The sequence below is a fragment of the Halorussus rarus genome, from assembly GCF_003369835.1.
Classification (GTDB): domain Archaea; phylum Halobacteriota; class Halobacteria; order Halobacteriales; family Haladaptataceae; genus Halorussus; species Halorussus rarus.
Window position 1 is genome coordinate 1 of the sequence record NZ_QPMJ01000002.1, and the last position, 112,965, is coordinate 112,965.

General features: G+C 68.5%; 107 protein-coding genes, 3 tRNA genes and 1 rRNA gene (1 of these 111 only partly in view). 46 read left to right on the forward strand and 65 right to left on the reverse strand.

The window, feature by feature from the left end; genetic code table 11:
* From DVR07_RS08295 to DVR07_RS08315, 5 genes are all read right to left on the reverse strand, one after another.
* Positions 1-196: ribosomal RNA gene (locus DVR07_RS08295) — 16S ribosomal RNA — on the reverse strand; the annotation flags it as partial.
* Positions 197-764: 568 nt separating this feature from the next.
* Complete coding sequence (locus tag DVR07_RS08300; protein ID WP_115796343.1) at positions 765-1,562, reverse strand: helix-turn-helix transcriptional regulator; 798 nt, start codon at positions 1,560-1,562, stop codon at positions 765-767.
* A 368-nt stretch (positions 1,563-1,930) separates the two neighbouring features.
* A complete protein-coding gene (locus tag DVR07_RS08305; RefSeq protein WP_115796344.1) occupies positions 1,931-2,797 on the reverse strand; it encodes an ABC transporter permease in 867 nt (288 codons plus the stop codon).
* Complete coding sequence (locus DVR07_RS08310) at positions 2,794-3,813, reverse strand: ABC transporter ATP-binding protein (protein WP_115796345.1); 1,020 nt, start codon at positions 3,811-3,813, stop codon at positions 2,794-2,796. Before DVR07_RS08310 ends, DVR07_RS08305 begins: the two co-directional genes overlap by 4 nt.
* 120 nt (positions 3,814-3,933) lie before the next feature.
* Positions 3,934-4,866 (reverse strand): alpha/beta hydrolase, encoded by a 933-nt coding sequence (locus tag DVR07_RS08315; protein WP_115796346.1) that lies wholly within the window; start codon positions 4,864-4,866, stop codon positions 3,934-3,936.
* A 520-nt stretch (positions 4,867-5,386) separates the two neighbouring features.
* On the opposite strand from DVR07_RS08315, the gene DVR07_RS08320 reads away from it, so the two are divergent.
* Positions 5,387-5,767 (forward strand): DUF7344 domain-containing protein, encoded by a 381-nt coding sequence (locus DVR07_RS08320; protein ID WP_115796347.1) that lies wholly within the window; start codon positions 5,387-5,389, stop codon positions 5,765-5,767.
* 196 nt (positions 5,768-5,963) lie between these two features.
* On the opposite strand, the gene DVR07_RS08325 is transcribed toward DVR07_RS08320, so the two are convergent.
* The 3 genes from DVR07_RS08325 to DVR07_RS08335 form a co-directional block, all read right to left on the reverse strand.
* Positions 5,964-6,575 (reverse strand): DNA-3-methyladenine glycosylase family protein, encoded by a 612-nt coding sequence (locus DVR07_RS08325; protein ID WP_115796348.1) that lies wholly within the window; start codon positions 6,573-6,575, stop codon positions 5,964-5,966.
* A 181-nt stretch (positions 6,576-6,756) separates the two neighbouring features.
* The gene (locus tag DVR07_RS08330; RefSeq protein WP_115796349.1) at positions 6,757-7,266 is read right to left on the reverse strand and encodes a hypothetical protein; all 510 of its coding nucleotides are present in this window, start codon (positions 7,264-7,266) and stop codon (positions 6,757-6,759) included.
* Positions 7,267-7,383: 117 nt separating this feature from the next.
* On the reverse strand, positions 7,384-8,739 hold the full coding sequence (locus DVR07_RS08335; protein ID WP_115796350.1) for an ATP-grasp domain-containing protein: 1,356 nt from the start codon (positions 8,737-8,739) through the stop codon (positions 7,384-7,386).
* A 175-nt stretch (positions 8,740-8,914) separates the two neighbouring features.
* Here DVR07_RS08335 and DVR07_RS08340 point away from each other — a divergent pair, with 175 nt between their 5' ends.
* The 5 genes from DVR07_RS08340 to DVR07_RS08360 all read left to right on the forward strand — a co-directional run bounded on the left by DVR07_RS08340 (position 8,915) and on the right by DVR07_RS08360 (position 13,902).
* Positions 8,915-9,985 carry a succinylglutamate desuccinylase/aspartoacylase family protein gene (locus DVR07_RS08340; RefSeq protein WP_115796351.1) on the forward strand — a complete coding sequence of 357 codons (1,071 nt, stop codon included), beginning with the start codon at positions 8,915-8,917 and terminating at the stop codon, positions 9,983-9,985.
* Between the two features lie 287 nt (positions 9,986-10,272).
* Positions 10,273-10,665 carry a succinate dehydrogenase, cytochrome b556 subunit gene (gene sdhC, locus DVR07_RS08345; protein ID WP_115796352.1) on the forward strand — a complete coding sequence of 131 codons (393 nt, stop codon included), beginning with the start codon at positions 10,273-10,275 and terminating at the stop codon, positions 10,663-10,665.
* 1 nt (position 10,666) lies between these two features.
* Positions 10,667-11,032 carry a succinate dehydrogenase gene (locus tag DVR07_RS08350; RefSeq protein ID WP_115796353.1) on the forward strand — a complete coding sequence of 122 codons (366 nt, stop codon included), beginning with the start codon at positions 10,667-10,669 and terminating at the stop codon, positions 11,030-11,032.
* Between the two features lie 4 nt (positions 11,033-11,036).
* Entirely contained in the window at positions 11,037-11,933 is an 897-nt protein-coding gene (locus DVR07_RS08355; protein ID WP_115796354.1) for a succinate dehydrogenase/fumarate reductase iron-sulfur subunit, read from the forward strand.
* Between the two features lie 28 nt (positions 11,934-11,961).
* Entirely contained in the window at positions 11,962-13,902 is a 1,941-nt protein-coding gene (locus DVR07_RS08360; protein ID WP_115796355.1) for an FAD-binding protein, read from the forward strand.
* Between the two features lie 125 nt (positions 13,903-14,027).
* On the opposite strand, the gene DVR07_RS08365 is transcribed toward DVR07_RS08360, so the two are convergent.
* The 4 genes from DVR07_RS08365 to DVR07_RS08375 form a co-directional block, all read right to left on the reverse strand.
* Positions 14,028-14,471, reverse strand: a complete 444-nt coding sequence (locus DVR07_RS08365; RefSeq protein WP_115796356.1) for an RDD family protein — start codon at positions 14,469-14,471, stop codon at positions 14,028-14,030.
* 71 nt (positions 14,472-14,542) lie between these two features.
* Positions 14,543-14,743, reverse strand: coding sequence for a XapX domain-containing protein (locus DVR07_RS08370; protein ID WP_115796357.1), 201 nt, complete (start codon positions 14,741-14,743; stop codon positions 14,543-14,545).
* 134 nt (positions 14,744-14,877) lie between these two features.
* Complete coding sequence (locus tag DVR07_RS22735) at positions 14,878-15,054, reverse strand: DUF7556 family protein (RefSeq protein ID WP_449272232.1); 177 nt, start codon at positions 15,052-15,054, stop codon at positions 14,878-14,880.
* Between the two features lie 143 nt (positions 15,055-15,197).
* Positions 15,198-17,426, reverse strand: a complete 2,229-nt coding sequence (locus DVR07_RS08375; RefSeq protein WP_162829489.1) for a PKD domain-containing protein — start codon at positions 17,424-17,426, stop codon at positions 15,198-15,200.
* A 389-nt stretch (positions 17,427-17,815) separates the two neighbouring features.
* On the opposite strand from DVR07_RS08375, the gene DVR07_RS08380 reads away from it, so the two are divergent.
* The 4 genes from DVR07_RS08380 (at position 17,816) to DVR07_RS08395 (ending at position 21,538) form a co-directional block, all read left to right on the forward strand.
* Complete coding sequence (locus DVR07_RS08380) at positions 17,816-18,832, forward strand: DUF1616 domain-containing protein (RefSeq protein WP_162829490.1); 1,017 nt, start codon at positions 17,816-17,818, stop codon at positions 18,830-18,832.
* Between the two features lie 133 nt (positions 18,833-18,965).
* Entirely contained in the window at positions 18,966-19,559 is a 594-nt protein-coding gene (locus DVR07_RS08385) for a metal-dependent hydrolase (protein WP_115796360.1), read from the forward strand.
* A gap of 168 nt (positions 19,560-19,727) precedes the next feature.
* Positions 19,728-21,143 (forward strand): right-handed parallel beta-helix repeat-containing protein, encoded by a 1,416-nt coding sequence (locus tag DVR07_RS08390; RefSeq protein WP_115796361.1) that lies wholly within the window; start codon positions 19,728-19,730, stop codon positions 21,141-21,143.
* A 131-nt stretch (positions 21,144-21,274) separates the two neighbouring features.
* Entirely contained in the window at positions 21,275-21,538 is a 264-nt protein-coding gene (locus DVR07_RS08395) for a DUF3796 domain-containing protein (protein WP_205254517.1), read from the forward strand.
* A gap of 43 nt (positions 21,539-21,581) precedes the next feature.
* Here the strand turns inward: DVR07_RS08395 and DVR07_RS08400 are convergent, their stop codons facing one another.
* Together DVR07_RS08400 and DVR07_RS08405 are read right to left on the reverse strand one after the other, a co-directional pair.
* Positions 21,582-22,604: a lipid II:glycine glycyltransferase FemX gene (locus tag DVR07_RS08400; protein ID WP_115796362.1), complete on the reverse strand. Its 1,023-nt coding sequence runs from the start codon at positions 22,602-22,604 to the stop codon at positions 21,582-21,584.
* On the reverse strand, positions 22,604-24,238 hold the full coding sequence (locus DVR07_RS08405; protein ID WP_115796363.1) for an alkaline phosphatase family protein: 1,635 nt from the start codon (positions 24,236-24,238) through the stop codon (positions 22,604-22,606). Before DVR07_RS08405 ends, DVR07_RS08400 begins: the two co-directional genes overlap by 1 nt.
* A gap of 724 nt (positions 24,239-24,962) precedes the next feature.
* Here DVR07_RS08405 and DVR07_RS08410 point away from each other — a divergent pair.
* Both DVR07_RS08410 and DVR07_RS08415 read left to right on the forward strand, forming a co-directional pair.
* Entirely contained in the window at positions 24,963-25,175 is a 213-nt protein-coding gene (locus DVR07_RS08410) for a hypothetical protein (protein WP_115796364.1), read from the forward strand.
* Entirely contained in the window at positions 25,165-25,392 is a 228-nt protein-coding gene (locus DVR07_RS08415; protein WP_115796365.1) for a hypothetical protein, read from the forward strand. The genes DVR07_RS08410 and DVR07_RS08415 overlap by 11 nt, the downstream gene beginning before the upstream one ends.
* A gap of 22 nt (positions 25,393-25,414) precedes the next feature.
* On the opposite strand, the gene glmM is transcribed toward DVR07_RS08415, so the two are convergent.
* The gene (gene glmM / locus DVR07_RS08420) at positions 25,415-26,743 is read right to left on the reverse strand and encodes a phosphoglucosamine mutase (RefSeq protein WP_115796366.1); all 1,329 of its coding nucleotides are present in this window, start codon (positions 26,741-26,743) and stop codon (positions 25,415-25,417) included.
* A gap of 1 nt (position 26,744) precedes the next feature.
* Positions 26,745-27,305 (reverse strand): DUF7344 domain-containing protein, encoded by a 561-nt coding sequence (locus DVR07_RS08425; RefSeq protein WP_115796367.1) that lies wholly within the window; start codon positions 27,303-27,305, stop codon positions 26,745-26,747.
* Positions 27,306-27,745: 440 nt separating this feature from the next.
* Here DVR07_RS08425 and DVR07_RS08430 point away from each other — a divergent pair, with 440 nt between their 5' ends.
* The 7 genes from DVR07_RS08430 (at position 27,746) to DVR07_RS08460 (ending at position 35,067) form a co-directional block, all read left to right on the forward strand.
* On the forward strand, positions 27,746-28,366 hold the full coding sequence (locus tag DVR07_RS08430; RefSeq protein WP_115796368.1) for an acyltransferase: 621 nt from the start codon (positions 27,746-27,748) through the stop codon (positions 28,364-28,366).
* Positions 28,363-29,451, forward strand: coding sequence for a DegT/DnrJ/EryC1/StrS family aminotransferase (locus DVR07_RS08435; RefSeq protein WP_115796369.1), 1,089 nt, complete (start codon positions 28,363-28,365; stop codon positions 29,449-29,451). Before DVR07_RS08430 ends, DVR07_RS08435 begins: the two co-directional genes overlap by 4 nt.
* The gene (locus DVR07_RS08440) at positions 29,441-30,433 is read left to right on the forward strand and encodes a Gfo/Idh/MocA family protein (protein WP_115796370.1); all 993 of its coding nucleotides are present in this window, start codon (positions 29,441-29,443) and stop codon (positions 30,431-30,433) included. The genes DVR07_RS08435 and DVR07_RS08440 overlap by 11 nt, the downstream gene beginning before the upstream one ends.
* Positions 30,430-31,779: a nucleotide sugar dehydrogenase gene (locus DVR07_RS08445; protein WP_115796371.1), complete on the forward strand. Its 1,350-nt coding sequence runs from the start codon at positions 30,430-30,432 to the stop codon at positions 31,777-31,779. Before DVR07_RS08440 ends, DVR07_RS08445 begins: the two co-directional genes overlap by 4 nt.
* Before the next feature lie 68 nt (positions 31,780-31,847).
* Positions 31,848-32,909 carry a non-hydrolyzing UDP-N-acetylglucosamine 2-epimerase gene (wecB, locus tag DVR07_RS08450; protein ID WP_115796372.1) on the forward strand — a complete coding sequence of 354 codons (1,062 nt, stop codon included), beginning with the start codon at positions 31,848-31,850 and terminating at the stop codon, positions 32,907-32,909.
* Positions 32,902-33,975, forward strand: coding sequence for a polysaccharide deacetylase family protein (locus tag DVR07_RS08455; RefSeq protein ID WP_240147515.1), 1,074 nt, complete (start codon positions 32,902-32,904; stop codon positions 33,973-33,975). Before wecB ends, DVR07_RS08455 begins: the two co-directional genes overlap by 8 nt.
* 3 nt (positions 33,976-33,978) lie before the next feature.
* Entirely contained in the window at positions 33,979-35,067 is a 1,089-nt protein-coding gene (locus tag DVR07_RS08460) for a GNAT family N-acetyltransferase (protein ID WP_115796373.1), read from the forward strand.
* 186 nt (positions 35,068-35,253) lie between these two features.
* On the opposite strand, the gene DVR07_RS22055 is transcribed toward DVR07_RS08460, so the two are convergent.
* Entirely contained in the window at positions 35,254-35,421 is a 168-nt protein-coding gene (locus tag DVR07_RS22055; RefSeq protein ID WP_165881744.1) for a DUF7331 family protein, read from the reverse strand.
* 292 nt (positions 35,422-35,713) lie between these two features.
* Between DVR07_RS22055 and DVR07_RS21470 the strand changes: the two genes are divergently transcribed.
* The 4 genes from DVR07_RS21470 to DVR07_RS08475 all read left to right on the forward strand — a co-directional run bounded on the left by DVR07_RS21470 (position 35,714) and on the right by DVR07_RS08475 (position 41,671).
* The gene (locus DVR07_RS21470; protein WP_162829491.1) at positions 35,714-37,516 is read left to right on the forward strand and encodes a hypothetical protein; all 1,803 of its coding nucleotides are present in this window, start codon (positions 35,714-35,716) and stop codon (positions 37,514-37,516) included.
* Between the two features lie 66 nt (positions 37,517-37,582).
* Entirely contained in the window at positions 37,583-39,049 is a 1,467-nt protein-coding gene (locus DVR07_RS08465) for a flippase (protein WP_115796374.1), read from the forward strand.
* An 80-nt stretch (positions 39,050-39,129) separates the two neighbouring features.
* The gene (locus tag DVR07_RS08470; RefSeq protein WP_115796375.1) at positions 39,130-40,101 is read left to right on the forward strand and encodes an NAD-dependent epimerase/dehydratase family protein; all 972 of its coding nucleotides are present in this window, start codon (positions 39,130-39,132) and stop codon (positions 40,099-40,101) included.
* Positions 40,102-40,246: 145 nt separating this feature from the next.
* Positions 40,247-41,671, forward strand: coding sequence for a S8 family peptidase (locus tag DVR07_RS08475; protein ID WP_115796376.1), 1,425 nt, complete (start codon positions 40,247-40,249; stop codon positions 41,669-41,671).
* Between the two features lie 99 nt (positions 41,672-41,770).
* On the opposite strand, the gene DVR07_RS08480 is transcribed toward DVR07_RS08475, so the two are convergent.
* The 6 genes from DVR07_RS08480 to DVR07_RS08505 form a co-directional block, all read right to left on the reverse strand.
* Positions 41,771-42,640: a CheF family chemotaxis protein gene (locus DVR07_RS08480; protein ID WP_115796377.1), complete on the reverse strand. Its 870-nt coding sequence runs from the start codon at positions 42,638-42,640 to the stop codon at positions 41,771-41,773.
* A gap of 126 nt (positions 42,641-42,766) precedes the next feature.
* On the reverse strand, positions 42,767-44,620 hold the full coding sequence (locus tag DVR07_RS08485; protein ID WP_240318868.1) for a methyl-accepting chemotaxis protein: 1,854 nt from the start codon (positions 44,618-44,620) through the stop codon (positions 42,767-42,769).
* 222 nt (positions 44,621-44,842) lie between these two features.
* Entirely contained in the window at positions 44,843-46,063 is a 1,221-nt protein-coding gene (locus DVR07_RS08490; RefSeq protein ID WP_115796379.1) for a HEAT repeat domain-containing protein, read from the reverse strand.
* Between the two features lie 85 nt (positions 46,064-46,148).
* Positions 46,149-46,823, reverse strand: coding sequence for an archaellin/type IV pilin N-terminal domain-containing protein (locus DVR07_RS08495; RefSeq protein ID WP_115796380.1), 675 nt, complete (start codon positions 46,821-46,823; stop codon positions 46,149-46,151).
* A gap of 192 nt (positions 46,824-47,015) precedes the next feature.
* Positions 47,016-47,297 carry a DUF7521 family protein gene (locus DVR07_RS08500; protein WP_115796381.1) on the reverse strand — a complete coding sequence of 94 codons (282 nt, stop codon included), beginning with the start codon at positions 47,295-47,297 and terminating at the stop codon, positions 47,016-47,018.
* A gap of 82 nt (positions 47,298-47,379) precedes the next feature.
* Positions 47,380-47,718, reverse strand: coding sequence for an ArsR/SmtB family transcription factor (locus DVR07_RS08505; protein WP_115796382.1), 339 nt, complete (start codon positions 47,716-47,718; stop codon positions 47,380-47,382).
* Positions 47,719-47,829: 111 nt separating this feature from the next.
* Here DVR07_RS08505 and DVR07_RS08510 point away from each other — a divergent pair, with 111 nt between their 5' ends.
* Complete coding sequence (locus tag DVR07_RS08510) at positions 47,830-48,240, forward strand: chemotaxis protein CheW (protein ID WP_115796383.1); 411 nt, start codon at positions 47,830-47,832, stop codon at positions 48,238-48,240.
* A gap of 48 nt (positions 48,241-48,288) precedes the next feature.
* Here DVR07_RS08510 and glmU read toward each other — a convergent pair whose 3' ends face one another.
* Positions 48,289-49,470, reverse strand: coding sequence for a bifunctional sugar-1-phosphate nucleotidylyltransferase/acetyltransferase (gene glmU, locus DVR07_RS08515; protein WP_115798293.1), 1,182 nt, complete (start codon positions 49,468-49,470; stop codon positions 48,289-48,291).
* Positions 49,471-49,919: 449 nt separating this feature from the next.
* Between glmU and glmS (DVR07_RS08520) the strand changes: the two genes are divergently transcribed.
* Positions 49,920-51,743: a glutamine--fructose-6-phosphate transaminase (isomerizing) gene (gene glmS, locus DVR07_RS08520; RefSeq protein WP_115796384.1), complete on the forward strand. Its 1,824-nt coding sequence runs from the start codon at positions 49,920-49,922 to the stop codon at positions 51,741-51,743.
* Between the two features lie 78 nt (positions 51,744-51,821).
* A complete protein-coding gene (locus DVR07_RS08525) occupies positions 51,822-52,772 on the forward strand; it encodes a polysaccharide deacetylase family protein (RefSeq protein WP_115796385.1) in 951 nt (316 codons plus the stop codon).
* Between the two features lie 130 nt (positions 52,773-52,902).
* Here the strand turns inward: DVR07_RS08525 and DVR07_RS08530 are convergent.
* The 3 genes from DVR07_RS08530 to DVR07_RS08540 form a co-directional block, all read right to left on the reverse strand.
* Positions 52,903-52,987, reverse strand: a tRNA-OTHER gene (locus DVR07_RS08530).
* Positions 52,988-53,066: 79 nt separating this feature from the next.
* Entirely contained in the window at positions 53,067-55,373 is a 2,307-nt protein-coding gene (locus tag DVR07_RS08535) for a PAS domain-containing protein (RefSeq protein ID WP_115796386.1), read from the reverse strand.
* Positions 55,374-55,458: 85 nt separating this feature from the next.
* Positions 55,459-56,313 (reverse strand): CheF family chemotaxis protein, encoded by an 855-nt coding sequence (locus DVR07_RS08540; protein WP_115796387.1) that lies wholly within the window; start codon positions 56,311-56,313, stop codon positions 55,459-55,461.
* A gap of 147 nt (positions 56,314-56,460) precedes the next feature.
* On the opposite strand from DVR07_RS08540, the gene DVR07_RS08545 reads away from it, so the two are divergent.
* Positions 56,461-57,489, forward strand: coding sequence for a lysylphosphatidylglycerol synthase transmembrane domain-containing protein (locus tag DVR07_RS08545; RefSeq protein WP_115796388.1), 1,029 nt, complete (start codon positions 56,461-56,463; stop codon positions 57,487-57,489).
* A 29-nt stretch (positions 57,490-57,518) separates the two neighbouring features.
* On the opposite strand, the gene flaJ is transcribed toward DVR07_RS08545, so the two are convergent.
* The 14 genes from flaJ to DVR07_RS08615 all read right to left on the reverse strand — a co-directional run bounded on the left by flaJ (position 57,519) and on the right by DVR07_RS08615 (position 72,257).
* Positions 57,519-59,255: an archaellar assembly protein FlaJ gene (flaJ, locus tag DVR07_RS08550; RefSeq protein ID WP_115796389.1), complete on the reverse strand. Its 1,737-nt coding sequence runs from the start codon at positions 59,253-59,255 to the stop codon at positions 57,519-57,521.
* A 281-nt stretch (positions 59,256-59,536) separates the two neighbouring features.
* A complete protein-coding gene (locus DVR07_RS08555; RefSeq protein ID WP_115796390.1) occupies positions 59,537-61,321 on the reverse strand; it encodes a type II/IV secretion system ATPase subunit in 1,785 nt (594 codons plus the stop codon).
* A gap of 18 nt (positions 61,322-61,339) precedes the next feature.
* A complete protein-coding gene (locus DVR07_RS08560) occupies positions 61,340-62,107 on the reverse strand; it encodes an ATPase domain-containing protein (protein ID WP_115796391.1) in 768 nt (255 codons plus the stop codon).
* 2 nt (positions 62,108-62,109) lie between these two features.
* Entirely contained in the window at positions 62,110-62,565 is a 456-nt protein-coding gene (locus DVR07_RS08565) for a flagellar protein G (RefSeq protein ID WP_115796392.1), read from the reverse strand.
* Complete coding sequence (locus DVR07_RS08570) at positions 62,566-63,033, reverse strand: hypothetical protein (protein WP_115796393.1); 468 nt, start codon at positions 63,031-63,033, stop codon at positions 62,566-62,568. It lies immediately after the preceding gene.
* Entirely contained in the window at positions 63,017-64,453 is a 1,437-nt protein-coding gene (locus tag DVR07_RS08575) for a FlaD/FlaE family flagellar protein (protein WP_240147516.1), read from the reverse strand. The genes DVR07_RS08570 and DVR07_RS08575 overlap by 17 nt, the downstream gene beginning before the upstream one ends.
* 125 nt (positions 64,454-64,578) lie before the next feature.
* Positions 64,579-65,409 carry a CheR family methyltransferase gene (locus tag DVR07_RS08580; protein ID WP_115796394.1) on the reverse strand — a complete coding sequence of 277 codons (831 nt, stop codon included), beginning with the start codon at positions 65,407-65,409 and terminating at the stop codon, positions 64,579-64,581.
* Entirely contained in the window at positions 65,406-65,915 is a 510-nt protein-coding gene (locus DVR07_RS08585) for a chemotaxis protein CheD (protein WP_115796395.1), read from the reverse strand. The genes DVR07_RS08580 and DVR07_RS08585 overlap by 4 nt, the downstream gene beginning before the upstream one ends.
* A gap of 2 nt (positions 65,916-65,917) precedes the next feature.
* Positions 65,918-67,090 carry a chemotaxis protein CheC gene (locus tag DVR07_RS08590; protein WP_115796396.1) on the reverse strand — a complete coding sequence of 391 codons (1,173 nt, stop codon included), beginning with the start codon at positions 67,088-67,090 and terminating at the stop codon, positions 65,918-65,920.
* Positions 67,091-67,172: 82 nt separating this feature from the next.
* Positions 67,173-67,787, reverse strand: coding sequence for a chemotaxis protein CheC (locus tag DVR07_RS08595; protein WP_115796397.1), 615 nt, complete (start codon positions 67,785-67,787; stop codon positions 67,173-67,175).
* 124 nt (positions 67,788-67,911) lie between these two features.
* Positions 67,912-70,146, reverse strand: coding sequence for a chemotaxis protein CheA (locus tag DVR07_RS08600; protein ID WP_115796398.1), 2,235 nt, complete (start codon positions 70,144-70,146; stop codon positions 67,912-67,914).
* 6 nt (positions 70,147-70,152) lie between these two features.
* Positions 70,153-71,190, reverse strand: coding sequence for a chemotaxis-specific protein-glutamate methyltransferase CheB (gene cheB, locus DVR07_RS08605; RefSeq protein ID WP_115796399.1), 1,038 nt, complete (start codon positions 71,188-71,190; stop codon positions 70,153-70,155).
* Positions 71,187-71,549 (reverse strand): chemotaxis protein CheY, encoded by a 363-nt coding sequence (gene cheY / locus DVR07_RS08610; RefSeq protein WP_115796400.1) that lies wholly within the window; start codon positions 71,547-71,549, stop codon positions 71,187-71,189. The genes cheB and cheY overlap by 4 nt, the downstream gene beginning before the upstream one ends.
* 147 nt (positions 71,550-71,696) lie before the next feature.
* On the reverse strand, positions 71,697-72,257 hold the full coding sequence (locus tag DVR07_RS08615) for a chemotaxis protein CheW (RefSeq protein WP_240147517.1): 561 nt from the start codon (positions 72,255-72,257) through the stop codon (positions 71,697-71,699).
* Positions 72,258-72,349: 92 nt separating this feature from the next.
* On the opposite strand from DVR07_RS08615, the gene DVR07_RS08620 reads away from it, so the two are divergent.
* Positions 72,350-73,729, forward strand: a complete 1,380-nt coding sequence (locus DVR07_RS08620; protein ID WP_193570120.1) for a hypothetical protein — start codon at positions 72,350-72,352, stop codon at positions 73,727-73,729.
* Between the two features lie 36 nt (positions 73,730-73,765).
* Here DVR07_RS08620 and DVR07_RS08625 read toward each other — a convergent pair whose 3' ends face one another.
* Positions 73,766-74,449, reverse strand: a complete 684-nt coding sequence (locus tag DVR07_RS08625) for a DUF7500 family protein (protein ID WP_240147518.1) — start codon at positions 74,447-74,449, stop codon at positions 73,766-73,768.
* Between the two features lie 259 nt (positions 74,450-74,708).
* Here DVR07_RS08625 and DVR07_RS08630 point away from each other — a divergent pair, with 259 nt between their 5' ends.
* The 4 genes from DVR07_RS08630 (at position 74,709) to DVR07_RS08645 (ending at position 77,415) form a co-directional block, all read left to right on the forward strand.
* Positions 74,709-74,933, forward strand: a complete 225-nt coding sequence (locus tag DVR07_RS08630) for a helix-turn-helix domain-containing protein (RefSeq protein ID WP_115796401.1) — start codon at positions 74,709-74,711, stop codon at positions 74,931-74,933.
* 338 nt (positions 74,934-75,271) lie between these two features.
* Positions 75,272-76,123: a ubiquinol-cytochrome c reductase iron-sulfur subunit gene (locus tag DVR07_RS08635; protein ID WP_115796402.1), complete on the forward strand. Its 852-nt coding sequence runs from the start codon at positions 75,272-75,274 to the stop codon at positions 76,121-76,123.
* A gap of 160 nt (positions 76,124-76,283) precedes the next feature.
* On the forward strand, positions 76,284-76,490 hold the full coding sequence (locus DVR07_RS08640; protein ID WP_162829486.1) for a hypothetical protein: 207 nt from the start codon (positions 76,284-76,286) through the stop codon (positions 76,488-76,490).
* 580 nt (positions 76,491-77,070) lie between these two features.
* A complete protein-coding gene (locus DVR07_RS08645; protein WP_115796404.1) occupies positions 77,071-77,415 on the forward strand; it encodes a DUF7344 domain-containing protein in 345 nt (114 codons plus the stop codon).
* A gap of 66 nt (positions 77,416-77,481) precedes the next feature.
* Here DVR07_RS08645 and DVR07_RS08650 read toward each other — a convergent pair.
* The 3 genes from DVR07_RS08650 to DVR07_RS08660 form a co-directional block, all read right to left on the reverse strand.
* Positions 77,482-77,555: transfer RNA gene (locus tag DVR07_RS08650), tRNA-Thr, on the reverse strand.
* 19 nt (positions 77,556-77,574) lie between these two features.
* Positions 77,575-78,057: a GNAT family N-acetyltransferase gene (locus DVR07_RS08655; RefSeq protein WP_115796405.1), complete on the reverse strand. Its 483-nt coding sequence runs from the start codon at positions 78,055-78,057 to the stop codon at positions 77,575-77,577.
* The gene (locus DVR07_RS08660; RefSeq protein ID WP_115796407.1) at positions 78,058-79,257 is read right to left on the reverse strand and encodes a phosphoglycerate kinase; all 1,200 of its coding nucleotides are present in this window, start codon (positions 79,255-79,257) and stop codon (positions 78,058-78,060) included. It abuts the gene before it with no gap.
* Positions 79,258-79,403: 146 nt separating this feature from the next.
* On the opposite strand from DVR07_RS08660, the gene DVR07_RS08665 reads away from it, so the two are divergent.
* Positions 79,404-80,756, forward strand: a complete 1,353-nt coding sequence (locus DVR07_RS08665; RefSeq protein ID WP_115796409.1) for an ABC transporter substrate-binding protein — start codon at positions 79,404-79,406, stop codon at positions 80,754-80,756.
* A 156-nt stretch (positions 80,757-80,912) separates the two neighbouring features.
* Positions 80,913-82,277, forward strand: coding sequence for an ABC transporter substrate-binding protein (locus DVR07_RS08670; RefSeq protein WP_115796411.1), 1,365 nt, complete (start codon positions 80,913-80,915; stop codon positions 82,275-82,277).
* A 141-nt stretch (positions 82,278-82,418) separates the two neighbouring features.
* On the opposite strand, the gene DVR07_RS08675 is transcribed toward DVR07_RS08670, so the two are convergent.
* The 6 genes from DVR07_RS08675 to DVR07_RS08700 all read right to left on the reverse strand — a co-directional run bounded on the left by DVR07_RS08675 (position 82,419) and on the right by DVR07_RS08700 (position 89,247).
* Positions 82,419-83,171 carry an ABC transporter ATP-binding protein gene (locus tag DVR07_RS08675; RefSeq protein WP_115796413.1) on the reverse strand — a complete coding sequence of 251 codons (753 nt, stop codon included), beginning with the start codon at positions 83,169-83,171 and terminating at the stop codon, positions 82,419-82,421.
* Positions 83,172-83,174: 3 nt separating this feature from the next.
* Complete coding sequence (locus tag DVR07_RS08680; protein WP_115796415.1) at positions 83,175-84,179, reverse strand: ABC transporter ATP-binding protein; 1,005 nt, start codon at positions 84,177-84,179, stop codon at positions 83,175-83,177.
* Positions 84,176-86,116, reverse strand: a complete 1,941-nt coding sequence (locus tag DVR07_RS08685) for a branched-chain amino acid ABC transporter permease (protein ID WP_115796417.1) — start codon at positions 86,114-86,116, stop codon at positions 84,176-84,178. The genes DVR07_RS08680 and DVR07_RS08685 overlap by 4 nt, the downstream gene beginning before the upstream one ends.
* Before the next feature lies 1 nt (position 86,117).
* Positions 86,118-87,566, reverse strand: a complete 1,449-nt coding sequence (locus DVR07_RS08690) for a branched-chain amino acid ABC transporter permease (RefSeq protein WP_115796419.1) — start codon at positions 87,564-87,566, stop codon at positions 86,118-86,120.
* 137 nt (positions 87,567-87,703) lie between these two features.
* On the reverse strand, positions 87,704-88,318 hold the full coding sequence (locus tag DVR07_RS08695; protein ID WP_115796421.1) for a CBS domain-containing protein: 615 nt from the start codon (positions 88,316-88,318) through the stop codon (positions 87,704-87,706).
* A 170-nt stretch (positions 88,319-88,488) separates the two neighbouring features.
* Positions 88,489-89,247: a GTP cyclohydrolase IIa gene (locus DVR07_RS08700; protein WP_115796423.1), complete on the reverse strand. Its 759-nt coding sequence runs from the start codon at positions 89,245-89,247 to the stop codon at positions 88,489-88,491.
* A 285-nt stretch (positions 89,248-89,532) separates the two neighbouring features.
* On the opposite strand from DVR07_RS08700, the gene DVR07_RS08705 reads away from it, so the two are divergent.
* Positions 89,533-89,727, forward strand: a complete 195-nt coding sequence (locus DVR07_RS08705) for a cold-shock protein (RefSeq protein ID WP_115796425.1) — start codon at positions 89,533-89,535, stop codon at positions 89,725-89,727.
* Positions 89,728-89,928: 201 nt separating this feature from the next.
* The gene (gene udk / locus DVR07_RS08710; RefSeq protein WP_115796427.1) at positions 89,929-90,726 is read left to right on the forward strand and encodes a uridine kinase; all 798 of its coding nucleotides are present in this window, start codon (positions 89,929-89,931) and stop codon (positions 90,724-90,726) included.
* A 27-nt stretch (positions 90,727-90,753) separates the two neighbouring features.
* Here the strand turns inward: udk and DVR07_RS08715 are convergent, their stop codons facing one another.
* The 3 genes from DVR07_RS08715 to mct form a co-directional block, all read right to left on the reverse strand.
* Positions 90,754-91,074 carry a DUF5785 family protein gene (locus DVR07_RS08715; protein WP_115796429.1) on the reverse strand — a complete coding sequence of 107 codons (321 nt, stop codon included), beginning with the start codon at positions 91,072-91,074 and terminating at the stop codon, positions 90,754-90,756.
* A 106-nt stretch (positions 91,075-91,180) separates the two neighbouring features.
* Complete coding sequence (locus DVR07_RS08720; protein WP_193570160.1) at positions 91,181-92,779, reverse strand: globin-coupled sensor protein; 1,599 nt, start codon at positions 92,777-92,779, stop codon at positions 91,181-91,183.
* A 253-nt stretch (positions 92,780-93,032) separates the two neighbouring features.
* Positions 93,033-94,202 (reverse strand): succinyl-CoA:mesaconate CoA-transferase, encoded by a 1,170-nt coding sequence (gene mct / locus DVR07_RS08725; protein WP_115796433.1) that lies wholly within the window; start codon positions 94,200-94,202, stop codon positions 93,033-93,035.
* A 150-nt stretch (positions 94,203-94,352) separates the two neighbouring features.
* Between mct and glmS (DVR07_RS08730) the strand changes: the two genes are divergently transcribed.
* From glmS (DVR07_RS08730) to citE, 5 genes are read left to right on the forward strand one after another with little or no spacing between them, the layout of a single operon-like run.
* On the forward strand, positions 94,353-94,793 hold the full coding sequence (gene glmS, locus DVR07_RS08730) for a methylaspartate mutase subunit S (RefSeq protein ID WP_115796435.1): 441 nt from the start codon (positions 94,353-94,355) through the stop codon (positions 94,791-94,793).
* Positions 94,794-94,809: 16 nt separating this feature from the next.
* Complete coding sequence (locus tag DVR07_RS08735) at positions 94,810-96,243, forward strand: methylaspartate mutase subunit E (RefSeq protein WP_115796437.1); 1,434 nt, start codon at positions 94,810-94,812, stop codon at positions 96,241-96,243.
* Complete coding sequence (locus DVR07_RS08740) at positions 96,240-97,598, forward strand: methylaspartate ammonia-lyase (protein ID WP_240318869.1); 1,359 nt, start codon at positions 96,240-96,242, stop codon at positions 97,596-97,598. The genes DVR07_RS08735 and DVR07_RS08740 overlap by 4 nt, the downstream gene beginning before the upstream one ends.
* Complete coding sequence (mch, locus tag DVR07_RS08745; protein WP_115798299.1) at positions 97,591-98,700, forward strand: 2-methylfumaryl-CoA hydratase; 1,110 nt, start codon at positions 97,591-97,593, stop codon at positions 98,698-98,700. Before DVR07_RS08740 ends, mch begins: the two co-directional genes overlap by 8 nt.
* Before the next feature lie 29 nt (positions 98,701-98,729).
* Positions 98,730-99,752: an L-malyl-CoA/beta-methylmalyl-CoA lyase gene (citE, locus tag DVR07_RS08750; RefSeq protein ID WP_115796439.1), complete on the forward strand. Its 1,023-nt coding sequence runs from the start codon at positions 98,730-98,732 to the stop codon at positions 99,750-99,752.
* A gap of 294 nt (positions 99,753-100,046) precedes the next feature.
* Here the strand turns inward: citE and DVR07_RS08755 are convergent.
* From DVR07_RS08755 to DVR07_RS08765, 3 genes are all read right to left on the reverse strand, one after another.
* A tRNA-Ser gene (locus DVR07_RS08755) sits at positions 100,047-100,129 on the reverse strand.
* 985 nt (positions 100,130-101,114) lie between these two features.
* Positions 101,115-101,882 carry a ZIP family metal transporter gene (locus DVR07_RS08760; protein WP_115796441.1) on the reverse strand — a complete coding sequence of 256 codons (768 nt, stop codon included), beginning with the start codon at positions 101,880-101,882 and terminating at the stop codon, positions 101,115-101,117.
* Between the two features lie 366 nt (positions 101,883-102,248).
* The gene (locus tag DVR07_RS08765; RefSeq protein ID WP_115796443.1) at positions 102,249-103,013 is read right to left on the reverse strand and encodes a TIGR04282 family arsenosugar biosynthesis glycosyltransferase; all 765 of its coding nucleotides are present in this window, start codon (positions 103,011-103,013) and stop codon (positions 102,249-102,251) included.
* Between the two features lie 61 nt (positions 103,014-103,074).
* On the opposite strand from DVR07_RS08765, the gene DVR07_RS08770 reads away from it, so the two are divergent.
* Positions 103,075-103,281 carry a hypothetical protein gene (locus tag DVR07_RS08770; RefSeq protein WP_115796445.1) on the forward strand — a complete coding sequence of 69 codons (207 nt, stop codon included), beginning with the start codon at positions 103,075-103,077 and terminating at the stop codon, positions 103,279-103,281.
* Positions 103,282-103,312: 31 nt separating this feature from the next.
* On the opposite strand, the gene DVR07_RS08775 is transcribed toward DVR07_RS08770, so the two are convergent.
* The 3 genes from DVR07_RS08775 to DVR07_RS08785 are packed head-to-tail and all read right to left on the reverse strand — an operon-like array spanning position 103,313 to position 105,017.
* A complete protein-coding gene (locus DVR07_RS08775; RefSeq protein ID WP_115796447.1) occupies positions 103,313-103,945 on the reverse strand; it encodes a uracil-DNA glycosylase in 633 nt (210 codons plus the stop codon).
* 47 nt (positions 103,946-103,992) lie between these two features.
* The gene (locus tag DVR07_RS08780) at positions 103,993-104,685 is read right to left on the reverse strand and encodes a DUF7504 family protein (protein WP_115796449.1); all 693 of its coding nucleotides are present in this window, start codon (positions 104,683-104,685) and stop codon (positions 103,993-103,995) included.
* Complete coding sequence (locus DVR07_RS08785) at positions 104,682-105,017, reverse strand: HalOD1 output domain-containing protein (RefSeq protein ID WP_115796451.1); 336 nt, start codon at positions 105,015-105,017, stop codon at positions 104,682-104,684. Before DVR07_RS08785 ends, DVR07_RS08780 begins: the two co-directional genes overlap by 4 nt.
* 259 nt (positions 105,018-105,276) lie before the next feature.
* Here DVR07_RS08785 and DVR07_RS08790 point away from each other — a divergent pair, with 259 nt between their 5' ends.
* A complete protein-coding gene (locus tag DVR07_RS08790; RefSeq protein WP_115796453.1) occupies positions 105,277-105,915 on the forward strand; it encodes a twin-arginine translocation signal domain-containing protein in 639 nt (212 codons plus the stop codon).
* A gap of 109 nt (positions 105,916-106,024) precedes the next feature.
* Here the strand turns inward: DVR07_RS08790 and aroC are convergent, their stop codons facing one another.
* From aroC to DVR07_RS08810, 4 genes are all read right to left on the reverse strand, one after another.
* On the reverse strand, positions 106,025-107,191 hold the full coding sequence (aroC, locus tag DVR07_RS08795; protein ID WP_115796455.1) for a chorismate synthase: 1,167 nt from the start codon (positions 107,189-107,191) through the stop codon (positions 106,025-106,027).
* 77 nt (positions 107,192-107,268) lie between these two features.
* Positions 107,269-108,636 carry a 3-phosphoshikimate 1-carboxyvinyltransferase gene (locus tag DVR07_RS08800; protein ID WP_115796458.1) on the reverse strand — a complete coding sequence of 456 codons (1,368 nt, stop codon included), beginning with the start codon at positions 108,634-108,636 and terminating at the stop codon, positions 107,269-107,271.
* A gap of 82 nt (positions 108,637-108,718) precedes the next feature.
* Positions 108,719-109,168, reverse strand: coding sequence for a universal stress protein (locus DVR07_RS08805; RefSeq protein ID WP_115796460.1), 450 nt, complete (start codon positions 109,166-109,168; stop codon positions 108,719-108,721).
* Between the two features lie 71 nt (positions 109,169-109,239).
* Positions 109,240-109,545, reverse strand: a complete 306-nt coding sequence (locus tag DVR07_RS08810; protein WP_240147519.1) for a glycerol ABC transporter substrate-binding protein — start codon at positions 109,543-109,545, stop codon at positions 109,240-109,242.
* A gap of 153 nt (positions 109,546-109,698) precedes the next feature.
* Between DVR07_RS08810 and DVR07_RS08815 the strand changes: the two genes are divergently transcribed.
* Entirely contained in the window at positions 109,699-110,874 is a 1,176-nt protein-coding gene (locus DVR07_RS08815) for a M24 family metallopeptidase (protein WP_115796462.1), read from the forward strand.
* A 543-nt stretch (positions 110,875-111,417) separates the two neighbouring features.
* Positions 111,418-112,209: an aldo/keto reductase gene (locus DVR07_RS08820; RefSeq protein ID WP_205254538.1), complete on the forward strand. Its 792-nt coding sequence runs from the start codon at positions 111,418-111,420 to the stop codon at positions 112,207-112,209.
* A 67-nt stretch (positions 112,210-112,276) separates the two neighbouring features.
* Here DVR07_RS08820 and DVR07_RS08825 read toward each other — a convergent pair whose 3' ends face one another.
* On the reverse strand, positions 112,277-112,780 hold the full coding sequence (locus tag DVR07_RS08825; protein ID WP_115796465.1) for a DUF3592 domain-containing protein: 504 nt from the start codon (positions 112,778-112,780) through the stop codon (positions 112,277-112,279).
* A gap of 174 nt (positions 112,781-112,954) precedes the next feature.
* Here DVR07_RS08825 and DVR07_RS08830 point away from each other — a divergent pair, with 174 nt between their 5' ends.
* Positions 112,955-112,965, forward strand: partial view of a prephenate dehydrogenase/arogenate dehydrogenase family protein gene (locus tag DVR07_RS08830; protein ID WP_115796467.1) — the 5' end (the start) only. The gene runs 859 nt beyond the window's last position; only the first 11 of its 870 coding nucleotides appear in the window; its start codon is at positions 112,955-112,957; its stop codon lies beyond the right edge, outside the window.

Genomic DNA, 112,965 nt, shown 5'->3' on the forward strand with positions numbered 1-112,965 from the left:
CGGGGCGTTTCTAGTTTCCCTCACTCCAGAGTGGAAACCGTATTCGAGATTAGCCTCAGTTTCCCGAGGTTGTCTCGATCCATAGGGTAGTTTGGCCACGTGTTACTGAGCTATCTGCCACGGGTCTAAACCCGTGCGACTAGCATGGCTAAATCGGACTCCGATAGCAATGGCCTCCGGCAGGATCAACCGGAATGGTTGCCGAGCTCGAAGAGCTCGGTGGGTCTCTGGCGGAAGCAACTGAATGCTATGGTTCCGTAGATTCGACGACACTGATCGTGTGACCGACCGAGTATCACCGAACTACCAGGGCTAACATCAGATCCCATCGTGTACGGCGGACCGCAGGGGTGGGATCCTCATGGATGCGAGTGCCGGGCGAGTTGAACGCCCGGCCATCACGTCGAACGTCGCTTCGGATTCCAACGTAGGGGAGGACCCTACTTAAGGGTTCGGAATCCGTGACGCCCCGAGTTCGCCGTCGAACCGGGGGGACGCCGCGTACATCACTACGAATGCCCCGGACTAATTTAAGCCCGTCGAATCGGACCCGTAGTGCGGTGCGTTTGCACGCCCCGACTCCGTCGTCCTCCTGCGGTAAGGCGAGCCTTACTTCGCGGGCGTACGCGTGCGAGCATAGAAGAGAAAGACGGCATTATGAAGACGGCGTTCGCGTGAATCGGAGCGCTCGCCGTCGAGCGCGTCGTCTAGGTCCGACGACTGGCGGGCGTTGCTTGTCGAAGGGTGATACCCGACCGAAACGCCTAGTCGGGTGAGGCCGACTCGACGTGATCCGTCGGGTCAGTGGCGGTCGTCCAGTACCGCTCGAACAGCCACCGACTCCACTCCCTGGCGGCGTCCGACTCCGCGATCACCTCGGTCCGCGAGTCGTACGAGCCGTCGAGGCGGGGCAGTGACAGCAACGCGCAGTCGTCGGTCACGGTCAGCGCGAACGAGACCGGCCGGATGCGGACCGCTATCGATTCGGGCATCTCCTCGTACGCGCCCTCGGTGTCGGACAGTTGGTCGACCACGGCGGTCCCCAGAACCAGGCGCGCCGACCCGTCGTCGACACCCGACCGGAGGGCAGCCACGTACTCGTCGTGGTAGATGGGCGCGAGGATGTCGACCGACTCGGCCGACTCGATGCGGCGCCGGACCTCCCGGACGACGCGGTTCGGGTCGGTGTCGGTCGCCCGGACCACGTCGGCGTCCGCGAGCGCCGACAGCGAGGTCCGGAAGAGTTTCGGAAGCACAGTCGCGTCGTGGGTCTGCCAGTACTCGGGGTCGGCCCGGAGCACCGATTCGGTCCGTCGCTGCTCCGCGATGAGTTCGCTGACGACCGCACCCGTCCCGGTCGGTTCCCACTCGTCGCCTCGGACCTTGCGAATCAGTTCGCGGTCCTCGAGTTCGGCGAGGGCGCCGTACACCGCCGACTCGCTCGCCGACACGCGGTCGAGAAACGCGGCCGTCGACCCCGTCCCGTCGGTCACCGCCGCCAGCACCTGCCTTCGGGCGGTCGACCCGGTGACGAACTCGACGACGCGGTCATCGTCGCTCATACGCCTACAACCGTATTGTACCTTTGTTACCCTTGCTACGTTCCCGGTTGGTTCCACTTTGGCTGGATTTCTCCACTACTACTGGTGAAGTCCATACCGACTGGAAAATAACGTCACCACTGAGTTTTCACACGGCAAGCTTAGCGCAGATATATGTTGCTGCAGCCCGTGAAGAAAATCGTGGCCCTCCAGCGGCCCCGCCCCCTTTCGCCGCCCGAACGAGTCCCCGTTGTCGCGTTCTACAGTCGACTCGGAGCACAGTTTTTCGCACTCGAACTCGGCACAGCGCAGTCGAGCGTCGATAGTTTCGTCCCCTCGTCGGCCCCTCCGACCCGTTACGTTCGAGAGTAGTCGCGGTTAGCAACCGTTCAGTAGTCACCGAGGACGCCGAGCCGCCGGGCCCGTCGGGTCGCGTACTCGAAGACGGCGTAGCCGAGCACCACGTACCCGACGGCAGTGCCGACGAGGACCGCCAGGTCCGCCGGCGGGAACTCCCAGAGGCGAGTGCCGTCGACCATCGCCCGCTGGAGCATGGAGCTACCGAGCGCGAGCGGCAGGAACCTGGTCCAGCCGAGGCCGAACGCCGGCGCGGAGATGAGTATCACGAACCCGAACTGGAGCAGATTGAGCCAGCTCCCGATCCGCTTGTACAGCACCGTGACGCCGCCGGCCGCGAACCCGAGTCCCAGCACGGAGGCAACGCTGAGGACGGCGACCGGCACGACCGTCAGGACGTTGATGCTGAGCGACGTCCCGGTCACGACCAGCATCGCCGCGAGGATGACCGTCGAGGTGATGAACGTCCGGACCAGCTTCGCGATCCCCTTGACGAAGGCGACGGGCGCGAACCCGAACGGCGTCATCACGTGGCGCTCGAGGGTGCCCCACTGGACCTCGCTGCCGATGTCGTTGGAGATGGCCGAGTAGGCGCCGACCGACAGCGTCCAGAGGAAGTAGCCGACGACGAGTCCCTCCATCGAGTCGGTCAGCGCCCGCCCGGCCACCATCCGCCCGCCGTAGAACAGCAGGCCGAAGAAGAACAGCGAGACGACGATGCCGCCGACAGCGTTAGCCGGGTAGCGGACGAAGACGAGGTACTCCCGGTAGAGCACGGCCCGCGCGAGCCGGAGGTAGCCCGCCCGCCGAGGGTCGTCGGCGTCGCCCCGCGACGCCTCGACCGAGTTCGACGTCGCGTCGGTCGGATTCGACGCGTCGACCGGTCGGCGGTCGGTCATCGCGATTCGCCTCCAGTCAGTTCGACGAACGCCTCCTCCAGGTCGGGTTCGACGGTGTCGACCGCGTCGAGCGTGACGTCGCGCCCCCGGAGGTACGCCGCGAGGTCGTAGAACCCGTCGCTGTCGGTCGCCACCTCGACGCGCGTCCGCTCGCCGAACCGTTCGACGTCGGCCACGTCGAACCGGTCGCGGACGCCGGCCAGCACGCCCTCGTCGAGGTCCGGACTGGTGACGCGGTAGCCCCGCGTGTCGAAGCCCCGGAGGAGGTTCCCGACGGTGTCGTCGGCGACGACGCGGCCCTCGTTCATGATGACGACCCGGTCGCAGATGCCCTCGATGACGTCCATGTCGTGGCTGCTCACGACCACCGTGAGGTTGCGCTCGGCGACGATGCGCCGGAGCTCCCGGCGGAGCGTCAGCGAGCTCTCGACGTCGAGGCCGAGCGTCGGCTCGTCGAGGAAGACGACGTCGGCCCCGCCAGCGAGGACGCTGGCCAGCGACACCTTCTGCTTCATCCCCCGCGAGAGGCTCCGGACCGGGACGTCGGCCTTCTCCGCGAGGCCGAGCTTGTCGAGCAGCCTGTCGTGGCGGCCGGCGATGGAGTCGGGGTCGACCCCACCGATGGTCGCGAAGTACCGGAGGTTTTCCCGGACGGTCAGCCGCCAATAATCGTTGCGCGCGCCTTCGAGCATCGCGTCCACGCGGGCGTACGCGTCGCGCGGGTTCTCGTACACGTCGACGCCGTGGATTCGGACGTCCCCCGCGTCGGGCAGCACCATCCCGAGGATCGACTTGATGGTCGTCGTCTTGCCCGCCCCGTTCGGGCCGAGCAGTCCGACGACCGAGCCCGCCTCGGCCGCGAACGAGACGTCGTCGACCGCGGTGACCGCGTCGGCGCCGCTCCCGAACCCCTTGCGGAGTCCCTCGACGGCGATGGCGGGCGGCGCCTCGTCGGGGGACGCGGCGGCCGTCTCGGCCGGCCGCTCGCGCTGCTCCCGGTTCTGCTGGAGCGTCATTACCGACCGTAGGGGCCTGGAGAGTAAAAGCGCAGTCCCGCACGAAGCGGACGCCCGGCCGTCGCGTTACGTATCAAAGCAGTCGAAAGGTGGCTGTCGAAACTGGTATCGCTCGGCGGGTCAGTCTCCGCCGAGCGCGTCCGAGAGGTCGTCGGCGACGTCCGCGATGGCCTCGCGCGTGCGGTCGACGTCGCGGAGCGTCATGAAACCGTGGACCATGTCCTCGTAGTTCCGGTAGCGCGTGGGAACGCCGTCGCGGACGAGTTGCTCGGCGTACGCTTTCCCACCGTCGCGAAGCGGGTCGTAGCCGGCGGTGACGAGAGTCGCGGGGGCGACCCCGGAGACGTCGTCGGCGTTCGTCGGGTCGGCGTACGGGTTGCGTTCGTGGATCTCGTTCACGTAGTAGCACTTCCGGAACCACTCGAGGTCTGTCTGGTCGAGGACGATTCCGCCGTGCTCTCTGACGGATCGCTGGTCCTCCTCGACGCCGACGCCCGGATAGAGCAGCGCCTGGTAGTCGATCTCGGGACCGTCGCGCTCGGCGGCCATGAGGGCGGCGACGGCCGCGAGATTCCCGCCCGCGGAGTCGCCCGCGACGGCGATCGCTCCGGTTCCGCGGACGGCGCCCGGATTCGCAGCTACCCACTCGACCGCGGCGTAGGCGTCCTCGACCGCCGCGGGGAAGGGGTGTTCGGGAGCGAGCCGGTAGTCGACCGAGAGCACGGCGCAGCGGCTCTCCCGAACGAGGTGGCGGCAGAGCCAGTCGTGGGTCTCGATGCTCCCGAGGACGAACCCGCCGCCGTGGAAGAACACGACCGTGGGGAACGACCCTTCGTCCGGGAGGTAGAGGCGGGCGTCGAGGTCCCCAGCGGGACCGGGGATCGTTCGGTCGACGGTCGCGCCGACGCTCGGCGGGTTCCGGTTCTGTATCCACATCGCGGGCCGAGTGATGAGACGGAGGAGTTTCAGCCCCCGGCGACTGTGCGGAAGTGGAAACCGGTCCTGGCGTTCGACCGCCGCCCGGGCCTGCGGGTCGATCTCGTCGGCGTGCATCACCGACGGATTGGCCGGTCGTCACCAAACTACTTGTGCTCCGGAACTGGAGCTGTGGAACCGAACCGGGTCAGATCTGAAGCTACGAATTTTCGACTCGACGGAGAATTCGGTTCGTAGCGGTATCGAAATGTACGCCCGGAACACTAACCTCCAGCGTCATCCCGAGGCGGCGCGCCGCGTCTGCTGGCAAACCCTCGTGCCGGGCGGTCACGTTGGGGCGTGACTGGCCACTGGTCTGTCGCGTACCCGGGTTCTCCGCGCGGTCATCGCTCCCGAAGCGGGAGTGCTCGGGCGGGGACTTGAGGTACGCGTTCGTCAGTTGGCGCTCGCCACGATTAAGCGTTTCCGACCTCCGGGGCCGGCACGGGCGGTGCGCGCGGAACGCCGGCCGTAACCTCGAATTACTCCGCTTACCACCGAGTTCGTCCGAGTAAAACCTCACCTATCTTACCGTTGTGACACTCCCTAATCGTTTAGGTACCGCGCTTTTTGTTCCGGAGTTTCGACTAGGTGGTGTATGATGAACTCGAACGCTCCGGACGTGACCGACGGCCGCGCCGGTGGGGGCCGCGGCGTCTCTCCCGCCCTCGACGCCGCGCTCGACCTGCTCTCGAACCGGCGGCGGCGGTACGTCCTCTATCATCTCCGGAACCGAGACGGTGCCGTCACGCTCGACGAACTCGCCGAGCGGGTCGCCTCGTGGGAGGGTGACTCCGGCGAGTCAGGCGACGAGAGCCGCGTCCTCGCCGACCTCTACCACAGCCAGCTCCCCCGCCTCGCGGACGCGGGTGCGATCACGTTCGACGAGGAGGAGGGGTTCGTCACGCTGGCAGACGGCGACGACGCTCCGCTTGCGGAGTATCTGGACATCGCCGCCCGCGAGGAGAACGTCGCCTGACGACGAGCGACGTAGTCACCCGTCCTCCCTTCGCGCGACCGCCGACCCTCACCACGACCGACGTCGGCCCGCTCTCCGCTGCGACCGTCGACCGCGTCCCGATCTCCGTCCCCGGGGTGCGTCCCCGGGACCGACCCGCCGCTTCGGCCCTCCAGATCGCTCTTCTCCGACCGACCGGACGGCTCCGCTTCGGGTACTACAGGTTCGTCACCTCGCCGACGCTCTCGGTGACGTCCTCGTCGGCCCGCCAGAGGTAGAGACTCGCGTAGCTCCGGTACGGCGCCCATCGCTCGGCCGCCTCGACCATCTCGGCCCGGGTCAGTTCGTCGTCGAACAGCGCCTCCATCCCCTTCCGGACGCCCAGGTCGCCGACCGGGAAGACGTCCGGGCGGCCGAGCGAGAACATGAGCTGCATGTCCGCGGTCCACGCCCCGACGCCCGTGATGGACGTGAGCTCGGCCGCCACCTCCTCGTCGGTCATGTCGGCGAAGTACGCCCGCGAGTAGCCCTCCTCGAGGAACGCCTCGGCCACGTTCCGGACGTAGTCGGTCTTCTGCCGGGAGAGGCCGGCGTCGCGCAGCACCTCGGGGTCGGCCGCGAGGATCCCCTCCGGGGTCACCTCGACCGCCTCGAACAGCCGCTCGCGGGTCGCCGCCGCCGACGCCATCGACACCTGCTGGCGCAGGATGGAGACGACGAATCGTTCGAAGAAGTCCTCGGCGGGGTCTATGGTCAGCGGCCCGTACTCCTCGACCAGGGATCCGAGGTAGGCGTCGGTCTCGAGTGCGGCGATCGCTTCGTCGGTCATCGGCCGAGGCGTAGGAGCCCCAATCAGATTAGCCTGCGGTTTGACCGGCATCCCACGGCCGGAGGCACTGCTCCACTGGCGGAGACAGTGATGTCATCGCACGCACGAACCCGCCGCGTAACGTTGCATTTCTGACTCAACTTCGGATTTCGCGTCAACGTCCCGAGGGAGGTGCAGCGGTTCAGTCGGCTACGACGCCGTAGAACGACTCGGCGACCCGCGGGAACAGCGCCACCGAGAGCGCGCCGACGAAGAACGCACCGACCGCCGCCGCGACCGGCGACCACGCCGCGGCGACCCCGCGCCCGCCGTAGGCCGCCACCGCGAGCGTCGCGTTGTAGTACACGAGCCGGAGCGCGACCAGCCACGGCGTCACCGCCACCCAGCCGGGGGCGTCCGTGGCGAGCGGCGTGACCCATCCGCCGCGGACGAGCGCGGCGCCGGCGACCATCGTCAGCCACGCGACGAGCGCGAACGCCTTGAGCCCGAACCAGTCGGTGCCCGCGCCCACGAGCAGGCCGTACAGCACCGGAATGCTCGGGACCGAGACGTCGGCGAAGGCGTACGCCACGTCGTCGAGGAACACGCCCACGCCGTCCTTCTCGTCCACCCGGCCCTCGCCCCACCCGGACCAGGACCGGCGCCGCCGGCTCGTCGCCGCGCGGGTCTGTCTGGCGGGACGGTCGCTCATGGTTGCCGAGAGCACGACGGCCGCCGGCAAAAAGTTACGGTTGGATGATTGATTCGTCCTCGTTCGCCGGCCGAATCGACCGCGTCACTCCTCTTGGGGCGCCATTCCGCCTCGGTGTCACTCCTGAGACTCTTCTTCTTCCTCTTCGGTCTCCTCCTCGGCGTCCACCCGCTTCTGGACGTTGACCTGGTAGTGCTTCAGGATGTCCCGACCGAGCAGCACCGGGTAGTCCATGTGGCCGCGGTCTTCGATGCTCGCGGTCACCGTGTGGCGGTTCCCGCCGACGCCGACGACCACGTCGACGACCGGCCGCGACCGGCTGGACTTGCTGCTGCCCGACTTGACCCTCGCGATGCTCTTGATCGGGCCGGCGCCGATCTCGGCGGCCAGCTTGGTGTCGATGCTGGTCCGGGTCGCGCCGGTGTCGGACTTGGCGACCACCGTCTCCGAGCCGCTGGTGCCGCTCAGGATGACCTCCTCGGTGTAGCCGATGACGACGGGCTCGGTCGCGCCGGTCTCCTTCGGACGGGGCTTGCAGGCCGGCACCGAGTCGTCCAGCGAGACGGTCAGGTCCTCGACCCTCGCCTCGTCGACGGTGCCGCCCGCCCGCTCGATGGCCAACTGGGCGATGTACGGCGCCGCGCTCAGGCCGGTCGCCTTGAACAGCCCCTTGAAGCCGGCGGTCGGGTTGACCTCGAGGACGTACCAGCCGTCGTGGCCCTCGATGAGGTCGACGCCGGCGTAGTCGAGGCCGATGGTCTCGGCGGCGTCCCGGGCGATGCGGGCGACCTCCCGGGGAAGGTTGTCGGTCGCGTCCTCGACGTCACCGCCCAGCGCGACGTTGGTCCGCCAGTCGTTCTCCGGCGCGTAGCGGTTCATCGCGCCGACGATGCGGTCGCCGACCACGTACACCCGGAGGTCGCGGTGCTCGCCCTCGTCGCGCTCGATGAGCTCCTGGAGGAACGCCTGACGGTCGCCGACCCGGGGGTTGACCAGTTCGTCGGGGCCGACCTTCCAGGTCCCGCCGCCGTGGGTCCCGATGGCGGTCTTGTACACCGCCTCCTCGCCGAAGTCGCTCCGGCCGTCGTTGAGCCGGTCGTTCGACAGCGCGAGCAGGGCGTCGGGGACCTGGATACCGGCGTCGGCGAGCGCGGTCGCTGTCGAGAACTTGTGGATCGCGGTCATGACCGAGCTCGGATCGTTGAGCACCGGCAGCACCGAGTCGTAGGTCTTGGCCAGCCCGAGCGCCTCCGAGGGCTGCTCGGTGTTCGAGAGCAGCAGTCGGTTCGCGATGACGTCCACGTCGGGTTCGAGGCGGACCTCACCGTCCCGCACCCGTATCGCCGTGTTCTCCTCGCGGAGCCAGAACGGCTCGTGCCCCAGATCCTCGATAGCGTTCAGAATAGCCTTCGTTTCCTTGCTGTTGTGGAGACTGAGAACTCCGACCCGCGCCGTTGACCCGTCTGCAGTCATTGTGCTCTGTGGTACGTCGTCGCTCCTTAAAAAATGAGACACCGCGGGCCCGTCCGCGGACCGGCGGTCGGGCACCGTCGGACTCGGGTCGGGCCGTCGGTCACCCGCGTCGGGATCTCCGACGTCTGTCGCCGTCTGCCGCGTCTTTATGTACGGCGGGGTCCGAGTGGGTGGCATGACCGGTTCGGACGGAGACCCGGACGCGTTCACCTACAACGGCGGCATCGTCGAACCGGGCGAGACCCAGAACATCCGGTACGGCATCAGCGAGACGTACCTGGGTGATCCGGTCCGGATCCCGGTCACCATCGTCAACGGTGTCGAGCCCGGACCGACGGTGTTCCTCTCGGCGGCGGCCCACGGCGACGAGCTCAACGGCATTGAGGTGGTCCGGGAGGTCGCCCACGAGTGGAACCACGACGACCTCTGCGGGACGCTGGTCTGCCTCCCGGTGCTCAACGTGCCGGGCTTCCTGGCCCAGGAGCGGTACCTCCCCATCTACGACCGGGACCTCAACCGGTCGTTTCCGGGTCGGGAGGGGTCGACCAGCGCCAAGCGGATGGCCTACCAGATCTTCCGGAACTTCCTGGCGCCGTGCGACATCGGCCTGGACTTCCACACGTCGACGCGGGGCCGGACCAACATGCTCCACGTCCGGGCCGACATGGCCGACCCCGAGGTGACGCGCCTCGCCAAAGCGTTCGGGTCCAACGTGGTCATCTCCTCGGAGGGGCCGACGGGGACGCTCCGCCGCGAGGCGACCGACTTCGGCATCCCGACCATCACCATCGAGATGGGCGAGGCCCACCGGTTCCAGCGCGAATTCATCGACCGGAGCCTCGAGGGCGTCGAGAGCGTCCTCGCGGAGTACGGCGTCCACCGGACCCAGGCGGTGAAGTGGCCGGGGTGGCGGACCGTCATCGACGACGACAAGGAGAAGACCTGGATCCGCGCCGACGCGGGCGGACTGGTCGACATGCACCACGATCGGGGGTCGCTGGTGTACGAGGGCGACACCATCTGCACGATCACCAATCCGTTCAAGACCGACAGCGAACCCGTCGAGGCGCCCTTCACCGGCCTGCTCGTCGGCGTGCTGGAGAACCCCGTCGTCTACCCCGGGAACCCGCTGTGCCACATGGTGGAACTCTCGGCGAAGACCCGGCGGGCCCTCAAGCGCGACCGCGCCCGGAACGAGACCGCCGAGACGCCCACGCCGCCGCCCGCGAACCCGAGCGCGCGGTGACCCTCGAAGCGGACGTCGGGTCCCCTCATCTCCGCGCACTCGACCGGGACGCCGGGTCGTCCGCGTATCGTTCCTCCTCGAAACCCGGTCCAGACGTCTGTTTTCCGGTCGATCGTTCCTGTCGCTGTCAGTTTTCGTCGCCCCGGAGTTCGCGACCCGGCGCGACCGCCGAGACGCGACCGACGCGGGAGATATCAGATCAGAAACGAGTACAGGTACGGTCCTACGGGTCGGCAGTAGGTAGAAACTTCTATTTGCCCACAGTCCACAGTCCCGAACGGACAAGTATGAGTCAATCGTACAATCGAGGCCTCGTCGAAGACTTCGGCCGGTGGCGGGAGTTCACGGCCGGGATGTGGGCCTGGATATTTCACAAGTTCACCGGGTGGGTGCTCATCGGCTACCTGTTCACGCACATCGCCGTGCTGAGTACCTACATCTCCGGTTCGAACGCGTACACCGACACGATCCAGGGGCTCGAGAGCCTGCTCGTCGTCCGGGTGATGGAGGTCGGCCTGCTGGCGGTGGCCGTCTTCCACATCCTGAACGGCGTTCGCCTGCTGTTCGTCGACCTGGGTCTCGGTCTCGAGCAGCAGGACAAGAGCTTCTACGCGTCGCTGGTCGTCACCGGCGTCATCGTGCTGGCGTCCATTCCGACGTTCCTGGAGGGGGCGTTCTAGGATGGCCGAGCGCTACTCCTCGTTCCGGAGCGGGAGCGCCTCGTGGTTCCTCCAGCGGGTGACGGCGGCGTTCCTCGTCGTGGTCCTGGCGTTCCACTTCTTCCTGCTCCACTTCGTCAACCACGCCTCCGAGGTGACGTTCGCCGGCACGACCGCCCGGATGGAACAGTGGGGCTATCTCGTCACGATGGTCCTGTTCCTGCTGACCGCGACGTTCCACGGCGTCAACGGCGTCTACGCCGCGCTGCTGAACCAGGGTCTGACGGGCACCAGGAAGACCGCAGTGAAGGGCGTTCTCGCCGTCGCCGGCCTCGCGCTGGCGGGCCAGGGCGTCTACCTCGCGCTCGTCATGTCCGGAGTGATGTAACACCATGAGCACGCAAGTTCCAGAAGAGCAAGAGCAGAGCGAGACCGACGAACAGGTCGACGCCGAGACCGAGGTCGAGATGGGCGGGGGCGCCTCGTACGGCGACCAGCGCCGTGCGGAGCGCGACGCCCAGCGCGAACAGTCGGTGTCGGGCGCGCCCGCGGACATCGAGGGCGAGACCTTCCGGCTGAAGGTGTTCCGCTACGACCCCGAGGTCGAGGGGAAGATGGAGCCGCGGTTCGACGACTTCGCGGTGCCGCGCCAGAAGGGGATGACGGTCCTCGACGCGCTCATCTACGCCCGCGACCGCTACGACACCACGCTGACGTTCCGGCACTCCTGCCGGCAGGCGGTCTGCGGGTCGGACGCGCTGTTCATCAACGGCCGCCAGCGACTCGGCTGCCAGACCCAGATCTCGGACCTCGAGGAACCGGTCCGGGTCGAGCCGCTGCCCCACCAGGACGTTGTCAAGGATCTCGTCGTGGACATGGAGCACTTCTACGACCAGATGCACGCGGTCGAGCCGTTCTTCCAGCCCGACGAGGAGCCCGACGGCGACCTCGAGGAGTACCGACAGACCCGCGAGAACCGCGAGAAGATCAAGATGTCCACGCGGTGCATCTGGTGCGGCGCCTGCATGTCCTCGTGCAACATCGCGGCCGGGGACAACCAGTACCTCGGACCGGCGGCCATCAACAAGGCCTACCGGTTCGCGATGGACGAGCGCGAGGGCGAGAACGTCAAGGAGCACCGGCTCAACGTGATGGACCAGGAGCACGGCGTCTGGCGGTGCCAGACCCAGTTCTCCTGCACCAACGTCTGTCCGAAGGACATCCCGCTGACCGAGCACATCCAGGAGCTCAAGCGCGAAGCGGTGAAGCAGAACCTGAAATTCTGGTAGCTCGAACACCAACTACTGAAACACAACCATGCACGAACACGACGTTCTGGTAATCGGCGGCGGCGGCGCCGGCCTCCGGGCGGCCATCGCGGCCCACGAGGAGGGCGCGGACGTGGCCATCGTCACGAAGCTCCACCCCGTGCGGAGCCACACCGGCGCGGCCGAGGGCGGCATCAACGCGGCGCTCCGCGAGGGCGACGACTGGGAGCTCCACGCCTACGACACGATGAAGGGGTCGGACTACCTCGGCGACGCCCCCGCCATCGAGACGCTGGCGCAGGACAGCCCCGAGGAGACCATCCAGCTCGAGAACTGGGGGATGCCGTTCTCCCGCGAGGACGACGGCCGGGTCTCCCAGCGCCCGTTCGGCGGCCTCTCGTTCGCCCGGACGACCTACGCCGGGGCCGAGACCGGCCACCACATGCTCCACACGATGTACGAGCAGGTGGTCAAGCGCGGCATCCAGGTGTACGACGAGTGGTACGTCACGGACCTCGCGGTCACCGACCACGACGACCCCGAGGACCGCGAGTGCCACGGCGTGGTCGGCTACGACATCAAGACCGGCCAGATAGAGGGCTTCAAGGCGCGCAACGGCGTCATCCTCGCGACCGGCGGCCTCGGTCAGGTGTTCGACCACACCACCAACGCGGTGGCCAACACCGGCGACGGCGCCGCGATGGCCTACCGCGCGGGCGTCCCGCTGGAGGACATGGAGTTCGTCCAGTTCCACCCGACCACGCTCCCCTCGACCGGCGTCCTCATCTCCGAGGGCGTCCGCGGGGAAGGCGGCATCCTCTACAACGCCGAGGGCGAGCGGTTCATGTTCGAGTACGGCTACGCCAACAACGACGGCGAGCTCGCCTCCCGGGACGTGGTGTCGCGGGCCGAACTCACCGAGATCAACGCCGGCCGCGGCGTCGACGACGAGTACGTCTACCTCGACATGCGCCACCTCGGCGAGGAGCGCATCACCGACCGGCTCGAGAACATCCTCCACCTCGCCCGGGACTTCGAGGGCGTCGACGGGCTGGAGGAGCCGATGCCGGTCAAGCCCGGCCAGCACTACGAGATGGGCGGCATCGAGACCGACGAGAACGGCCAGACGCTCATCGACGGCCTCTACGCCGCCGGCGAGTGCGCCTGCGTCTCGGTCCACGGCTCGAACCGACTAGGCGGCAACGCGCTGCCCGAACTCATCGTCTTCGGCGCCCGGGCCGGCCGCCACGCCGCGGGCACCGACCTCGGCGAGCCCGAGATCACGACCGGCCGGACCGACGACAGCGAGCCCGAGGAGGACCTCGACACGCCGGTCGAACCCGGCGCGGTTTCGGCGGCCGACGAGGACGTCGCGGCCGACGGCGGTGAGCGAACCGACGATGAGCGCGAGCGCAGCGAGCGCAAATCCCGCCAGACCCCGTCTGGCGACGGTTCGCGATCCTCGTCAGACGTTGCGTCTGACGGTGGCGCCGCAGTCGTCGAACCCGACGAGACGGTCCGGCGCGCGGTCGAGCGCGAGCGCACCCGCGTCGAGCGCCTGATGGAGAAAGAGGAGGGCGTCCAGCACGCTGAGCTCCGGGAGGACCTCCAGGTGTCGATGACCGAGAACGTCAACGTGTTCCGGAACGAGGAGGGCCTCAAGCAGGCCCTGCGCGACATCCGGGAGGTCCGCGAGGCCTACCAGGACGTCTACGTCAACGACCCCTCGCGGACGTTCAACACCGACCTCATCCACACCATCGAGACCCGCAACCTCATCGACCTCGCGGAGGCCATCACGCTCGGTGCGCTGGCCCGCGACGAGTTCCGCGGCGCCCACTGGCGCCAGGAGCACCAGGAGCGCAAGGACGACGAGTGGCTCAAGCACACGATGCTGTCGTGGGAGGACGGGAGCCCCGAACTCTGGTACAAGCCCGTCATCCTCGAGGGCGAGGACAAGACCTACGAGCCGAAGGAACGCTCGTACTAGCTGCGACCTCGTTTTACCTACCCCCGACCGCGCTTCGATTGCCTCCTGTTTCTCGGTTCTCCGACCCCGAGGACCGCCTCCTGCACCGCGTTCGCCGGTGCTCCTCACTGGCTGGAAATCAGCGTTCACGCCCGGACGACGTAGGTGCCGGCGATACCGTCGAAGACCCGTTGGTTGCGCTCGCTCATCGCTATCGCCGCCAGCGCCACCGCGCTGGTGAGCCAGCTGAACAGGACGACCGCCGGGAGGTTCCGCGCGAGCGCCTGTCCGAGCGACGGGTCCCGGCCTCGCCTGCTGACGACCCTGATACCGGCCAGTCGCTTTCCGACGGTCTGGCCGTTCCACGTCCCCTCGAGTAGACCGCCGTACAACGGAAGGGTGAGGAAGCCCAGACCCACGAGGCCGCGAGCCGCCGCTTCCCCTTCGGGGCGGAACAGGGAAGCCAGCGCGGCCGTCACGGCGAGGACCTGGACGAACTGGAGTATCAGGTCGACGACCTGGGCGCCGATGCGGGAACCGACGACGTCGGTCGAGTCCCGGTCCGGTCGACCGGAGATGCTGGAGGACATCGACGTATCGGTAATACAGAATTGTTGATAGTCCTACCGGCCGACGGGGTGCGCCGAAACTGGCGATTTGGCTACCCTGCCAGCCCCAGCAGCGACAACAGGTCGACGCCGGCGTCGAAGTACTCGACGGTCCTGTAGCCGAGATAGATGCCCACGATGCCGATTACGCCGGGGAGCCGCGGCGGCGCGGGCATCGGGATGCCGAGGAAGGTGAACAGCGCGCCCGTGACGAACCCCGTCAGCAGGGCGAGGAAGGTGAGCGTGAGATTCATACCCGCCGACTTGCGCCCGGACTCAAATGCAGGTTCCGATTCGCGACGCCGCTCGGAGTCCAGGCATTGAATGACAATCCGCGAAGAAGAACGCGTGACCGCGAGGCCGTCGACCGGGAGGGTCGCTCAGCGGTTCAGCGCCACTGCGAGAGGGTGTGCGACTCCGCGAACGGCATCGCGAGGTACGCTTCGTCGTTCGAGACGTCCGCGATGACGGTCGTGCGCTCGTCGTCGCTCTCGTCGACCGCGAACATGACTTCTCCGTCTTCGAACGATTCGTCCAGGTCGGTGGTGGGGATGGTCCAACTCAGGGTAGATCACCGTCGTTCGGTCTGCCGTATCCAGTTTTAGCCGCGGGACTCCCTTTAGTATACACCACCCTCCCGTCCGTAACGGGAGGTTACCGGCTCGCTACCCCCGATAAAACGTTTGTAACGGGACCGTACCGGCGGGCTCAGTCCCGGACGCGGCCGGCCAGCAGCGCGGCCGCCAGCAGGGCGACCAGCGTCGCGCCGACGCCGAATCCGGGGACGCCGCCGTCCGCGTCGCCGGCCGAGGTCTCGGTCGTGGTCGCGCCGTCGTTCCGGCCGTCGACCGCGCTCACCTCGACCTGAACCGCTTTCGTCACCGTCGCGCCGTACTCGTCTTCGACCACCACGGTGACGGTCTTGGTGCCCGCCGAGCCGAAGCTGTGCTCGACCGACGTCCCGGTGACGTTCCCGCCGTCGAACGCCCACGTCACGGTGACGTCGCCGACCCGGTCGCTCACGTTCGCCGCGAAGGTAGCGGCCTTCCCGACCGTCGCGGCGTCGGGCGTTCGGACCGTCACCGCGGGCCGATCGTTGACCACCAGCGTCGCGGTCGCGGTGTCGGCCAGCCCGTTCGCGTCCGCGACGGTCAGGTTCACCGCGCGTTCGCCCGGCTCGTCGAAGCTGAACGTGGCGGTCTCGCCGGCGGCCGACCGCTCGCCGACCGACCACTCGTAGCTCGCCAGCGACCCGTTCTCGGCCATCGAGCCGCCGGCCGACAGCTCCACCGAGTCGCCGGCCATCACGACCGTCTCCCCGTCGATGCTCGCGGTCGGCGCCGGCACCGCGGTCACGGCCAGCGTGCCGGCGCCCGCGGTGTCCGCAGCGAGGACGGCGGTGCCGTTCGCCTGCGAGACGACCTCGGTCCGCAGCACCGACCAGCCGTCACCCGTGCGCTCGGCGACCCGGACGTCCGAGAGGTCGGCTTCGACCGCGTCGGTCTGCACCGCGAACTCGACCGTCGCGGACTGGTTCGCGGCCACTGCCGAGCCGTCGAGCGAGACCGCGTACAGGGCGTCGCCCGGCGGCGAGAGGTCCGAGACGTCGGTGCGCTCGGCGACGGCGAGCACCCCCGAGACGTTCGCGTCGGTCAGCGTGACCGCCTGCACGGGCGAGTCCGCGAACCGGACCGTCGTCCCGGACCCGTTCGCGTCGGTGTCCGTCACGGCCGCCACCTGCGGACCGCCGATCCGGACGACCCAGCCGTCGCGGTTGTCGCCGTAGCTGGTCGACTCGCCGATGGCGAGGTAGCCGCCGCCGTGGCCCTCGACGACCGGCCAGAACTTGTCCCAGTAGTTCGCGCCGTAGGTCCGCTGCCAGTCGCGCTTCCCGGCGGCGTCGGTCTTGACGACCCAGCCGTCCGCGCCCGCGTCGCCGGCGACGTGCTTGGTGCCCGAGACGACGTAGCCGCCGTCGGGGTCGTTGTGGATGCCGAAGAAGGCGTCGGCCTTGTCGGTGCCGTAGGTCCGCTCCCACCGCTTCTCGCCGTCGCCGTTGATCTTGAGCATCCAGCCGTCCTCCTCGCCCGCGCCCTCGCTGGCGGTCCGGCCGGCGAGCACGAACCCGCCGTTCGAGCCCGCGGTGGCGTCGTGGACCCGGTCGAGCTCGCCGCCGCCGTAGGTCTCGGCCCACTCGAGTTCGCCGCCGGCGTCGGCCCGCATCACCCACGCGTCGGCGGGGTCCGAACTGCTACCCATGGTTGTCCCGGTCAGCAGCAGGTCGCCGCTGTCGGTGACGAACACCGAGTTGACGTACTCGTCGGAGCCCGACCGGAGCGTGTCGTAGGTCTCGCTCCACACCTGCGTCCCGTCGGACTGTAGCTCCATCAGCCACCCCTCGGCGGTGCCGCCCTCGTCGTGCCAGCCGCCGGCGTACACCGTCCCGTTCGAGCGCGTGAGCGACCACAGCTCCGAGGGCCCCTCACCCCCGTAGGTCCGTTCCCACTGCTTCTCGCCGTCGGGGCCGATCTTCATCACCCAGCCCGTCCACGGCTCGTCGGCGCTCGCCGACTCCATCCCCGCGACGAGGTAGCCGTCGCCGGACCGGATCACGTCGAAGATGCGGTCGGTCCCCGGCCCGCCGTAGGTCTTCGACCACTCCGTCCGGCCGGTCCGGTCGAGCATCGCGACGTAGCCGTCGTGCTTGCCGTCGTCGGCCTCGCTGTTCGACCAGCCGACCACGAGGTAGCCGCCGTCGACCCGTAGTCCGGTCGCCAGCTTGTCGTCCTCGTCGCCGCCGACCGTCTCGGCCCACCGCTCTGACGGCCCCGACGCGTTGCCGGCGCGGTCCGGCGCGGTCGCCGCCACCGCCGCGCCGCTCAGGGGCGCTCCGACCACGAGCACCGCGAGTACCGCGGCCAGAATCGTCCGTCTCACGTTCCCTCCCTCCGTTCGAGTCGCACCGCGTTGTCGTTCCAGAACATCGTATCCAAACGTTTCGCTCCGTTATTCTGCCGTTGAATCGTCGTCGCCGGACGCGCGGCGTCCGGACGGACGTTACCGAGAACGTGCCGTCGTTCGGGCCTTTGTTATGTGTCGGCTGACCCCGGCACAGGCGGTTCCTGAAGCCTGCTCCACGGAATCGGCGGATCGCCCAACGGGGTCGACAAGGGACGTCGAAACGGAGTCCGGCGCCGGGTAACGTGCCGTTGTAGACCGACAGCCGGATGATAACAAAGTGGCAATCGTGCGTTCCCCGGTGTAATGAGCCGTCGAACTGTCATCGGAACGCGCCGAAGGACCGTCGCCGCCGCACCGACCGCCGCATGAGTCACGAAACGCCAGACGGGACGCTGGTCGACCGCCTCGCGCGACCCGCGCTCCCGCTCGACCTGCTCGCCGTGGTCGGCTACGCCGTCGTCTCGGTCCTGTTGCTCTCCCGGCCCGGCGTCTACGGCACGCCGCTGGGCGCCGCGCTCGGCCTCCCGCTGGTGCTGTTCGCGCCCGGGTACGCGCTCGTCTCGCTTTTGTTCCCCGGCGCGACGCCCGACGACGCCGCGACCGGCCGGACGCTGCCGGCGGTCCGCCAGCACGGGCTGGTCGGGACCGAGCGGGCGGCGCTGGGCTTCGGCATCAGCGTGGCCGTGATCCCCATCCTCGGGATCGCGCTCGCGGCCTCGCCGTGGTCGCTGACGCCGGGGACCGTCCTGCTGTCGGTCGCGGGGCTGTCGGTCGTCCTGTCGACGCTCGCCGGGGTCCGTCGGCTCCGCCGGCCGGCCGACCGGCGGTTCGTCCTCCCGGTCAGGTCGTGGCTCGACCGCGCGCGCGGCGCGTTCTCGACCGGGCCGACGCTCGACCGAGCGCTCAACGTCGGGCTCGCGGTCGCGGTCGTGGCGGCGGTCGCCACCGTCGGCTACGCGGTGGCCGCGCCGGGCGACGGTCAGGAGTTCACCGACGTCTCGCTGCTCTCCCGGGACGACACCGGCGAACTGGTCGCCGAGGACTACCCGCGGAACTTCACCCGCGGGGAGAGCCGCCCGCTGGTCGTCCAGCTGGACAACCACGAGGGCCAGCCCACCGACTACTCGGTCGTGGTCGAACTCCAGCGGGTCAGGCAGGCGGCCGACGGCGGCCCGAAGGTGGTCGAGGACCGGAAGCTGGCGACGTTCACGCCCACCGTGGGCGCGGGCGAGCGGTGGCGGACCACCCACGAGGTGACGCCGACGATGACCGGCGAGAACCTCCGGCTGGAGTACCTCGTCTACAAGGGCGACCCGCCGGCGAACCCGTCGGCCGACAGCGCCTACCGCCACGTCCACGTCTGGGTGAACGTGACGGCGTGACCGACGCCCCGGCGTATCACGGACGGGACGCTCGCCCGACAGCTACCGACGGAAGACGGATCCGAGGACACTAACGATACACATGTCGGAACACCACGCATCGACTCGCACGCGGAGGGACCGCTAACCGGCCATGTGGCCCTGGGAACACCTCGCGGTCGGCTACCTCTGCTACTCGCTGCTGGTCCACCTGTTCGGCCGGCGCGCGCCCCGCGCGTGGCCGGCCGTCGCGCTCGCGGTGGGCACGCAGTTCCCGGACCTGGTCGACAAACCGCTGGCGTGGACGTTCGGCGTCCTTCCCTCGGGCCACTCGCTGGCCCACTCGGCGTTCGCGGCGGTGCCGGCCGCGGCGCTCGCGGTGACGGTCGCCTGGGCGCTGGGCCGGCCGCGCGTCGGGGCGGCGTTCGGCTTCGGCTATCTGAGCCACCTCCCCGGCGACGTGATCTACCCGGTGCTCATCGGCGGCGAGGCCGACTACGGGTTCCTGTTCTGGCCGCTCGTCCCGGCCGAGGGAACCGACTCCGGCGTCGGGTTCCTCGAGATGGTGCGGTACCTGTTGGCCCGCTACCGGACCGAACTGGCCCAGGGCGAGGTGGCGACGTACCTCGCCGTCGAGGTCGGCCTGATGGCCTCGGTGGCGCTCCTGTGGCTCTACGACGGGGCGCCGCCCCTAGGGTCGGTCTGGGCGCGGCTCCGGCTGGGGCGACCGGCCGAGGAGCCGCGCTGACGGCGAGCGTCGACCACCGCCTCGACGAGCGTCGACGGTCGCCGTCCACCCGTCTCGCCGTCTCCGTCCCGTTCGCGCCGGGCTACGGACCGCCTACGGGACCGAAGTGGTCGCGTAGACGGTTACAGGACGACCATAACAATAGTATCGAGAGACGGACATAATCGCGTGACCGACGACGAGAGCTCGCTGACGCGGCGCGACGCCCTCCGGGCCGCCGGGGCGACCGTGGGCGCCGGGGCGCTCGCGGGGTGTGGCGGTCCCGATCCGGGGACCACCCGCGAGACGACCTCCGGCGCGACCCCGACGACCTCGCCCGGCACCGAGTCGACGACGACCGGCACCGAACCGACGACCCGGTCGGCGAACGACCTGGTCGACCCGACCGACTACGAGACGGTCGTCGACGTCGCCGAGGCCGGCGCCGACACCGACGGCGAGGAGCTGATAAACCCGGTCGTCGAGGAGCACGTCGGCGACGACACCCTGCTGTACTTCCCGACCGGGCGGTACCTGCTCGGCGGTTGGCGGGTGACCGACTACCGGAACCTCGCGGTCGTCGGCGACGACGCCACCCTGGTCGCGCCGCCCGACGTGAACTACTGGCTGATGTGGGGCGGCCTCGAGGACCTGCTGTTCGCCGGGTTCACCATCGACTGCCGCGGCGAGAACGTCGCACCCATCGCCCACGTCGGCGTGACGCGGGGCGACAACGTCGTTCGGGACGTGACCGTGCGGGGGCACCGATACGCGCCGAAGACGGCCTTCGAGGTGGAGGTCACCGACCCCGACGGGTCGCTGCTGTTCGACGGGCTCTCGCTGCCCGACGGGTCGACGACCGGCCACTCGGTGTACGTCTTCCCCGAGAGCGTCGGCGAACTGACGTTCAGGGACTGCCGGATCGAGCACTGGAAGGAGGGGCTGTACGCCGCCTACCACCGCGGCCCGCTCCGCATCGAGGGCGGCTACTACGCCAACAACGGCATCGAGCAGGTCCGGGTCGGCGGCGGCACCGAGGGCGCGGTCGTCAAGGACGTGACGATCCGCGTCGACAACCCGCGCCAGGCCCAGAACAAGCCAAACATGCGGGGCATCTGGGCCGAGGAGGGCGCCCACGTCCGGATCGAGAACTGCGACATCGCCATCACCGACCTCACGGGCACCTACTCCTCGGGCGGCATCGTCGTCGAGAAGCAGTTCGGCGAGGCGGTCGTGGAGAACACCCGCGTCCGGACCGACGTCGAGGCCTACGCGCTCAGCGTCCGGGACCCCATCGACAGCATGGAGGGCCAGACCGTCCCGAGCCTGGACAGTCTCCCGGAACGGACCCGGTTCAGCGCGAGCAACCTCCGCATCGAGGGGGCCGCGACGTCCGGCACCGCGATCCGGGTCAACCGCCGGGACGACTGCACGTTCGAGAACATCTGCGTCCAGCACCCGAAGGGCGACCGCGACGGGCTCCTCGTGGCCGAGGCCGACGGGTGTTCGGTCAGCGACTCCACCATCGACGTGAGCGGCGATGCCGTCGTCGTCGACGAGGCGACGGTGAAGACCGAGCGACTCCGGCGGAACGGCTCCTGCTAGGCGAGTCCGACGGTGCGACGAGGACGACCGTTCCGATTTGTTCGGGCCGAACCCGACTGGAGGGACAACTGAACGTCACCTCCTGAGAATCGCATCCTCGTTTTATGCAAGCGCGACCCGTCTCTCCGGACATGAGCGAACCAGTCAGCGGCGGCGCCCGCGAGGACGGAGCGACGAACGACCGGTCGTGGATGCTGGGATTCCTGGGGCTCCTCGGATTCGTGGGGTTCCAGGCGTTCGAGACGGGGGAGCCGCTGACGCTGTTCTACTTCGGCTTCTTCGGCTTCCTCGGGTTCTTCCGGTACTTCCGGGAGGAGCTGAAGTTCCTCGGTCTGCTCGGAGTCCTCGGCGTCGTCGTGGCGCTGCTCGGCCTGACGGGCGTCATCCCGGTCTGAGGAGGGACGGCCACTCGGCGAAAACAGTCGGGGCGGGGTCGGTTCAGCGCAGCTTCTGGTAGACGCTCGACAGCGCGTTGGTGACCCGGGTCCCCTTCTGGATCGAGTAGTACGACCGGAGCTCGGGGCCGAACTTGGCCTTGTAGCCGCAGAGGCGCTCCTCGTTTGCGCCCACCAGGTCGTAATTCTCGACCCCGCGGTCCATCGCGTCGGTCATGATCGCCCAGTCGACCAGGTCGTTGACAGGGAGGTCCCGGTCGTGCTTGGCGCCGCCCTGCCACCGGTAGACCGTGTCGCCGAACTCCAGCGCGACCATCCCGCCCGCGAACTCGCCGTCGATCTCGCAAGCGTAGGGCCGGACCGCGCCGTCGGGGAGCCCCCGGTAGAGGTCGGTCACGAAGTCGGCGGTCACCCCGTAACTCTCGTCCTGCTCGTCGTGGCGCGACCGGACCTGCGAGATGATCGCGGCGATCTCGTCGGGGCCGCCCTCGTACACCCGGTAGTCGCCGTCGGTCCGGATGTTGTTCCGGGCGTCGCTCGAGAACGACATCAGCACCTCGTCCTCGCCGGGCGTGAGGTCGACCGAGTAGGTGTGGCGCACGTCGACGTCGAAGTCGGCCCACTCGAAGGGGCGGACGTCCCGGTAGTCCGGGACGGGCCGGACCTGCGTGAACCTGGGGCCGAGCCGAGCGTCGATCCAGTCGAGACACCCCCGGACGAACCGCTTGTTCCGGCGCTCGCGCTTGCGGCGCTTGAGCTTCCGGTGGTTCAGCAGCGCAGGCCCGAGGTACGACACCCAGAGGCCGGGCGCGGGCGAGAACGCCATCGTCATCCCGCCCTTCCGCTTCTCGAAGACGGGGAAGACGCCGACCGGCTCCTGGCCCTTGTACCCCACCAGCGGGTGGATCCGGGCGTCGGCGTGGTCGGCCTGGACTTCGAGGGACTCCCCGTAGTGGAAGACCCCCGCCTGGGGGGACCGCTCGACCAGGTCGTTCCAGTCGTGGTGGTCGAACTCCGTCGCGCGTCCGATTCTGATGCCGTCGTTTTCGATGATTGTCACGCTCATTATTCGAGGTACCCGAGGTCCGCGAGCCGCGCCTCGACGTCGTCGTCGTCGGTCGCGACTTCTCCGCCCGCGTCGAACGCGGGGTACGATTCCGTGCCGACCGCCCCGACCGCGGGGAGCACCGACCCGTCCATCCGGTCGGCCGCCGGGACGCCCATCGTCGCCAGCACCGTGGGGGCCACGTCGAAGAGGTGGGCGTCCGAGAGGTCCGCGGTCGGGTCGACGCCGGCGCCCGACACCGCCACGATCCCGTCGCGCTTGTGGTTGTAGGGCTCGCTCGGCGGGGCGAACCGCCCGTCGCCGACGCGGGTCGAGAGGAACTCGTCGTACTCGCGCGGGATCGTGATGACGTCGGGCGCCTCCTCGACGTAGGGACCGGAGAACACCTCCTCGCGCCGGGCCACCCGCTCGAACACCGGCTCGCCGTCGGGGGTCTCGGCGCCCGAGAGCAGGTCGACGAGATCCTCGCAGAGCCGGTCGTACCGGCTTTCGGGCACCACGCCGTCGGGCTCGCGGCCCTTGAGGTTCACGCGGACGCCGAGCTCGATGCGGTCGCGCATGTAGGCCCGCGAGGCCGGGAAGTCGACCTGCTCGGAGCCGGCCCGGGCCACGTCGGTCGGGACGCGCTCGGCCACGAACTCCGCGAGGCCGACCGCGTCGAGCGCGGCCCGGATGCGCTGGCTGGTGACGCCGACGCTCGCGAGGCCGGCCACGGCGCGCTCGAGCGGGGTCCGGTCGTCGTCGGCCTCGGCCTTCCCGGTCTCGCCGTCCTGCAACTGGTTGTCGGCGATGGTCGACCAGGTGGGCATCCCCTCGCCCTCGGTCGTGGTCTCGACCAGGCCGCGCTCGCGCAGGAGCTCGTTGGGCCGGAACTCGTGGCCGGCGTACTCGCCCATCCCGTGGTCGCTGGCGACGACCACGGTGTCGGGGTCGCACCGGTCCAGTATCTCGCCGACCTGGCGGTCGACCGCCTCGTAGACGGTCCGGACCTTCGCGTCGTCGCCGGGGAACTCGTGGAAGACGGTGTCGGTCTGCTGGAACTGGACGAAGCCGAACGCGGGGTCGAACCGGTCGGCGAGGTAGCGGAACGCCTCGCCCCGCATCGCGACGAGTCGCTCGTACCACTCTACCTTCTCGGCGCCGTCGGCGTCCCGGGGTGCGTACACGCGGTAGTCGCCGATCTCGTCGCGGACGTCGTCGAGCAGGCCGTCGGGGTGGCAGTCGGGGTCCTCGGGCGCGGTGTAGCCCGGCACCACCGCGCCGTCGAACTCGCGGGGCGGGTGGGTCACCGGCGCGTTGACCACGACGCTCGACTTGCCGCGCTCGTCGAGCAGCTCCCAGAGGGTCCGCTCGCGGACGCGGCTCGCGTTCACCACGTCCCAGTCGTAGCCGTCGAACGCCAGGAAGCCGAACACGCCGTGCTTGCCCGGGTTGACGCCGGTGTACAGCGACGGCCACGCGCTGGGGGTCCAGGGCGGCACCTGGGACTCCAGCGGGCCGGCCGCGCCGGTCTCGAACAGCGACTCCAGATTCGGCACCGCGCCGGACTCGAAGAGGGGTTCGAGGACCGACCGACACCCCGCGTCCAACCCGACCAAGAGGGTCTCCATGCTGGTCTGCGGGCGGTCAGCCATGTAACCGGTATAACCGGTCGTTCGGCCTTTGTTATGGGCCGTCTGTCACGAAGAAAACACGTCCTACGGCCCGATCGACCGGGTAAGCTCTCGTTAACACCGCCGCACCGTCTGTTTCGGATGTTCCGTCCCGACTGTTTCACCGGCGGCCGTTACACTTAAATAAGAAATCTCGTATTGAACTGAAGTCGGCACCTTTATGAATGGGCAGTCTCGCATTGAGAATTGCATGGCACGCGACGAGGCGGCGCGCGGGCGACCGCGACCGACCGGCGGTCGGCGCGCCCCTCGGCGGACGCGGCGGTCGCCTCGGCAGGCGAACGTGGCAGTGTGGCGACCGCGGCCCCCGACGCCGCTCCGGTCCCCGACCTGACGCCCTCCCCCGTCGACGAACCCGGCTCTCCACCCGGCACGCGAGCGACTCCCGCACCGCGATCGGCCCCCGACGCGAACGTCCCTCCCCTCTGCGGCCTCGGCCGCTCCGCGTCCCCTGACTGTTCCCATCTCTCACGCTTCACGAACCGCTAGCAGCGGCGGAAAGGTCCCATTACCTGCGGACGCTGGCGCAGGGTGATTTATACTGACCGGACCCATCTACTCGGATACGGAAGCGAGAGAGTCGGAGACCGACGCCCGCAACAGAAGCTACACTGATAAATTAAAGAACCGGCATTGAACGGATGTCGGTAGTTTTTTCAGACGGTAATGGAGGATTGAACACTGCATGGCACGCGACGAGACGGCACGCGACTCCGAATCGGAAACGCCCCTCCCCGGCCCGCGCTCCCCCCGCTGGCGGGCCGGACCGCAGTCGATCACCGTCGCCGGGGCCGAGGCGGTCGGCGACGACACGGACTCACTCCCCCAGAGCGGGACGCCGGAACGGCCGGACGTCGGCGGTGGGCCGGCCGCGCCGGAGGTGGCCGATGGCCACTGAGAACGCGCAGGACGCGGGCGAACCCTGGCGGGACGTCCCCCGCGATCCGGAGCTGTCGGACCTCGGCTACGAGATGGACGACTGGGAGGTCATCCGGGCCCGGAAGGACGACCGGGGCCACCTGATGTTCCTGCCCGAGAACGAGGAGATGCTCCGCGACGAGGCGTTCATCGTGGCCGACGCCTGTTCGGTCTGCGACGTGGTCGACCGCATCTAGGGTCGCGCGTCGGCGAACCCACCTACGGCCGCGCGTCCTCGACCAGCGAACGGGCCTCCGCGAACAGTTCGTCGGTCCGGGACTCGCTCCTGGCCTCCGCGGTCACCCGGACCAGCGGCTGGGTCCCGCTGGCCCGCACCAGGAACCAGCCGTCGTCGGTCCCCGCCCGCACCCCGTCGAGGGTCGTCACGTCGTCGTAGGCGTCGCGGACCCGCTCGCGGACGCACGCGACGATCTCCTCCTTCCGGTCGGTCTCGACGTTGCCCCGCCGGAGCGGGTAGCGCTCGACCTCGCCGACCAGCGCGTCGAGCGACCCCATCCGGGAGACCAGCCCCGCGAGTCGGCACGCAGCCAGCGGACCGTCCGGGCAGAGGGTCTCGCCAGGCCAGATCCACGCACCGCTGGGCTCGCCGCCGAAGGCGACGCCCGGGTCGGTCGCGCGCTCGGCCACGTACACGTCGCCCACGCGCGTGCGCGAGACCGACACGCCCTGGGTCTCGAGCAGGTCGGCGACCGCGAGGCTGGTGTCGACCGGGACCGCCACCTCGTCGCCCGCGCTCGCGGCCTCGCGGGCGAACAGCGCGAGCAGCAGGTCGCCGGCGACGAACTCGCCGCGCTCCGTGACCGCCCGCATCCGGTCGGCGTCGCCGTCGTGGGCGATGCCGAGGTCGGCGTCGAAGCCGCCGTCCCCGCCGGCCGCCACGAACGCCGAGAGCGCCCGGCAGTTCTCGGCGGTCGGCTCGCTCGGCCGGGCCGGGAAGGAGCCGTCGGGCCGCTCGTTGAGCGTCTGGACGTCGTGGCCGAGCCGGCGGAGCGCCTCGGCCGTGACCTGACCGACGCCGTTGCCGACGTCGACGACGACGGAGAGGTCGCCGGGCGCGGCCGCCCGGGCCAGCGCCTCGGCGTGGCGCTCGGTCGCGCCGTCCCACTCGGTCGCGTCGCCGAGCTCGTCCCAGGGCCGGAGGTCGTAGTCGTCTTCGCGCACGCGCGAGGCGATGGTCTCGCGCTGGCGCTCGTCGAACGCCTGACCCGAGGGGTTCCAGAGCTTCAGCCCGTTGTCGGGCGCGGGGTTGTGGCTGGCGGTCACCACCAGCCCGGCGTCGGCGTCGCGCCAGCCGACGCTCCGGGCCACGGTGGGGGTCGCGGCCTCGCCCAGCCGGACGACGTCGGCGCCGCACTCCCGGAGGCCCGCGACCGCGGCGTCGGCCAGCATCCGGCCGCTCCCGCGGGCGTCCCGGCCGACCACCACCCGGTCGTACCCCTCGCTGGCGAGCGCGCGCCCGACCGAGAGCGCGAGGTCGCAGGTCACCTCGTCGCCGACGCGTCCGCGGACGCCGCTGGTTCCGAACATGCTAGTTCTCCTGGCCGTTCGCGCGGTGGAGCTCGGGCGGCGTGCCGACGTCGCCGCCGCGCCTGTACGACACGTAGTGGACGACCGCCGAGACGCCGAACACCGCGAGGATGGCGGTCGCGAGCACGAGTCCAGGGATGGCCCCGAACGGCGGGATCTCGAGCCACACCGCCGCGACCAGGAGCGAGCTCACCGCGACCAGCCCGAGGTAGTACCGGTCCCACGGGAACTCCTCGCGGGAGACGTCGCCCAGATAGAGGTCGAGGTCCGACGCCCGGTCGCCGAGCCGGATGACGCCGGCGTCGCGGTCGTACTCGACGATGTTCGCCTCGTCGAGCTTGGGAAGGTGAGTCTGGTAGAGGGAGATGTACACGCGCTTGCGCTGCTCGGTCGAGAGGGCCGAGGGCGTGGTCTCGTTCTCCCACGCCGCGACCTGCTCGGTCAGGTCCGAGAGTTCGGACTCACCGCCCTCCTGGCGGAGGTAGTACAGCGCGTACCGGCGTCGTGGGCTCTTCAGGACCTCGAACACCTCGTCCTGAGAGAGCTGGTCAGCGCGAGACATGCTCCCGGAGCTGTCGGCAGGTCGTCGGGGGCGATGCGCGTTCGGAGCCACCGGGTCGGGAGGATGTCCGCAGGTGAGACCGCCGCATACTCCCGATATTACCGCGTTGGCACTTTGTTACCCAGTTGCTGTTCGGGGGTAATCCGACGGTACGACGGCGTTCGCCGGCGATACGGTCGAAGTAACGCCGCGAGACAGGTCTGCGAGCGGAGGAGTTCGCTCAACCGCGTTGTTGGCGGAAATCAGCCGGTAGCAGCCCGATAGGACGCGTCTACCGCGGTTCAAGGCCCTATATAACAAAGAGGAACACAGGTCATTGAGTCGATAACGCCCGGCCCCCGTCCGGCGGTACGGTCGGGCAACCGACTGAACGACTATGATTCCGTTATCGACCCCAACCGAGACGCAGCCTCCCCGCTCGTTGTCGGAGGTGAGCCACGGTGGCTAGCGCCGACGCCCGATCCGACCGGGACGACCGGCTCGCCGCCAGGCTCGGCGACGACTGCGAGGTCTCGCCCGACGCCACTGTCGGCCACCGCCACAGCGAGGACGCCACCCCGCCCGTGCTTGGCGACCGCGCGACGGTCCGCTCGGGCAGCATCGTCTACGCCGACGTCGAGATCGGCGACGACTTCACCACCGGTCACGACGTGCTCGTGCGCGAAGACACCACTATCGGCGACGACGTGGTGCTGGGCACCGACACGGTCGTCGACGGGACGACCACCATCGGCTCGCACGTCAGCGTCCAGACCGGCGTCTACGTCCCGACGAACACCACCATCGGCAGCGAGGTGTTCGTCGGCCCGCGGGCGGTGCTGACCAACGACCCCTATCCCATACGAGAGGACGTGGACCTGGAGGGGCCGACCCTCGAGGACCACGTCTCGGTCGGCGCGAACGCCACCCTGCTGCCCGGCGTGACCGTCGGCGAGGGGTCGTTCGTCGCGGCCGGCGCGGTCGTGACCGAGGACGTGCCCTCCGAGACGCTGGCGGTGGGCGCGCCCGCCGAGCACCGGGAGCTCCCCGACGAACTGGCGGGAGGGAACCGCATCGAATGAGCGACGTTCCCATCGCCGACCCCGAGCTGGGCGAGCGGGAGATCGCCCGGGTCCGCGAGGTCATGGAGTCGGGCCGCATCGCCGACGGCCCGGAGGTCCGGGAGTTCGAGCGGGAGTTCGCGGCGTTCTGCGGGGCGGACCGCGGAGTCGCGACCAGCAACGGGACGACCGCGCTCCACGCCGCCTTCGAGGCGCTCGGCGTCGGACCGGGGGACAAGGTGGTGACGACGCCCTACTCGTTCGTGGCCAGCGCGAACGCGGTCCGGCTCGCCGGCGCCGAGCCGGTGTTCGCCGACGTCGACCCCGACACCTTCAATCTCGACCCCGACGCGGTCGAGGCGGTCGTCCGCGAGGACGACGACGTCGCCGCGGTCATGCCGGTCCACCTCTACGGCCTGGCCGCCGACATGGACCGGCTCCTCGATATCGCCGACGACTACGGCCTCGCCGTCCTCGAGGACGCCTGCCAGGCCCACGGCGCGGAGTTCCGCGGCCGGCGGGTCGGGTCGCTCGGCGACGCGGCCTGCTTCTCGATGTACCCGACCAAGAACATGACCACGGGCGAGGGCGGGATGATAACCACCGACCGCGCCGACGTGGCCGAGCGGGCCGAGAGCTTCGTCAACCACGGCCGGCCGCCCGAGGGCGGCTACGAGCACGTCAGACTCGGCCACAACTTCCGGATGACATCGCTGGCCGCGGCCATCGGTCGGGTCCAGCTCGACCGACTGGCCGACTACAACGCGGCCCGGCGGTCGAACGCCGCCTACCTCACCGACGCGCTGGCCGAGGCCGACGTGGTCACCCCGACCGAGCCCGACGACCGCCGGCACGTCTACCACCAGTACACCGTCCTGACCGACGACCGGGACGGGCTGGCCGATTACCTCGACGACGCGGGCGTGAGCACCGGCGTCTACTACCCGACGCCCATCCACGAGCAGCCCGCCTACGAGGGCGTGGACCGCGACGCACCGGTCGCCGAGCGGACAGCCGACCGGGCGCTGTCGCTGCCGGTCCACCCGAACGTCACCGAACAGGACCTCCGAACCATCGCATCCACTATTCGAGAGTATGAACGCTGAGCACCCCGACGCGACGAACGCCGCCGTCATCGGCGTCGGCAACATGGGTCGTCACCACGCGCGAGTGTACGGAGAACTGCCGGGCGTGAATCTGGTCGGCGTCTTCGACGTCGACGACGAGCGGGCCCGGGAGGTCGCCGAGGACAACGGCACCGTCGCGATGGAGATGGACGCGCTCCTGGAGGCCGCCGACGTGGCCTCCGTCGTGGTGCCGACCCGGTACCACGCCGACATCGCGCGCGACTGCATCGACAACGACGTCGACGTGCTGGTCGAGAAGCCGTTCGTCGACGACCCCGAGGTCGGTCGGGAACTGCTCGACCGGGCCGACGAGGCCGGCGTGACGATCCAGGTCGGCCACGTCGAGCGGTTCAACCCCGCGGTCCGGGCGCTGGCCGACATCGTGGCCGACCTCGACATCATCGCGGTCGAGGCCCACCGGCTCGGTCCGCCGCCCGAGGGCCGCGGGGTCGACGAGAGCGCGGTGCTCGACCTGATGATCCACGACGTCGACGTGGTGCTGGCGATGCTGGGCGAGCGTCCCGAGAACGTCACCGCCAGGGGCGCGAAGAACAACCAGTACGCCACCGCCACGCTGGAGTTCGGCGACGGGACGGTTGCCTCGCTCACCGCGAGCCGGGTGACCCAGCAGCGGGTCCGTACCCTCTCGATCACCGCCGAGGACTGCCGGGTCAACGTCGACTACATCGACCGGTCGGTCGAGATCCACCGCCACTCGCTGCCCGAGTACATCGAGGACAACGGCGACGTGCGCTACCGCCACGAGAGCATCGTCGAGCGCCCGACCGTCGAGACGGGCGAGCCGCTCAAGAACGAACTCGAGTCGTTCGTCAACGCGGCCACCTCCGACGCCGAGCCGGTGGTCTCTGGCGAGGACGGCCTCCGGGTGCTAGAGGTGGTGCGCCGGATCGACGAGGTCGCGGGCGAGGAGCGACCCGAACCCGAGGTGACCGCGCAGTGAGCCTGCGGGAGGCAGTCCACCTCTACGGCAGCGACGCCGTCGCGGCCGACCAGCGCGAGGCGTTCCGCTCCGGTCGGGTCCCGGTCGCTGTGTACGGCCTCGGCAAGATGGGGCTGCCCCTTGCCGCGGTGTACGCCGACGTCTCGGGCAACGTGGTCGGCGCCGACGTCGACCCCGGCGTGGTCGAGACGGTCAACGCCGGCGACTGCCACGTCAAGCGCGAGCCCGGTCTACCGGAGCTCGTGGCCGAGACGGTCGCGGACGGCGCGCTCGAGGCCACCGAGGACCCGGCGGCCGCGGCCGACCGGGCCGCGGTCCACGTCGTCCTCGTGCCGACGCCAATCACCGACGACCACGAGGCAGACCTCTCCATCCTCCGGTCGGTCGCCGAGGACGTCGGAACGGGCCTCGACCCCGGCGACCAGGTCATCATCGAGTGCACGGTCCCTCCGCGGACCTGCTCGGACCTGCTCGAACCGATGCTCGCCGAGGCGGCGGGCCACGACGAGTTCGGGCTGGCGTTCTGCCCCGAGCGGACCGCCAGCGGCCGGGCGCTCAAGGACATCCGGGGCGCCTACCCCAAGGTGGTCGGCGGCGTCGACGACGAGAGCACCCGGGTCGCCGAGCTGATCTACGGCGAGATCACCGACAACGACGTACTGGCGGTCTCGGACGCCACCACCGCTGAGGCGGTCAAGGTGTTCGAGGGGCTGTACCGCGACGTCAACATCGCGCTGGCCAACGAGCTCGCCACGCTGACCGACGAGCTGGGCGTCGACGTCAACGAGGCCATCGAGACGGCCAACACCCAGCCGTTCTGCGAGCTCCACGCGCCCGGACCGGGCGTGGGCGGCCACTGCATCCCCTACTACCCGTACTTCGTCATCAACGGGTTCGACACCGACTCGCCGCTGCTGGAGACCGCCCGCGAGGTCAACGACGCGATGCCCGAGTTCGCGGTCGAGACGCTGACCCGGGAGCTCGACGCCGCGGGGACCGACCCCGCCGACGCCACCGTGGCGGTCCTGGGCCTGACCTACCGGCCCGGCGTCGAGGAGACCCGCGCGACGCCCGCCGGCCCCATCGCCGAGCGACTGACCGAGTTGGACGCGGAGGTGCTCGCGGTCGACCCCATGCTCGACGGCGCCGACGGGTTCGCGGCCGAGATGGTACCGCAGGAGGAGCTATACGACCGCAACCTCGACGGCGCCGTGCTGGTGACGCCCCACGAAGAGTTCGACGGCATCGAGTGGGAGCGGTTCGACCCGCTGGCGGTCGTCGACGGCCGCCAGAGCCTCGACCTCGACCACACCGACCACCGAGTGTACACCATCGGGAGCGGATAAGCAATGCTCACAACGCGCAGTACGACGGACGGTAGCATCGACTCGGCCGACCGCCGGGAGGGACCGCGATGAAGGTTCTGACCGTGGTCGGCGCGCGACCCCAGTTCGTGAAGGCCGCGGCGGTCTCGCGCGAGCTCCGCCGGGACCACGAGGAGGTGCTGGTCCACACCGGCCAGCACTACGACGAGGAGATGTCGGACGTGTTCTTCGAGGAACTGGGGATCCCGGAGCCCGACGACAACCTCGGCGTGGGCTCGGACAGCCACGGCGCCCAGACCGCCGAGATGATCGTCGGGCTCGAAGAGCTCGTCGAGACCGAGGAGCCCGACGCGGTGCTCGTCTACGGCGACACCAACTCCACGCTCGCGGCGGCGGTGGCGGCCTCGAAGCTGGACACCGACCTCGCTCACGTCGAGGCCGGCCTCCGGAGCTTCAACCGCGAGATGCCCGAGGAGGTAAACCGGGTGCTGACCGACCACGCCGCCGACCTGCTGTTCGCGCCCTCCCGGCGCGCGGTCGAGAACCTCCGCGAGGAGTCGGTGCCGGGCGCCGTGCACGACACCGGCGACGTGATGTACGACGCGGTGCTGTGGGCCCGCGACCGGGCGGCCGACCACTCGACGGTGCTCGACGAGCACGGCGTCGAGCCCGGCGAGTACGTGCTGGCGACCGTCCACCGCGCGGGCAACACCGACGACCCCAAGAAGCTGGCCGCCATCCTCGACGCGCTGGCCGGCGACCCCCGCGAGGTCGTCCTGCCCGCCCACCCCCGGACGGTCGACCGGATGAAGGAGTACGGGCTGTACGAAGAGGCCGAAGAGCGACTTACGCTGACCGACCCGGCGGGCTACCTCGACTTCGTTCGCCTGCAGGACTGCGCTGACGTGGTCGCGACCGACTCGGGCGGCGTCCAGAAGGAGGCGTTCTTCCTCGACACGCCGGTCGTGACCATGCGCGAGGAGACCGAGTGGCGCGAGACGGTCGAGGCCGGCTGGAACACCCTGGCGGGCGCCGACGAGGAGGCCATCCGGCGGGCGCTCGCGACCGCCGACCCGCCGGACGCGAAGCCCCGGCCCTACGGCGACGGCGACGCCGCGGCCGAGATCGCCCGGCTGCTGGACGATGAGTGACCGACGCGCTCGCGATGACACCGGAACTGACCGCAGTAGCCGTCGCCCGGCCGACCCGGAAATCGCCGGGTCGCCGCCCGCGGTCGCCGACGCCGAGTTCGCGCTCCTGCTGACCCACGACGTCGACCGGCCGTACAAGACGATCCAGTCGGTCTACCACGCGATAGAGCGGCGCGACCCCCGACAGCTCAAGGGGCTGCTGCCGGGCGTCAACCCCTGGTGGCAGTTCGACGACATCACGGCGCTCGAGGAGTCGCTGGGCGTCCGGTCGGCGTTCTACTTCCTGCGCGAGCAGCACATCCTCGAACGCTCGCCGTCCGACTGGCTCGACCCCTTCTACTGGGTCGAGCACCTGGGCCGGTACGACATCGAGACGCCGGAGCTGATCGAACTGCTCGACCGGCTCGACTCGGGGGGCTGGGAGGTCGGGCTCCACGGCTCGTACGACTCCTACGACGACCCGGTCCGGCTCCGGATGGAGAAGACCCGGCTGGAGGCCGCGCTGGGCGACGACGTGGCCGGGGGTCGCCAGCACCACCTCAACCGCGGGCCGCGGACCTGGGCCCACCACCGCGCGGTCGGGCTCCGGTACGACGCCAGCCCGGGGTCGAGCGAGACGGTCGGCTTCGACCACGGCCACCTCCCGCTTCGGCCCTTCGACGACGAGTTCGTGGTGTTCCCGCTGACGGTCATGGAGTGCGCGCTCCCCGACCCCGGCGAGGACTTCGGGGCGGCGTGGGCCGAGTGCGAGCGCCTGCTCGACGAGGCCGCCGACGAGGGCGCGGTGATGTCGGCGCTGTGGCACCCCCGGCTGTTCACCGAGGCCGACTTCCCCGGCTACCGCCGGCTCTACCGCCGGCTGATCGAGCGGGCGCTGGAGCTGGGCGCGTGGGTCGGCCCGCCGGGCGACTACTACGACCTGATGGACCACCCCGGGACCGAGGAAAGCAGCTCCGTCGAATCGGGGACTCCGGAGGATGACGACCCCGAATCTGGCCACAGGCGCGACGTACGCGGGGCGCAGGCGGAGGATAACAAAGTGAAAACCGGCGCCAACCGGGAGTAACGGATGAGAGTCGAGCAACTCGAACTCGAAGAGTGGGAGTCGGCGCTGCCGAGCGACGGATTCGAAGTGTTCCACCTGCCCGAGGCCCTGGAGGTGCTGGACCGCCACGCCGACGCCGAGATGCAGTTGTTCGGCGGGTTCAAGGGCCAGCAGCCAATCGCGCTCCTGCCGGTCTTCGTCCAGCAGAAGTCGGTCGGCACCGCGGTCACCTCGCCGCCGCCGGGCATGGGCGTCCCCCGGCTCGGGCCGATCCTGATGCCGACCAGCCCGAAGCGCCGCAAGCAGGAGAAGGTCAACAACGAGTTCACCGAGAAAGTGCTCCAGCGGGTCGGCACCGACCTGGGCCTCGACCGGCGGCTCGCGGCGGCCGGCGTCGAGTCGCCGACGGCCGAGCGCGTGCTCGACCACCTCGACGTCGATTCCCGGCTGACGCTGTTCCGGATGGAGTGCAACGCGGCCTACGGCGACCCCCGACCGTACGCCTGGGGCAACCTCCAGGTCGAGCCCAACTTCACCTACTTCCTCGACGTCGAGGGCCGGAGCGCCGAGGAGGTCCGCAAGTCGTTCTCGAAGAGCCTCCGTCGGGATATCCGCGACGCCGAGGAGCTCGACGTGACCGTCGAGACCGAGGGAGTTGAGGGCGCCCGCGCAGTGTACGAGGCGACCCAGCGGCGGTACGCCGAGCAGGACGAACCGTTCTCGCTGACGTGGTCGTACGTCCGGGATCTGTTCGAGGCCCTCGCGGCGGACGACCGGGCGCGGGCCTACGTCGCCCGCGACGCCGACGGCGAGTACCTCTCGGGCATCACCGCCCTCTACTCGAACGACCACGCCTACTTCTGGCAGGGCGGCGCGAAGGCCATCTACGAGGGCACCGCGGTCAACAGCCTCATCCACTGGCGACTTGTCGAGGACCTCATCGAGGAGCCGCCGGTCGAGTCGGTCACCGAGTACGACCTGATGGGCGCCAACACCGAGCGGCTCTGCCGCTACAAGGCCAAGTTCGGCGCCGATCTGGTGCCCTACTACGTCGTGGAGTCGCCCGGCGCGGCGATGAACGTCGCCAAGCGGGCGTACAAGCTGGTCCAGTAGGACGGCCCGACGCGAACCGACGGCCCGTCGGCTCTCCGGCGGTCGTAGTGTATTTCCGGAGAAGAACTGCTTCTTTCGCGGCCCGGAGGTCGGCTTTCGCGCGCCGAACTTCGGACCGCCATCGCACCGCGCGATAGCGCCTGCGCGACGGTGCACTGCTCCGTGCTCTCGAGGCTGGACTTCGAACTACGCCATCTCGGCGACGTCGACCGCCGCGTCGGACTTGAGCCACGCGGCGCTGTTCTCGGTGTCGTAGACGATGGTGTCGCCGGCGCCGTCGCCGACCGCGGCGTAGCGTTCGGTCTCGAACTCCTCGTCCTCGCGGGCGTTCTCGCCGTCGTGTTGTTCGGTCATTGTCCGTGTCCACTTGCGGGTGGTAAGTGGATTTCTACCGGTTAGTTGGCGCCGTACCCTGATAAGGGTTGGCGAACTCTCAGGGAGCGCCGCGCGGCGGAAGAAACGCGGGCCGAGATCGTGGCCGGAATCGAGACCGGCTCGGCGACCGGTCCGGCGTCCGGTCGACCGGCTCGGCGACCTACGCCTCCGTTTTCGCGGCCTAAGGAGGCGCAGGCGGCCCATAACAAAGCCCCGACGCGGGGACTGCAGGAAGTAACGACGCGTCCGGACGGGCGCGGTCTGCATACACATGGATACGGACACGCACACCTCCCAACGTCGGGAGAAAGGCGCTCTCATCGTCGGTTTCGCGTCGCTCGCCGCGGCGGTGCTCGTCGCGCACGGGTCGCCGCCGGAGACGTACGAGCTCTCCATCTACGCCGGGACGCCGGCGGGGTTCTGGGCCGGGACGGGGGTCGCGCTGCTGGTCGGGATCTTCGTGGGGCTGTACGGCGACGGAACCGAGCGGCGGCTCGCGCTCGTGCTCGCCGGCGTCGCCGGGTTCGCGGTGGCCTCGCTCCCGGTGCTCCGGTCGTACCACTTCTTCGGCGCGGGCGACGCGCTGACCCACCTCGGGTGGGCCAAGGATATCGCCGCCGGAAAGATGTCAGTGCTGGACTTCCTCTACCCCGGCACCCACACCATCGCGGTCGTGCTGGCAGACGCGACCGGGATGGACCTCCACCGCGCGATGCTGGTGATGGTCGCGGCGTTCGTCGCGGTGTTCCTGCTGTTCGTCCCGCTGGCGACGTGGACCGTCACCCGCAACCGGCGGGCGACCGCCCTGGCCGCGCTGTCGGGGCTGCTGTTCCTCCCGATCAACAACATCAGCGCCTTCGACATGCCCCACCCGACCACGCAGGCCATCCTGTTCCTGCCGCTGATACTGTACCTGGCCGGCCGCTACCTCCTCCGGGCCGACCGCGAGGGGCTGGTCGTCGGCACCCCGACCGGGGCGCTGCTGGGCATCACCTCGGTCGCGGTCGTGCTGGTCCACCCCCAGCAGGCCGCGAACGTGCTCGTCGTCTTCGCCTCGATACTTGGCCTCCAGCTCCTTGCCCGGTTCGTCGGCACCGCCGAGGTCGACCACGAGACGTTCGCGCTCCAGACGGTGTTCCTCGCCGCGGTGTTCGGGTTCTGGGCGCCCCGCCACGAGCGGGCGGCCGGGGCCACCTCCGCACTGCTGAACATGCTGACCAGCGGCCTGCAGGTCGCCGGCGAGACCACGCAGGCCGCGGGGTCGGTGTCGGCGGTCGGCGGCTCAATCGCGGTGCTGTTCCTCAAGCTGTTCGCCGTGAGCGTCGTCTTCTGCGCGCTCGCGGGCCTGCTGGTGCTCGGCGGCGTGCTCGGCCGGTTCGACGACCCGCCGGACCTCAACTCGTTCGCCCGGTACTTCGGGCTCGCGCTGGTCCCGCTGTTCGGGCTGTTCTTCGCCTACTTCGTGGTGAGCTACGAAAAGCTCCACTTCCGCCAGCTCGGGTTCATCATGGTGCTGGTGACCATCCTGGGCGCGGTCGCGCTCGCCCGCGGGGTCGACGCCCTCTCGACCCGGTTCTCGCCGGACAGCGCCCGGGCGGTCGTCGGCGTCGCGCTCGCGGTCATGCTCGCGGCGTCGCTGCTCACGGTCTACGCGTCGCCGTACATGTACCAGAGCTCCAGTCACGTCACGGAGGCCCAGATGAGCGGGTACGATACCGCGGTCGAGCACCTCGGGTCTGGCACGTTCCTCGGCATCCGAGGGACCGGCATCCGGTGGACCGACGGCGTGCTGGGCTACAACGAGAGCCGGGAGCGCGACCTGGCGGGCGGGAGCCTCTACATGAACGAGACGCACCCGGGGTACGGGGAGAACTTCACCGGGAGCTACGTCGCCCGCCACTACGAGGGCCAGTATCTGGCGTTCACCGACCGGTCGCGCGCGATCGACGTCCGGGTGTACGACGGCTTCCGGTTCGACAGGCGGGGGTTCCGGTCGCTCGACGCGGCGCCCGGGCTGAACCGCGTCCAGTCGAACGGGGCCTTCCAGATGTACCGGGTGAACCGGACGGCCTGACGTGACGCGGACCCCCGTCGAATCGGCTCCGCACAGCCACGGACGTCAACTCGACTCCCCGTTCACATGGATCTGAAACGCTTCGCGCGGTCGTTCAAGGCGATGCTGAGCGCGCGCGCCCTCCACATGGCCGCGAGCGGCGTGCTGATGGTCGTGCTCGCCCGCGTCCTGCTCACCCAGGAGGAGTACGGACTCCTCGGGTCGGCGCTGGCGGTGCTGGGCGTCGTGCAGCTGTTCTCGGACCTCGGCTTCGCCAAGGCGGGCGCGCGCTACATCACGGAGTACCGCGAGACGAAACCGGAGCAGGTGCCCCACGTCCTCCGGACCGCGGTCGGATACCGCATCGCGACCGTCGCGGTGGTTGGCGGCCTGTTCGCGCTGCTGGCCCCGCGGGTCGCCAGCGCGGTCGGCCAGCCCGAGATCGGTCCGCTGCTGGTCCTCGGGACCGGCTACGTCGTGGTCCACTCCTTCTTCACCTTCTCGCAGGTGATTTTCCAGGGGTACAACCAGATCACCTACAGCGCGGCCATCCGGGCGATCGGGTCGGTCGGCCGGCTCGCGCTCGCGGCGACGTTCGTCGTCTTCGTCGGCGGCGCGGTCGGCGCGCTCGCCGGCTACATCGCGGGCTACGGCGTCGGCGCGCTGGTCGGGCTCGGGCTGCTGTACGTCGAGTGCTACCGCGACGCCGACCGCGACGAACCCCCGGAGGACGGGCTGACCCGCCGCGTCGCCGAGTACAGCGTCCCGCTGACCGCGACCAGGGGCGCCAACATCCTCGACAAGCGGGTCGACACCATCCTGGTCGGCTACTTCATGAACCCGGTGGCGGTTGGCTACTACTACCTCTCGAAGCAGATCGTCGGGTTCGTCCACTCGCCGGCGGCCTCGCTCGGGTTCACGCTCTCGCCGGCCTACGGCGAACACAAGGCCGAGGGCGAGACCGACCACGCCGCCAGCATCTACGAGACGACGCTGAAGTACATCCTGCTGCTGTACGTCCCGGCGGCCGCCGGCATGGTCATCGTGGCCGAGCCCGCGCTCCGGCTCGTCTTCGGCCCCGAGTGGGTCGACGCCGCGCCGGTCCTCCAGGTGTTCGCGGGCTACGTCGTGCTCCAGGCCGTTTCCTACGTCACCGGCGACGCCCTCGACTTCCTCGGTCGGGCGCGCGAGCGCGCCCTGGCCAAGGGCGGCGGCTCGGTCGGGAACTTCCTGCTCAACCTCGCGATGATCCCGGCGTTCGGCGTGGTCGGCGCGGCCGCCGCGACCGTCATCACCCACTCGGGGGTGCTGGCGGTCACCCTCTGGGTCATCCACGCCGAGCTCGACCTGGCGGTCGGCGAGCTGGTCCGGCACTTCCTCGCGGTGGTCGCGGTCACGGGCGCGATGTCGCTGGCCGTGGTCGCGGTGCTCGCCCACGTCGGCGGTGCGGTCGCGCTCGTCGGCGCGATACTCGCGGGCGTGGTGGTCTGGGCCGGCCTGTCGGTCGTGAGCGGACTGCTCGACGTCCAGCGCGTCAGAACCATCCTCGCCTGACTCATGCCGACAGTTCCATCTACCGCCACGGTGCGACCGAGACGCCCAGCTATTTGTTCGACCGCGCCGAGGGTCGATTCATGAACGACGACTCGCAGCCCCGGTCCCGAACCGGGGGCGTCGATCGCGCGCCCGACGTCGCCGGGCGGACCGTGCTGATCACCGGCGGGGCCGGCTTCGTCGGCAGCCACCTGGCCGAGGCGCTGGTCGACGGCAACGAGGTGCGCGTGCTCGACGACCTCTCGGGCGGCGCGCGCGAGCACGTCCCCGACGGCGCGGAGCTCGTCGAGGGCGACGTCTGCGACGGCGAGACGGTCGCCGAGGCGATGGCCGACGTCGACCTGGTGTTCCACGAGGCCGCGCTGGTGTCGGTCGAGGAGTCGGTAGCCGACCCGCCGAAGAGCAACCGGATCAACGCCGCCGCGACCGTCGACCTGCTGGAGCGGGCACGCGAGGAGGACGCCCGGGTCGTGCTCGCTTCGTCGGCCGCCGTCTACGGCCACCCCGAGTCGGTGCCGGTCGCGGAGGACGACGCCAAGGAGCCGACCTCGCCGTACGGCATCGACAAGCTGACGCTGGACCACTACGCCCGGCGGTACCACGACCTCTACGGCCTGGAGACGGTGCCGCTCCGGTACTTCAACGTCTACGGACCGCGCCAGAACCCCGAGTACAGCGCGGTGGTGAACGTCTTCTTCCAGCAGGCCGCCGACGGCGGCCCCCTGACCGTCGAGGGCGACGGCGAGCAGACCCGCGACTTCGTCCACGTCAGCGACGTGGTCCAGGCGAACCTGCTTGCGGCGACCACCGACAGAGTCGGCGAACCGTTCAACGTCGGGACCGGCCGGAGCGTCACCGTCAACGAACTCGCCGAGACGGTGGTCGAGGCGGCCGACTCGGACGCCGAGATCACCCACGTCGACCCGCGGGCCGGCGACATCCGCCACAGCGAGGCCGACGTCTCGAAGGCCCGCGAGGAACTCGGCTACGAGCCGACCGTCTCGCTCCGCGATGGGCTCCGGGACCTGGCCGAGGCGAAGGGGCTCCGCTGAGCCGCGTCGCTAGACGTCGCGGCACCGTCCCCGCTCGGTCGACTCTCCTCGGAGCCAGCGCGCGATTACTGCGCCGGAAGAAACTCTAATTTTAGATTATTAATCAAAAATATATTTAGTCATGGAGATAGTTGTTTGTCCCGTCATGACAGACAACAGCAGGCGGACGTTCCTCCGGGCAGTTGGGGGTGCCGTCGGCAGCGCGGCGCTGGTGAGCGGAACGGCGAGCGCCGGCGAGGGCGGCAGAACGGACTCGCGGTTCCTGGTCGACCTGCAGGAGGTCTCGCGGAGCGAAGTGCCCGACTCCGTGACGGTCGTTCACGACATCTCCGAGATAGACCTGCTGGCGGCCCGGGGCGACCCGGACGACGTCCCCGGGTCGGCGTCCACGACCCCGGACGTGACCGTCTACCGGGACGAGCGGACGGCCGACGGCGGTCCGGCGAAAGAACGCGCCGGGAAGGGCCCCGCCGGCAACGGTCCCGCCTGGGACAGCGGCGCGCCGACCAACACGGAACTCCAGTGGGACAAGCGCGACCAGCGCGTCGGCGACCTGACCGAGAACCCGGGGAACGGCCGGACCGTCCAGGACACCACGAAGGGCGACGACACTCGGGTCGCGGTCATCGATAGCGGCGTGTACGACGGCCACCCCGACCTCGCCGACGCGGTGAACGACGACCTGTCGGCGAACTTCACGACCGACCCGTACGACTTCCGGCCGAACGGCGCGGGCGACCACGGGACGCACGTCGCGGGCATCATCGCCGCGACGAACGCGAACGGCGAGGGCGTGCTCGGCACCGCGCCCGAGACGGAAATCGTCGCCCACCGCGTGTTCTCCGGGGTCGAGGGCGCTACCGGGGACGTTCTCGCGGCCATCGTCGACGCCGCGAATGTGGGCTGCGACGCCGCGAACATCAGTCTGGGCTATCCGCCGCTCGACCCCGAGACGCCCGAGGTCGTCGCCATCAAGGAGGCGTACGAGGCGGCCGCCGCGTTCGCCCGTTCGCAGGGAACCGTCGTCGTCAATTCGGCGGGCAACGCCGGCGTCGACATGACGCCCGACGACGTCCTCAGCCTCCCCACGGAGGCCGAGGGCGTCTTCGGCGTCTCCGCGACCGGTCCCATCGGCTACCTCTGGGACGACAGTGAGCCGAGTCGCGAGGACAAGGGGCTGAAGAAGCTGGAGAAGGAGCCGACGTACCCCGCGGTGTACACCAACTACGGCACCGGCGTCGACGTGAGTGCCGCGGGCGGCAACTACGACCCCGAGGCGTACGAGAGAGGCGTCGAGGGCTGGTACTACGACCTGGTGTTCTCGACCGTCGTCGAGCGGGACGAAGAGGGCGACCCGGTTCCCGGGTACGGCTGGAAGGCGGGGACGTCGATGGCCGCCCCCCAGGTCACGGGCGCCGTGGCGCTCGCGCGCTCACTTCGACCCGACGCCGGTGCGGAGGAGGTCGAGTCGTTGATTCGGGAGACCGCCGCGGACGCGCCCGGCGGGGAACCGTACCACGGCGCAGGCCACCTCGACCTCCGGCGGCTCGTCAAGCGCGCCCGGAAGTAAGAGGTCTTCGCACGTCGTTTCTCAGCCACCGGGGCGAGATCGAAGGCGGTAACACCGCATCAAAAAGCGGAAGACTACGGGCCTTAGACCGCGGAATCGTCACTTCTCGTTGATAGACTCGCTGGCGATGTTCCGCCCGCGGGTCTTCAGGCTCACCTCGCGCCGCTTGCGGACCTCCTCCAGCACGTCCACCTCGATGAGCCGCTCGAAGATGCGCTCGACCTCGTCGACGTCCATGCCGAGAAAGTCCGGTATCTCGAACGACGAAACCCCCGAGTACAGCGCCATCAGGACCTCCTTTTCGGTCTCGTCGAGTTCGACGCCGCCCTCGTTCTTGCGCTCGCCCTTCCGGAACAGCGACTCCAGCAGGGTGGCCCGTCTGGTCTGGCCCGAGACGTACGTCTGGATGCTGGTATCGCCCTGCGTGTGCTCGACCTCGAGGACCGTGCGCTGCTCGCCCTCGACCGTCCGGGTCCCGCGCTCGACCGACCCGATGTCGTCGAGTTCGATGCCGACGAACGTGCCGCTGGCGATGGCGACGTTGACCATCCCCTCGGTCACCTTGACGCGGGCCTTCTCCCACTCGGTGTCCTGGACCACGCCCCCTTCGACCGCGGGGTGCTTGGTCAGGATCATCTTCTGGTTCAGCAGCGCGCCGTAGACGTCGGTCTCGAACTCCTCGATGTCCATGTTCGTCCCGAGGAGGACGACGTTGTTCTCGAACTCCACGCTCAGGTAGTCCGAGACCGCCGCGACGGCCTGGTTCACGTCGTAGCGCCCCTTGATGCCGTTGACCTTGGACAGCGGGATCGACCGCTTGCCCTGGTTGCCGGCCAGCACGAGTCGCTTGTTCGAAAGCAGGATGCGGCCGCTGGTCCAGTCGGGGTCGTTGAGCTTGCGGCCGTTCTTCACGACCTGCAGGAACTTCCCCTGGGTGTCGGTTATCTTGTGCTCGCCTTCCTTGCTCATGAGTCGTGTCCACGTTCTCGGCGGGCTCGCTCGCGTCGACCGGCCGTCGCCCTGCGGGCCGCCGGTGGGTGGGGTCTGTGTCGTCCGTCGGGGTTCGGTTCGGTCATGGCGGGGGTGTCCGTGGCGTCAGGCCCGGCCCCGCATGTCGTCGACGCGGGCCGACAGCTCCTCGATGGCCTCGGTCTGGGCGCGGGTCGCCGACACGATGTCGTCGGTCGCCTCGTCGACGTCCCGCGTGCTGTCGCGGACGTCCTCGACCGTGGCCATCACCTGCTCGATGTTGGCGGCCTGCTCGTCGTTGGCCTCCGCGACCTCGGTCACGCCGCTGGCGGCCTCCTCGACCGCGTCGGCGATCTCCTCGAGCGCCACCAGCGCGTCCTCGATCTCCTGGCCGGCGTGCTTGACCTGCTCGTTGGACTCCTCGACCGCGACGACGGTCTCGTTGGCCTGCGACTGGATCTCCTCGATGCGGGTCGCGATCTCCTCGGTGTGCTCGCGGGTCTCGTTGGCGAGCTGCTTGACCTCGTCGGCGACGACCTCGAAGCCGCTGCCGGCCTCGCCGGCCCGCGCCGCCTCGATGTTGGCGTTGAGCGCGAGCAGGTTGGTCTGGTCGGCGACCTCCGCGATGACCTCGACCACGTCCTCGATCTCGTTCATCTGGGACTCGAGTTCGGTCACTGTCCCCACCAGATCCTCGCTCATCTCGATGACCTCGTCGGTCGCCTCGCGGGCGCCCGTGCTCGACTCGAGGCCACTGTCGGCCGACGCCTTCGCCTGCTCGGCCGCCGAGGCCACCTGGTCGGAGCTCGCGGCGACCTCCTGCATGCTCGCCGAGAAGTTCTCCATCTGGGTGGCGACCTCCGTCAGCTGGTCGGTCTGCTCGTCGACCTGCTCGTCGATGGCGCGGGCCGACTCGGCCGCGTCCTCGACCGAGTCCTCCAGATTCCGGGCCTTCTCGCCGACCCGGTCGGTCAGAGTCTCGAACTGGTCGGCCATCTCGTTCACCTGGTCGACGACCTCCATGAGCGAGTCGTCGACGACGCCGTGTTCGTCGTGGAACGAGGCCCGCGCCGAGAGGTCGCCGGACCCCATCGCCGCCATCGTCCCGCTGAGCTCCTCCACGAGCGCGGTGACGCCCCGCTGTCGGCGGACGTCCGCGGTCCGGTCGTGGACGGTCTCGACGACCGCGACGAGCTCGCCGTCCTCGAACACCGGTAGCGCCGAGAAGTCGATGTGGCGCTCGACGCCGTCGCGGGTGGTCATCGTGCTGCTGTCGCGGTAGAGCGTCCGCTCGGTGTCGGCCCGTTCGACGTCGAACTCCCGGTGGGCTGACTCGGGCGCCTCCGCGACCTTGTCGGCGAGGGTCTTGGCGCGCCGACCGTCGGGGTAGAACGCTTGGCTCGCGTGCTCCAGCCCCACCGCGTCCTCCGAATCGAAGCCGGTGAGGTCCGCGATTGCGTTGTTCCACGTCACCACTTCGCCCCGCTGGGTGTCGAGGATGAAGACGGGAACGTCGATGCCGTTGAGGAGGTCGTCGTCGTCCAGGTCGAACTCGTCGGCGGCCGGAGCGGCGCCGCCGCCGTTTCCGGCTGCTCCGCCTGCGCCGTAGGCGTCCAGACCCGACTGCATGTCGGCCAACGCCGCCGAAAGCGACGACTGGAGTTCGTCCTCCGCGCGCTGGAGTTCCTCGGCGACCGCCTCGTTGTCGGCACCGAGCCGGTGTTCGAGCCGCTCGAACGTCTCCGCGACCAGCTTCTCGACGCCGACCTCGTAGGTCCCCGCGAACGTCGCGGCGCCCACGCCCGCGTCGACGTGCCGCCGCCCGAGGTCGGCCGCGTCGCCGACCGCGGACGCCGGGTCGTCGACGACCTGTCCGAGATGGACCGCCTGGGCCTGACGGAGGTCGTCGTTCGCGTCGCTGTTCCGGTAGGTCTCGGCGAGTTCCGACCGGGTCACGGTCCCGTCGGACGAGACGGACACGCTCCCCGTCTTCGTGCCACCGTCGAACGTCACGTTCCGCTGGCGCTCGGAGTGACTTTCGCCGTCACGTAGCCTCGTTAAAATTTTCGTTAGACTGTCCCTGACCATCGTATGGCGGAAAGAGACACTAACCGGATATAAAGTTTTACGCAAATTTCACGCGCGATAACCCCCGTCGCGCCCGGCCCGATGGTGTGCCTCACGACCGGTCCTTCGACCGCGCTATCCGCGTCCGCCGAGCTTCGAGAGCGCCGAGAAGGCCCGCTTGCGGACCTGCTCGTCGTCGGTCGAGTCGATGAGGTCGTCGAGGCGCTGGCGGGCGCGTTCGCCACCGACCTTCCCGAGGGTGAACGCCGCCTTCGCCCGCGCGTCGCTGCCGACCTCCGGGTCGTCGAGCACGTCGAGCAGGGCGTCCTCCGCCGGTTCCCCCCCGACCTCGGCGATGCTGGTCGCGGCGAACTGCGCCGTCATCCCGTCGTCGTCGTCCAGCACCGACGCCAACGCCTCGATCGCCGCCTCCCTGTTGCGGTCGCCGGCCACCCGTCCGAGCAGCCACGTCGCGTTCCGGCGCTGGTGGGGCTGTGTCCCCTGGTCCAGAATGTCGGTCAGCGAGTCCACCACGCTCCGGTGGTCCGTGGCACTCAGCTTCTCGACCATCCGCTCGCGCAGCTTGTGACTCTGCTGGCCCGGCGCGTTCGAGAGGAGTTCGATGAGCGAGAACACCGCCGCGCGCCGGACGGTCTCGCTCTCGTCGGACAGCAGCGAGATGAGCGCGTCCAGCGGCTTGGTGCTCGCGAAGTTCCCCAGCGACGTGGCCGCGATGCGCCGGACGGTCTCGCTCTCGTCGTCGAGCAGGTCCAGCAGCGCCGCGAGCGACTCCTCGCCGCCGATGCGGCCCAGCGAGTCGGCCGCCTCCCGCCGGACCTCGACGCTCTCGTCGCCGAGGCTCTGCCGGAGCGCCGAGACGGCGCGTGGGTCCTCGATACGACCGAGCGCGCGGGCCGCCCGCGCGCGGACGCGCTGGTCTGGGTCGCCGAGCCGGCCGACCAGCGCCTTCGTCCCGGCCTTGTTGCCGATGCGGCCCAGCGCGTTGGCCGACGCCATCCGGAGCTCCGGCTGATCGGCAGAGAGGGTCTCGACCAGCGCCTCCGCGCGCGCCCACTCGGCCCCTTCGGTCGGCACCTCCTCGCCGGTGAGCGCGGAAACCAGCTTCTCGACGGCGTGGCGCTGGTCGAGGGCGTCGATGGCCGCCGCCCGCACGGCCTCGCTGTCGTCGCTCTGGGCGGCCTTCACCAGCGGGTCGAGCACCTGGTAGTCCTCGGCCTCGACCTCGCCGAGGATGTCGGCCGCGCGCCGTCGGACCGGCTCGCTGCTGCTGTTCGTCAGCAGCTGGGTGAGCTGGTCCACGTCCCCCGTCTTCTCCAGTTCGAACAGCGACGTCACGACTGGTCGATTGCAGCGGTCCGATAAAAACGTGGGGGTACTCGATGAAGAATCGAGAGGAAGGTCGGTTAGTCGTCGATTCGCGTTAGACCGTGACGGCGCTCTCCTGCGAGAGCGACTGCGGGATGTTCGCGCGGTAGATGGTGACTGCGCCGTACTGGGTGGTCAGCTTGAGCTCGACCTCTTGGCCTTCACCGAGAGTGCCACCTTGCTCGTTACCCATGATAGCAGTGGTGTTTAACATAATCTTGAAGCGGTCATCCTGTTCGTCCAGGACTGGCACTGAATCCGACGGGTCCTTGATGGCACTGACGTTGAAGTAGTCGTGGTCACCGGCACTGGGTGATTCGGTACTGTCCACAATTGCGTCACTGTTTCCATCACCACCATTTACGGTAGCACCATCGTCCGACTCCGGAACTGCCGTGAGCGTGGTGGCGCGAGTCGGACCAATCCACTCAACAGTCGCTGTCGAGAGGTTTATATCATCAGAACCGGAACCGCGCATCACAGTGAGGTTGAGGTAGTCGACCTCTTCGTTCGCGACGTTACCGAAACCACTCACGACCTGCACGCGGTTCGAGACCTGCGCACTACTTTCCTCGCCGGTCTGCTCACTCTTCGTCTGGAGGAACCCGGCCGTGTTGATGAGCACGCCCGCCGCGATCGCCGCGACCAGCACCATCGCGATGAACACGATGAGCGTACCGATACCCACTTGACCTCTGTCAGTCAACCGCTCCTTGAGTTTCTCTTTCATTTTCTCACGTCCTGTCCGAGAGCCAATACGACATTGACTACGGACTCTACCCGCAACGAAACGAAGCTGCGTAATAAATGTAAGGCCGCGATTATCACCTGTGATATTAACTCAATCGACAAGACAGAGAGAGTATATTTGTGGGAGAATCAAGTAGAACGGACGGATTTCAATCATTTATTCAGGCTCCCCTCATCCGTCCGGGGTGATGCTATAGATGACAAACAGGTACCCGATCGTCGTGATGAGGTAGTTGACCGACAGCAGCGTACGGGTCTGTTCGAACTGGGTCAGGAACGCGCTGACCGTCGTGGCTATCGCCGCGGCGACGATGAGCGCGAAGCCGACCGAGAGGTGGAACATCGCGCGCCGCGACGTTCGATTGTAGGCGCGGATCGCGATGCCGACCATCGAGAGGCCGGCGGTCGCGAGCGTCAGGCTGAACGCGACGTACAGCAGTTCTATCGTTTGCATGGTTTTCCTGCGCTGAGAGGCCGTCCGTCGGCTGGACGCGGTCGGGCCGGTCGAGTTCGGTCGTCTCCGGGGGTCGCTCGGGTCACTCCGCCTTGAGGTCGCGCCAGACGTCCGCCAGCGAGTTGTCCACGTCCGGTCGGTCCTCGGCCGTCACGTCGATGGCCTCGTTCTCGAACGAGACCTCGAGCGCGTCGACGTTGCGTCGGTAGACCTTCGTGCGTCGTCCCTCGTCGGAGAACTCCCGGCCCGAGAGCTCGAGCAGGTCGGCCTCGGTGAGTTCCTCGATCCGACGGTAGCTGGTCGCTATCGGGATCTCGAGTTCGTCGCTCAGCTCCTGGGCCGACTTGGCCTCGCTCGTGGCCCGGAGTATCTCGGCGTTGTACTTGTTGCCGAGCACTCGTAGGAGTTCCACGGCCTCCATCAGTTACCGCGTTTGAAAACGCGGGTTAAAAAGGTACCGTAGGCGACCCGTCAGACTCGGCGAGTAGTCGGCGTCGGAACAGTAAAGTGGTCCCCCCGGGACGCATCGGGTATGTCAGAGACAGTCGGCGAAGTACAGGTCCTCGAATTCCGGCTCGAGGACCGGAAATACTGCATCGACATCGCGCACGTGGACGAGATCGTGGACAAGGAAGAACTGACACCGCTTCCGAACTCCGCCCGACGTATCGAGGGAGTGATGGACCTGCGCGGGACCACGACGACCATCGTGAATCCCAAGACCGTGCTCGGCCTGCAGGAGACCGAGTCCGGCGAGCGCGTCGTCGTCCTCGAGGGCGACGGCGGGGACCACGTCGGGTGGCTCATCGACGCCGTCAACCAGGTCGTCAGCATCGACACCGACGAGGTCGACGACAGCGTCGAGAGCGGGTCGGTTCGGGGTATCGTCCGACAGGACGGCGACTTCGTGGTCTGGATCAAGCCCGACGAGATAAACGACTGACGCGAAGTCGCGGGCCCGGACAGGCCGTTACATCCTCGCGGTCTGATTCTACCGGTCGCGCGTGACCGTCTCGCCCGGCGGAATGCCGACGCCCGGCGAGAGCTTCGTTCCGACGTTGAGCGCGACGTTGATGCCCGTCTTCGCCTCGTCGCCGGCCACGACGCCGAACTTCCGGCGTCCGGTCGAGATCCGCTCGCCCTTCACGGTGAACTCCACGGGACGGTCGTCGTGGCGGAGGTTGGCGACGTTGGTGCCCGCGCCGAAGTTGACGTCCCGGCCGAGCACGCTATCGCCGACGTAGCTCTGGTGGCCCACGGTCGCGCCCGGCATGAGCACGCTGTTCTTAATCTCGACGCTGTGACCGACCTTCGCGTCCTCGTCGACGAGGGTCGCGCCGCGGACGTAGGCGTTCGGTCCCACGCTCGCGCCCGACCGAACGAGCGCCGGCCCCTCGATGACCACGCCGGCGTCGACCGTCGCGCCCTCCTCCACCGCGACGGGTCCCCGGAGGTCGGCGTCCTCGTGGACCGACCCCTGGATGTCTCGGTCGAGTTCGGCGAGTTTCCACTCGTTGGCCTCCAGGAGCTCCCAGGGCCGCCCCACGTCGAGCCACCTGTCGAGTTCGACCGCCGACACGTCGAACTCCTCGATGGTTCGGGCGAGCACGTCCGTGATCTCGCGCTCGCCGCGCTCGCTCTCGGGGACGTCGAGCCACTCGCGGGCCGCCGCGGGGAAGACGTACGCCCCGGTGTTCGCGAGGTCAGTCGGCGGGTCGGCCGGCTTCTCGACGATGTCGGTGACGGCGTTGCGGTCGGTCGACAGCACCCCGTAGTTCGACGGGTCGTCGACCCGGTGGGCGCCGACCGCGGGGCCGGCCTCGAACAGCGCCGCCACGCCGTCGGGGTCGTAGAGGTTGTCGCCGTTGAGGACCGCGAACGGACCGTCCAGCAGGTCTCGGGCCGCTCGGACCGCGTCGGCGGTGCCGGCCTGGGACTCCTGGACCGCGTACCGGACCGGCACCCCGGCGTACTCCTCGCCGAAGTACTCCCGGACCGCGTCGGCCTCGTAGCCGACAACCAAGACGAGTTCGTCCGCGCCTGCGCGTACGGCCGCGTCGGCCGCGTGGGCGGCCATCGGTCTGTCGGCGACGGGCAGCATGGGTTTGGGGAGCGACGCCGACAGCGGTCGGATCCTGGTTCCCTCGCCGGCGGCGAGGACGACCGCCTGAATGCTCTCGGCTGTCATCGTGGGAACGACTCGCGGCGGAGACTTTGTTACCACGTCCTTGCGTCCGAGTAAGTGTGAGGTACCGGACCGATGTCGCCGAGTTCTCCCGGAGAACGCCGCCCCGGAACCGGCGTTCCGAATCGGTAGGCGCAGGGAGAACGCCGCGGCCGGTAGGGATAAGTTCGGCCTACGAGGGCCGTATTTGCGCCCACCCGGCAATCAGCGAGCGTATAACAAAGGGGTCAGGTGGCAATCTGTCGAACAGTACCCGCTTCAGTACGATGGGGCGGTCGGGCCGGTAAATGCGCGATGGACCGATCCGTGCAAACGATAGGCACAGGTTACGTCCCGGCGCACGACGCCGTCCCGAGCGAACGATCGCACTACGAACCTCTAACCATGATAGCTACCAATCCGATGCCGACTACCGAGACGCCGGAGGTGCGCCGCTGATGTGCGGAATCATCGCCCGAATCGGCGGCGACGACGACGGCGCCGTCGACGAACTGCTCACGGGACTCGAGAACCTCGAGTACCGCGGCTACGACTCGGCCGGACTCGCCGTCAAGAACGGCGGCGGCCCCGAAGTGTTCAAGCGCGAGGGCGAGATCTCGAACCTGAAGAGCGCGCTCGCGAACGAAGTGCCCGACGGCGGGCTCGGCATCGGGCACACCCGCTGGAGCACCCACGGTCCCCCGACCGACGCCAACGCCCACCCGCACACAGACTGCACGGGCGACGTCGCCGTCGTCCACAACGGCATCATCGAAAACTACGACGAGCTCAAGGCCGAACTGCGGGCCCGCGGCCACGAGTTCGACAGCGACACCGACACCGAGGTCATCCCCCACCTCGTCGAGGAGGAACTGGCCGCCGGCGCCGACCCCGAGACCGCGTTCCGGACGACCCTCTCGAAGCTCTCGGGGAGCTACGCCGTGGCGATGATCACCGAGCGCGACCACGCGGTCTACGCCACCCGGCGCGGGTCGCCGCTCGTGCTTGGCGTCGACGACGGCGAGTACTTCCTCGCGAGCGACGTGCCCGCGTTCCTCGACTTCACCGACGACGTCATCTACCTCGACGACGGTGACGTGGTGGTCGTCGATCCCGACGGCCACCGAATCACGTCCGACGACGGCGAGACGGTCGAGCGGTCGGTCCAGACGGTCGACTGGGACCCCGAGGACGCCGGCAAGGGCGGCTACGACCACTACATGCTCAAGGAGATCCACGAGCAGCCCGCCGCGCTCCGCCAGACCCTCCGGGGCCGGGCCGACCCCACCACCGGGGAGATCGATCTCGAGGACTTCCCGGCGGGCACCTTCGCGGACATCGACCGGGTCCAGTTCGTGGCCTGCGGGACGAGCTATCACGCCGGTCTCGTCGGCGCCCAGTACCTCTCGAACGGCGGCGTCCCCGCCCAGACGTTCCTCGCGAGCGAGTACGCGACGTCCCAGCCGCCGGTCGACGAGAACACCCTCGTGGTCGGCGTGACCCAGAGCGGGGAGACCGCCGACACGCTGTCGGCGCTCCGGCGGGCCAACGCCTCGGGCGCGACCACGCTCGCGGTGACGAACGTCGTCGGGTCGACCGCGGCCCGGGAGTGCGACGACGCGCTGTTCATCCGGGCCGGCCCGGAGATCGGCGTGGCCGCGACCAAGACGTTCTCCTCGCAAGTGGTCTCGCTGGCGCTGCTGAGCGAGCGGCTGGTCCGCGACGTGACCGGATCGCGCAGCGACGACGCCCGCGAGCGACTCGAGGCGCTCTCGGACCTGCCGGGCCACGTCCAGCAGATACTCGACTACACCGGCGCCAGGCGGATCGCCGAGTCGTACGGCGACAGCGACGCCTACTTCTTCATCGGTCGGGGGCTCGTCCGGTCGGTCGCGCTCGAGGGCGCGCTGAAGTTCAAGGAGATCTCCTACGAGCACGCCGAGGGGTTCGCGGCGGGCGAGCTCAAGCACGGCCCGCTCGCGCTGGTCACGCCCGAGACGCCGGTGTTCGCGGTGTTCACCGGCCGCGACGACGAGAAGACCCTCGGCAACGTCAAGGAGGCCGAGGCCCGGGGCGCGCCCGTCGTCGCGGTGGCCAGCGACGGCCAGGACGCGGTCCACCAGTACGCCGACGAGGTGCTGACCATCCCCGACACCCACCCGGACGTGGCGGGCGTGCTGGCGAACGTCCAGCTCCAGCTGCTGTCGTACCACGCCGCCGACCTGCTCGACCGGGCCATCGACAAGCCGAGAAACCTGGCCAAGAGCGTGACCGTCGAGTAGAAACCCGCGATTACCGTGCAGAACGCTCCTGAACGGTCGGCCCGATTTACTCGCCGACGCTTCGATAGCCACGATACGATGGGTTCTGTCGTACTCTCCCTCGACGCCGAACTCGCGTGGGGGTTCCACGACTACGAGACGATGCCAGACGACCGGGTCGGGGAGGCCCGCGAATCGTGGCTCCGACTGCTCGAACTGTTCGACGACTACGGCGTGCCGGCGACGTGGGCTGTCGTCGGCCACCTGCTGCTCGACTCCTGCGACGGGGAGCACGCCGACCACCCCGCGGCCGAGGACGGCTGGTTCGAGCGCGACCCCGGCACCTGGGAGAGCCGGGACGACCAGTGGTACGGCGAGCAACTGGTCGACGCGATAGCGGACGCCGACGCCGATCACGAGCTGGGCAGCCACACCTTCTCGCACGTCGTGATGGACGGGGCCTCCCGGGAGGTCGCGTCGGCCGAGATCCGCGAGTGCGTCGAACTCGCCGAGAAGCGCGGGGACTCGCTCGACTCGGTGGTGTTCCCCCGGAACTACGTGGGCCACCGCGACGTGCTGGCGGCCTACGGCGTCAAGTGCTACCGCGGCAACCAGCCCCGGCGGTGGTACGACCGGGGGCTCGCCGGGTCGGCCGCCAAGCTCCTCGGGTGGCCGACCAAGGCGATCTCGCCCACGCTCGTCACGCCCGAGAAGGACGAGTACGGACTGGTGAACGTCCCGGCCTCGCTCTACCTGTTCTGCTTCGAGGGCCGGGCCCGGTCGGCCGTCGAGCGCGTGGCCGGCGACCCCATCGTCACCATGGCCAAGCGCGGCATCGACCGCGCCAGCGCCGAGCAGGGCGTGTTCCACATGTGGCTCCACCCGAACAACCTGACCGAGGAGCGGGACTTCCGGCGGATGGAGGCCATCCTCGAACACCTCGCGGAGGTTCGGGACACCACCCCGCTGACGGTCCGGACGATGGGCTCCATCGCGGCGGACTTCAAGGACGACGAGCCGCTGCCGCGCGAACCGATCGGTCCGCGGTAGGGCGAGAGTCGGATCGCCTCGTTCGCATCCGCGGATTCGGACCTCTTCCTCCTCGACTCCGGCCGTCTCGCCGCTTCCCGCCGTAGCTGTCGCTCGGCGATAAAGCGCCTCGCAGGAGAACGGCGGGATGTGGAAGGGGCGGGAGTCGAACCACGCGAAGCCTGAAAGGCTGCCACCGGTGTACCGGTGGTGCTCTCCCACTGAGCTACCCTTCCTCGTCCGGAACTCCGGTCGCCAGCGCCTTTGTTGTGTCGTTCGTGAACGCCAGCATTCGGTGCCTCCATCTCGGAGCGGTCACCGTCTCGCGGTCTCGTCGTTGTCGCGAGTGTCGACCCGAGAGAACTCGAAGCGGGCGCCGCCCGCTTCGCCCTCGGTCACCTCGACCGACCAGCCGTGGGCGTCGGCGATGGAGTCCACGATGGCGAGGCCGAACCCGGTGCCGTCCTCGTCGGTCGTGAACCCGTGGTCGAAGACCTCCTCGCGCGCGTCCGGTGGGATTCCGGGGCCGTCATCCGCGACGTAGAACCCCGTCCTGTCGTCGAGGACGCCGACCGCGACCCGCGACAGCGAGTCGTCGCGTTCCGCGGCGTCATCAGCTTTCGGCTGATTGCTTGTGGAGCTGTGCTCCACAGCGTTCCGGAACAGGTTCTCCAGCAGTTCCCGGAACCGGGCCTCGTCGGCCTCGACCGCCGCGTCGTCGGTCACGGCCAGGCTCGCGTCGCCGGTGTCGACCGTCGCCCACGCCTCCTCGGCGGTAGCCGAGAGCGCGACCAGCTGCGGGTCGTCGACGACCTGGCCCCGCCGGGCCAGCGCGAGCAGGTTCTCGACCAGCCCGTCCATCCGGTCGAGCGACCGGCCGATGGGGGCGAGGTGGTCGCTCTCGCACTCCTCGGCGAGCAGTTCGAACCGGCCGAGCGCGACGTTGAGGGGGTTGCGGAGGTCGTGGCTCACGACGCTCGCGAACTCCTCTAAGCGCTCGTTCTGGCGGGTGAGCTGGCGCTCGCGCTCCTTCTGCTCGGTGATGTCGACGTAGATGGCGAACGCCTCCGACTCCTCGCCGGCCGCGGATGCGGTGTGGAGCAGGAAGTCCCGCGCGCCGTCACGGGTCATGCGGCTGACTTCCTCGCCCTCGATGCGCCGGCCCCGGCTGACCCGCTCGTTGAGCGACGCGCCCTCGCGCTCGCGGTCCGGCGGCAGGATGTAGTCGTCCACCGAGTCGCCGACGATGCCGTCCCGCTCCCAGCCGAACACGTCCTCGAAGGCCGGGTTCACCGACCGGCAGACCGCGTCGAGGTCGTCGATCTCGTAGCGGACCACGGCGTTCGGCACGTTCTCGAACAGCGCGGCGAACCGGTCGCGCTCGGCCCGGAGTTCGGTCTCGGTCCGGATCCGCGCCAGCGCCTCCGAGACGTGCGCCGCCAGGAGTTCGGCCAGTTCGCGGTCGTCCTCGTCGAACCCGTCCGGCTCCTTCGAGACGGCCTGGAACACCGCGAAGTCGCCGATCGGGACGGACAGCGCCGACCGGTACTCGCTCTCCGCCGGGACTACGTCGGTCTCGCGCAGGTCACGGACGAGCGACGACTCGCCCTCCCGGTACGCCCGGGCCGCGAGGTTGCCCTCGGTCTCGACCGGCGTCACCTCGTAGTAGCCGTCGGTCGAGAGCACCTTCGAGACGGCCTTCGTTACGAGGACGCCGTCCTCGTGGGCGTCGACGGTCGAGAGGTCGAACGCCAGGATGTCCTCGGCGGTCTCGATGGCGAGGTCGTAGACGGCCTGCTCGGTCTCGCAGGCGACCGCCCTGGCCGCGACGTCGTGGAGCGCCTCGATCTTCCGCTTGGCGTCGCGGAGTTCGGACTCCGCCTCGCGGCGCTCGGTGACGTTCCGGAAGTACACCGACAGGCCGTCCTCGGCGGGATAGACCCGGACCTCGAGCCACGTTCCGGGCCGAAGCAGCGACTCGGCCTCGACGGTGACCGGCTCCTGGGTTTCGAACGCCTTGCGGTAGGCCGCCATGAACGGCCCGCCGTCGTCGGTGTCGAACGCCTCGCGGATGTCCTCGCCGACGAGGTCGTCCGGGTCCCGACCCAGGAAGTCGGCCGCCCGCTCGTTGACGTAGCGGAACCGCCAGTCGTCGTCGAGGCCGAAGAACGCGTCGGTGATGCGCTCGAAGATGCGCCGTATCTGGCGGTCGGCCCGGGCGGCCTCGCGCTCGGCGCGGTACTGGGCCACCGCGTTCTCGACCCGGTTGGCCAGCACCGCGTACTGGTCGGTGCCCGTCTCCTTCTGGAGGTAGTCGGTCACCCCCGCAGAGATGGCCTCGCTGGCGATCTCCTCGCTTCCCTTCCCGGTGAACAGCACGAACGGCAGGTCGGGGTCGACCGCCCGGACCTCGTCGAGGAACTCGAGCCCGTCCGTCTCGGGCATCTCGTAGTCGCTGACCACGCAGTCGACCGCGCCGTCGGTGACGTGGACCAGCGCCTCGGTCGGATCGGTCTCGACGACCGTCTCGATGGCGTCGCTCGCGCGCTCGAGGTACGTCGCGGTCAGGTCCGCGATGGCCGAGTCGTCGTCCACCAGCAGGACGCGGATGGCGCTGTCCATGCGATGGAGATGCGTACCGAGCAGGAGTATAAAAATCTACAGTATCGGAACGACGGTGTGTCCTCGCGTCGAAACGGCCGGACGGTCAGGTGTTGACCGTCTCGATGCGGTCGCTGACGAGCAGTTGACCCTGTGCGGTCAGCGACAGCCCCTTCTGGCCCTCGTCGACCAGCCCCTTCTCGCGGAGGTCGTTGAGCAGCATCGTCACCCGACTGGAGTCGACGCCGAGCGTCCCGGCGAGGTCGCCGCTCCGGGCGCCCGAGTAGATGGCGACCAGCGCCTCCATCTCGTCCTCGGAGGTGGTCACGTCCTCGACCTCCTTGGCGAGTTCGGAGTACTCGAGGCGGAGGTACCGCCCGAGCAGGTTGAGCTTGCGGTCGCTCTCGAGCGCGAACTCCGAGGTCACCGACTGGCCCTGGTCGGCGTGGCGGACGACCAGGACCGCCCCGCCGTCGCGGTCCTCCTTCTGGAAGTACGTGACGTTGGCGAGGTTCACCGTCACCGGGTCGTCGCCGGCGAACCGGACCGCACCCGGACGGATCTTGAGCTTCGCCCTGCGGAACGACGAGTCGGTTACCCGGCCGCCGACGCGGGCCGGATGCTTGACCCTGGCCGCGGTCCCGTTGAGTTCGGCCTTGAACAGCACGGTCTTGAACCGGGAGACCTCCTCGCTGCCGGCCTCCACGACCGCGGTCCTGCGGCGGTCGCCCTCGCGGTACGCGATGGTGATGGTGTCCTGGAAGAACGCCTCCATCTCGCCGGGGACGTGACCGACGTTGACGTCGAAGATGGCCGCGAGCGGGACGGTCGTCTTCGACTCGTCGGTCGCCAGCACCAGACGCTTCTGGCTGAGGACGATCCGACCCTTGACCGGTTCGGGCGAATCGAACGAGTCGAGGCTGAACCGTGCGACGAAGTCGGCGATGACCTTTTCGGACATGGTTGGCGAGCGACGCCTGCGGTCTCTCTACTCAGCAATTCTCAGTAGGGGTAAATATTTTTTCGGTCCCGAGGCCGGTCGCTGTCGAATCCGACCCGCACCGGCAGCCAAGAAGCCTAACTGTCTATCGCCCGTTTCGTGGTGTAGATGTCGACCGAGACCTCCGGCGAGGTGTTCGACCGCCGCACCACCCTCAAGGTCGTCGCGGGCTTCGCCGTCGCGGTGGTCCTCATGTACTTCTTCGGTCGGGTCATCGGGTGGGGCGAGATCGCCCGGACGTTCCGGGGCGCCAACCTCTGGTGGCTCGGACTGGCCTGCCTCTCGACGGTGGTCTCGCTGGTCGTCTGGGCCAAGTCGTGGGACGTCATTCTCGGCAGCGTCGACGTCGAAGTGCCCTTTAGGAAGATCGTGGTCACCTACTTGGCGGCCACGTTCGCCGACTACGCCACTCCGTTCGGCAAGGCCGGTGGCGGCCCGTTCATCGCCTACGTCCTGGCGGCCGACACCGAGGCCAACTACCAGGACAGCCTCGCGAGCGTCGTGACCGCCGACCTGCTCAACCTGCTCCCGTTCTTCACGTTCGCCGGGCTCGGCACGGTCGTGCTCCTGATACAGGGCGCCGTGCCCAGACAGGCCGAGATTCTGGTCGCGGGCCTCGGGGGCATGGCCATCGTGCTGCCGGTGGTCATCTACGGCTCGTACCGCTATCGGGACGTCGTCGAACGGTTCCTCATGAAGATAATCGGACCGATCGCCAAGCGCGTCGACCGAATCGACGCCGACAACATCGGGGAGCGAGTCGACGAGTTCTACGACCTGATCGACCGAATCGCGGACAACCGCCGACAGCTCGCGTACACGCTGGTGTACGCGTACGTCGGGTGGCTGTTCTTCGCCGCACCGCTCTGGTTCGCGGGCCAGACGCTGGGCGTCGGCGGTCACGTCGGTCCCATGCTGGTGCTGTTCATCGTCCCCGCCAGCTCCATCGCTGGCGTCGTTCCCACGCCCGGCGGCGTGGGGGGCGTCGAGTTCGCGCTGGTCGGCCTCCTGGTCGCGCTGACCGCGCTCCAGACCGACGTCGCCGCGAGCGTGGCGCTGGTCTACCGGGTTGCCAGCTACTGGTTCGGGCTCGCGATCGGCGGCCTGGCCGCCTTCTTCGTCATCCACCGGACGTAGGTCGCGCCGGAGGGAGACGGAACCGGATCTCAGACGTTGAGGAACGACCCGACGACGATCCTGGTGAACACCGCGATGGCGCTCGACATCCACGTCAGGAAGACGAAGTGCATGTAGGAGTTGACCTTGTGGCCGCCGTCGGCGATGCGGACCATCAGCGCCGACAGCACCGCGTTGAGCAGAGTGATGATGATCAGCAGGTACTCGATGGTCGGGATGTCGTACACGTTGGTGTGGATGATGGTCGTGACGTCGAGCTGGCTGCTGTCGAGCCCGATGGACATGCCCGCCAGCACCTCGACGATCTCGAGGCCGATGAAGAACGCGAAGGTCGACGCCGCGGTGATACCGTAGAGGACGCCGATGAGCGTGACCGTCGACTGGGCGCGGCGCTCGCGGAGCTGGAGCACCTCGTTCATGTTGGCCGCGATGAGCTCGCCCAGCTGCTTAGGGTCCCCGCCCATCTGGCGGCCGACCAGGAACATCTCGGAGAACTTCTGGATGAGGTACGACCGCGAGTCGGCGGTGAAGTGGCGCCACGCCATCGCCGGCTCGATGCGCATGTTGAGCCGCTTGTAGAGGTCGTCGACGTTCTCGGTCAGCGCGCCGAAGTTCTTGCCGCGCAGGCTCTCGAGGACCTTCGTGGTCGTGGACTGCTTGGCGGTCTCGGTCGCGCCGAGCGCGCGGATGAAGCTGGTGAACTCCTCGTCGCGCTCCTTGATCTGCTCTTCCTCCTTGCGCGCGACCAGACCGGGTATCAGCAACGGCGTCGACGGGATCGCGGCGTAGAACGGCAGGGGGATCGCGTTCGGGTCGATGCTCGTCCGACCCAGCAGGATCAGCAGGCACGCGCCAATCGCGAGGAACGTCAGCAGGATGCCGACCGCGACCGAGATGCGGATGCGCCACTCGGTGTCGGTGGTGGTCCCCTGGGGATGGTACCAGACCGGGTCGTACGGCGCCGTGGTCCGGATCATCACCAGGAACCCCGTCTGGACGAACGCGAACATCACCACGACCGCGCTGACCGTCATCGTCGGGTTGGTACCGGTCAGGATGGGCAGCACGGTCGCGAACACCAGCGCGAACGTCACCGACAGCACCATCGAGAGGTAGAGGTCCTTCATCACCTCGAGGTTCTGGAGCGACCCCTCGTAGATGGTGACGTAGTTCTGGATGACCACGTCCTGCTCGCTCAGCAGGAAGTCCTGGATCTCCTGGCCGGCGTTGATGGTGTACGCGAGCCGGTCGAGGAAGTCGGCGAACGGCTTGCTCGGGGACTTGTTCGCCCGGATGCGCAGGGCGTCGTCGAGGCTCTGGTTCCACGTGTCGACCAGCTGCGTAATGCGGCGCATCTCCTCGGCCAGCGCGCCGTACTCCTCCTCCTCGCCGAGCGTCCGGAACACCTCCACGCGGTCGATGTTCGCGGTCGAGAGGATAGTCATGTGGGTGATGAACAGGTGGAGGCTGTCCTCGATCTCCTTGCGCTTCTGGTCGCGCAGGATCTTGGGGTAGATGACCGCGACCCCGACCGCCAGCAGGCCGAGCAGCGGAATCGGTCCGCGGATGAGCAGCGGGAAGTCGGTCAGCAGGAAGGCGACGACCGTCAGCAGGAAGAAGACGGCCGCGGGGGCCACCACGAGGGTGAGGTACCGACCGACCGGCGTCTCCATGTGCCGGTAGGACTCGACGGTCGAGGACGCGAAGCTGGCGAGCAGGTCTTTCGCGTCCTTTGGGTTCTCACCCGATTGCTCGTTCGTCGCCATGGTCGTCGGTCCGATAGCGGGTGTTCGCGGGGTTTTCGTCCCACCTTCATCTCTCTTTCCCTCGGAATATTATCATTGGTACTCGACTGACTTTTCGCGCCGCGCTCGGTTCCGGTTGGAGCCGGGCCGTTTCGGGTCCGCGAGAACCCGCTCCTGTGAGAGAATAGAATGTTTCCCGGCACGGTCACGGGCAATACGCCACCGAGGGCAGAAACCGTACGTCGGCGGCCGATACGCGACGTAGGAGGTCGTCACGTGACACGGGGATTGCAGGCCGGTCGTCAGTCGAACGACCGGTGGATGTCGAACGGGAGCCCGTCGACCCCGTCGCGCTGGAACGCCTCGATGGTCTCGTTGACCTCGTGGTAGCCCAGCACGTTCTCCTCGATCATCCGCTCGAACACCTCGGCGCGGAAGTCGAGTTCGTTGTAGATGTCGCGGGTGTTCTCGTAGCCCAGCAGGGTCGCGATCTGCTCTTCGAGCACGTAGGAGTTGTTCATCCCCTGGAAGACGATCTCGTCCTCGACCGGGTCCCAGTAGAACGACTGGCGGGTCACGACGCCGCCCATCTCCTTGGAGTAGCCCTCGATCTCCTGGACCGAGGTCACCCGGCGCAGCACGTCGTCGCCCTGCTTGACCCGGTTCTGGAACAGCGCGACGTCGGCGTTGTCCATGAACGTCTCGGGGATGTTGATGGGGTCCCCGGTGAACCGCTGGATCATCGAGACGATGTCGCTCGCGTGGAACGTCAGCATCACGGGGTGACCGGTCTGGGCCGCCTGGAACGCCATGCGACCCTCCTCCCCACGGACCTCGCCCACGATGATGTAGTCGGGGCGCGAACGCAGCGCGGCCGCGACCAGGTCGAACATGTCCACGTCCGAGGAGTCCTCGCCGCCGCCCTCCCGGGTCAGGAGCTGCTGCCAGGTGTCGTGGGGCGGCAGCACCTCGGCGGTGTCCTCCGCGGTGTAGATCTTCGAGTCGCGGGGGATGAACGACATGATGCAGTTCAGCGTCGTGGTCTTGCCCGACGCCGTCTCCCCGACCACGAACACGGTCTGCTCGTTCTCCAGACAGAGCCAGAGGTACGCCGCAAGCTTCGGGCTGAGCGTCCCCCACTTGGTAATCTGGGCCACGGAAAGCGGCGTCCCCTCGCCCTGACGGATGGTGAGGCTCGGCCCCTTCAGGCTCACGTCGTCGGAGTAGATGATGTTGATACGCGAGCCGTCCGGCAGGGTGGAGTCGACGATGGGGTCGGAGTCGCTCACCGGGTCGCCGATGCGCTCGCCCATGTTTCGCAGCCAGTTGTCGAACCGGTCGGGCGACCCGAAGTCCACGCTCGTCCCCAGCATCCCGTAGGTGCCGTGGTCGACGTACGTCTCGTGGGGGCCGATGACGTGGATGTCCTCGTTGGCCGGGTCGCGCATGATGGGCTCGAGCGGCCCGAACCCGACGATGTCGCGGTTCAGCCGGTACCGGATGTTCTCGTAGGTCTGCTCGGACACCTCGTAGGTGCCGACGTTCGTGTAGTCCTTGACGACGCGGACGATGTCGTCGGTCGAGAACGTCCGGACGCCCTGCTTGAAGTCGTTGTACGAGACGTTCTTGATCCAGTTCAGGATCTGGTCGGCCGAGAGGTTCCGGAGGTTGGCCTTCCCGCCACCGCCGTCGCCGTCGTTGACTAGCACGGTGTCGTCGAGCAGTTCCTCGATGCGGTCGTCGTACTCGGCCTCGTCCTGGGGCGCCGGCTTCTTGACGCTCTTCTCCAGGATCTCGCCCCGGACCTTCCCGAACAGCTCCTGTTCGGTGCCCGAGAGCTCGGGCTCGACCGCGTAGTACTCGGTGTCCTGGCCCACGTCGCCGTAGACGTGGCAGTAGATGGGACCGCCGACCGGGTAGATGACGTTGGGCTTGTCGGCCTCCCAGTCGCCGCTCGGCTCGTCGATGAGCCGCGGGAACTCCCCGGTGAACTGCTTGAACCGCTTGAGGTAGTCCCGCAGGTGGGGGCGGCGCATCGCCACTTCCCGAAGGTCGTCCTGAATCTGTGCGGTCCCGTGTTCGGTCATAGTGGGTGTGAGCGGTCGTCAGGCGACGCTGCGGCTCTCGATGACGATCCCGGCGTCGGCGCGCACCGAGAACCCGATGGTGTCGCCGACCTGTTCGCCCATCCCGGCGAACCGCTTGACCGAGATGTTCCGGCGCACGTCGTTGCCGACCTCGACCATCTGGAGCTCCATGAACACGTCGGCGATGGCGCGGAACGGCCCGATGGCCTCCTCGTCGACGGTCGACGGGTCGACCGTGAGCACGATGACCTGCCCCTGCGAGACCAGGTCGCGGAAGAACGAGATGATCTCGAGGGCCGCCTGGCGCTCCTCGTTCTGGCGGATGAGCGCCTCGAACATGGGGTCGTTGCGGAGGATGGCGTCGAAGGTGTCGATGACGATGACGTCGGCGTTCCACATCGCCTCGGCGTTCATCAGCCGGTTGAGCAGCTCCTTGCGGTTGCCGTCGTCGTCCTCGCTCGGCTTGGTGAGCCGCCGACCGCTCCCGGTGTCCACGTCGGCGTGGAGGAACAGCAGCCGTTCGTCGAGCAGGTGGTCCTCCACGCTGTACGACAGCGAGTGCATCTGGTCGATGAATCCCCCGATGGTGAGTTCCGTCGACAGCAGCGTGACGCTGTGGTCGGTCTCGCACAGCCCGTAGCTGAACCGCTGGCTGATCGCCGACTTGCCGGCGCCGTAGTCGCCCTCGATGAGGACGATGGAACCCCGGGGGATGCCGCCCCCGAGCTCCTGGTTCAGTCGGTCGTGGTCTTCGAGGCCGAGCGAGTAGAGGTTGTCTCGTGTCATGGTTATTGGATTCTGAACCGCAACGTCTCCTCGTCGCCGTTGACGATGACCGTCACCCGGTGGTCGCCGGGTTCGAGGGATTTGGTAATGGTCAGTCTGGCAACGTTCCCGACCATCCAGGTGTCGCCGTCCGCAACTTCCACTGTCACGTCCGTCTGTAGCCGTCCGTCGACCAGTACGTCTATCTGTCCGCTGTCCGCGTCGAGGTTCAGCGACCCGGTGTTCTTCACCAGCACCGTCAGGCTCCCTTCACCGCTGTCATCGTAAATCGCGTCGACGCTCCCGGGGTCGCTGATAATCTCGATGTCCGTCCGGACGTCCTTCGCGACGTCGAGGCTCCTATCGCCGAGCGCCGACGAGAGCCGCTGGACGCCCTGGGTGAACGTCCCCGCCACGCTCGCGGCGATGAGCAGGCTGGCGATGAACAGGATGAGGTGGGAACTGGAGACGCTCGCCACTCAGCTCACCTCCTCAACCTCGGCCGCCGCGGAGACACCGGAATCGGTCACGACCTTCACGCGGGTAGGAGCATTAGTGAAGTCGGAATCAGACCCGTAGTCGTACACGAAGTAGAGGGTTTCACCGGGCAACCAGAGACCGGTCGTGTCGTTGCCGTCGACTTCCAGCGTCTCCATACTATCATGAGACGTGTAAGTGCCATTAATAAGGATGTCGGTGTCCGTAATCGAAAGCGTCGAGGAGCCCGTGTTCTCCACGGACACGTTCAAAGTGTCCGAGGCGGTGTTGGCAACGGCACTGCCGATAGTGATACCGGTGTTCTGTCGGGAGAGTTCCTTGTCAGTGCTGTCCTGATAGGCGTCGTTGACGGCTTCGACGCCGTTGTTCACCGCGGCGTGGGCGATTCCGAAGCTGATGACGATGCCGAGGAACAGGACCACCGTCGCGCCGCTAACGCTGAATCCCATCGCGCCCACCTCGGATCTGCGCGCAGTGTTCGACGATCTTCCGTTGGACGGCGTCGCCGGTCAGCTGGCTCAGGAAGGTGAGGCTCTGGATGTGGTCGTCGACCTCGAGCGTCGCGGGCCCGGTCTCCTCCGCGTCGACCGCGTCCACGTCGGCGAATCCCCTCACGAACGCCAGCAGTTCCTCCTCGACCGACTCGCTGATCCACCCGATGTCGCCGTAGTACTCGACGGTCCGGACCGCGTCCTCGGGGCCGAACTCCGTGACGAGGAACTCGAGCCACTCCATCACGACGAGGTCCGAGACGTAGCCGTTCGGCAGTTCCGCGAGGTAGGGCTTGCCGCCCCGCCCGGCGGTCCTGGCGGTCCCGGCCGGTTCCGCTGTCTCGGTCGTCGCGGGTTCGGTGTCGTCGGGCTCCTCGAACTCGAAGTCGCCGTCCCCGGGCTCGTCGGTGGCGGTCTCGGGCTCGACGGCCGGCTCGGGGTCGACCTCGTCGTCCGGGGGCGACTCGCCGTCCTCCTCGGCCCACTCGGCGTCGCCGGACTCGTACTCCTCCTTGAGCTCCGCGAACGTCGACCCGCCGGCCTGCCCGCCTCCGGCGTCCTCCCCGTCGTCCTCCGGGGCGTCCATCGCGGCGTCTTCGTCGTCGAGCGCCTCGTCTGGCGAGTCGAAGCCGAGGTCGGCGGCGTCGTCGTCGAAGTCGTCGTCTTCCTCGAAGTCGTCGTCCCCTTCGAAGTCGTCCTCGAGGTCCTCCTCCTCGTCGAAGTCGTCGTCGAAGAAGCTCTCGGCTTCGGCGTCGGCGACGTCGGAGTCGAGGTCCTCCTCCTCTTCCTCTTCCTCCTCGTCGCCGTCGAACAGGCCGAACCCGCCGCCGCCCTCGCCGAGGGCCTCGCCGCCGCCCATGCCCCCCTGCTGGACGTCGTCGACGAACGGGTTGACGCCGCGCGTCACCATCTCGTAGATCTCGAGCAGCTTCCGGACGTTCTCCTCGGTCTCGTCGACCTTCGAGCTGATCTGCTCGTTCTCGCTCCTGACCGTGCCGACCGTCGACGAGATCTCGGCGACCTCGTTCTCCAGTTCGTCGATCCGATTCTCGAGCTCCTGGGTCGCGCCCCCGCCGCCCATCGCGAACTCGTCGTCCCCGCCGCCGCCGTCTGCCCAGTCGTCCATCCCGTCGTCCATCCCCATCCCGTCGTCCATTCCGCCGTCCATCCCCCCGAAATCGTCCATTTCGTCGCTCGACTCCTCGCCCATGCCGTCGCCGAAGAGGTCGTCGTCCATCTCGGCGTCGCCGCCACCGCCGCCGCCATCGGCTTCGACGCTATCACCTTCCTCTTCGTCCATGAAGTCCATGATACCCATGCCGACCAAGCCCGTTCCGAGGAGGTAAACGAACTGGTCGCCGAGACCGATAAGTTTCATTGTCGTCAACAGCGAACTTCCGACACATTAATCTTCCCCCTGAGTTATCAGCGCTGATACTGTCGGCTCGCCGGCGTTAGAACCGGAGTAAAACGCCTCACCCTGGCGTCTTGTTCCGGTTACTACTAGATAGATACACTGTCTGTTTTCCGGTATATCCGGAGCCGCCTGGCCACCGGCTCGAAGGCGGGCTTGAGCAGTTCGGGTAGCGTCTCGGTCTTCCCGATGACCAGGTAGCCGCCCTGGGACAGCGACTTCGAGACCGTCTCGAGTATCGGGAGCTTGTGCTCGGCGTCGATGTAGATGAACAGGTTCCGACAGACCACGAGGTCGAAGTTCGACTTGGGGTCGCCGCTGATGAGGTCGTGGCGCTCGAACGAGACCGGCTCCTTGACCGCGTCGGTCACGGCGAATTGGTCGTCTTCGCGCTCGACGTACCGCTCGAACTCGTCGAGCGGGGCGAGCTGTTCGCCGATGTCGGTCGTTCGCGTGTTTCGGTAGACGCCCTGCCGAGCCGCCGCGAGTATCTCGCGGTCGATGTCGGTCGCGGTGATCGCGACCCGCGAGTCGTCGACCTCGGGGTCGTCGAGCGCCAGCATCGACAGCGAATAGGGCTCACGGCCGTCCGAGCACGCCGCGCTCCAGAGCCGGAGCCGGTCGCGCTCGGCCGAGAGCGTCCGGAGGACCGACCGCACCTCCTCCCAGACCTCCGGGTTCCGGAAGAAGCTCGTGACGTTGACCGAGAAGGCGTCGAGCAGCGCCTCCTGCTCGGTCTCGTCGGCCGCGAGCAGTTCGTGGTAGTCGGCGTACCCGTCGGCGTCCGATCGCCGCATCCGGGAGGAGACCCGCCGGTCGAGGTAGGCGTCGTCGTAGTAGCTCGTGACGAAGCCCAGTTCGGCCTCGACGTAGTCGAGCAGGGCCTCGAACGCCTCGGTGTCTGCGTCGTCGAGGCTCACAGGTCCTCGACCCCCTGGTGGGTACTCGTGACCCTGAGCGTCCCCGTCTTCGGTACAAGTTCGAGCGACCGGCCGTGGTCGCCGCCGACGTCCTCGGCGACGACCCGGACGTCCCGGTCGGCGAGCGCGGCGCGGGTCCGCTCGACGTTGCGCTCGCCGACGCCCTCGCTGACGCCGGAGAAGTCGAACATCTGACTGCCCCCCGCGAGCTTGGCCTCCGCGGCGCCGACGTCGCCGCCCGCGGCCTCGAAGGCGTCGAGCAGTCGCTCGACCCCGAGCGCGGCCGACTTTGCGGGCTTGCCCCGGTCGTTGCCCGAGTCCTCCGGCAGCATGACGTGGGCCAGCCCGGCGACGCCGGCGGCCGGGTCGACGACCGCGACGCCGACGCAGGAGCCGAGCCCGCTGGTCGTGAGCCGGGTGTCGCCTTCGGCGACGGCGAGCTCCGCGACGCCGACCCGCACGCGCTCGGGCGAGTCGTCGACGAATGAGTGTCGTTCTGCCGTCATGCTCATAGTGACCCCGCTTTCGTGGTCCGCTCGGCCGTGGCGTCCGGGTCGATGTCGTCGAGGGCGGCCCGGAGCTGGGACTCGTCGGGGAGCGCGTAGATCTCGCAGTCGAACGCGCGGTCGTCGGCCCGGAGCGTGGCGTCGAACAGGAACGCGAACGATTGGCGCCGGCCGAGCCGGGCAACGACCGACTCGGCGACCGCCCGCCCCATGTCGTGGACGAACTGGGGCGGCGAGATGTCGATGGTGGCGTCGAGCACGTTCGCCCAGCCGTCGATGAAGCTGCTGGTCATCACGTTGCCGATCTCCTCGATCGCCGACCGCTGTCGGCCCTCGAACGTCACCGTCGGGTCGGCGCCGGGGACGAGCGCGTCGACGACCTCGCGGGCCGACGCCACGTCGAACAGGATCAGGACGTAGCCCCCGAGCGCTCCCTCGAACTCGAGGACGACGCCGACGTACTCCTCGTCGCGCAGTTCCGCGGGCACGTCCTCGACGGGGACGAACCGCAGCTGGCTGATGTCGACGTCGGTGTCGATGCCGGTCATCGCCGAGACGGTCTCGGAGGCGGTCTCCGCGCCGGTCCCCGCCATCTCGCGGAGGGACGCCAGCTTCTCGACCGGGACCTCCTCGTCGCCGCCCGACAGCATCGCCTGCATCGACTCGGCCTCGGGGAACATGTGGAACTCGAACTCCAGGGCCTCCCCGACGGCGCTGACCCGGCTCCGGAAGACGAACGCCCGGTCGCGGTCGAACTCGACCGCGTCGAGCAACCGCTCGCCGTCGCCCTCGACGTACTCGGGCGGCGAGATGTCGATGGTGGTCTCGAGGTGGTCGGCCCACCCGCCGACGAACCCGCTGGTGACGACGTTGCCGACCTCCGCGACCGCGCTCTCCTCGACGCCCGCGCCGGGCATCAGGGTGTCCAGCAGCGTCTCGGCCCCCTCCGACGAGAAGGTCAGCAGGCTGGTGCCGTCGATGCCGCCGTCGAAGTCGATGACGACGCCGACGCGCTCGTCGGCCCGCCGGAGCTCGTCGGCCGAGGCCAGCGTCACCTCGGTCACGTTGACCGCGGTCTCGATGCCGGTCATCCCGGTGAGGTTCTCGGCCGCGCGCTCGGCGCCGACCTGCGCTGTCCTGCTGAACGTTCCGAGCGATTCGATGTCGACGTTCATGGTTCGGTGCTCCCGGCCGCGTTCATTCGGTGTCCCCCGTCATTCGGTCTGTCCGTTCATTCGGTAGTTCGATTCCCCGGCGTCATATCTCGATCTGCTGCATCAGCGAGACCAGTTCCTCGAGTTCGGGGAAGGTGTACACCTTCACCTCGACGTCGGCCTCGCGAGCGTGCACGCGCGAATCAAAGACCAGAGCCATCTCGTCGGGCCGGGTGCCGACCAGGTTGTCGACCAGTTTCGACCCCGCGCCGTAGGTGAACTTCGGCGTCGAGATGTCGATGGTGGTGTTGAGCACGTTGGCCCACCCGTCGATGAACCCGCTGGTCATGATGTTGCCGATCTCCTGGACCGCAGAGCGCTCCATGTCGGAGAAGCCCTGCGAGGAGGGGTCTGCGCTCCCGGGGAGCATCCCGGTAGCGAGCTTCTTCGCGCTCTTGGCGCTGAAGAGGAACAGGATGTAGCCGTGAGGCGGTTCCACGAGTTCGATGTGCGTGCCGACCTGCTTGTCGTGACCGACGTGGGTCTTGATGTCGTCGATCTCGAGGAAGTTGATCTTCGTGATCTCCATCTCGGTCTCCATCCCCGTCATCTGGTTGAGGTGGTTGGCGACCGTGTTCGCCCCCTCCTTGGCCATCTGGTTGAACAGGTTCAGCTTTCGTATGTCGACTTGCAAGTTTCGTGAGTCACCTCTGCTCATAGTCTGGGTCCTCTCGTAGGGTCGGTCGTAGCCTGCCTCGGTACCGGTGCTCCACCGACGGCGTCACGGACGCGACACGGTCCGACGACGGGGTCGGACCCCGACGCGAGTACGACCGTCCCGATCATAGCGTCTCCACGTCCAGGATCGTCACCACGTCGCCCTCGCCGAGGACCGCGGCGCCCGACAGTCCGGGGATGCCCGACAGGATGCCCTCGAACGGCTTGACGACGACCTCCTCCTGGCGGCTGACGGCGTCGCAGTGGATGGCGACCTTGCGCTCGGACTCCTTGACCCGGACCAGCATGCCGTCGCCGTTCCTGGTCTCGCCGGGGACGTTCAGCGCGTCGCCGAGGCGCACGAGGGGGTAGACCGTGTCGTCGTGGGTGACGACCTCCTCGCCCTCGACGGTCTGGACGTCCTCCATCCGCCGGATCTCGTCGACGTTCTTGATCGGGACGCCGTACTCCTCGTCGCCCGACTGGACGAACAGCACCTTGACGATGGCGACCGTCACCGGCAGCGAGAGGCTGAACGTCGTGCCCTCGCCGGGCGCGCTGTCGACGCTGATCTCGCCGTCGAGCCGGGAGACGGTGTCCTGGACGACGTCCATCCCGACGCCGCGACCGCTGACGTCGGTCACCTCGTCGTTGGTGGAGAACCCGGCGTGGAACACGAGCTTCTGGGCCTCCTCGGTGTCGAGCTTCTCGGCCTCCTCTCGGCTCATCACGCCCTTCTCGACCGCCTTGGTCCGGATGGCGTCGGGGTCGATGCCGCTGCCGTCGTCCTCGACCTCGATGGTCACCCGGTCGCGCTCTCGGAATCCGCGGAGCTGGATGGTCCCCTCGGAGGACTTGCCCGCGGCCTCGCGCTCCTCGGGCGACTCGATGCCGTGGTCGACCGCGTTGCGCAGCAGGTGCATCAGCGGGTCGCTGATCTCGTCGAGGATGGTGCGGTCGAGCTCGATGTCGGTCCCCTCCATCGCGAAGTCGATCTCCTTCTCCTGCTCGCGCGCGAGGTCCCGGACCAGCCGCGGGAACTTGTTGACCACCTTCTTGAGCGGGACCAGCCGCATGTCCATCACGGTGTCCTGAAGGCTCGAGGTGATCTTGTCGAGTTCGTCGAGGTGGTCCTCGGCGCTGTCGAACTGGGCCTGTTCGACCGACCGCCGGAGCTTGATGCGGCTCGTGACCAGCTGTTCGACCTGGCCGTGGAGGTCGTCGAGCTGGTCGACGTCGACGCGGACCGACTGGATCTCCTCTATCTCCTGGGCCGCCGAATCGTCCCCGGCGTCCGACGAATCGCCGCCGGAGCCGGAGTCGTCAGACTCGCCGGCGGCTGAATCGGCCGTCTCGACCACGTCGGCGTCGGTGAAGTCGTCGGCCGACTCCTCGCCGTCGCCGGTCGCGTCGGCGCTCTCGGCGGTCGCGTCTCCCGCTTCGGCCTCGGGTGCGGTTTCCGCCCCGGTCTCAGACGCGCCCGCGTCCGAGGGTGACGCACCTTCGACGTCGATTTCGTCGACGTCGAGCGCGGTGACGGTCCCGTCCTCGATCTTGCCGACCGACTCGACGACCGCCTCGACCTCGCCGGCGCCGTCGGCGACGACGAACGCGTCGAAGCCGTCGTCGTACTCGCCGTCGTTGATGGCGTCGACGCCCGGGACCGTCCCGAGCAGGTCGAGGTCGTCCTGGAGCCCCTCCAAGGCGAACATGCCGTCGACGCCCTTCATCTGGGGGTCGCCCATGTCCACGTCGACGTGGAACACCGGGCCGTCGGCGGCCGCCAGCGCCGCGGGGTCCTCGAACTCGCCGACCGGGACGTCGCCGAGCCCCGACTGGTCGGTGGCGTCGGCAGCCCCGTCGTCCGGTTCGTCGTCGGCCTGCGAGTCGGCGGTCGCGTCAGCGTCGGCGTCGTCGCCGTCGCCGGGCGCGGCTCCAGCATCACCGTCGTCGCCCGCATCTGCGCCGTCTGCCGGGGCGGCGCCGCCGCGCTCGATGACCTCGCGGATCTGCTCGATGGTGTCGTCGGGGTCGATGTCGGACTCGCCCTCGTCCTCGATCTGGTCGAGCGCGCGGTCGATCTCGTCGACGCCCGCGAACACGAGGTCCATGATCTCGGGCGTGACCTCCATCCGGCCCTGACGGATCTCGTCGAGCAGGTCCTCGATGGCGTGCGCGAGGTTGCTCGCGTCCTGGAACCCCATCGCACCGAAGTTGCCCTTCAGCGTGTGGGCGGTCCGGAAGATGGAGTCCATCGCTTCCTCGTCGCTCGGGTCGTCCTCCAGTTCGAGCAGGGAGTTGTTCAACTCCGTGACGTTCTCTTCGCTCTCGCGTATGAAGTCCTGTATGTAGTCGTCCATGTGTTGTCACCCGTTCGCGCTGATCGTGTCGAGGATCGCCTGCCCCATCTCGTCGGCCGACCGGACCTCGTCGACGCAGCCGGTCTCGATGGCCCGGGCCGGGATGCCGAACACCGAGCACGAGGCCTCGTTCTGGGCGAGCGTCGCGCCGCCCGCCGCCTTGATGGCCTCGATGCCCGCCGCCCCGTCCGACCCCATGCCGGTCAGCACGACGCCGGTCAGGGGGCCGTCGACCTTCGCGGCGGCCGTCTCCATCGTCACGTCGATGGCCGGCCGCACGCCGTGGAGCTGTTCGTCCTGCTGGAGGCGGACCCGGATGCGGCCGTTACCGTAGCCGGCGACCTCCATGTGGTAGTCGCCCTTCGCCACCAGCGCCTCGCCGCCCGAGATGCGCGTCCCGTCGGTGGCCTCGCGGACGTCGTACTCGCTGCGGCGGTCGAGGCGGTCGGCGAACCGGCCGGTGAAGCCGTCGGGCATGTGCTGGACCACCAGCACCCGGAGGTCGGCCTCCAGCGGGAGGCTCGACAGCACGCGCTCGACCACACGCGGGCCGCCGGTCGACGCCCCGACGACGAGGGTCGGGTTCCGGGCGTACCGGTGGTCGGCCTCCAGCGGCCCGCTGGTCGTGTCGACCTCCTCGACCGACGAGGGGTCGGCCCGGGTCGCCGACTCGACCTTTGCGACGAGCGCGTCGCCGTGGGCCGAGATCTCGGTCGAGACCTCCCCGCCGGGCTTGGCGAGGAAGTCGACCGCGCCCTTCTCCAGCGCCTCGAACGTCGCCTCGGCGCCGTCCTCGGTGTGGGCCGACAGCATCAGGACCGGCGTCGGGTTCGTCGCCATGATCTCCTCGACGGCCTCGATGCCGTCCATCCGGGGCATCTCGACGTCCATCGTCACCACGTCGGGGTCGTGGGTCTCGACCGCTTCGACGCCGGCCGCGCCGTCGCTGGCCTGGGCGACCACGTCGATGCCGCCGTTCTCGAGAATGTCGGAGATGACCGTCCGCATGAAGTGCGAGTCGTCCACGACGACGGCCTGAGTCATGCTGAGATGACGTCCTCGATGGCGTCCATCACGCTGGGTTTCTGGAAGGGTTTGGTGATGTAGCCGTCCGCGCCCGCCTTGATGGCGGCCTTCATCTTCTCCTCCTGACCGATGCTGGTGCACATGATGATGTTCGAGTCCGGGTCCTCCTCCTTGATCTCGGTCGTGGCCTCGATGCCGTCGCGGATGGGCATCACGATGTCCATCATCACGAGGTTCGGGGAGTGCTGCTCGTAGAGCTCGACCGCCTCGACGCCGTTCTCGGCCTCGCCGGCGATCTCGAACTCCTCCTCGAGTATCTCCCGGAGTAGATTCCGCATAAATTCCGAATCGTCCACGATGAGTACGTTTTTCGCCATACGATGGTCACCTACGCGCTGGTTTGAAACGGGGTGAAATAAATTCTCCCCTCCGATTATCACGAGTGATGCTCGTCCGAACCCGCCGGCGAGCGGCGGTTCGGTCGGGTCGCGCGGCCCGTTTCCCCGCGGTGTGGAGTCGCCCCGTCATTTCAACTGCCCGATGATGGCGTCGATGTCGATCCAGACCACGAGGTCGAGCCCGTCGCCGTTGGGCTTGCGGATGACGCCGCGCGAGACCTTCTCCTCGATTCCCCGGGTGTCGAGGTCGGTGAGGTCCTCCTCGGTGTCGATGTTGCGCTCGGGGTGGTCGGTGACCTCGAGCACCTCGTCGACCCGGATGCCGATCTTCTGCTTGTCGTCGGCCCGGTCGAGCACGAGGACGTTCTGCTCGTCGCCCTCGGGCGCCTCGCCGTCGTCCTCCATGCCGAGGAACGTCCGGGGGTTGATGATGGCGGTGGTCTCGCCCCGGAGGTCCATCACGCCGTCGATGGAGTCGGCGGTCCGGGGGATGCGCGTCACCTTCTTTATCTCCACGATGCTGTCGACCTCGTCGATGTCGACCGCGCAGTAGTCGTCGCCGAGGCGGAACTCCACGACCTGACGTGTCGGGACGTTCTCGACCTCGGGCGCGTCGGTCTCGTCCGTGCCGTCGCCGGCGTCTGCGTCTGTCTCCTGTACCTCCATGGCGCTCTCTATCTGGACCATCGAAGCGGACCACATAAAACCCGGCCCCGCCTCTCGGAGATGATAATCGGGCGGGGGAAACGTACTTGTCGCCGCGGCGTAACGACGGGCGTATGACTCGTCCCCGGCGCGCCGCCCTCGGTTCCTCCTTCGTCGTCTCTTTCCTCGCGGCGTCCGTGCTCGTCGCGACGCTCCTCGCCGCAACCGCCCCGGCCGCGTCGGCCCCGCCGCCGAGGCCCCTCTGCGACGCCTGCGGCGACTCGTTCGAGGACACCGCGGCGTCCCACGGCGTCGACGTCGCCGTCGACCGCAGCACCGCGACGCTGTCGGTCCACCGGAACGGGAGCGCCACCTGGGTCGTCCGGAACCGCCTCGCCGACACCGACGGGCTCGCCAGACTACGCGCAAACGCCACCCTCAGGACCGAGATCGCCGACCGAGCGATGTGGGACACGGAGTTCCAGGAGGCGACCGTCTCGCAATCGAACGTCCTGACCCTGCGCTACCGCGAACCCGAGTTCGCCGAGCGGTCGGTCGGCGGCGTCCTCCGGTCGGGCGCGTTCACCGAGGCCTACGGCTACCGCAACCTCGACGGCCTCGGCGCGGACAGCCTCGCGGTGGTCGCGCCCGATGGTATGCGGGTCGGCTGGACTGTGCCCGGCGCGGCGGTCGGCGACGACGGTCGCCGGACGACGCTCACCGAACTCGACCGCTACGGATTCGTCACCCTCGTCCCCGAGGGCGCGACCCTCGGCCCGGTGCTGAGCCTCCTCGCGGTCGCGGCGCTGCTCGGGCCCGCCCTCGCGACCAACCTCCTGACGCGGGTCGCGATTCCCAGCGCGCTGTTCGGCGTCCTCGTCGCCGCGGCGTGCGGCGGCCTCGTCCGGTTCGACCGGCGGGTCGAGCCCGTCGCCGAACGCGCCGGCGCGATGCTCGCGGGCCTCGGCGTCCTCGCTGTCGGACTCGCGCTGCTGTCCGGCGGGGTCTCGCTGCTCGGGGGCGCGGCAGCCCCGGTGTTCGGGGTCGGCGCGGCCGCAATCGCGTTCGGCGCGGCGCTCTCGCGGCCGGGCGTCCGGGAGCGACTGACCTACCGGCGGCTGGTCGCCGGCGCCGCGCTGGGCGTCCTCGTCGCCGCGGCGTCGACGCTGGCGGCCGCCGTCGCGCTCGACCAGAGCGGACTGACCCTCGCGTTCCTCACCAGCCTCCCGCCGCTGGTGCCCGTGTTCGCCCTGTTCCCTGCGGGGTACGCGCTCGGCGCCGGGAATCGACGCCTCGCCGTCGCGACCGCGACGGTCGGGTTCGGGGCCTCGTTGCTCCCGTTCGTGTCACTCTTCACTCCGAGACCGCAGTTCGGCCCGCTGGTCGTTCTGTTCGCGGCGGCGTACGCTGCCGCCGTCGCCGCAGTCGGCGCGCCGCTGCTCGTCGTCGGGATGGCGCTCGCCGAATCGACGCCGGACGACCCCACGGCGGGCGCTCCGAGTGCAGGTCGATAACGGAATCGAGCCGGGCAGAAACCCGAATTTCTGATTTCAGACGTTCTCCGGCGGGAACACCATGCCGCGGTCGTCCTGCACCGCCTCGAAGAGGTCCGCGATGGTGTCGTCCGGGCCGAGGTCGTAGGCCTCGAGGATGGCCTGGAGGCAGGACGGCGAGTACCGGACCCTGACGTTCGACTCGGTGAGCAGGATGCCGAGCACGTCCTCGACCGCGGTCTCGGTCGTCAGTTGCTGGGCGTACCACCGCAGGAGGCTGTCGAACACCGTGGTCACGTCGTCGGAGAACATCTGCTGGTGGGAGACGGCGTCGTCGGACTTCGCGCTGGCGTGGAAGCCGTACCGCGCGCTGGTCCCCCGGAGGTCCTCCTCGAGCCACCGCTTGACCGCGCCGGAGTCGACGTCTGCCGCGGCGCCCCCGGCGGGCGACCGGTCGGTCGCTTGCCCGGACTGGTCGGTCGCGGAACGGGAGGGTTCCCCTGCCCCCTCGGCCGCGGACTCCCCGGACGAGGGGTCGTCGCGAACGTTCTCGGGCACCCGGGGCCGGGAGTCGGTGCCGATGACGTACCGGTCCTCGTCCAGCGGGACGACCTGCTCCTCGTCCTCGAAGTCGAGTTCGTCGGGAGACAGCGCCGACCCGTCGCCGGCGCTCCTGGCCTCGTCCGGCCGCGTGAGGGACGGTTCCTCGGGGTCCCGGCCGCCGTCCGGCGTCGGACTCATTGCGAGACGGTACCGTTCGGGTTCACATAAACCCACCGCCTGTGCGAGCGAAACCGGCCGGTACTCCCGGCCTCCGGCGGGGTCTCCGGGGGTTCGTCCCGGCGGTCGACTCCTCCGGTCGGACGACCGCCGGCGAGACGCCCTCGACCTCGGAAACCGCAATACTTGCCAGGGCGGCCCTGGCCCGTCTCTCCCGTTCTTTCGACGATCGTTGAAATAGGGATTTATTATCGTCGAACTACTCGTGTACGGTATCGAAATGAGCGTTCAACGTCCGACGACATCGTCGAGAGAACTGCCGACGGAACTGGAGTCCCCGCGGGCGAAGCTCGTGTATCTCTACCTCCTGCCCGGGGCGGCGTCGATAGACACCCTCCAGCGCGACCTCGATGTCGAGAAGATAACGCTGTACAGCATCCTGCGTACGCTCCGGGAGCGCGGCCTCGTGGAGAAGCGCGGCGGGTCGTTCGCGGTCGTCGAGTAGCTACTCCTCGTCCTCTTCGGGACAGAGCTGGTCCGGCGTGCGCTCGTAGCGCGGCGTGGCGACGAACTGCGCGATGCGTTCGCGTTCGTCATCTGAGAGGGGCATATCCGTTGAGACTCACGGCAGGGGTAAAAAGACAGCGGCTACTGTCAGGCGGCCCGACCTCCCGGCCGGACGACCGTTCCCCGCCGCGTCGTCGGGGGCTCTGTGGCCCGTCTCCGTCCGACGGCGGCCTGTTCGGGACTGCTATCGCCGACAGTCCTATACCCGGGAAGTCCCGAAGTGGAATGGGGATCGCATGCCGGTCAGTAACATCACCGGACGCACGGGGGGACAGCATGGCTGAGGTCGACGACAAGTACCCCGAGGAGTCGGGGCGGCGCCGGTTCGTGAAGGGCGTCGTCGGGAGCGCCGCGCTCTCGGGCGTGGGGACCGCGGCGGCCGCGAGCATCAACTCGGCGACCGCACCGACCGGGGCGGGCGGCGGCATCACCCAGTACTACGGCGTCGAGAACGTCGCGGGGCCCGCGCCGCGCGGGATGCCCCAGATTCCGATCGAGATCGACGACGAGGGGTTCCTGAAGGGCGCCTGGCCCGAACCGGAGACTGTCACCCAGCAGGGTCGCGAGGTGACGGTCGCCGAGATGCAGCTCGGCGGCATCACCTACTCCAGCGAGTGGTTCCAGTACTGCGGCGTCCAGACGTACCCGGGCGCCGAGCCCGACGCCGACCAGGACAACTTCTTCCGGTACGCGGGGTCCGCACCGTACGAGTGGCAGAGCGAGGAGGTCGAACCCGGCGCCAAGGTCAACGTCTCGGACTTCGAGGACTACGAGACGTGGGGCAACGGCATCGGCGAGAGCGGTATCGGCAAGCCCGCGCTGGCGACCTGGCGCTCCCAGGACGTGCCGCCGTCGGGGACGATGCCGGTCCAGATCATCCGGAGCGAGCGCATCGCGCAGATGGCCGACCAAGGCGAGCAGTGGCTCCAGGCCAGCACCGAGCAGGGGTTCATGGCCAACCTCAACAAGTGCACCCACTTCTGCTGCGTCCCCGGGTTCAAGTCGCTGGCCTCCAGCGCTCAGTTCGGGGCCGCCAACGAGATCTACTGCCAGTGTCACCAGTCGGTGTACGACCCGTTCAGCATCGTCCAACTCTCGTTCACCGCCCTGCCCCGGCCTGACGGGTGACGCTCCGTCGGTCGTAGTCGCTCGCTGGCCTCGACCCCGCAGTTCGGCCGTCGGCTCTGCCGGTCGACGTCGCTCTCGCGTCCCGCGATGACGACGGCTAATTGTCACTTTTCGGATACGGCAACAAACGTTTTATAGCCGCGGTAAGCATCCACCACCGTTGAAGCGCATGCTCTCCGCAGTCCTCGACCGGCTCAGAGGTATGGTGGGGTCGTCGGCCGCAGACGCCGACGACGAGAACGGCGTTCGGGACGACGGACCGGACCTCTACGAGTGCGAGGGCTGCGGGGCGGTGTTCATCTCCAGACCCGACGAGTGCTCGAACTGCGAGGACGACGACTTCACGAACGTCGGAAAGTTCCAGTGACCCGGGCCCGTCTCGACCGCTCTGCCTCTCCACTGCTCGTTTCTCCGGACCGAACTGCCAAACTCACCTCCGAGCAGCATCAGTACCGGCGTCGAACAAGACCGTGAAACCTCGGTGCTGTCGATGGAACGTCGGTGAGCGACACAGCGTGTTAGGAACCCGCGGACAACTGGCGACGGCTGGACGAGCGTTACTTCCCCCTGTTCTGCCGTCTCGTCCGGCCGCCGGAGGTCCGCAGACCGCCGAGCGGGTAGGGTGCGCTCGGCGGTCCCCATCGCGTCACAGGCGTCGGTGCGCCCGGGAGTCGTTCGGCGACGCCGCGGCGGGCAGTCGGCGAGTCGCTGGTACGCAAGTCGCAGCGCGGCGAGGCGGTCTATCACCGCCTATCCGTCGAGAGGACCGTACAGTAGATAAAACGGCGGCAGACTCCCGATCGTTTCATTTTAAGTCGATCCACGTGTTACGAAGTCGACCGTTCCGCAGTGCCGAATCCGCTGCAACCGCCGGGTGGATTCATACCGACCGAGTCGGATGAGGCAACTGCCGGCGCGCCCACTCGCCGCGCACCGGTCTACCAGCCATGGACTTCGAAACCGCGTTCGACGTACTGAGCAACGAACACGGACGCGCCGTCGTGGAGACCCTCGCGGAGACCGGCCGGCTCTCCCGCCGGGAGCTGACGGCGCGACTCCTCGCCCGCGGCGTCGGCCCAGACGATTCGGACCGGTCGTCCCGGCGCCGGCTCCGCATCGCGCTCCACCACAACCACCTGCCCCACCTGGCCGATGCCGGCGTCGTGACGTACGACGACGAGACCGTGGCGCCGACCCGGGAGCTCGACGCCGTCGCCGAGTGGCTCGACCGCTCCGGGGCGACCGGGCCGCCCGACACACTCGACGACCGGCTGGCCGAGTTCTACGCGTGAGCGGCCCCCGGCCGGCTCACGTTTCTCGACAGTCAGGAACTCAGAATCGGGACGCCGACGAGAGGAAGCCAGGGGTGGGATTTGAACCCACGAACTCCCGATTACAAGTCGGGTGCTTGAACCGCCCAAGCTCCCCTGGCGCGTACCGCCACGTTCAGGCTACTCCTTTGTGAGCGTATCGCTTTCGACCGATTTTTCCAGTTCGACCCGGTGGGGAGCGTAGCCGTGGCGGCGGTAGAACCGCCGGGCGTCGTCGTTGCCGGCCATCACCTCCAGCGCGACGGCGTCGGCGCCGGCCTCGGCGAGTCGGCGCTCGGCGGTCCGGAGCAGGTCCGACCCGATGCCCTCGCCCCGCCGGGCCGGGACGACCGCGATGTTCCGGACGACGCCCCGAGTCGCGTCCTGCACGTAGTCGCCGGTCTCGACGCCGAAGGTGACGAACCCGACGATCTCGCCGTCGTCAGTCCGGGCCACCAGCAGCTCGTCGGCGACCGCGCTCCTGGCGACCGCCGCCCGGACGGTCGCGCGGTTCTCCTCGGCCAGCAGGTGGGAGTCGAACGCGCGCTGCTCGGCCGCCAGCTCGACCCACTGGTCGGCCACCTCGTCGGCGTCGGCCGGCGTTCCCGGTTCGACGGAGACCATTCAGTCCCGGAGCGCCTCCACCGCGGGCAGGCTCTCGCCCGTGAGCATGTTGAGCGCCGCGCCCCCGCCCGTGCTCACGTGGTCGAACCCCTCGATGCCGAACCGCCGGATGGCCGCCGCCGTGTCGCCCCCGCCGACGACGCTGTACTGGGCCTCGGTCGCGGTCGCGAAGAGGTCGCGCGTCCCCCGGGCGAACGTCTCGTCCTCGAAGACCCCCGCCGGCCCGTTGAGGACGACCGTGCCCGAGTTCCGGATGGTCTCGGCGTAGCTCTCGACGGTCGCCCCGCCGACGTCCATCGCGGACTCGCCCTCCCGGGGCGGCAGGTCGTCGACCGCGATCTCGTGGCGCTCGCCGTCGCGCTCGACCGCCACGTCGATCGGGAGCCGGATGCGGTCGCCGTGCTCGTCGAGCAGGTCGGCCGCGCGGTCGATCTCGTCCCAGTAGCCCTGCTCGTAGACGAAGTCTGCGCTGGCGTCGCCGAGGTCCCGCTCGTCGGCCAGCAGGAACACGTTCGCGACCACGCCGGTCGTCAGCACCCGGTCGGCGAGCCCCCTGTCGAGGACGCTCTCGACGACCGTCATCGAGTCGGGGACCTTCGCACCGCCGATGACGTAGGTCCGGGGCTCGGGCGTGCTCGCCATGTCGCCCAGTACGTCGAGCTCCCGCTCCATCACCCGGCCGGCGTAGCCCGGAACTCGGGTCGGGAATCCGACGATGGAGGGCTGAGAGCGGTGTGCCGCGGCGAAGGCGTCGTTGACGTAGGCGTCGAGCACCGGGACGAGCTTGTCGACGAGTTCGGTCTCGCCCGCGCGGGCGGCCGGGAACTCCATGTACTCCTCGCTGTAGAAACGGGTGTTCTCGAGCACCACCGCCTCCCCGTCGCTCAGGTTCTCGACCGCCCGGCGGGCGTCCGTCGAGAACGTCGCGTCGGAGTACTCGACCGGCGCCTCGAGCAGTTCGTCGAGGCGGTCGGCGTGCGGGCGGAGGTCCCTGAACTGGTCGCCGCCGGGCCGGCCCTGGTGGGCGAGGACGGCCACCCGGCCGCCCCGCTCCAGCAGTTCCGAGAGGGTGTCGACGTGGGCGCGGAGGCGGGCGTCGTCCGCGAGGTCGCCGTCGTCCGTCAGCGGACTGTTGATGTCGATACGCACTCCGAGCGTGGTCCCTTGGACGGCGAGGTCGTCCAGGGTCTCTATCGGCATGTACCACACTCCGACAGCCCGAGGCATATATGTGTCGGGCTACCTGACAAATAGAAATTCGATTCCGAGTGAACTTTCGGTCGGGATGTGTTAAGTTCACCTATTACAAACTTTTTTATACCCGGTGTGAGACCTACTGGTAGACTATGACAGGCAAAGAGAAGTCGCGGCGCGCGTACATCAAAGCTACCGGGGCGGCCGGCGTGGCCGGCCTGACCGGACTCTCCGGTTGTATCGGCAGCCTTACAGGTGAGGGTTCGCAGGAGACGACCACCGAGGAGGAACAGGAGACCTCCGGAGGCGACGACACTACGACTTCGGGCGACGACGAGCAGGACCAGGGCGGCCAGCCCATCCAGATGGGCTCCATCCTCCCCATCACCGGGTCGCTCAGCGCGTACGGCGCCGGCATGCAGAAGGCGGTCAACCTCGCGGCCCAGCACATCAACGACGCCGGCGGGCCGCTCGGCCGGCAGGTGCAGGTCACCAACAAGGACAGCGAGACCAAGCCCGCGAAGGCGACCCAGAAGTACCGGACGCTGGTCAACGAACAGGGCATCATCGGCTTCGTCGGCGCCGCCTCCAGCGGCGTGTCGGTCCCGCTCGCCCAGCAGATCGCCGCCGACAAGGTGATGCAGGTCAGCAACGCCAGTACGACGCCCGCACTCGCCGAGATCGGCTACAACGACGACGAGTCGGTCAAGTACTTCGGCCGGACCGCGCCCAACGACGGCCAGCAGGGTATCGTGATGGGTCGCATCATGAACGAGTCCGACTACATCGGCGCCGACAAGGCCGCGTTCCTCTACGTCAACAACGCCTACGGCGAGGGCCTGGCCGAGAAGGCGAGCGCCGCCTTCGACGGCGAGGAGGTCGGGATGGTCCCCTACGACAAGAAGTCCAGCGACTACACGTCGACGCTGGACAAACTGTTCGAGAACGACCCGGACGCCATCGGGTTCGTCGGCTACCCCGGCAACGGGAAGACCATCCTCCAGCAGTGGTCGAACGGCGGCTACGGCGGCGAGTGGGTGCTCAGCGAGGGCCTGAACAGCTCGCAGTTCTTCCAGGACCTCAGCGACATCACCGACGGGATGTATGTCGCCTCGCCGAGCCCCGAGTCGACGCAGAGTTCCGACACCTTCGACGAGGCGATGGGCGACCAGGCGGGGACCCTGTTCGCGCCCCACGCCTACGACGGGCTGTTCCTCCAGGCGCTCGCCATGCACAAGGCCGGCGAGGCCTCGGGGACCGCCATCGCCGAGAACATCCGGTCGGTCTCCCGGCCGGGCGGCGAGAAGGTGTACGCCGGCGAGTTCGAGAAGGCAAAGCGACTGCTCGACGAGGGGACGGAGATCGACTACCAGGGCGCGTCCAGTCCGGTCGACATGAACAAGAGCCTCGAACCCCTCAACCGGTTCGCGGTCATGCAGGTCAGCGGCGGCGAGACCGAGGAACTCGAGGCGATCGAGCGGTCGTGGTTCGAGGGCAAACTGTAGCTCGCTGATAGGTTCGAGACGCCGCCTCACACTTTCTCGGCGCACGGGAACCCGGTTTCTTTCGGCGGATTTCCGAAAACGGCTTGAACTATCCGCCCGTGTCGTGGTAACCATACACAATTGTTTATTACTACGGCGTCGTGTATCACGTCGGAGATGTCAGAGAAACATCGGACGACACGGCGAACTGTACTGAAGGGCGCGACGGCCGCGGGGGTGGCCGGGTTGACCGGACTGTCGACGTCGGCGGGCGCACGGCAGGGCGGCCCCATCCCGATGGGGTCGATCCTCCCCATCACCGGGAACCTCAGCGCGTACGGAAGCGGGATGCAGAAGGCGGTCAACGTCGCGGTGCAGGACGTCAACGACGCGGGCGGGCCGCTGGACCGCCAGATAAACATGTCGAACACAGACAGCCAGACCCAGCCCTCGCGGGCCATCCAGCAGTACAACTCGCTGGTCAACGAGCAGAACATCATCGGCTTCGTCGGCGCCGCCTCCAGCGGCGTCTCGGTCCCGCTCGCCCAGAACGTCGCCGCCGACCAGGTCATGCAGATGAGCAACGCCAGCACGTCGCCGGCGCTGGCGGAGATCGGCTACGCAGAGGGGAGCAACCTGAAGTACTTCGGGCGGACCGCGCCCAACGACGCCCAGCAGGGCATCGTGATGGGCCGGATCCTCAGCGACGACCAGTACATCGGCGCGGACAGGGCCGCGTTCCTCTTCGTAGACAACCCCTACGGCCAGGGGTTGGCCGAGCGGGCCCGCGAGCAGTTCCAGGGCGAGACGGTCGGGATGGTCGGCTACAGCCAGCGGGCCAGCGACTACACCTCGACGCTCGACTCGCTGTTCGAGAACGACCCGGACGCCATCGGGTTCATCGGCTACCCCGGCAACGGCCGGACCATCCTCAACCAGTGGAACAACGGCGGTTACGGCGGCGAGTGGGTGCTCAGCGAGGGCCTCAACTCCTCGGAGTTCCTCAGCAGTCTGAGCGACATCACGGCGGGGATGTACGTGGCCTCGCCGAACCCCGAGCAGACCAGAGGAGCCACGCGGTTCGAGGAGAAGATGGGCGACCAGGCCGGGACGCTGTTCGCGCCCCACGCCTACGACTGCCTGTTCCTCCAGGCGCTCGCCATCCAGGCCGGCGGCGAGGCGTCCGGGACCGCCATCGCCGAGAACATCCGGTCGGTCTCCCGGCCCGAGGAGGGCGCCAGCCAGCAGACCGCGACCACCACCGGGGGCGGCGGTGGCGGCGGCCAGCAGGCCAACCTCGTCACGGTCGGCGAGTTCCAGAAGGCCAAGGACCTGCTCGCCAACGGCGAGGACATCAACTACCAGGGCGCGTCCAGCCCCGTCAACCTCAACGAGTCCCTCGAACCGCTCAACCAGTTCGCCATCCTGCAGGTGCAGGACGACGGGTCGACGGAGGCCCTGGAGACGATCCCGCGGAGCTTCTTCCAGGGCCGGCTCAACGGCGGCGGTGGCGGCGGCACGACGACCACGACGCAGGGGTAGCGACTCCGACGACCGAGCTGCTTTTTTAGCGCGGACTCCAGACTCCGGCAGCGGACGCGATACGCCGCGAGTTCGGCGCCGGGAGAGCCGCGAGCTACGGAAGTCGAAAACGGACCGCAGCGGAAATCGAGATCGGCGGGGTCAGTCGTCTGTCGCGGCCTCGCCGGCCTCGCCGCCGGAGTCGCCGCCACCGCCGCCGAGGTAGAGTTCGGTCACCTCGTCGTTGTCGAGCAGCGCCTCGCCGGTGTCCTCGAAGCGGTTCTCGCCCATCTCCAGCACGTAGCCCCGGTCGGAGTTCCGCAGGGCCTTCCGGGCGTTCTGCTCGACCATCAGGATGGCGGTGCCCGACGCGTTGATCTCGATGATCTTCTCGAACACCTCGTCGACGAGGTCGGGCGCCAGCCCGGCCGAGGGCTCGTCGACCAGCATCAGGTCCGGGTCGACCATCAGCCCGCGGCCCATCGCGAGCATCTGCTGCTGGCCGCCCGACATGGTGCCGGCCTTCTGGTTCTGGCGCTCCTCGAGGATGGGGAAGCGCTCGAACACCTCCTGGAGGGCGTCCTCGGGCATCGAGTCGAGGATGTACGCGCCCATCTCCAGGTTCTCCCGGACGGTGAGGTTCGGAAACACGTTGTCGACCTGCGGGACGTAGCACATCCCCTCGCGGGTGATCTCGTCGGGCCGGAGGTCGGTGATCTCCGAGTCGTCGAACGTCACCGACCCCTCCCAGCAGTCGATGAGCCCGAACACGGCCTTCATGAACGTGGACTTGCCGGCGCCGTTCGGCCCGATGATGCAGACGATCTCGTCGTCTTCCACGTCCATCGAGACGCCGTGGAGGATCTGGGCGTCGCCGTAGCCCGAGACGATGTCGCGGGCTTCGAGTAGCGCCATCGGTTATCCCCCCAGGTACGCGTCGACGACGCGCTGGTCGTTCTGTACTTCCTCGGGCGTGCCTTGCATCAGCTTCTTGCCTTGGTCCATGACGATGATGGTGTCCGAGAGGTTCATGATGACCTCCATGTCGTGTTCGACGATGCAGAACGTGTAGCCCTGCTCGCGCAGGCTCTCGATGCGCTCGAGCAGCTTGTCGGTCAGCGCGGGGTTGACCCCGGCAACCGGTTCGTCCAGCAGGATGAGGTCGGGGTCGGTCATGAGCACCCGACCGAGCTCCAGCAGCTTGCGCTGGCCGCCCGAGAGGTTGCCGGCGTACTCGTTGGTCAGGTGATCGATCTCGAGGAACTCCAGCATCTCGACGGCGCGCTCGCGCACGTCCTCCTCCTCCTCGGCGACCGCGCCGCGGCGGAACCACGCGTTCGGGAGGCTCTCTCCCCGCTGGTCCTGGGGCGCGAGCATCAGGTTCTCCAGCACGGTCATCCCCTGGAGCTCGCGGGTCAGCTGGAACGTCCGGGAGAGCCCGGCCTCCGAGACCCGGAACGGCCGCTTGTTCTTGACCTCGAAGACGTCGTTCTTGATCTTCTCCTCGGCCTGGTAGACGCCCGCGCCGAGCCCCGCGCCGACGACCGCCGCGCCGGCCAGGCCGAGCGTGGAGACCCCGGACGACGCCGCGGCGGCCAGACCGGCGCCGCCGAAGGTCATCCCGGACGCGCTCATCCAGATGCCCTGCTCGGTCTCGCTCGGCCGCATGATGTCCTGGAGGTCGGTGTCCCGGTAGCGGATGTCGCCGCTGTCGGGCTCGTAGAACCCGCTGATGAGGTTGAACGTCGTGGTCTTGCCCGCGCCGTTCGGGCCGATGAGACCGGTGACGGTCCCCTCCTCGACCTCGAACGTCGCGCCGTCGACGGCGGTGATGCCGCCGAACGTCTTGCGCAGGCCCTCGACCTCGAGTATCGATTCGCCGGTGCCGTGCGTCTGGGTTTCGGATTCGACTGTCTCGCTCATTCTTCGGCCACCTCCGCGACCGTTCGTTTCTCGCCCCACAGCCCCTCGGGGCGGTAGTAGAGGATGACGATGAGCAGCGCGCCGATGAACGCCAGCCGGAGCGCCTGCACCGACGACCGGGCCGACGTCGGGAAGAACGCCGCGATGTCGGCGGTCGCCTTCTGGAACGCCCAGTAGATGGTCGCTCCCAGGATCATCCCCTTGTTGTTGGCGGTGCCGCCGATGATGAGCGCCAGGAACGCGATGAACGTCACCCGGGGCGCGAACATCGTGTGGACCAGGCTCTGGAAGTAGATGGCGGTCAGGCCGCCGGCGAACCCGGCCAGCGCCGACCCGAGCATCATGCTCTGGACCTTGTACGCGAAGGTGTTCTTCCCGAGCGAGGTCGCCACGTCCTCGTCCTCGCGGATGGCCTTGAGCACCCGGCCGAACGGCGACTCGACCGTGATCTCCGAGAGGTAGTACAGCATCGCCAGCGACGCCAGCGTCAGCACCAGCAGGAACCGCGAGTAGTCGAACGCGGCCGAACCGCCCTGGAACTTCAGCAGCCAGACCAGGTTCTGGAACGTGTTGTTCACCACCGCGTCGAACCCGCCGCGCTTGAACGGGACGATGTTGGCCATCCCGAAGTACCGGATGGCGAACAGCCAGATGGCGCCCACGCCGACGATGCGGACGAACTCGACGCCCGAGCCGAACCGCTCCCAGTTCGATCCGAGGTAGTAGACCCCGTAGAGGAACGCCACCAGCAGGCCCATCGTGGCGAACAGGCCCACGCTGCTCGTCGCGTCGCCGGTGCTCTCGCCGCCGAGGACGATGAGCGGCGCGAAACACGCGACGAACACGACCGCGAGCGCGAGCGCCACGCCGAAGTCCCGGAGCGAGAGGTCGCTGTACCGCCGGGAGACCGCCACGGCGCCGAACACCCACGTGAACAGCGAGATCGCGGCCAGGAACACCGAGACGACGACCACCGGGCCGCCCAGCGCGACCGCGGCCGCGAATGCGGCGGTTCCGACGACGGCGCCGGCCAGCGGCGCGTACCGGCGGTTCGCCCCGAAGAAGCCGGCGGTGACGGCGGCGAAGACGACGAGACCGAACACCCAGTCGAGGCTCACGCCGGCGACCGTCCACCAGTCGAACGCCTGCCACGTCACGACGCCGGCCGCGAGGCCGAAGACGCCGCCGGCGGCCAGCAGCGCGCGCTGCTCGGTCTCGCCGACCCGCGTCCGCGACCGGCGGGCCGCGACGTAGCCGACGCCCAGCGTCGTGAGCGCGAGCAGGCCGTCGACGACCCAGCCGCCGACGCCCCGCGTTCCCGAGATGGTGCGGCCGGCCGTAACACCTCCATCTGCCTTCCTGTCAGCCTCGCTGGCCTTCCCGCCGTCGGTGGCGAGTTCCGACCCGCTCTCGGTGCCGGTCTCCGCGAGCACGTGGGTTGCCACCGTCCAGAGGACGAAGACGACGAACCCGAGGAGCGCGGCCGCGCCGAGCGTGTCGCCGGGCAGCGGGAAGAAGTCGCGGAACGGCTGGCTGAACCCCCGGAGCGACCCGGGACCGTTGGCGAGCCACCCTTCCGACTGGACGATCCGCTTCAGGATGACCGAGATGCCGAGGACGGCGATCGCGAGGTAGTCCTCGCGCAGTCGTATCGCGGGCAGCGCGACCAGCATGCCGAGCAGCCCGGCGACGAGCGTCCCGACCGCGATGGCCGGCAGCCACGGCCAGTTCCACCCGAGGATGTACGTGGTGAACTGCTGCTCGCTGGCGGGTGGGAGCACCAGCAAGGCGGTCACGTAGGCGCCCACCAGGTAGAACGCCACGTGACCGATGTCGAGCAAGCCCGTGTACCCGAACTTGATGTTCAGTCCGAGCGCGAGTATCGCGTAGATTCCCACGATGATGCCGAGCGACACCAGACTGGATGACAGTGCCATGTTATGAGCCTCCCGTGATGCCTTCCGGCTTGACCAGCAGCACGACGAACAGGATGGCGAACGCGATGGGGATGCGGTAGGTCGACCCGATGCCGGGGATGACGTGGATGCCGACGTCCATCGACAGCCCGACGATGTAGCTCCCGAGGATCGCGCCGTACACCGACTGGAGCCCGCCGAGGATGACCCCGGCGAACATCGGGAGCAGCAGGAAGAAGCCCATGTTGACCGTGAGCTGGCTGAACAGCACGCCGAGCATCACGCCGCCGACCGCCGCGAACGCGCCCGCGATGATCCACGTCGCCATCATCACGCGGTCGGTGTTGATGCCGGTGATCTTCGCGAGGTCGATGTTGTCGCTGGACGCCCGCATCGCCTTGCCGAGCTTGGTCTCCTGGAGCAGGAAGTGCAGCAGCGCCATCATCCCGACCGCGATGAAGATGACCGACGCTCGCATCAGCGAGAGCCGGATGCGGGTCTGGAACGACGGCGACTGGGGGACGGAGCCGCCGCCGGCCAGCGCGAATATCAGCGCGACGAACGTCACGATACCGGCGACGGCCGCGGCGAGCCGAGGACCGACCGTGTGGCTCGTGCCGTACCCCTCGTCTCCGCCGCTGCGCCAGCGGTAGGCGGCGTACGCGACGCCGACCGTGAGCGCGACCAGCGCGAGCGCGGCGAGCCACGAGTAGGTCGCGGTGAACATCGCCACGTCGGGATTCGGTCCGGTGTCGATGACGTGGAGCGTGAACCCGCCGCCGCCGACGTAGAAGTCGAAGAACTTCGCGGCCGACAGCCCGACGTCGTAGCCGAACACGCTCCCGACCTGCGGGACGACGTAGGTCCGGACCTCGCCGCCGTAGAACGCCTGGGTGCCGAACCGGAGCACGAACGACAGCCCCAGCGTGACGATGAGCATCGTGGCCAGCGAGGCGTCCTTGGCCCGGAACTTCTGGAAGATGACCTTCTCGAGGAACGGAGCGACCCACGCGAGAATCAGCGCCGACAGCAGCAGTCCGGCCCATATCGAGGGGAATCCGAGGCTCACGACCACGCCGAGGACCGCGGCCGCCGCGACGTGGACGCCGAGCGCGAGCGCCGGGCTGGGGTCGCCCGGCCACCACGACCCGCGCAACGCCGACATCCCGCCGAGCAAGTACACCGCGGCCAGCGCCGACCCGGCCGCGAGCACGAACAGCACGCCGAACCCGATTCCGGTGAGCTCGCGAGCGGCGTCGACCTGCGTCAGCAGTTCGAAGACGGGGACGGTCGCCGGTTTGTTGACGAACAGCGCCATGTACGCCCCGAGCATGAGCAGTTCGCCGTGCGCGAAGTTCGGCACCTCCGCGATGTTGTACACCAGCGCGAGTCCGATAGCCCCGAGCGCGACGATACTACCCGTGACCAGGCCGGTCACGATGGCGTTTGCCAACCCGGTGCTAGGTGCCACGTGCGAACACCTCGTATACCCACTTGTCACAGCCTACCATATGACGTATCTCGCAAGCCCGACCTATTTGGGTCTTGCGCTTTTTCGCACCTTTCGTTCGCTGAAAATCGCCGAGAAACGAGGGGTGAGCCGACGGTTCACACGTCCCGACAGTCTGCGCAGATGAGCTGGCCGTTGACGTTGGCGAGCTGCCTGCTCAGCGTGCCGCAGGTCTCGCAGATGCTGCGGTCGGAGTACTCGTGGCGGTCGGGCCCCTCGTCGGCCGCGACGTCGGCGTGGTTGTTGGCCATCGGGTCCGCCCCCATCCGGTCGGTCCCGACCGGTTCGCCGACCTCGCGGGCCGACTCCGCGCGGAGCGACTGGACGCCCGACAGCGACGCCGACGCCGAGATGACGTCCCGCTCCGAGAGGAGGCCGACGAGTTCGTCGCCGTTGGTGACGAGTAGCCGACGGATGTCCTCGCGGGACATCGTGGCCGCGGCGTCCGACAGCTCCCGGTCGGCGTCGATCGAGACGACCGGTTCGGACATCACCGCCGACACCTCGGTTTCGGCCGGGTCGCCCTCCTCGGCGACCAGCGCGATGACGTCGGTCTCGGTGACGATGCCGACGGGGTCGCTCCCCCGGAGGACGACGACACACCCCACTTCCTCCTCGTGCATGAGCCCGACCGCTCCCAGCACCGTGTCGGATTCGCTGACGCCGACGTACTCCCGGGACATCACGTCCCGGACGGTCACTTCGCCTTCCATGTGTGAACGATTGGCACTGGTTCTCTAAAAAGTATCCCCGGCAGGCTTAAGCGGACGACGGCCGTATGCTAACAATTATCAGAATAAGTGAGAACGGTCGAAGGCCGTTCCACGACGCTCGAGTCGGTTTCCCTCGATTCTCGGGAGCGTCGGTCGACTTCCCGCGACCGTCAGTCGACGACGACGCGGTGGCCGTCGTCGCGACACTCCTCGAGCGCGTGCTTGGCCGCCATCCCGGCCGACTGGGGTGTCGCGGCCTGCCCGACGCCGACCTTGAGTTCGACCTCGACCGTCTCCTCGACGTGCCGGATGGTGTCCTCGTAGGCGGCGGCGTCGAGGTCTGGGCAAACTGCGATGACGTTGTCGCCGCCGACGAAGAAGGAGAGCCCCTCGTGGGCCCGGCGGAAGTACCGCATCAGCTCGGCGTACCCCTGCTCGATGTGGATGAACGAGTCGAAGGCGTTCAGCTGGTCGGTGTACTTGCCCGTGGCGTCGTTGACGTCGAAGTGTGCGATCTGGACGTCGTCGTCGGTGCGCTCGTCGGGGTCGAGGGTCGTCCCGCGGAGGATCTCGGTCCGGTCGGCCTCCTGGGCGCTGCCGGCGTCCTGGATGTGCTCGGTCGCCGACGAGAGCGCCTCGACGGGGCTCGGGTCGGCGCCGACGCCGAAGCTGACGGTCACCGGGTAGCGGTTGGCGACCGACTCCTGTATCATGGCGTGGTCGGCCTCGTCCATCCCGTTCGTGACCGCGATCATGTTGTCGAACCGCGTGAAGAAGGCGTACCCCTCGCGGTTGCCGATCAGCTGGGAGAGGTCGGCGTACAGCCGCGACTGCAGGGTCTGGAGGTCGACCTCCCGGCGGGGCTCTGGCGTCACGGTCCACGGTCCGTAGTTGTCGATCTGGATCAGGGTGACCTGCGCGTTCGTCACAGTTGGCCGGGGTTTCGGTTCGATGGTTAATAAGTCGTCCTAATCTCGATAGGTATTCCATATTTGGGGAAGGATGGGGAGCGGCGGGTTCGTGCCGGGAATTGCCGATTCCGATGGAATCGGCCCCGGAATCCCAGAATAGCGCGGGATTTTTGGCAGAGTCGACCGGTTAGCCATCTCTGTCTATCGAGTCCCGAAATCCGGAAAAATTCGTCCAAATATTCCACCGGTTTAGAAACGAATTGCAGAAGACTTATCCCGCTAACGAACGTTCGTCTACTCGCAATGGCAGAAGGAAACGTTGACTTCTTCAACGACACTGGCGGCTACGGTTTCATCGAGACTGACGACGCGGACGAGGACGTCTTCTTCCACATGGAAGACATCGGCGGCCCGGATCTCGAAGAGGGAACTGAGGTAGAGTTCAGCATCGAACAGGCGGACAAGGGTCCGCGCGCGACGAACCTGACGCGCCTTTAAATACGCATTCGGGCCGCCGAGAGGCGGGCGAACGCGCTTTTTCCGGACCATCACTTTGGACGAGCGACTGCTGTTCCGGCCCCCGGCCGGTCGGCGTCGCCGCGACGGAGTCACCACTCCCAAGGACGAAACAGTTCTAGCGATTGGCGGAGAAATCCGATTCCGGGGGATTCAAACCCCCTTCTACCCTGAAACCCACCAATGACAATCCCCTCCTTCGTCATCGGAATCGCGGGCGGGACCGGGGCCGGGAAGACGACGGTCGCCCGCGAGATCACCGAGGAGGTCGAGGACGACGTCACGCGGATCCCGATGGACAACTACTACAAGGACCTGAGCCACCTCGACTTCGAGGAGCGCGAGGAGGTCAACTACGACCACCCCTCGGCGTTCGAGTGGGACCTCCTGCGCGAGCACATGGACGCGCTGCTGTCGGGCCAGGCCATCGAGATGCCCCAGTACGACTTCTCGATTCACAACCGGAAGGACGAGACCGTGGCGGTCGACCCGACCGACGTCATCGTGCTGGAGGGCATCTTCGCGCTGTACGACGAGGACGTCAACGAGATGCTCGACATCCGGGTCTACGTCGAGACCGACGCCGACGTGCGCATCCTCCGGCGCATCGAGCGCGACGTGGTCGACCGGGGGCGCGACCTGGAGGGGGTCATCGACCAGTACCTCTCGACGGTCAAGCCGATGCACGAGCAGTTCGTCGCGCCCACAAAGAAGCGCGCCGACCTCATCATCCCGGAGGGCGCCAACGCGGTCGCGGTCAACCTCCTGGAGGAGAAGGTCCGGGCCGAGACGCTCACCGACTCCGGGTCGGGGTGGACGCTCGGTGAGGAGGGCGTCGAGCGCGAGGACGCCGACCGGCTCGCCGTTACGGGTCCGAGCGCCGCCGACGGGGGGCGGAACGACCCGGCGTTCGGCGACGCCGAACGGGACGACGCGAGGGGAGCAGACGCTGACGACCGGTGGCGAGACGACGCAGAATAGCCGGGCGACCGGACGGTCGGTCCGCGCTCAGGCGCTCTTCTTCTCGGGGTTCTCGCCCTGCGGGTGGTAGTCCCAGAAGCCGCCGCGGCGCATCCCCGCGCCGACCGCCTTGTGGAAGTCCACGATGGTCTCGAACTCCTCGCCCTCGACGTGCTCGAAGATGTCGCCGACGCTGACGACCCGCTGGTAGTTGATGCGGATCGGCTCGTCGGCGTGCTCCTCGACGAACTCCGCCTTCGAGAGCGGGAAGTCCTCGTCGTCGTCGAGCTTCTTGGCGAGAATCGCCATGCCGTACTTGCGTCCGCCCTCGCTGCCCTCCTCGCCGTCGGGGTCGTGCGGCCAGTCCATACCCGAAACGTGGGACGGGGTGCAAAAAGAGTTTACCGTTCGGCCATCCGAGACGAGTCGAGCGGACCCGGCCGCGTACGGACGGACCCCATCTGGTCCGGACCCGTCACCGGGCCGATCGGTCGCCGCCGTCCTCCAGTCGCTCGACCGTCTGGTTTATCTCCCGGACCGTCGCGGCCTGCTCCTCGTTGGCCGCCGCGACGTCCTCGATCTCGTTGGAGATGCGCGAGGCCTGGTCGACGAGTTCGTCGACCAGCGCGGCGACCTCCTCGGTGGACGCCGCCTGGTCGTCCGTGGCGTTCGACACCTCGCGTATCCCCTGCGAGGCCGTCTCGACCGCGTCGGCGATCTCCTGGAGCTTCTCGACCGTGGCCTCGACCTCGTCGACGCCGCGGTCGATCTCCTCGGTGGTCGCTTCGAGGCTCTCGGCGGTCTCGGCGGTGTCCTCCTTGATGTCGTCGACCATCGACTCGATCTCCCCGACGTGCTCCTGGGACTCGTTCGCGAGGCTCTTGACCTCGTCGGCGACCACCGCGAAGCCGTCGCCGGCTTCGCCGGCTCGCGCCGCCTCGATGGAGGCGTTCAAGGCGAGGATGTTGGTCTGTTCGGCGATGTCGTCGATGACCTCGACCACGCCGTCGATCTCGTCGATGCGGTCCGCCAGCCGGTGGACGTCGGCGGCCGCCTCGCCGGAGGAGTCGTCGACCCGCTTCATCGCGTCGATAGCGGCGTCGGCGGCCTCGCGGCCCTCGTCGGCGAGCTGCTCGGTCTGCTCGCTGGTCGCGGCCACCTCGTCGGCCGACGCCGCGATCTCCTCGACCGTCGCCGACATGTCCGACACCTCGGTCGAGACCTGCTCCATCGACTCGGCCTGCGACGCCGCGAGGTCGCTGATGGCCTCCGTGCTCTCGGCGACGTCGCTGGCGGTCCGCTCGGCCTCGTCGACCGCGGTCCGGACCTCGCTAGCCACCTCGCGCTGGCGGTCGAGCTCGTCCTCGACGTCGCTGTAGGAGTGGATGTAGGTGTCGGTCACGACCTGCATGTCGAGGTTGACGACGCGGAGGATCGAGAGGATGTCCTGGATGGCGTCGTCGACCTCCTCGCGGACGACCGCCGCGACCGACTCGTCGCCTGCGCCGCCGGGCGCGCCCGGCCGCTCGTCGGCGCCGCCGGACCCCGTCGACGCCTCGTCGCCGGCGTCGGACCCGCGGGGCGCGTCCTCCTGGGCGACCGCGGTTCCGCCGTCCGCGACGGCGTCGGTGAGACGCGCAGTCAGCGACTCGGTGAGTCGGTCGCCCACCAGCGGGAGGATGAGGTCGTAGTAGACGCCGTACTGGCCGAGGTAGTGCTTCATCGGCATGTCGAGCATGTCGTGGAGCTTGCCGATGCGGGCCCGCTGTCGGAAGTACTCCTCGCCGTAGTCTCCCCCGGCGAGGGTCACCAGGTACGCCGCCTGGGTGCGCTTGAGCTGTTCGACGCCCTTGGGCGACCGCCCGATGACGTCGACCGTCTGGTCGCGACCGACCAGATTGTCGTAGAAGTCCTCCGCCACCTGTTCGGCGTTGGCTTCGAACAGGTCCGCGTACGATTCGAGCCGCTCCGCGTCTTCGCGGTCGAAGTCGACGAAGTCCTTGCGCCACTCGATCTCCGCCGCGTCGAGCCCGATGCCGTCGACGAGGTCGTCGACGTCGAGTCGGTCGTTCATTTCGCCGTGTCCGAAGTCCGCGCTGCTGTAATCGCTCACGTCGCAACTTTCCGAAGGCCCGGTCTTAGGTCCTTCTCCCAGTTATCACAGCGGATAACGAGAAACCCTCGACCGGTTCCATTCCGTTGAAACGTTTCGCGCCTGCGCTACCGGTGTCGGAGATGGAGGACAGCCACCACTCAGCCGGCGAGGAGCGACTTCGAGAGGCCCGACGGGACCGACGGCTCGGGACGGCTCCGGTCCGGCAGCCGCGTCAGTCGTCGGCGTCCACCGTTTCCCGCTCGTCGCCGAGCAGTTCCTCGCGGTGCTCGTCGAGCAGCGGCGCGCGCTCGCCCGGTTCGGGCGGCGTCTCGCTCAGTTTGATGGGCGACCCCGCGATGGTGACCCGCTCGTCGGCGCCCGGCTGGTCGGCCTCGACGAGCATGTCGCGTGCGCGGACGTGGGGGTCCGCGAAGACGTCGCTCACGTCCTGGACGGGCGCGCACGGCACCGAGCCTTCGAGGGCGTCGCAGACCTGCTCGGCGGGAAGCGTCGCGGTCCACTCGGCGATCTCCTCGCGGAGCGACTCCCGGTGCTCCAGGCGGTCGGCCGTCGTCGGGTACTCGGCCGCGAGGTCCGGTCGGTCCATCGCCTCGCAGAGCGCCCGCCAGTGGTTGTCGCCGAACGCCGCGATGACGACGTGGCCGTCGGCCGCCTCGAAGGCGTTGTACGGGAACAGCGTCGGGTGGGCGTTCCCCCGGCGGGTCGGCACCTCGCCCGTATAGGAGTACTGGTAGACCGCCCGCTCGCACATCGAGATCATGGCGTCGTACATCGCGGTGTCGACGTACTGGCCCTCCCCGGTCCGGTCCCGGTGGTGGAGCGCCGCCAGAATGCCCACCGCGTTCAGCGTCGCGGTGAACAGGTCGCCGATGCCCGGTCCGACCTTGGTCGGCGGCCCGTCGGGCTGGCCGGTGATCTCCATCACGCCGCCGAGCGCCTGGGCGATGAGGTCGAACGAAGGCTGGCCCTGGCGGTCGGTCTCGCCCGTGCGCGGGTCGCCGAACCCCCGGATGGAGGCGTAGACCAGTTCGGGGTTGCGCTCGCACAGGGTCTCGTACTCCAGATCGAACCGCTCCATCGTTCCCGCCCGGAAGTTCTCGACCACGACGTCGGCGTCCTCGACCAGCTCGAGGAAGTCCGCCCGGTCGCCCTCGTCGGTCAGGTCGAGTTCGAGGCTGCGCTTGCCCCGGTTGACGCTCTGGAAGTAGCCGCCGTAGGCGTCGTCCTCGCTCGCGAACGGCGGGTTGGGCCGGATGAGGTCGCCGCCGGGGCGTTCGATCTTCACCACGTCGGCCCCCAGATCCGCGAGCAGCATCGTGCAGTACGGACCGGCCAGCACCTGCGTCAGGTCGAGAACGCGCACGTCGTCGAGCGCTTGCATCGTTTCGCCGGTCGGCGACCCGGGACAAAAACCTTCCCAATAAATAATGCGGTTTGTCTGGAAGGGACACATACACCCTCAAATGACCTTAAAGGGATTTAATCATGAACAATGATTATCTTTAAGTATTGTTCATGGAAGTTGTAGATGATGTCTGCTACAGTCATCCTCGGCGTCATCGGGTCCGACGCGCACGCCGTCGGCATCACCATCCTCGAACAGGCGCTGTCGGCGGCCGGCTTCGAGGTCGTCAACCTCGGCGTCCAGTCCAGCCAGCAGGAGTTCATCGCGGCTGCCGAAGCGCACGAGGGTGACGCGGTACTCGTCTCCTCTCTCTACGGTCACGCCGAGCAGGACTGCCGGGGGTTCCACGAGGCCATCGCGGACTCGGACCTCGACCCGGTCACCTACATCGGCGGCAACCTCGCGGTCGGCCAGGACGACTTCGCGGAGACCCGCGATCGGTTCCGCGAGATGGGCTTCGACCGGGTCTTCGACTCCGAGACCAGGCCCGAGGAGGCCATCGCCGCGCTCAAGACCGACATGAACATCGCCGAGTCCGAGGCCGAACGCGCCCAGATAACGTCCTGAAATCCCCGTTTCCAGCATGCTACGCGACACACGCCTTTCCGGTAGAGAGCTCTCGCGCATCGACGAGGAGATACGAGCCGACTGGTCGGTCGACGACCTCGACTTCGAGGAGGCGGTCGAGTACCACGACTCGCTCCCCGGGAGCAAGCAGTTCGCCCAGGTGCTCGAAACCGCCGACCGGCCACTGCTCCAGCCCCGGGCCGGGGTTCCTCGGCTCGACGACCAGATCGCGCTCCTGCGCCACCTCGAGGAGGCGGGCCGCGCGGACCTGCTCCCGACGACCATCGACTCGTACACCCGCGACAACGAGTACGGGAAGGCCCAGCAGGGCCTCGAGGAGGCCCGCGAGAGCGGCGAGGACACCCTCAACGGCTTCCCGGCTGTCAACCACGGCGTCGAGGGCTGCCGCGAACTCGTCGAGGCGGTCGACGCGCCCGTCGAGGTGCGTCACGGCACGCCCGACGCCCGCCTGCTCGCGGCGGTCACGTTCGCCGGCGGGTTCCAGAGCTTCGAGGGCGGTCCCGTCTCGTACAACATCCCGTACACCAAGGAACGGGACCTCGCCCAGACCATCGAGCACTGGCAGTACGTCGACCGGCTCGCCGGCGCCTACACCGAGCGGGGCGTCACCGTCAACCGCGAGCCGTTCGGCCCGCTCACCGGGACGCTGGTCCCGCCGAGCATCGCCATCGCGGTGATGCTGGTCGAGGGGATGCTCGCGGCCACGCAGGGCGTCCGGAGCGTCACCCTCGGCTACGGCCAGGTCGGCAACCTGGTCCAGGACATCGCCGCGCTCCGGGCGCTCCGGGCGCTCGGCGAGGAGTACCTCCCCGACGAGGTGACCGTCACCACCGTCTTCCACGAGTGGATGGGCGGGTTCCCGCCGGACGAGGCCCGCGCCAACGGCGTCATCGCGCTCGGGGCGGCCACGGCGGCCATCGCCAAGCCGGACAAGGTCATCACCAAGTCCCCGCAGGAGTTCGGCGGCGTCCCCACCAAGGAGGCCAACGCCGCGGGGCTGCGGACCACCAGGCAGCTCATCGACATGATGCGAGAACAGGAGATCAACCTCGACGGCGTCGACAGGGAACAGGAGTTCATCGAGAAGTCCACGCGGTCGCTAATGGACACGGTGCTGGAACTCGGCGACGAGGACGTCGCCCAGGGCGTCGTGAAGGCGTTCGAGACCGGCAAGCTCGACGTCCCGTTCGCGCCGAGCGAGAGCGCGGCGAGCGCGGTGCTGCCGGCCCGGGACGACGACGGCCGGGTCCGCATCCTCGAGTTCGGCGACCTGGCGCTCGACCCGGACCTCAGGGACGTCCACACCGACCGTCTCGACCGCCGGGCGCGGGCGGAGAACCGCGACCGGTCGTTCCAGATGGTCGCCGACGACGTCGACGCCATCAGCGAGGGGCGGCTCATCGGCCGACCGGGAGGTGAGCAGGCGTGACGACGATTGCGGAACTCCGGGCGGTTCCCGGCGCGTCGGGGTTCTTCTTCGACGACCAGCGCGCCATCAAGGACGGCGCCGAGCGCGACGGCTTCGCCTACCGGGGCGACCCGGTCACCCCCGGATTCGACCGGGTCCGGCAGGCCGGCGAGGCGATAAGCGTCCTGGTCGAACTCGACGACGGCACGGTCGCGACCGGCGACTGCGCCGCGGTCCAGTACTCCGGCGCGGGCGGTCGCGACCCGCTGTTCCGGGCCGAGGAGTTCGTCCCGGTCGTGGAGGGTCCGGTCGCCGACGCGCTGGTCGGCAGAGACGCCGACCGGTTCGCCGAGAGCGCGGCCCTGCTGGAGGAACTCGACGGTCCCGACGGCGAGACCGGCGGAGGCGCCGCGTCGACGAACGACGGGCGCTTCCACACCGCCATCCGGTACGGCGTCTCGCAGGCGCTGCTCGACGCCGCGGCGAAGGCGCGCCGGGCGACGAAGACCGACGTGCTGGCCGACGCGCTCGGCACCGACCCGGCCGACCGGCCGGTCCCGGTGTTCGGCCAGTCGGGCGACGCCCGCCGGGACAACGCCGAGAAGATGCTGCTGAAGGGCGTTCCGGTGCTCCCGCACGGCCTGTTCAACAGCGTCGAGAAGGTCGGCGAGCAGGGCGAGCGACTGGTCGAGTACATCGACTGGCTCTCGACGCGAGCGAGGGAGATCGCCCCGGAGGAGTACGCGCCCCGGTTCCACGTGGACGTGTACGGCGTCCTCGGGCAGGTCTTCGGCGCGCCCTACGACCGTGCCGAGGTCGCCGACTACTTCGCCGACCTCCGCGAGGCGGCGGCACCGTTCCCCCTGCAGGTCGAGGGACCGATGGACGCGGGCGGGCGCGGCGAGCAGATCCACGCCATGACCGAACTCCGCGAGGGCCTGGCGGACGCCGGCGTCGAGGTCGACATCGTCGCCGACGAGTGGTGCAACACCTTCGAGGACGTCCGGGCGTTCGTCGACGCGGGCGCGGCCGACGTGGTCCAGGTCAAGACGCCCGACCTCGGCGGCGTCCAGCGGAGCGGCGAGGCGGTCCGGTACTGCGAGGGGACCGACACCCGGGCGTACCTCGGCGGGACCTGCAACGAGACCGCCGAGTCGGCCCGGACCTGCGCCCACGTCGCGCTCGCCACCGACGCGGCCCAGGTGCTCGCCAAGCCCGGCATGGGCTTCGACGAGGGGTACATGATCGTGACCAACGAGATGCGGCGGACGCTCGCCCGACGGGGCGACTGGCCGGCGACGGGCGGGGCGGGCGGCGCCTCCTCGCGGTCTCGACCGGACGCGGCCTCTGACGCGGGAGGTGCCGGCGATGACTGACTGGACCGACCCGTCGACGTTCGCGGCCGCGCTCGATCGGGCCGAGACGAAGGAGAAGGGCACCTACTTCGAGGAGTTCGCCGAGGGCGAGACCATCGAGCACGCCCCCGGCCTCCGGCTCTCGCGGCACGGCTCGGAGCTGTGGGCCAGCCAGACGCTCAACCACGACCCGGCCTACTGGCGCTCGGACGCGGCCCGCGACCTGGGCTTCGACGACCCGCCGGTCCACCCCGACTACCTGCTGGCCGCCGTGATGGGCCCGAGCGTCGAGGACCTGAGCGAGAAGGGCGGCTACTTCCTCGGTCGGGACGGCGTCCGGTTCCACGACCCCGCGGTGGCGTCCGGGACGGAGGTCCGGGTCGAGTCGACGGTCGAGGCAAAGCGCGAGTCGAGTTCGCGGCCCGCCTACGGCATCGTGACCTGGGAGACGACCGGGTACGACGCCGCGACCGGCGACCCCCTGCTGTCGTACACCCGGACGAACATGATCCCCCGGCGCGAGCCGGTTGCGACCGACGGCGAGGGGGCGACTGGGGCGGAATCCGCCGAGGGGACGACTGGTGAGGATTCGACCGCCGAATCGACGCCGGACCTCCCCGACGAACTCCTCGCGCCCGAGGGCCCGTACTTCGAGGACTTCCGGGACGCCGTCGAGCGCGCCCGGGACCGCGACGCCGCGGTGGCCTACCGCCACGAGCGGGGCCGGACGATGGACGACGTGCTGGTCTCGACCCTGCCGCTGCTCACGCTCAACACCGCGAAGCAGCACCACGACGACCACCACATGGCCGACTCGCCGTCGGGCGAGATCGTCGCCTACGGCGACGTCACCCGGTCGGTCGCGCTCGGCCACGCCCGGTCCGACGAGGCGACCGTCCGGGAGCTGTCCTGCGGCGACGAGCGGTTCCACGACTTCGTGACCGCCGGCGACACCGTCTACGGGTTCACCCGCGTCCTCGACGTGCGGGAGACCGACGGTGACGCGATTCCGGCGGGCGCTCCCGACGCGGGCGAAGTCACCTTCGAGCACTACGCGTTCAACCAGCGCGGCGAGCCGGTCTACTCCGGCACGCGGACCGCACTGGTCCGGAAGCGAAACTGAAACACGAGACTCCGAAACCCCACCAATCCATGACCCGAACACGACTCTGCCGAACGTTCCAGACCGCACCCGCCGGCGTCCCCCGCGACGACAGCGCGAAGTACCTCCGCTCCGGCCTCGCGGCCGAGGGGTGGCAGGCCCCCGACTGGCTGGTGCCCGACCTCGAAGACGGCACCGCCCCTGACCAGAAGGAGGAGGCGCTGGCGAACGTCCGGGACCTCCTCCCGGAGTACGCCCCCGAGTTCGCCGGCGAGATCTGGCCCCGCGTCGAGTGGGGCTACGACGACGAGGCGACCCGCGAGCGCGGCCGCGACCAGATATCCGAGCTCGTCGAGTCGGTCGGCGAGCACCTCGACGGCGTGGTCGTCCCGAAGGTCGGGCGACGCGACGACGTGGAGGACGCCGAGGCCGCAGTCGAAGCCGCCGCGCGCGAGTCGGGCCACGACGTCGACCTCGCGGTCATCGTCGAGACCGCCCGCGCGCGCTCGGACCTCCGGGAGATAGCGCAGTTCGGCGCCGACTCCCGGCTCGCCGCGCTGGTCTTCGGCCCGGTGGACTACGCCGCAGAGCTCGGCGGGCGCGACGTCGGCGGAAGCCCGGAGTGGCCGGGCCTCTACGAGGCCCTCTCGAACGAGGCCAGCGCCAACGACCTGCTGGCCATCGGCGGCCCCTTCGACAGACTGTTCCGCGAGCGCGCCGGCGTCACGTTCTACAACGGCGAGGCGTACGCCGAGTACGTCGAGCGCGAGGCCCGGGTCGGCCTCGACGGCTCGTGGTCGCTCCACCCCAATCAGACCGAGCAGGCCAACCGCATCCACCTGCCGAGCGAGGGCGAACTCCGCGAGGCGGTCCGGAAGATAGAGGGCTTCGTCGAGGCGAAGGAATCGGGCACCGGCGCGGTGTCCATCGACGGCCAGATGGTCGACGAGGCCACGTTCAAGAACTTCGAGAACACGGTCGAGACGGTCCGGGCAGTCCACGACGCCCGCGAGTCCCAGACCCGCGAGTACTACGACGCCGACCTGCTCGATCGAGCGCTCTCGGTGGAGTGAGGCCGTAGAACGCGAATCTCGACCATCCGCTCCGGCGCGCGCTGGCGCGGCCCCTGTGGCCGCGCCGATGTGCGCGAGGGAGGCGGCCGCGTCTATGCGGCCGCCGAGGCTGGGGAGGGGTGAGGCTCGCGGTCGCGGTTGCGGAGTTCACAGGTAACGGCAGTAGCTAGCTTCGACTTAACCGTCCAGTAGGAGCTAGCTACTCTGAAACCGTCCACAGAAATCGGACGAATTGGCGGTTATCTGACGTTAGAAACGACAGTAATCGCTCGCAGTGATGTTCGTCGGAAAAGACGGTGGGATTGGGATTTGAACCCAAGAGGCATGACGCCACCTGCTTTCAAGGCAGGCGCAATAGGCCGCTCTGCCATCCCACCCTCGGGATTCAGTTTACCCCTGTCAAGTCATGCGATTTCGGGCCTTCTACACCCGGAACCAATGAGACGACGTAATTCCACTACGCCTCGATTGAATCGGGCTGGAACCACCGAAATCGCACTTCGTGGGGTGTATTTCGATGATTGAGCGGGAGAAAGTTGAAGGTATCGTTCTCATCTACAGCCCTGCCGAGGATTACCTGAACGAACGCCAGCGAGTAGCCTACAAAGGACACCGGGAGAACTCGTCAAATGGCTTGCCAAGCAGGGCAGAAACGCGGAAAATTGGAAGGAGACGCATACGACACCGACAGCACATATGCGAACATACTCTCCTAGCTTCATCGTTACGTGTGGGAGGAAGAAGGTATCATCCATACGTCTCTTGATGCAGGGCTTCGGCCAATTGAGGTTGGCAGAGCGAAAGCGTATTGGATGGATATTGAGAACGCCGCACTCCGAATCCCCGAGAAATATCACCAAAAACGAAGCCAACTGGATAATAAGTCTCCGGGAGGAAACAGCCGAATATCTTGCCCGATGGCTCGAAGAACGGGAGATGTACGAAAAATATTATGATACGGACTAGTTGTGATTGGCTCGTCACCGCAATCCCTACACCGGCGGGTCACTCCGTGTTCTGCTGGACAATCTAAGAGACATAGCAGGCTTTGAGCGGCTTTTCTCTCTCCGCAATCAGACACCCACCGGGACGTACATGGCCCGAGAGGAAAGGCCGGCCACCGCTCGATCGCAACTACGACATCGAAGTGAGAAAACTACGATGGAATGCGACCAAGCCTCTGTCAAAGACAGACGAGACGCGCTCAACAGGACGGGGTGAAGAAACCCGAAAAGAAGCAATCAAGACAGTCGGGAAGCATCACAGACTGCGCGATTGAGAGCGTACATCGAGCAATCCTGGTTCGCAGTCAAGCGATGAACCAATTTTCGTCCGTCTCGTCTGCGCGATGGCAAACAGTAATTACAGCAAGAAGGTTCCGAGGAACCCCACTGCTGTCGCCAAGGTGATGTACGGCCCGGCCTCGTCGTAGGCGTCGGGGTAGATTTCCCCCGCGAGCGACGCGAGGATGGCACCCCCGGCGAATGCCCGGATAGCACCGCGCCAGTAGTTTGGCAGAGAGGGGAGGAACCAGTAGCCCAACAGCACTGCTCCGCCGACCACAATAGCGGTCACAGTCCACGCCCCCATGGTCAGCCACTCACCCCTATTCTCTTTCATATTGGTGCCGGACATCATCGACTGCGACCCGTTCGTGACGACGAGCGCAAACAAGAACGCGAGCGCCCCTTGGACGTTGCCAACCAGCAGTGACCCCATCGCCGCATTCTCCGGAACACCGTCGGTGGTCACGCTCGCCCACAATCCCAAGCCGTTTTCCTCCGACTCGTCGCTCACCAGTCTGTCGATGAGGATATCCAATCCGCCGAACGTCGCTACACCGCATAGGAAGTACCCCGATGCGCTCCACTTGCCGATATTCTTGACCGCGGGGTCAAACAGTTCGAACGCGAGCGAGACGACCAGTGACCCGCCGCCGACCGCGAGCAGGACCGCCTGCCACTTCTGTTTCGGGCGAACCCAGACCCCGACTGCTGCTCCGGCAATCAACGCGACAGCCGAAAACACGGCATAGAACCACGGGTTCGAGAGCAATCCCCCGAGGAAAGGACTCGATCTGGACACTTGGGCGACGGTGGAACTGAGAGAAAGTCCGACGTGGGTCACCATACGCTTCACCACGGTAATAAACGGCTGGAGTCTAAATCGTTAATGGCGGACGCGACATCCCGTACGAACACGTTGCGCCGCGTTCGCGTCGCTCCAGCAACAAGAAGAGGAGCGTTTCTTCGCCACTACCAGTAGATATCGATGGGTTCGCACCACGCGTTGAACATGGACTACCCCCATCGAGTCGGACTTCTCGAAAGTTGACAGAATAGTCAATTAGGATACAAGTAGAAGCCGTAAATCGCACTATTTCGGGTATCCGTGGAAGGTATGACGCCACCTGCTTTCAAGGCAGGCACAAGAGGTCGCTCTGCTATCCCATCGCGCGGGCCCAAATCCCGCCTTGGTCGTCTAAGACCTGTCAGTCTACTCGCGGACGAGTTCGGGGTCGCCGTCGTCGCCCGGCACCACGCGCAGGCCCAGGTCGCGGACCAGCGCCGCGGTGTGCTCCGGGACGAAGCGCCCGGCGGTCGCCCGCGCGGTCAGCGTCGGGACCAGCGACAGCACGTCCGCGCCGGTCTCGACCCGGGTCGCCGGCGGGAGGAAGTCGACGTCGTGGCCCGCGTCGGCGGCGCGGTTCGTCAGGGTCTCGATCTCGGGCGCGGCGTAGGCGTCCTCGAAGTCGACAGTGTCGGTGAAGCCCGCGAAGTGGACTCGGCCGCGGTCGCTCGGGCCGAGCACGACCGCGTTGCGCCGGAGCTTCATCGCGGCGCTGTCGATCTCGGTGCGGGTGAGCAGCGGCGCGGTGCCGGGCACGACCGCGACCGACGCGACCTCCTCCTCGTCGAGCAGGTGGGTGACCGCGTTGCCGGCGCGAGCCGCGACCGTCGAGCCGACCTGGACCTCGTAGCGGGCCTCGTCGGGGTCGGCCAGCGCGTCGGCCGCGAGCGCCCGGACCTCCGCCTCGGCGGACCGGTCGCCCGCGTCGGCGTGCCCTTCGGGCAGCGACTCCTCGTCGCGGTAGTTGACCAGCAGGTCCCCGCCGCTGCGCTCGGCGGCCCTGAAGGTGTCTTTCAGCATAGCCGCGTAGAGGTCCGCGGCCTCCGCCTCGGAGAGCGGCGACGACGCGGCGAGTTCCGGCAGCACCAGCCCCGGCCGCGGCGGAGCCGCGAGCACGACGATGACGGTCATGCGCTACACTCGGGGCGGGCGACCCTTGAAGCTTTTAATTCGGGGCGTCCACCGTTCGGCCGTGAACTGGTGGAAACTCCTCGCCGCGCTCGCGGTCGCGGTGGTCGCGTTCGTCGCCGTCGGTGCGGTGGTCGCGCTCGTCGACGCGGTACTCGCGAGCATCGCCGCGCTGGTCGTCGCTGCGCTCGTGATCGCGGCGATTGCGGCCGGCAGCTGGACCGGCGCCGGGCCGAACCGCGGGCTGTCGAACCCCTACTGGGAGCGCTGAGACCCGACCGAACCGACGCCGCAGATGGCGCTCAGCGGCCGCGCCGGCCCTTCGTCTGCCGGTAGTCCCGGTCCATCAGCGACGAGAAGTGGTCGACGAACGCCTCGCGGTCGGCCTCCGACTGGTCGAGCGGGTCGGCCATCGGGACGATCTCGAACCCCCGGCCCCGGACGGTGGTCGCGTGGTCAGCGACCGCGTCGAACTCCGCTGCGGGCGCCGTGGTGTATTCGGCCGCGATTTCGGTCAGGGCGCGCTGGCCCACCGGGACGAGTATCTCCGGGTTAATCATCCGAATCTCGGCGTTGAGGTAGGGTTCGCACGTCCCGACCTCCTCGTCGGTCGGCGGGCGCTCGGGGTCGCGACACCGTGTCAGGTAGGTCACGAAGGCGTTGTCGAGTTCGGGCTCGTCGTCGGTCGGCAGCGAGTTGTTGAGCCCGAGCAGCCCCAACACGTGCTGGAGGGCCTCTCCGCGCTCGTCGACGGTGAACGGGACACCGGTTCGGTCGGCCCCCGCGCCGGGCGCCTCGCCGACGAACAGGAAGTCGGCGCCGACGTCGCCGTAGCCGTGGACGACCCGCTCGCGGGTCGCGCAGAGTTCCGGACAGTTCCGGCAGTCGGCGTCCATGCCGAAGGGGTTCGACCGGGTCTGCTGGTTCGCGTCCATCGTCGGTACCGTGGGGTCCGCGCGGTAAAAACCGGTCGGAGCGGCGGCTACCCCGACCCGGCCGTCGCGTCGTCGCCCGCGTGCTCCGCGTCGTCGCCTGCACCCGTCGGGTCGTCGACGGTCTCGCCTCGGCGGTGGGCGCGCTCGGTCAGGTCCTCCAGGCACTCGACGACCGTGTCGAACAGCGCCGCGACCTCCCGGACGGTCGCGCAGTCGTGGACAGCGGGCGTCAAGCGGACGTAGCCCGTCGCGTCGCGGGCGTCGAACGCGCGGAGCAGTTCCCGGAGGAAGCCGACCGCGCGGTCGGTCTCCCACCGGTCGAGGAACGAGGTCGCCGAGTCGACGTACGCGACGGTCCGGCCGTCGGCGGGCCACGCGTCGAGGTAGCCCGCGACCACGTCGCGGATCGCCGCGGCGTCGGCGGGGTCGGCGACGCCCCTGACGACGCTCCGGTCGACGGGCGACGACGCGCTGGCCGACCGCATCCGGTCGCCGACGCTGACGACCCCGACGTTCCGCGGCGCCCGCTCGATTCGGTCGCGCATCGTCGCGAGGAACGTTTCGGGGTCGTCGTGGGTGATCGCCAGCGCGTCCATCGGTCCCTCGGCCGAGAGCGGGTCGGCGAGCACCGACAGCGCCGCCGTGTCGCCGCGAGTCCGCCCCAGCACGAGCGTGTGGGGGTCGGCGTCGACGCGAGTCCGGACGAGTCTGGTCTCTCGGTCGGCACTCGGCCCGGTCATCCGTCCTCGAAGGCCGCGTCGTCTACGATTCGGACTCGGCCGCCGCTCCGGACGAGAACCCGGAGACCGCAGACGCGGAACGCGACCTGAGCGTCTCCCTCGCTTCCGGTGAACAGCGCGTCGAGCGCGTCAGGGTCGACGCGGTCGGAGAGCGGGATGACGGTCGAAGTCGGGTCGACGCCCGCGACGTCGGCGATGGCCTGGATGACGGCGTCGCTGACCGTCGCCGGCCCGTCGGGGTCGAACGAGGCGCGGTAGACGCCGGACCGGTCGGTCTCCTCCGTCGGCCCCGAGCTGTCGGTGGTATCGTTCCCAGTGCCACTTTTAGACATTGTTCGTTCTCCTGTAATTATTCCTCTCTTAGTGGTAATAAATTTGCGGTGGTCAGTGGAGGATAGAATCCCACTGATCACAATCGGGTTCGTCGAACTCGGCCCCGGCGCGAGCGCGCCGCGACCGGTGTCAGCGCTGGGTCCCCGTAACGGTTCACGACGGTTCGTAACCTCCCATTACGTCGCTCCCAGTGGCCGAGAGCGTTCAACGATTCCCCCTCTTTAATCCCCTCGGGGCGAAGTAACCGATGGGGGTTTCATGACACAGAAGTCATCTCGTCGTCGCTTCCTGAAAGCGGCGGCAGCGACCGGTGCATTGGCGGGACTGAACGCGACGGTGCTGGCCCAGGGCCAGAACGAGGAGGTAATCCTGCTCGGCGGATACACCCGGGCGTGGGAGGGCTACCGCCTGCCCGGCGGGGAGTCGGCGTCCGGGTCCTCGAACCCGACGCTGACCCTGCAGGAGGGGACGACCTACACGCTGATGTGGCAGAACGGCGACGGCGTGGGTCACAACTTCGCCATCCAGGACTCGCAGGGCAACAACCTGGAGGTGCTCGAGCCGCTGTCGGTCCAGCCCGACACGTTCCAGCAGATCAACGAGACGAGCGCGAACCAGAGCGTCTCGCTCCAGGTATCCGGCGGGAACGTCACCGGCGTCTCGACGGGCAACCAGACGGGCGGCGGCGGGAACGCGACCGGCGGTCAGCAGTCCACCGAGTCGCTCATCGCCTCGACCGAGATCATCTCCGAGCAGGGCGCCGTGCAGGCGGTGCGGTTCACCGCGACCCCGGAGATGGCCCAGTACATCTGTCTCGTCCACCCCAACACCATGGTCGGCGACGTCCAGGTCCAGGGTGGCGGCGGCGGTGGCGGCGGCAACAACAGCTCGATGTGATCCGAGCCGGTAGAACCGCGACGTAATCGACTCTCGTTTCTTCGACGGCCCGGAGACCCGAACGCTCGATAGCCGATAGCGGCGTCTGCGAATGTGGAGCCGCCCGGTGCTACTCGTTCCGCGGGCTGCTCGGGTGGTAGTCGGTGTCGTACTCGCCGGGCCGGTCGTCGACTCTGTCGGGGTTGATGCGCCCGCCCAGCAGCATGAAGTCGACGAGCGTGAGCGCCAGCATCGCCTCGACCACCGGGACGCCCCGGGGCGGGAGAACGGGGTCGTGGCGGCCGATGACCTGCTCCTCGCGCTCCTCGCCGGCCTCCCAGTCGACCGTGGTCTGGGTCTTGGGGATCGACGTGGGCGCGTGGAGGGTCACCTCGCCGTAGATGGGTTCGCCCGTGGTGATGCCGCCCTGGAGGCCGCCGTGATCGTTCTCGACCGGCACGGGGTCGCTCCCCTCGGGGTCGTCGGGGTCCTCGAGTTCCCACTCGTCGTTGCGCTCGCTCCCGGTGTACTCGCGGGCCTCGCGTCCGAGGCCGAACTCGAAGGCGGTCGAGGCGGGGACGCTCATCATGGCCTGGCCGAGCCGGGCCTCCACCGAGTCGAACCGGGGCGCGCCGAGTCCGCGGGGGACGCCGCGGGCCTCGAAGTAGATGGAGCCGCCGATGGAGTCGCCCTCCTGCTGGTACTCGTCGATGCGCTCGCGCATCCGCTCGGCGGTCTCGGGGTGGGCGCACCGGACCTCGTTCTCCTCGCTGTGTTCGAGTATCTCCTCGAATGAGACTTCGGGCGCCTCGATGTCGCCGATCTGGTTGACGTGGGCCTTGAGTTCGACGCCCTCGCGTGCGAGCAGCTTCTTCGCGACGGCGCCGGCCGCGACCCAGTTGACCGTCTCGCGGGCCGACGACCGGCCGCCGCCGCCCCAGTTGCGCGTGCCGAACTTCGCCGAGTAGGTGAAGTCGCCGTGGCTGGGCCGCGGCGCGGTGATGAACGGTTCGTACTTCTCCGACCGGGCGTCCTTGTTGTCGATGACCATCCCGATGGGCGTGCCCGTGGTGTAGCCGTCCTGGAGCCCCGACTTGATGGAGACGTGGTCGGGTTCGCCCCGACTCGTGGTTATCATCGACTGACCGGGCTTGCGGCGGTCGAGGTCGGCCTGCACGTCGTCCTCGTCGAGTTCGAGCCCCGCGGGACAGCCCGAGACGGTGACGCCCATCGCCTCGCCGTGGCTCTCGCCGAACGTCGTGACCTGGAAGAGGCGTCCGAAGCTGTTGCCGTTCATTGCCGGGTGTTGGACGGGGCGGCTATTTAGGGTTTGCAGAAGGCGCAAGTTGCTCCCCGGGAAGGCCAGTCCCGCGACTACCGATTCACCGTCGCGCCGAGGTCGTAGAGCACGTCGAAGAAGTCGGGGAACGACACGTCGACGTGCTCGCCGCCCGCGATGGTGGTCGGGCCGTCGGCCGCCAGCGCGGCCACCGCCAGCGCCATCACGACGCGGTGGTCGCCCCGGCCGTCGACCGCGCCGCCGGTCAGGTCGCTCTCGGCGCCGACCACGGTCAGGCGATCGGCGCTCTCGCGGGTCGTCGCGCCGAGTTTCTCCAGTTCCTCGGCCATCGCACTCACGCGGTCGGTCTCCTTGTACCGGACGTGCTCGCAGTTGACGATGCGGGTCTCGCCGTCGGCGACCGCGCCCAGCGACGCGATCGTCGGCAGGAGGTCGGGCGTGTCGCCGACGTCGACCTCGACGCCCGAGAGGTCCGAGCGTCGGACCGTGATGACGCCGTCGTCCCGGTTCCAGTCGACGTCCGCGCCCATCCGCCCGAGGACGCCGACGATTTTGGAGTCGCCTTGCGCGCTCGGATAGGCGCCCTTCACGCGGACCGGGTCGTCGGGACCGGCCGCTACCGCGCCCGCGCCGAGCAGGTACGAGATCGACGAGAAGTCGCCGGGGACGTGGTACTCGCCGTCCTCGGGTTCGTAGAACTGGCCGCCCTCGACGTAGTAGGTGCCGCCACCCGCGCCTCGTTCTCCGCTCGCTCCGTCACCGTCTCCATCGCCACCGTCCGCGCCGTCACCGCCGGCGCCGAGGTCGCGCTTCCCGGCCTCGACGCCGAACTCGTCGAGGAGTTCGAGCGTGATGTCGACGTAGGGCGCGGACTTGAGTTCGGTTTCGAGGTTCACCTCGATGCCGTCGTCGGTGACCGCGCCGGCCATCAGCAGCGCCGAGACGAACTGCGAGGAGACGTCGCCGGGCATCGAGACCGACCCGCCGGAGACGGGACCGCCGACCACCAGCGGCGCCTGGCCGTTCCCCCGGGTGCTCTCGGCCCGGCCGCCCAGGTCCTCGATGGCCTCCAGCAGCGGACCGTGCGGTCGCGACCGGAGCGACTCGTCGCCGGTCAGCACGGTCGCGCCGTCGGCCAGCGCCGCGGCGGCCGTGACGAGTCGCATCGTCGTCCCGCTGTTCGCGCAGTCGAGGACGTCGCCGGGCACCTCGGGCCGGCCGTCGAAGCCGTCGACGTCGAGGTGGTCGAACTCGCGGGTGACGTCTCCACCGAAGGCGTCGACCGCCCGCATCGTCGCCTTCGTGTCTGCGCTCACCAGCGGGTCGTACACCAGCGCGCCGCCGGCGTAGCCTGCGGCCAGAATCGCCCGATGGGTGTAGCTCTTCGAGGAGGGCGCGCGCGCCGACCCCGAGACCGTCGATGGTTCTATCTCCACGTCCATGTCCGGGCCGACGAGTCGGGGGCGTATCAGGATACCGGAGGGAGCGAAATCTCCGGGCGACCGCTTCGAGGTGGGATTCGGACTACCGCACGACCGTCACGGGCACCGTCGCGCGCCCCACGACGTCCTTGGCGGTGCTGCCCACCAGCCCCTCGTACTCCTCGGAGAGGCCGCGGTGGCCCAGGTAGATGGCGTCGACGTCCTGGTCGTCGGCGTACTCGGTGATGGCCTCGACCGGTTCGCCGTACAGCATCCCGGTCTCGACCTCGACGCCGGTCTGCTCGCCGATCTCGGCCGCGTCGTCGAGCGCGGCCTGGGCATCGTTCTCGGCGTCCTCGATGTCCTCGGTGACCAGTTCGTCGGCGGTCTCGGTGTAGCTCATCGGCGGGTCGTCGCCGCCGGTGAAGAACTGTTCGGGCACGACGACGCTGACCGCGAGCACCGCAGCGCCGGTGGCGGCGGCCTGCTCGACCGCGTACCGGAGCGCGTCCATGCTGGGTTCCGAGCCGTCGACCGCGACGAGGTACTCCATGCCCGGTGGTTCGACGCGACCGGTGATTTGGATTGTGGCTGGGCCGGGCACCGAGCCCATGACGTCGCCGGTCAGAACTCGCGCTCCCGGTCCCGGCCGTCGCGCTCCCGACGGTTCTCCCTCCCCGCGCGGTTTCGTCCCTCCGTCCCGTCCGCGATGCGCTCGATCGCCCGGACGAGTCGCTCCGCGAGGTGGAGGAACCGCCAGAGGAGGTAGAACCCCGCGATCCACACCACGAACAGCACGCCGAGCAGCGGCTGGGTGGCGATGAGGAGACTGTACGCCAAGCCCAGGAGCGCGAGGAGCGCGAGTGCGACCTTCAGGGAGGTCGAGGGCTCGCGGGTGCGGTCGGCGGGCGAGGACCTGGAACCGGACATGTTGGTGGCGTTTCATTCGAGCGACGAATAGCTTCTGGTGCGTCCCCCTGGGTCGAAATCGGACCCCGGCGGTCGGCCGGCACCAGTGCCCGCCGCCGGGTGCGACGTTCCGGAACCCGCACCGTTTTCCCATTCGCGGGGCATCCCGTGGGTATGAACCCGGACCTGTCACCGCTCTCCGATGCGCTCGCCGACGCCGGCGTCGACGGCTACCTGCTCGACGCCGATTCGGGCGAGTCCGATCAGTTGTACCTCTCGGGCTTCGACGCGCCCGACGAGTTCGTCACGCTCTACACGCCCGAGGGGACGTTCCTGCTCGTCTCGGGGCTGGAGTACTGCCGGGCGACCGAGGAGAGTCGAGCCGACGAGGTGGCCCGGCTGTCGGACTACGGCTTTCAGGAACTGGTCGGCGAGCACGGCCGCGCCGGGGCCCGGGTCCGGGCCTGCGCCGCGTTTCTCGACGACCGCGGCGTGGAGTTGGTCGCCGCGCCCGAGCGGTTCCCCCTCGGCACCGCCGACGGCCTGCGCGAGCAGGGGCTCTCGGTCGAGGTACTGGACGACGACGTCGTGACCCGGATTCGCGCGACGAAGACCGACGAGGAGGTCGAGCACATCTACGAGGCCCAGCGGGCCAACCAGGCCGCGATGCGGGCGGCCGAGGACCTGCTGGCCGCGGCCGACGTCGAGGACGGGACGCTGTACTACGACGGCGAGGTGCTGACCAGCGAGCGCGTCAAGGAGGAGATAGAGGTCACACTGCTCCGCCACGGGTGCGCGCTCGACGAGACCATCGTGGCCTGCGGCGCCGACGCCGCCGGACCGCACAACCGCGGGAGCGGGCCCCTCGAAGCCGGCGAGACGATCGTCATCGACATCTTCCCGCGGAGCAAGGCGACCAAGTACCACGGCGACATGACCCGGACGTTCGTGAAGGGCGAGCCGAGCGATGAGGTCCGGCGGCGCTACGACGACACCCGCGAGGCGTTCGAGGCCGCGCTCGACGCGCTCGAACCCGGCGTCACCGGCAGGGAGGTTCACGACGCCGTCTGCGACGTCTACGAGGAGAAGGGGTACGCCACCCTCCGGAGCGACCCCTCGACCGAGACGGGGTTCATCCACAGCACCGGCCACGGCATCGGCCTCGACGTCCACGAACTCCCGCGGGTCAGCCCCGACGGCGGCGAGCTCCGGCCGGGCCACGTCGTCACCATCGAGCCCGGCCTCTACGACCCCGAGGTGGGCGGCATCCGCATCGAGGACCTCGTCGTCGTGACCGAGGACGGCTACGAGAACCTGACCGACTACCCCATCGAGCTGCAGGTGGAGTAGCGCGAACGACCTCCGCTGAATCGTCTTCGCTCCGGGCGAGAACGGCCCGCAGCCCTCCGACCGCCACAACCGGGAAGTGTCCGCCCGGCGAACTCGGAGTCAATGCTCCGACAGGAGACCGAGAGCGACGAGCCACGGGCGAAGTCGCAGGAGAGCGGTGGGGGACTGCTGCGGAAGATAGCGCCGTTCGCGATGGCCTTCGCGGCCGGGTTCGTCCTCGGCAGCCGAGGCGAGGACGGCGCGACCGCCGGAGGGGAATCCGGGGAGGGCCACCTGAGCGAGAAGGCGGTCGAGATCCGCGAGCGGGCCACGGCCGAGGGGTCGGGCGCGGCCGACGCCGGGGGCGCCACCGACCAACCCAGTTCCATGGGCAGCGTCTCGGGCGAGGAGGTCCGTGAGGCAGAGCGCGAGGGCGAAGGCGAGGAGACCGGCGACGAGCAGGCCCGGTCCGAGAGCGGAGAAACGACCGAAGACGAGTCCGAAGCCGAGTCCGACGAGGTCGACGAGGAGGTCGCGACCCTCTCGCCGCCGACGACCCACGGGATGCCGATGCTCGGTCTCGGCACCTACCAGATGGACGACGAGGAGTGCCGCGAGAGCGTCGGGCGGGCCATCGAGATGGGGTACCGCCACCTCGACACCGCCGAGATGTACGAGAACGAGGACGCGGTCGGCGACGCCATCGGCGAGTCCGGCGTGGACCGCGACGACCTGTTCGTGGCGACGAAGATCGCGCCGGAGAACCTCGACTACGACCAGGTGCTCCAGAACGCCGCCGACAGCTTCGAGCGGCTCGGCGTCGACTTCGTGGACCTGCTGTACGTCCACTGGCCGACCGGCGACTACGAGGCCACCGACACCCTCGACGCCTTCGCGGAACTGCGCGAGGAGGACATCATCGGCGAGATCGGCGTGAGCAACTTCACGGTCGAGCTGCTGGAGGAGGCCATCGAGGTGGCCGAGGAGCCCATTTTCGCCAACCAGGTCGAGATGCACCCGCTGCTCCCCCAGACCGAGCTCCGCCAGTTCTGCGCCCAGGACGACGTCGACGTCGAACTGGTCGCCTACTCCCCCATCGCCCGCGGCGACGTGTCGGACGTCGACGCGCTGCAGGAGGTCGCCGACAAGCACGACGCGACGCCCCAGCAGGTCAGCCTGGCGTGGCTCCGCGAGAAGGAGGTCACCGCCATCCCGAAGGCCACCAGCGAGGAGCACCTCCGGGAGAACTGGCTCAGCCTCGACGTGGAACTCGACGACGAGGACGTCGAGAAGATCGACGACATCGAGGAACGACAGCGCATCGTCGACCCCGACGACGCGCCCTGGAACCAGTAACGGAGAGGTCCCCGACTGGTAGTGCGTCAGTCGTCGATGCACCGCTCGCGGGCGACGTCGGACGGCGTCAGGCCGCTCGGAGGCCGCGGAAGGCCGACACCCCGCCGATGAGGGCCAGCAGCCCGCCGATGGCCGCGAGTTTCAGCGGTCCGTCCGACTTCTTCTGCTCGAGGAACGCGCTGCCCGGCGAGTTCGGGTCCACGTACGCCGTGACCGTCTCGCCCGCTTCGTATCCCTGTAGCACGGATTCGGCTTCCGATTTCGTGTCGTAGTTGGCGGTGAACGTCGCTGGATAGAGGTTGTTCGACGTGTAGTCGCTCCCGTCGTAGCGGTAGTCGAACGTGACCTCGGGCCGGTACGCCGGACCGCCGCGACGCTGGGAGACGGACTCGACGTTCGTTCCGGTTATCGTGGCCTCGACGGTGACCGCGTCGGAGATGGCGTCGGACTGCTGGAGGTAGTCGTAGCCGCCGAAGCCGGCGACGGCGACGCCGATCACCAGCAACAGTACGCCGCCGCGAACCGGGTCGAGCTCCTTCCCGCCGATGGAGATGTTCGTATCCGGGGACACGCCAGTTCATGACAACCCACCGTAGTTAATGATACCGGATGTTGTCCGCCGTGGACCCGGCTTCGACCGAGACTGGAGCGACGGAGACCGGTTCGTTCGTCGCCGCCGGTCGGTTGCGCTCGGCGAGAGTGCGGAGCGAACCCCTTTTGAGACCCGACCGGCTATCTCCGCCCGATGAAGCTACT

Coding starts and splice junctions, on each gene's coding strand:
- DVR07_RS08300 (WP_115796343.1), bottom strand. CDS start 1,562: ATGAGCGACGATGACCGCGTCGTCGAGTTCGTCACCGGGTCGACCGCC.
- DVR07_RS08305 (WP_115796344.1), bottom strand. CDS start 2,797: ATGACCGACCGCCGACCGGTCGACGCGTCGAATCCGACCGACGCGACG.
- DVR07_RS08310 (WP_115796345.1), bottom strand. CDS start 3,813: ATGACGCTCCAGCAGAACCGGGAGCAGCGCGAGCGGCCGGCCGAGACG.
- DVR07_RS08315 (WP_115796346.1), bottom strand. CDS start 4,866: ATGCACGCCGACGAGATCGACCCGCAGGCCCGGGCGGCGGTCGAACGC.
- DVR07_RS08320 (WP_115796347.1), top strand. CDS start 5,387: ATGATGAACTCGAACGCTCCGGACGTGACCGACGGCCGCGCCGGTGGG.
- DVR07_RS08325 (WP_115796348.1), bottom strand. CDS start 6,575: ATGACCGACGAAGCGATCGCCGCACTCGAGACCGACGCCTACCTCGGA.
- DVR07_RS08330 (WP_115796349.1), bottom strand. CDS start 7,266: ATGAGCGACCGTCCCGCCAGACAGACCCGCGCGGCGACGAGCCGGCGG.
- DVR07_RS08335 (WP_115796350.1), bottom strand. CDS start 8,739: ATGACTGCAGACGGGTCAACGGCGCGGGTCGGAGTTCTCAGTCTCCAC.
- DVR07_RS08340 (WP_115796351.1), top strand. CDS start 8,915: ATGACCGGTTCGGACGGAGACCCGGACGCGTTCACCTACAACGGCGGC.
- sdhC (WP_115796352.1), top strand. CDS start 10,273: ATGAGTCAATCGTACAATCGAGGCCTCGTCGAAGACTTCGGCCGGTGG.
- DVR07_RS08350 (WP_115796353.1), top strand. CDS start 10,667: ATGGCCGAGCGCTACTCCTCGTTCCGGAGCGGGAGCGCCTCGTGGTTC.
- DVR07_RS08355 (WP_115796354.1), top strand. CDS start 11,037: ATGAGCACGCAAGTTCCAGAAGAGCAAGAGCAGAGCGAGACCGACGAA.
- DVR07_RS08360 (WP_115796355.1), top strand. CDS start 11,962: ATGCACGAACACGACGTTCTGGTAATCGGCGGCGGCGGCGCCGGCCTC.
- DVR07_RS08365 (WP_115796356.1), bottom strand. CDS start 14,471: ATGTCCTCCAGCATCTCCGGTCGACCGGACCGGGACTCGACCGACGTC.
- DVR07_RS08370 (WP_115796357.1), bottom strand. CDS start 14,743: ATGAATCTCACGCTCACCTTCCTCGCCCTGCTGACGGGGTTCGTCACG.
- DVR07_RS08380 (WP_162829490.1), top strand. CDS start 17,816: ATGAGTCACGAAACGCCAGACGGGACGCTGGTCGACCGCCTCGCGCGA.
- DVR07_RS08385 (WP_115796360.1), top strand. CDS start 18,966: ATGTGGCCCTGGGAACACCTCGCGGTCGGCTACCTCTGCTACTCGCTG.
- DVR07_RS08395 (WP_205254517.1), top strand. CDS start 21,275: ATGAGCGAACCAGTCAGCGGCGGCGCCCGCGAGGACGGAGCGACGAAC.
- DVR07_RS08400 (WP_115796362.1), bottom strand. CDS start 22,604: ATGAGCGTGACAATCATCGAAAACGACGGCATCAGAATCGGACGCGCG.
- DVR07_RS08405 (WP_115796363.1), bottom strand. CDS start 24,238: ATGGCTGACCGCCCGCAGACCAGCATGGAGACCCTCTTGGTCGGGTTG.
- DVR07_RS08410 (WP_115796364.1), top strand. CDS start 24,963: ATGGCACGCGACGAGACGGCACGCGACTCCGAATCGGAAACGCCCCTC.
- DVR07_RS08415 (WP_115796365.1), top strand. CDS start 25,165: ATGGCCACTGAGAACGCGCAGGACGCGGGCGAACCCTGGCGGGACGTC.
- glmM (WP_115796366.1), bottom strand. CDS start 26,743: ATGTTCGGAACCAGCGGCGTCCGCGGACGCGTCGGCGACGAGGTGACC.
- DVR07_RS08425 (WP_115796367.1), bottom strand. CDS start 27,305: ATGTCTCGCGCTGACCAGCTCTCTCAGGACGAGGTGTTCGAGGTCCTG.
- DVR07_RS08435 (WP_115796369.1), top strand. CDS start 28,363: ATGAGCGACGTTCCCATCGCCGACCCCGAGCTGGGCGAGCGGGAGATC.
- DVR07_RS08440 (WP_115796370.1), top strand. CDS start 29,441: ATGAACGCTGAGCACCCCGACGCGACGAACGCCGCCGTCATCGGCGTC.
- wecB (WP_115796372.1), top strand. CDS start 31,848: ATGAAGGTTCTGACCGTGGTCGGCGCGCGACCCCAGTTCGTGAAGGCC.
- DVR07_RS08455 (WP_240147515.1), top strand. CDS start 32,902: ATGAGTGACCGACGCGCTCGCGATGACACCGGAACTGACCGCAGTAGC.
- DVR07_RS08460 (WP_115796373.1), top strand. CDS start 33,979: ATGAGAGTCGAGCAACTCGAACTCGAAGAGTGGGAGTCGGCGCTGCCG.
- DVR07_RS22055 (WP_165881744.1), bottom strand. CDS start 35,421: ATGACCGAACAACACGACGGCGAGAACGCCCGCGAGGACGAGGAGTTC.
- DVR07_RS21470 (WP_162829491.1), top strand. CDS start 35,714: ATGGATACGGACACGCACACCTCCCAACGTCGGGAGAAAGGCGCTCTC.
- DVR07_RS08465 (WP_115796374.1), top strand. CDS start 37,583: ATGGATCTGAAACGCTTCGCGCGGTCGTTCAAGGCGATGCTGAGCGCG.
- DVR07_RS08470 (WP_115796375.1), top strand. CDS start 39,130: ATGAACGACGACTCGCAGCCCCGGTCCCGAACCGGGGGCGTCGATCGC.
- DVR07_RS08475 (WP_115796376.1), top strand. CDS start 40,247: ATGACAGACAACAGCAGGCGGACGTTCCTCCGGGCAGTTGGGGGTGCC.
- DVR07_RS08480 (WP_115796377.1), bottom strand. CDS start 42,640: ATGAGCAAGGAAGGCGAGCACAAGATAACCGACACCCAGGGGAAGTTC.
- DVR07_RS08495 (WP_115796380.1), bottom strand. CDS start 46,823: ATGAAAGAGAAACTCAAGGAGCGGTTGACTGACAGAGGTCAAGTGGGT.
- DVR07_RS08500 (WP_115796381.1), bottom strand. CDS start 47,297: ATGCAAACGATAGAACTGCTGTACGTCGCGTTCAGCCTGACGCTCGCG.
- DVR07_RS08505 (WP_115796382.1), bottom strand. CDS start 47,718: ATGGAGGCCGTGGAACTCCTACGAGTGCTCGGCAACAAGTACAACGCC.
- DVR07_RS08510 (WP_115796383.1), top strand. CDS start 47,830: ATGTCAGAGACAGTCGGCGAAGTACAGGTCCTCGAATTCCGGCTCGAG.
- glmS (WP_115796384.1), top strand. CDS start 49,920: ATGTGCGGAATCATCGCCCGAATCGGCGGCGACGACGACGGCGCCGTC.
- DVR07_RS08525 (WP_115796385.1), top strand. CDS start 51,822: ATGGGTTCTGTCGTACTCTCCCTCGACGCCGAACTCGCGTGGGGGTTC.
- DVR07_RS08535 (WP_115796386.1), bottom strand. CDS start 55,373: ATGGACAGCGCCATCCGCGTCCTGCTGGTGGACGACGACTCGGCCATC.
- DVR07_RS08540 (WP_115796387.1), bottom strand. CDS start 56,313: ATGTCCGAAAAGGTCATCGCCGACTTCGTCGCACGGTTCAGCCTCGAC.
- DVR07_RS08545 (WP_115796388.1), top strand. CDS start 56,461: ATGTCGACCGAGACCTCCGGCGAGGTGTTCGACCGCCGCACCACCCTC.
- flaJ (WP_115796389.1), bottom strand. CDS start 59,255: ATGGCGACGAACGAGCAATCGGGTGAGAACCCAAAGGACGCGAAAGAC.
- DVR07_RS08555 (WP_115796390.1), bottom strand. CDS start 61,321: ATGACCGAACACGGGACCGCACAGATTCAGGACGACCTTCGGGAAGTG.
- DVR07_RS08560 (WP_115796391.1), bottom strand. CDS start 62,107: ATGACACGAGACAACCTCTACTCGCTCGGCCTCGAAGACCACGACCGA.
- DVR07_RS08570 (WP_115796393.1), bottom strand. CDS start 63,033: ATGGGATTCAGCGTTAGCGGCGCGACGGTGGTCCTGTTCCTCGGCATC.
- DVR07_RS08575 (WP_240147516.1), bottom strand. CDS start 64,453: ATGAAACTTATCGGTCTCGGCGACCAGTTCGTTTACCTCCTCGGAACG.
- DVR07_RS08585 (WP_115796395.1), bottom strand. CDS start 65,915: ATGACGGCAGAACGACACTCATTCGTCGACGACTCGCCCGAGCGCGTG.
- DVR07_RS08590 (WP_115796396.1), bottom strand. CDS start 67,090: ATGAACGTCGACATCGAATCGCTCGGAACGTTCAGCAGGACAGCGCAG.
- DVR07_RS08595 (WP_115796397.1), bottom strand. CDS start 67,787: ATGAGCAGAGGTGACTCACGAAACTTGCAAGTCGACATACGAAAGCTG.
- DVR07_RS08600 (WP_115796398.1), bottom strand. CDS start 70,146: ATGGACGACTACATACAGGACTTCATACGCGAGAGCGAAGAGAACGTC.
- cheB (WP_115796399.1), bottom strand. CDS start 71,190: ATGACTCAGGCCGTCGTCGTGGACGACTCGCACTTCATGCGGACGGTC.
- cheY (WP_115796400.1), bottom strand. CDS start 71,549: ATGGCGAAAAACGTACTCATCGTGGACGATTCGGAATTTATGCGGAAT.
- DVR07_RS08615 (WP_240147517.1), bottom strand. CDS start 72,257: ATGGTCCAGATAGAGAGCGCCATGGAGGTACAGGAGACAGACGCAGAC.
- DVR07_RS08620 (WP_193570120.1), top strand. CDS start 72,350: ATGACTCGTCCCCGGCGCGCCGCCCTCGGTTCCTCCTTCGTCGTCTCT.
- DVR07_RS08625 (WP_240147518.1), bottom strand. CDS start 74,449: ATGAGTCCGACGCCGGACGGCGGCCGGGACCCCGAGGAACCGTCCCTC.
- DVR07_RS08630 (WP_115796401.1), top strand. CDS start 74,709: ATGAGCGTTCAACGTCCGACGACATCGTCGAGAGAACTGCCGACGGAA.
- DVR07_RS08635 (WP_115796402.1), top strand. CDS start 75,272: ATGGCTGAGGTCGACGACAAGTACCCCGAGGAGTCGGGGCGGCGCCGG.
- DVR07_RS08645 (WP_115796404.1), top strand. CDS start 77,071: ATGGACTTCGAAACCGCGTTCGACGTACTGAGCAACGAACACGGACGC.
- DVR07_RS08655 (WP_115796405.1), bottom strand. CDS start 78,057: ATGGTCTCCGTCGAACCGGGAACGCCGGCCGACGCCGACGAGGTGGCC.
- DVR07_RS08660 (WP_115796407.1), bottom strand. CDS start 79,257: ATGCCGATAGAGACCCTGGACGACCTCGCCGTCCAAGGGACCACGCTC.
- DVR07_RS08665 (WP_115796409.1), top strand. CDS start 79,404: ATGACAGGCAAAGAGAAGTCGCGGCGCGCGTACATCAAAGCTACCGGG.
- DVR07_RS08670 (WP_115796411.1), top strand. CDS start 80,913: ATGTCAGAGAAACATCGGACGACACGGCGAACTGTACTGAAGGGCGCG.
- DVR07_RS08675 (WP_115796413.1), bottom strand. CDS start 83,171: ATGGCGCTACTCGAAGCCCGCGACATCGTCTCGGGCTACGGCGACGCC.
- DVR07_RS08680 (WP_115796415.1), bottom strand. CDS start 84,179: ATGAGCGAGACAGTCGAATCCGAAACCCAGACGCACGGCACCGGCGAA.
- DVR07_RS08685 (WP_115796417.1), bottom strand. CDS start 86,116: ATGGCACTGTCATCCAGTCTGGTGTCGCTCGGCATCATCGTGGGAATC.
- DVR07_RS08695 (WP_115796421.1), bottom strand. CDS start 88,318: ATGGAAGGCGAAGTGACCGTCCGGGACGTGATGTCCCGGGAGTACGTC.
- DVR07_RS08705 (WP_115796425.1), top strand. CDS start 89,533: ATGGCAGAAGGAAACGTTGACTTCTTCAACGACACTGGCGGCTACGGT.
- udk (WP_115796427.1), top strand. CDS start 89,929: ATGACAATCCCCTCCTTCGTCATCGGAATCGCGGGCGGGACCGGGGCC.
- DVR07_RS08715 (WP_115796429.1), bottom strand. CDS start 91,074: ATGGACTGGCCGCACGACCCCGACGGCGAGGAGGGCAGCGAGGGCGGA.
- DVR07_RS08720 (WP_193570160.1), bottom strand. CDS start 92,779: ATGAACGACCGACTCGACGTCGACGACCTCGTCGACGGCATCGGGCTC.
- mct (WP_115796433.1), bottom strand. CDS start 94,202: ATGCAAGCGCTCGACGACGTGCGCGTTCTCGACCTGACGCAGGTGCTG.
- glmS (WP_115796435.1), top strand. CDS start 94,353: ATGTCTGCTACAGTCATCCTCGGCGTCATCGGGTCCGACGCGCACGCC.
- DVR07_RS08735 (WP_115796437.1), top strand. CDS start 94,810: ATGCTACGCGACACACGCCTTTCCGGTAGAGAGCTCTCGCGCATCGAC.
- mch (WP_115798299.1), top strand. CDS start 97,591: ATGACTGACTGGACCGACCCGTCGACGTTCGCGGCCGCGCTCGATCGG.
- citE (WP_115796439.1), top strand. CDS start 98,730: ATGACCCGAACACGACTCTGCCGAACGTTCCAGACCGCACCCGCCGGC.
- DVR07_RS08760 (WP_115796441.1), bottom strand. CDS start 101,882: ATGGTGACCCACGTCGGACTTTCTCTCAGTTCCACCGTCGCCCAAGTG.
- DVR07_RS08765 (WP_115796443.1), bottom strand. CDS start 103,013: ATGACCGTCATCGTCGTGCTCGCGGCTCCGCCGCGGCCGGGGCTGGTG.
- DVR07_RS08775 (WP_115796447.1), bottom strand. CDS start 103,945: ATGGACGCGAACCAGCAGACCCGGTCGAACCCCTTCGGCATGGACGCC.
- DVR07_RS08780 (WP_115796449.1), bottom strand. CDS start 104,685: ATGACCGGGCCGAGTGCCGACCGAGAGACCAGACTCGTCCGGACTCGC.
- DVR07_RS08785 (WP_115796451.1), bottom strand. CDS start 105,017: ATGTCTAAAAGTGGCACTGGGAACGATACCACCGACAGCTCGGGGCCG.
- DVR07_RS08790 (WP_115796453.1), top strand. CDS start 105,277: ATGACACAGAAGTCATCTCGTCGTCGCTTCCTGAAAGCGGCGGCAGCG.
- aroC (WP_115796455.1), bottom strand. CDS start 107,191: ATGAACGGCAACAGCTTCGGACGCCTCTTCCAGGTCACGACGTTCGGC.
- DVR07_RS08800 (WP_115796458.1), bottom strand. CDS start 108,636: ATGGACGTGGAGATAGAACCATCGACGGTCTCGGGGTCGGCGCGCGCG.
- DVR07_RS08805 (WP_115796460.1), bottom strand. CDS start 109,168: ATGGAGTACCTCGTCGCGGTCGACGGCTCGGAACCCAGCATGGACGCG.
- DVR07_RS08810 (WP_240147519.1), bottom strand. CDS start 109,545: ATGTCCGGTTCCAGGTCCTCGCCCGCCGACCGCACCCGCGAGCCCTCG.
- DVR07_RS08815 (WP_115796462.1), top strand. CDS start 109,699: ATGAACCCGGACCTGTCACCGCTCTCCGATGCGCTCGCCGACGCCGGC.
- DVR07_RS08820 (WP_205254538.1), top strand. CDS start 111,418: ATGCCGATGCTCGGTCTCGGCACCTACCAGATGGACGACGAGGAGTGC.